The organism is Catenulispora sp. MAP12-49 (genome assembly GCF_041262705.1).
Taxonomy (GTDB): domain Bacteria; phylum Actinomycetota; class Actinomycetes; order Streptomycetales; family Catenulisporaceae; genus Catenulispora.
The window spans coordinates 286296-389333 of the sequence record NZ_JBGCCP010000005.1 but is presented as its reverse complement, the minus strand read 5'-3'; the positions used below and the strand labels follow the sequence as shown (position 1 = coordinate 389333).

The window sequence follows — 103038 nt, the reverse complement described above, 5'->3', positions numbered from 1 at the left end:
TCACCCCGATCGACCCACGCATCCGCGTCTACGACCGGGTGATCAAATACTCAGTCGCCAGGTATCGCACCAAAAAACCCGACCAACACGGCCATGCAATCCTTTATGAATACACCATCGAACCGGCTGGCATCCCCGTCACCTCCACGACCGCCACAGAACAACACCACCCCGCCAAGATCAATTGTTAAACACCCGGCATTGACCCACACATAGGTCAGGGGCGCCGGTTAAGCCCGCCGCTGCCGTCCCTCCTCGAAGTCCTGCGCCGGCAAGCGCCCCTCCCGGACCGCGATCGCGTTCACCAGCCGCTCGTACGTGTGCGGCGCCAGCAGGTCGCGGGCGGCCTCCACGTCGAAGAACCCGAACTCGTCGATCTCGTTCTCCTGCAGGCGGATGCGCGCGATGTCCTCCGGGCCGAGTTCGCCGCCGTCGTAGAAGTAGTGGATCAGGGGCGGGCGTTCGGCGGCGCGGGGGCGCCAGTCCACCATGAGCAGTGCGCCGGGTGGCACGTCCAGGCCGATCTCCTCCAGGGATTCGCGGCGGGCGCCCTCGGCCGGGAACTCGCCTTCCTCGACGCCGCCGCCGGGGAAGCTCCACTTCTTGTCCTGGCGGTAGGACTGGTGGACCAGGAGGACCTTGCCCGTTCCGTCGTGGAACAGCATCGAGGCGCCGACGATCACCTTCGGGAGTGATGCCACCCAGGCCGCGCGGTCCAGGCCGGTGCCGTGGTCCGACAGGCGGGGTGCGCCGGCGTCGATCGAGCGCAGGTAGAGGCGGCCGATGTGCTCGCTCAGGACGCGCTCGGGGTCGGGGACCACGGTTGCCAGGGCGACGGATGCCGCGGTGATCACGTCGCAGAGTTCGGCGGCCAGGTCGGCTTCGGTGTGGCTGCGGCCCTTGCGCGGGTTCTGGCCGGTGGTGCCGATCAGGGCGGCCGCGGCTTCGCCCGCCTCCTCGGCCACCTTCAGGACCCGTAGGGGGACCGCCAGTGCGGGATCAGTGTCCGGGTGCGAGTCCAGCCAGGCCTTCTGCTGCCGGACCACCTGCCAGATCAACGCCTCGTCCATGCGTCACCATGCCCTTCGCGCCCTCGGCCGACGAGTGCAGTGCCGAGGTGCGCAGCACCGTCGCGCCGATCAACACAGCCAGTATCGCGACCAGACCGGCGGTCTGGATGAAGGCCTGGCGGGTGCGCGGGGCGTAAACGTAGACGAGTCCTATCACCAGGCCGGTGACCAGGCCGCCGAGGTGTCCCTGCCACGAGGTGAAGCGCGAGGCCAGCACCAGCCACAGAACCGCGATCACCAGCTGGCGCCGGGCGCCCAGCGGATCGAAGTGGAGCTTGCGGCTCAGGACGAAGTAGAGCCCGATCAGCCCGAAGACCGCCCCCGACGCGCCGATGGACTGCGTGTACGGCGCGGTCAGGTAGTAGCAGAACACCGAGCTGCCGATCGCCGACAGCAGATACGCCGCCAGGTATCGCACCCGCCCTATCTGCTGCTCCACCACCACGCCGAACATCCACAGCGACAGCATGTTGAACAGGATGTGCGCCGGCCCCAGCGGCGGCTGGTTCGGCAGGATGTGGACGAACGCCGACGTGATCATCCGGTACCACTGGCCGTGCGCGACGCCGATGGGGTGGTAGCCCGCCGGCGGCGATGCCATCGCCTCGTAGAGCGCGTTGTTGGGCCCGCGCATGGCATCGGAGAGCATGCCGAACTGGTCCACGACCGAGTTCTTCAGCAACTCCGCCGCGTACACCGCGAAGTTCAGCAGGATGAGCGCGATGGTGACCACGGGTCGTGCGCCGCCGGACGCCAGCGACCCGAACACCGTCCGCGCCTGCCGCACGTCCTTGTTCCCCGAACGGACACACTCAGGGCACTGAAACCCCACCGAGGCGCTGTGCATGCAGTCCGGGCAGATGTATCGGTCGCAGCGTGTGCAGCGGACGTGGCTTTCGCGCCCGCCGTGCCGGTAACAGGTGGTGACCGGCAGGGTGGCGTCGGGGACGGACATCGCGGGAGTCCTCCGGTCGGGTGGCGACAAGATGGCGACGAGATGCAGCGGACGGCGCAACGGAACGGCACACCCTACCGTGCAGGGACTCCTCGGCGGCGGGCTCGGCCGCGGCCCCTCAAACGCGACGAGGCGCGTGCCGTCCCGGCCGGCCGTATGCTGACGGCGATCCCCTGCTGTGATCATGTCGAGAAGAGACCCCAGTGCCCCGTCGTCCCCGCTGGATCGACCGTCTCACCGCCGCCGCGATACGCGGCGTCTGGGACTGGGCCCGAGTCCGCGGCCGCGTCACGTCGACCGCCCCCGGCCGGTACCGCTTCGCCCATCTCGGTCCCGGTGCCGCGCTGTCGTTCCCGCTCGGCGCGCTTTACAACGAGCAGTACATGGCCATCGGCGAGGGCACGCTCGTCGGCGAGGGCGTGAGCCTGGCAGTGGGGTGGCCCGGGGAGGACTTCGGCGAGGACATCGTCCTGCGCATCGGCCGGGGCTGCTCGATCGGCCGCGGCAGCCACATAGTGGCCCACCTGCACATAGACATCGGCGACGACGTCTTCTTCGGGCCGTACGTCTACGTCACCGACCAGAACCACGGCTACGCCGCGCTGGACACCCCGATCGGCCGCCAGGACGCCGAGGACAAGCCGGTGACCATCGGCGACGGCTGCTGGCTGGGCGTCGGATCGGTGATCCTGCCGGGGACGACGCTGGGGCGCAACGTCGCCGTGGCGGCCGGCGCGGTGGTGCGCGGGTCCTTCCCGGACCACTGCCTGATCGGCGGGGTGCCGGCCCGGGTCCTGAGGCAGCATCACGCCGAGGAGGGCTGGCGGGCCGGCATCTGACCGGCGACCGGCATCTGACCGGCGACCGGCACCCGTCGGCAACCAGCCGCCGGATCCCCGGATCCCCTTACGCCGAGCGGGCGACCCCCGACGACTCCCGCACGATCAACCGCGGTGAGACGTCCACGTGCCGCGCCGGAGCCCCGGGATCGCGCACCAGGTCCAGCAAAGTCCGCACCGCCAGTTCCCCGACCGATTCCTTCGGCGGCGACACCGCGGTCAGCGCGGGCCGGGTCAGCGCCGAGAACTCGTCGTCGTACGCGACGATCGACATCTCGCGCGGCACCGCGAACCGGGTCGCGAACCCGTTCTGCAGCAACGCCAAAGCGTCCTCGTCCGAGTGGACCAGCAACGCCGTCGCGCCCGAGGCGCGCAGCCGCTCGGCCAGCGCGTCTATCTGCTCCGCGCCCCACTTCGGCCATCCGGCGAGGTCGGTGCCGATGATGCGCGGCATCTCCGGCAGCGCCAGCGCCGCGGCGGCCTGCTCGAAGCCGCTCAGCACACTGCGCGAGGTCGGCGTCTCGCCGCGGGCGAACATCGCGATGCGGCGGTGCCCGAGCTCGTGCAGATGCCGGACGGCCAGGCCGGCGCCGGTCTCGTGGTCGGTCCGGACCCAGGACGTCGTCGCGGCCGCCGGTCCGTAGGACCGCCGCTCCACCAGGACCGTCGGGACGCCCAGCGCCCCGGCCCACTCCACCTCGTCCGTGGGCGCCAGCAGCACCGCCTGGGCGCCGGAGTCCACCAGGCCCATCGCCAGCGAGAGGTCCTGGCCGGACTGGTAGTCCGAGACCGCGACCAGCAGCCGTCCCTCGGGTTCGCGCAGAACCCGGCGCATCCCGTCGACGACCCGGTTGAAGTAGTAGGAGGACTTGGGGATCAGCGCGCCGATGACCGGGAGGCCGGTCTCCTCGCTGCCCGGGCCTTCCTGATGCCGCGCGGGCGCCGCGGGTTCGGCGGACGCGGGCAGCACCGCGCCGCCGTGCACCTTCTCCAGTTGCCCGGCCTTGGCCAGCTGGTCCAGGTCGCGGCGGACGGTCACGTCCGATACGCCGAGGATGCCGACCAGCTCGGCCACCTGCACCGACCCGCGTTCGCGGGCCAGGCGAAGGATCAGGGCGTGCCGTCTCGCGGCGAGCACGGACCACCTCCTCGCGGGGTCTGTCGGGAGCGTGAGCAGAAGCTATCAGTCAGAACCGTTCACAGCATGGGGGTCCTCCCGCCTCGGGGCAACCCGCAGTTACGTTTTTGTTTGTTTCTCATCGATTCTCATCGAACGTATTGACTTTCGGTTACCTTCTTCTGACACTGGTCCCCGTTGTTCGTTCCCCGGCACTTTCGAAAGGCGCCACCGCTTCATGGATCGTCCGTATGCCGTCCTGGCCATGCGCCCCGCGCTGCGTCCGCTGCTGTTCGACGCGGCGGCCGAGGCGCGGCTGGCCGGGCTGGCCCGGACGGATCCGGAGCTGGTGGTCACGGACTTCGCCGATCCTGCGGCGGCCGGCGCGCTGGCCCGGGCCGAGGTGCTGATCAGCGGCTGGGACTGTCCGGAGCTGGACGCGCCGGCCCTGGAGCGGATGCCCGCGCTGCGCGCCGTCCTGCACTCCGGCGGCAGCGTGAAGCACCACGTCACCGAGGCCGCGTGGGGGCGCGGTCTGCTGGTCTCCTCGGCGGTCGTGGACAACGCGGTGCCGGTGGCCGAGTACACGCTCGCGATGATCATCAGCGCGGGCAAGCGGCTGCCGGAGATGGAGCGCGCGTTCCGTGCGGGGCGGGACGGCCGGGACTGGCAGCACTGGTCGCAGGACTTCGGCCCGGTCGGCAACCACCGGCGCGTGATCGGCGTCGTCGGGCTCTCCCGCGTCGGCCGCCGGGTCGTGGAGGTGCTGCGGGTCCTGGACGCGACGGTCCTGGTGCACGACCCCTATGTGCCGGACGACGCGGTCCGTGAGCTCGGCGCCGTACCCGCCGGGCTCGACGAGCTGGTCGCGGCCAGCGACGTGGTCAGCCTGCACGCGCCGAGCAACGCCGAGACCCGGCACCAGATGGACCGCCGGCGGCTGGCCCTGATGAAGGACGGCGCGACGCTGATCAACACCGCGCGCGGCGCCCTGGTGGACACCGCGGCACTGGCCGACGAGCTGCGGGCGGGGCGGCTGTACGCGGTCGCCGACGTCACCGACCCGGACCCGCTGCCGGCCGACTCCGAGCTGTTCGGCCTGCCGAACCTCACCCTGACCCCGCACATCGCCGGCTCCATCGGCGGCGAGCTGCGGCGCCTGGGCGACTTCGTCCTGGCCGAGCTGTCGCGCCTGAACGCCGGGCAGGAACCGCTCGGCCTGGTGCGGCCGGAGACCCTGTCATCCATAGCCTGACAGCATCCTGATAGACCTTGTGCGCCACCCCTCACCGAAGAGTCTCACCAGAGAGCGAGTCCCGATATGCGAACCAGTAAGAACGTCTACCGCGCGGGCGTCATAGCCGCCGCGGTGGCCGTCTCGGCCGCGAGCCTGTCGGCCTGCGGCAGCTCCAGCAAGCCCGGCGCCGCCTCCTCCGGCGCCAAGGCATCGGGCAGCACCTCGTTCACCTACTGGTCGATGTGGCAGCAGAACGAGCCGCAGGCCAAGGTGATCAAGAAGGCCGCCGACGACTTCACCGCCGCCACCGGCATCAAGGTGAACATCCAGTGGCAGGGCCGCGACGTCATCACCAAGCTGACCCCGACCCTGCGCACCGGCTCCTCGGCGGACCTGGTCGACCAGTCGGTGAACGCCCTGGGCGCGCTGGTGGCCAAGGACGAGACCGCCGACCTGAGCAGCCTGTACGGCACCACGATCCCCGGCGAGTCCCAGACCGTCGGCCAGGTCGTCCCGGACAGCTACAAGCCGTTCCTCAACGACAAGAGCGGCAAGCCCTTCATCGCCCCCTACGAGGTCTCCTCCGAGGGCCTGTGGTTCGACGCCTCCAAGTTCCCGGACCTGGCCGCCAACCCGCCGAAGACCTGGGACGACCTGCTGGCCCTGTTCGCCAAGGCCAAGGGCATGGGCATGACCCCGCTGGCGGTCCCCGGCGACGACAAGTACTGGGTGCTGCTGACCCTCCAGCGCGAGCTGGGCACCGACGGTCTGAAGAAGCTGGCCAGCGACAAGACCGGCGCCGCCTGGGACGACCCGAAGGTGCTCAAGGCCGCGCAGCTGGTCCAGGACCTGCGGGACAAGGGCGACATCCTCAAGGGCTACGAGTCCAGCAAGAGCATCGACGAAGAGGGCGACTGGGCCAAGGGCCAGGCCGCGTTCTACCTGTCCGGCACCTGGGTGCCCTCCGAGGCCGCGCCGAACGCCACCGCCGGCTTCAAGTTCGACAGCATCCAGCTGCCGGCCCTGGATTCGGGCAACACCGACACCGGCATCAACTTCTTCGGCTTCGCGGTCCCCAAGACCGCCAAGCACTCCGACGCCGCCGAGAAGTTCGTCGCCTTCTTCATGAAGAAGGAGGAGCTCTCCGGCATCTCCACCCAGGCGGTGAACCTGACGCCGCGCGCCGACATCGACCCGCCGGCCCAGCTGGCCTCGATGAGCAAGGCGCTGACCGGCACCGTCTACGCCGACCAGGCGCACCTGTCCGTGGACTACGCGGACTGGACCAACAAGATGCTGAACCCCGAGATGATCCGCCTGATCACCGGCCAGGACAACGCCGCGAAGTTCGTCGCCAACGGCAAGCAGGGCACGATCGACTACTGGAAGTCCGCGTCGTGACCAGCGCCACCGCAGGGCCCAATGTCACAGTCGGCGTCCGGCGGGGCCGGGTCCAGGGTTCGCCCCTGGCCCGGCGCCGCCGGCGCGTCTTCGGGCCGTTCCTGGCGCCCGCGCTGATCCTGTACACGGTCCTGTTCATGGTGCCGACCGGGTACTCGTTCTACGCGAGCTTCACCAGCTGGGACGGGTTCTCGAACCCGCGGTGGAAGGGCACGCTGAACTACGACCACCTGACGCACGACCCGGCGTTCAAGGACGCCTTCTTCAACACCCTGAAGCTGCTGTTCGGGTGCGGCATCTTCCTGTTCGTCCTGAGCTTCGCCTTCATGCTGATGCTGCGCGAGATGAAGGGCCGCCGGTTCATCCAGGGCTTCATCTTCCTGCCGCACATCGTCTCCGGCGTGGCGCTGGCCGCGTTCTGGGACTTCCTGCTGAACCACGACGGGATGCTGAACAAGGGCCTGCACTCCTTCGGCCTTGGCCCGGTGGACTGGCTCAAGCCGCAGTGGCAGTTCAACGCGATCCTGCTCGCGATCGTCTGGATCAACACCGGGTACTACGTGACGATCCTGATGGCCGGCGTGGACCGCATCCCGCCGTACTACTACGAAGAGGCCAAGCTCGCCGGGACCAACTCCTGGCAGCGCTTCCGGCACATCACGCTGCCGATGTCCTGGGACGTGGTCGGGACCGCGGCGGTGCTGTGGACCATCGGCACGGTCAAGATCTTCGAGTTCATCCTCGCCTTCTCCGGCTCGCAGGGGAACCTGCCCACCACCAACCAGTGGACGTCGGCGATGTACGTCTACGGCGAGACCATCGGCGGCACGTCCCCGATCTACGACTTCGGCCGGGCCTGCGCCGGCGCGGTCGTCACGCTGGTGGCGGTCGTGGTGGTCGTCGTCGTCCTGCGCCGGGTCACCAGCCGCGACCGGCTCGAGCTCTGAGTGTCCGTGAAAACCAGAAGGGCGATCTCATGAGCACCGCAACGACCGGGTCCCGCGCTGAGAGCGCGGCGCAGGACCCCACCAGCCCGGCGGCGGCCCCCGCCGGCCGCCGTCGGGTTCCCTGGGCCCGGTTGCCGGGCGCCGCGCTGATCTGGCTGTTCGTCGCGTTCTGCGCGTTCACGTTCCTGTTCATCCTGCTGAGCTCGCTGAAGTCGAGCTACAACGTGCTGAACCATCCCTTCCGGCTGCCGACCGAGCTGAAGTTCTCCAACTGGAGCAAGGCCTGGCACGACGGCGGTTTCGGGCCGGCGTTCGTGAACTCGGTGCTGGTGGTCGTGGTGGCCGCGGCCGGGACCGTGCTGCTGGCCTCGCCGGCGGCGTACGTCCTGGGCCGCAACCAGAACCGGCTCTCCGGGGCGTTGAGCATGTACTTCGTGCTGGGCCTGGGCATCCCGATGCAGATCATCGTGCTGCCGCTGTACTCGATCATGGCCAAGATGCACCTGATCGACAATCTGGCCGGGCTGATCGTGCTCTACATCGTGGTGAACCTGCCGTTCACGGTGTACCTGCTGATGTCGTTCTTCGCCTCGCTGCCCGGCGAGCTGGAGGAGGCCGCGGCGCTGGACGGCGTGGGCCCGGGGATGACGTTCTGGCGGATCATGCTGCCGCTGGCCAAGGGCGGCCTGATGACGGCGCTGACGCTGGTGGCGATCGCGTGCTGGAACGAGACCTTCCTGGCGCTGATGTTCCTGCAGACCAATGACAACTTCACGCTGCCGCTGGCCCTGGTCAACTTCCTGACCCAGCAGCAGTTCACCGGCGAGGACTTCGGCGTGATGTTCGCCGGGGTGTCCATCGCGGTGCTGCCCATGCTCGCGCTGTACGCGTGGCTCGGGCGCCGGATCACCGAGGGCTTGACCCTCGGAGCGGGGAAATAGCACCACCCCACGGGGAACCTCCCCATTCACGCACCACCAACTCTGGAGGTACGTACCTGTGAAAGCGCATCTGCGCGCTTCCATCTCGGCGCTGGGGGCGATGACCCTCGGCGCCGTCGGCCTGCTGGCCGTCACGGTCCCGATCGCGCACGCGGCCGGGACTGCTTACTACGTGGACTGCTCGGCCGCCTCGGACGGCAGCGGGTCCTCGGGTTCGCCGTGGAACGCCCTCACGGATCCCGACGGCCACGTCTTCACCGCCGGCGACACGCTGTCCTTCAAAGCCGGGACCACCTGCCACGGCACGCTGACGCCGCAGGGCTCCGGCGCCCCAGGATCGCCGATCACCGTCAACGCCTACGGTTCCGGCGCCGCGCCGGTCATCGAGGGCGGCGGCGCGACCGAGGCCACTGTCCACCTGGTCGACCAGAGCTACTGGACCATCAGCGACCTGTTGGTCCAGAACAGCTCCTCCACCCGGGCGCAGCACGAGGGCATCCTGGTCGAGGTCGCCGGATCGGCGAACCAGGCCGGGATCTCCGTCACCGGCAACGAGGTCGCGAACGTGGCCGGCTGGGGCGACAAGACCGGGACGAACGCGGGGTGGTTCTCGAACTCGGCCGGCATAGCCGTGCGCGTGGCCACCGGATCGGGCGTCTTCGACGGCGTGTCCGTGACGGACAACAACGTGCACGACACCGGGGGCGGCGGCATCAAGGTCGAGGGCGAGGCCTCGGCGATGAGCACCGGCGTCTACATCGGGCACAACACCATCACCGCGGCCGGCGGCGACGGGATCGTGGTGCACGACAGCGACTCCCCGCTGGTGGAGTACAACACGGCGACCGAGCTCGGGCTCGGGGCGTACCCGTTCGTGGCCGGGAACTTCGCCGGGATGTGGCCGTACCACAGCAACAATCCGACGTTCCAGTACAACACCGTGGGCTCGCAGGTCGGAGTCGTGAACGACGCGACCGCGTGGGACTGCGACGTCAACAACACCGGCACCTGCCTGTACCAGTACAACTACTCGTACAACAACGCCGGCGGCTTCTACCTCGACTGCCTGTCCGGCTGCGGCGGGGCGGCGACGACCACGAACGTGGTGCTGCGCTACAACATCTCGCGCGACGACTGCCGGTTCACCAATTCCAGCACCGGAACGGGCACGCACTACATCTACAACAACACGTTCTTCTGCCCGGGCAAGCCGATCTCGGACACGCTCGGCGGGAACGTGGTGTGGCAGAACAACATCTTCGTGGCCCCGACGGCCTCCTGGGCCGCGGACTCCTCGGCGACGTTCAACGCCAACACCTACTTCGGCGGCGTCACAGCCCCCTCATCGGGCGACGCCGGCGCCCACACCGCCGACCCGCAGCTGATCAACGACGCGGCCGGCACCCTGGCCATCAAGCTGCGCACCGCCTCGCCGGAGCGCGGCACCGGCGTGGTCGTGGCGAACAACGGCGGCAAGGACTACTTCGGCAACGCGGTCTCCGCCACCGCCGCCCCGAACCGCGGCGCCTACAACGGATCGGGCGATGACAGCGTCCTGCCGTTCGCGGCATCGCTGAACGACACCGCGGTCACCTCCGACGCCAACCGCTGGGCCGCCAGCCTGAACTCCGCGACGCAGAGCGGCAAGAGCTTCTCCGCGACCGCGCTGGCCACCGCCGGACTGACGCAGGGCACTGACGTCACAGCGGCGGGCGTGGACTTCGGCCCCTGGCACCCGCAGGCCCTGGACGCCACCGACAATGTGATCGCCACCGGCCAGACCATCGCGGTCACCGGCACCGGCACGAAGGTCGGATTCCTGGGCTTCAGCACCACCCACGGCGTGACCGAGAGCGGCACGCTGCACTTCACCGACGGCACGTCCCAGGCCTTCACACTGACGCTGTCGGACTGGACGGACACCACCCCGGCGTCCGGCGACACGCTGGTCGCGAAGGCGGCGTACGCGAACCAGCACACCTCGGCCTACAACGGGAGCACGACGACCTCGAGCGGGTCGTACTCGGTGTGGGCCTACTCGGTCGCGCTGCCGACGGGCAAGACGCTGGCGTCGGTGACGCTGCCGAACCTCGCGGCTTCCGGCGCGACGTCGCAGCACCTGTTCGCGATCGCGGTCGGCTGATTCTCAGCCGGTGACCGACAGGGCCGCCGAAGCGAAACGCTTCGGCGGCCTGTGCTTTGTGGTGCGGTTCATGGTGCGGGAGTGGACGAAGCGACGGGGGACGTCGTCAGGGACGGGTCTTTCAGGCTCACGCCGCCGAAGCCGGCGCCCCCGGCTCGGCGGCGGCCGCCGCGGCCACCGATGCCGCGGCCCCGCGCGTCCGCTGGAGGATCTCCTCGCGCGTCAGGTACACGTCCGTGTACTCGAAGTCGCGCAGCGACGCCGCGCGCTCGGCCTGGAAGCCGGTGCGTACGAAGTCGTCGCCGACCAGGGAGTTCAGCAGCCAGCCGGCGCCGGTGCGGAAGCGGGCGGCGAAGGTGCGCAGCGCCATGATGTGGTAGCCGCGGGCGACGACCTGCGCGGGCAGGCCGGACAGCGGGATGCCCAGGGGCTTGCTGACCGCCTTGAGGCCGCCGAGGTCCACGACCAGGCCCAGGTCCTTGTGGTGGTAGTCCTTCAGCGGGAAGCCGCGGACCGCCGACATCACGTTCTCGGCCGCGGCCCAGCCTTGGCGCATCGCGTGCTGGGCGGTCGGCGGGCAGATCGCGTCGCCGCCCTTGGCCAGGTCCGGGACGGCGGCGGCGTCGCCGAGGGCGAAGACGCCGGGCAGGTCCGGGACCGACAGGTCGGCGTTGACCACCAGGCGGCCCCGGTTGGTGGGCGCGCCCATGGTGGCGATCAGCGGGCTCGGGGCCACGCCGGCGGTCCAGATCAGCGTGCGGCAGGGCAGGACCCGGCCGTCGGTCAGGGTGACGGTGTCCTCGGTGCACTCGGCGACCGAGACGCCCAGGGAGACGTGCAGGCCGCGCTTCTTCAGGATCTTCAGGGCCTTCTCGCCGAGCTTCTCGCCGAGTTCGGGCATCAGGCGCGGCGCGATGTCGACCAGGTGCCACTTGATCAGGCTGCCGTCCAGGTTCGGGTAGCGCTTCACCGCCTCGGTGGTCAGCCGCTGCAGGTACGCCGCCGTCTCGGTGCCCGCGTAGCCGCCGCCGACCACCACGAACTGCAGCCGGGACTCGCGCTCGGCGTCGGTGTCGGCGACCGCGGCCAGGTCCAGCTGGGCGATCACGTGGTCGCGGATCCACGCCGCCTCGGCCAGCGTCTTCACGCCGACCGCGTACTTGTCCACGCCGGGGATGTTGAACTGGCGGGTCACGCTGCCCGGCGTGAGCACCAGGTAGTCATAGTGCTCGACGACCTCCTCGCCGTCGATCTTGCGCACCACCACGGACTTGGTCGCGGTGTCGATGCCGATCGCGCCGCCGGGGATGACCAGCGTGCGCTTGAGCATCCGGCGCAGCGAGACGGCCACAGCCTGCGGCGTGAGCACGCCGGAGGCGACGTGCGGCAGCAGCGGCAGGTAGAGCTGGTGGTTGACCGGCGTCACCAAGCGGATCTCGGCGTCGTCGATGGAGAGCTTCTTCTCCAGCTTGTGCGCGCACTCGGTGCCCGCGAAGCCGCTGCCGACGACGAGTATCTTGGGGCGGCTCATGGCGGTTGTCTCACTCTCCCGTGACGGTGGGCGATGTCATACCAACCGGACTTGCGTCCAGCGTGGAACGTGCGGCGGACCGGCGCATCTCGACCAGGGCGATTTGTGCCGGATGGGTGAGAAGATCACTTTACTCCGGGCGATCTTTCCTCCTGCCGGCGGGTGGGGGTCTGCCGCCGCTCAGCTCCGCGGGCGTACTGTACGCAGCCCCGTTCGTGACAGGTGCGCAGGTCCGCCATCCGGTCGGTGAACAATGATCGCCATGTACCCGACGCCGCCGCCCGCATGCGTGTCCGATGACGAGATCCGCCGCCTCCTCGCCCGGTATCTGGAGCTGCACCCCGACCAGGCCGAGCGCCTGCGGCCGTTCACGGACGCGCTGGCCGACCCCGAGCACGTGGCCGGCCTGACCGACCGCCGCACCCTCCCCGGCCACGTCACGACCGGTGCCTTCGTCGTGGCCGCCGACGGCCGGCTGCTGCAGATCGCGCACAAGTCCCTGCACCGCTGGCTCAACCCCGGCGGCCACACCGAGCCCGAGGACGCGTCCCTGGCCGACGCCGCCCGCCGCGAGCTGCGCGAGGAGACCGGCCTGGACGACCGGCACGTCACCCTCATCGGCGACCCGGTCCTGCCGCTGGCCGTCGACGCGCACCGGATCCCGGCCAACCCGGCCAAGGGCGAACCAGAGCACTGGCACTTCGACTTCCGTTACGCCTTCCTGCTCGACGGCACCCCGGACACCATCGGCGTCGAGCTCCAACAGGAGGAGGTCGACGACCACCGCTGGATTCCCTTCGACCAGGCCGATCTCGGCGAGGACACCGCGCGCCTGGCGGCAGTCCTGGCCAGTGCTGTCACAAACCGCGCGGCCGAAGGGTCATAGCAGCGACAACGTCATAGCTGCGACGAGGTCATGGCTGCGATAGCACAGCGATGAGGGACAGGGGACCGCGGTGGACAGTACGGAATGGCTCGCCGAACGCTTCGAGGAGAACCGGCGCCATCTGCGAGCGGTCGCTTTCCGGATGCTGGGTTCCCTGTCCGAGGCCGACGACGCCGTCCAGGAATCCTGGCTGCGCCTGAGCCGCCAACGTGAGGAGCGCCTGGACGCCATCGACAACCTGACCGGCTGGCTCACCACGGTCGTCGCCCGGGTGGCCCTGACCATGCTGAAGATGCGCGGCCGCGAGGAATCGCTGGAAGCGGTCCACATCCCCGAGCCGATCATCTCGCCGGAGGACGGCCTGGACCCCGAGCACGAGGCGCTGCTCGCCGACTCGGTCGGCCTGGCCCTCCTGGTGGTCCTGGAGACGCTGCAACCGGCCGAGCGCCTGGCGTTCGTCCTGCACGACATGTTCGCCGTCCCCTTCGAGGACATCGCGGTCATCGTCGACAAGAGCCCGGCGGCGGCCCGGCAGCTGGCCAGCCGAGCCCGGCGGCGGGTACAGGGCGCCGAAGCCATCCCGGACGCGGACCTGGGCCGGCAGCGGGAGGTGGTGAAGGCCTTCACCACGGCCTCGCGAGGTGGTGATTTCGCCGCACTGGTGGCGGTCCTGGACCCGGACGTGGTGCTGCGCGCCGACTACGGCAGCCTGCCCGCCGGGCTGAAGCTGCTGCGCGGCGCCGAGGCTGTGGCGCGGCAGGCGCTGATGTTCGCCCGCTTCGCGGCGCACGCACGCCCGGCGCTCATCAACGGAGCGCCGGGGCGGGTCACGATCGTGGACGGCAAGCCGGCGGCGGTCATGGGGTTCACGGTCGTGGAGGGGCGGATCAAGGAGATCAACATCCTGGCCGATCCGGATCGGCTGGCCGAGCTCGATCTCACGATATTCGAGGTCTGATCCGCCCTCGCGAAGGCCGGGCTCAGGGCCACACCAGGTTGTAGGTGAAGGCCACGATCAGGAACGACACGGCGCCGGTGGCGGTGACCGAGTACGCGAGCCGCCCGACCGGCCGCCACCACCCCAGCCGCCACGCGGCGGCGCTCCCGGCGATCAGGCCGACGGTGCAGACCGCCAGCAGTGTGTTCACGGCGACCAGCAGCGTCAGCGAGGGCGAGCCGAGCATCACCTTCTCGGTGAAGGCATTGCTGTCGCCGGTCATCGTGAGCAGTTCGATGACGAAGCCGGTGGCCAGTAGTCCGGACACCCAGGCCAGCACGCGCGCGTTCCGGGCCCACCGCGAGTGTGCGGGCCGTCCGCGCAGCCGCCGTACCAGTGCCAGGATCGGGAACGCCAGCAGGCCCGTCGCGAGGATTCCGGCGCCGCCGTAGAGCATCGGCAGGTGGAGCTTGGGGGAGTTGTACCAGGCCAGCCTGTAGTAGGCGATGGTCGGATCGATGGTGGTCGCCAGGTGGCCGTGGCCGTCGAAGACCAGGCGGTCCCGGCCGCCCTGCTCGGCGAATTCGCCGCTGCCCAAGGGGATCCAGCGCTGGTCGCCGATCTTCGGGTTCTGCGACAGTCCGTTCGTGGTCAGTGTGCCGTCCGAGTTCTCGATCACGGTCACGAAGGAGACCAGGCCGGCGACCCGGGTGACCGCGCCGCGGCTGATCCGGTCGCTGCGGTAGCTGCCGGTGTAGCTGTCCAGCTTCGGGTCCTTGACCGGGGCCGGCGCGGTGGCGGTGGTGGTGGCTGCGGCTGCGGCGGACGCGCCGGCCCCGGCGGTCGGGAAGAGCTTGTCGACGACCTGGTTGATCAGGGCTTTGCCGTCCCAGCCGGCGATCCCGTCGGTGCCGTCGCCGTTGTAGACCACGTACACACCGATGTCGCGGTCCGGCAGCAGCGCCATGTCGCCGTGGAAGCCGGGCACGTCGCCGTCCTTGAACAGGATCCGCTGCCCGTCGCGCGGCCGCTCCTCGAAGAAGTAGGCCATGCCCGGCAGTCGCGGATCCATCGTGAAGTGCTGCCGCTGCACCAGATCGGCGACGCCGGTGCCGAGCCGCGGGTCCTTCGCCAGCTGCGCCATCATGAACTTCCCGACGTCGGTCGCGGTGGCCACGGTGCCCGCGCCGGTCGGCGACCAGCCGCCGTACTGGCCGTTCTCCGCGGTCCAGCCGCTGCCTTCGGGGCGGTAGCCCTTCGCCAGGTTCGCCTGGATCGCGGGCGGATGCGGCTGCAGGAACGTCGAGGCGTCCATCTGGAGCGGTCCGAACAGGTGGTCCTGCATGTACTGCGCGAACGGCTCCCCGGAGACGCACTCGACGAGGTAGCCGGCCAGTGCGGCGCCGTAGTTGTCGTACGCGGCCAGCGTCCCCGGGGGCCGCACGCGCGACGGCTCGTTGTCGGCGAGGTACCGGCCCAGCGGCGGCACGTCCTTCGGATCGGACACGGCGGCGCCGACCGGGTCGTCGTCGAAGCCGCCGGTGTGGGTGAGCAGGTTCTCGACGGTGACCGGGTGGCCCGGGAAGGTGTCGGTGACCCGGAAGCCCTTCAGGTAGGTGTTCACGTCCGCGTGCGGGTCGATCTTCCCCTGCTGGATCAGCTGCGCGACCGCTGTCGCCGTGAAGACCTTGGCGATCGAGCCGGTGAAGAACTCGGTGCGCACCGGGTCCACGGGGGTGTCGGTCGCGGTGTCGGCCACGCCGTAACCCTGCGCGTACACGGTCTTGCCGCCGGCGACGACCACCACCGCCGCGCCGGGGATTTTGTCCTTGGCGAGCTGTGCCGTGACAGTCTGGTCTATGAGCGAACCGATGCCCGTGAGGTTCGGGGCGGCGGTGGTGTCGGTCGCGGGGTGCGAGACGGAGCCGGTCATCAAGGAAGCGGCGAGAGTGATGCCGGAAACGATGGTCGTCCACATGTCTCCAGCCTCGTGTCGCGGCCGGTGACCGGTCATTGGCTGTAGTACCCCTCCTGAAGGTGTACGTAGGTACACCCCACACTGGGTGTGTAAGCCCCTCGCCCGGCCAGGGCCTGATGCCGAGACTTGAGGACATGACGAACACCACCACCGCCAAGCGAACGAGCGCCGTCCTGGAGGGCGGGTTCTGGTTCTTCGTGATGCTGGTCCCGATGCTGCTGGGCTACCTCGCACTCACGTTGGTGCTCGGCCTGGCCGGCATCGGGCTGGGCCTGCTGCTGCTGCCCCCGGCGGCGGTCTACCTGCGCTGGCTCGCCGACCTGCGCCGCACCAAGGTGCACGCCTGGCGGGGGATCGAGATCCCGCGGCCGTACCGGGCCGAGCCGGAGTTCGGCCCCGGGTTCAAGGGCTACTGGGCGAAGACCCTGTTCCACGGCACCGACCCGGCGTTCTGGCGGGACGCGGCGTGGCTGGTGACCGATCCGGTGGTCGGGGCGTTGCTGGCGGTGCTGCCGATCGCCCTGGTGGCCGAGGGCTTGTACGGCTTCGTGATCAGCGCCCTGTGGGGCACCCTCGTCGGGCACGGCTTCAACGACTGGTTCGGCTTCGTCCACGTCCACCACGGCAACGAGGGCATGCGCTGGGCCCCGGCGGCGCTCGGCGTCCTGGAGATCGCGCTGGGCTTCGCCATCGCGCCGAAGATGCTGGAGTGGCACGCCCGCTGGTCCCGCGTCCTGCTGGCCCCGACGCCGGCGCAGGTCGAGGCCCGGATGAAGCACCTGACCCAGACCCGGGCCGACGCGGTCGACACCCAGGCCGCCGAGCTGCGCCGGATCGAGCGCGACCTGCACGACGGCGCGCAGGCCCGGCTGGTCGCCATGGGCATGCACCTCAACGCGGCCTCGCAGCTGCTGGAGCGCGACCCCGCGGCGGCGCAGAAGCTGCTCACGGAAGCCCGCGACTCCTCGGCCAAGGCCCTGTCCGAGCTGCGCGACCTGGTCCGCGGCATCCACCCGCCGGTGCTGGCCGACCGCGGCCTGGTCGACGCGGTGCGGGCCACGGCGCTGGACTCGCCGCTGGACGTCCAGGTCCACGCCGAGGTGCCCGGACGGCTCGACGCGCCGCTGGAGTCGGCGGCCTACTTCGCGGTCAGCGAGGCCCTGACCAACGTCGCCAAGCACGCGCACGCCGCGCACGTCTGGATCGACATGAGCGTCGCCGGCGGCCTGCTGAGGATCACGGTCACCGACGACGGCATCGGCGGCGCGGACCTGGAGGGCGGCAGCGGACTGCGCGGGATCGAGCGCCGGCTTGCTACCTTCGACGGGATCCTCGCCCTGAGCAGCCCGCAGGGCGGACCGACCGTCGTGACCATGGAGCTGCCGTGCGTGTCGTCCTCGCCGAAGACCTCTTCCTCCTCCGGGACGGCATGATCCGACTGCTGGAGGCGTACGGATTCGAGATCGCGGCGGCCGTCGGCGACGGCCCCGCGCTCGTCGAGGCGCTGGTGACCGAGCGCCCCGACGTGGCCGTGGTGGACGTGCGCATGCCGCCGACGTTCACCGACGAAGGACTCAGGGCGGTGCTGGAGGCCCGGCGGGTGGTGCCGGGCCTCCCGGTTCTGGTCCTGTCGCAGTACGTCGAGCAGCTCTACGCCGCCGAACTCCTCGCCGACGGCGCCGGCGCGATCGGCTACCTGCTCAAGGACCGGGTCTTCGACTCGGACAGCTTCGTGGACGCGGTGAAGCGCGTCGCGGCCGGCGGGACCGCGATGGACCCCGAGGTGATCTCCAAGCTGCTGGCACGCGGCGCCCGCAAGGAGCCCCTGGGGGCGCTGACCGACCGGGAGCGCGAGGTCCTCTCGCTGATGGCCGAGGGCCGGTCGAACGCGGCGATCGCCGAGCGCCTGGTGATCACCGAGCGCGCGATCGCCAAGCACACCTCCAACATCTTCATGAAGCTGGGGCTGCCGGAGTCGGGGGACGACAACCGGCGGGTGTTGGCGGTGCTGGCTTATCTGAAGGCGTGACCTATATATAAGGACTCGCTGTTACTTTCGCTTCACTTCGTGCTCGGGTCGGCGTAGCCGTGGGTGAAGGCGTACTGGACGGCCTGGGCCCGGTCGCGGCAGCCGGTCTTGGTGAAGATGCGGTTGATGTGCGATTTCACCGTCGCCTCGCCGACGAACAGCTTCTTGGCGATCTCCCGGTTCGAGTGGCCCGCCGCGATCAGCCGCAGGACGTCGGCCTCGCGGGGGCTCAGGTCGTCGACGGGCTCGGGCTCGGCGCTGGGGGCCTTCGGGGCCTTCGCGGCGCTGTTCGCCGCGGGGCCGGTGGCGCCGCCGGTCGCCGCCGCCAGCAGCTGCCGCTGCACTGCCGGGTCCAGGATGGCCTGGCCGGCGGCGGCCGCCTTCACCGCGCGCTCGATGTCGGCGCGCTTCGCGGCCTTGGTCAGGTAGCCGAGGGCGCCGGCGCGCAGGGCGCCGACGATCGAGACGTCGTCCTCGTAGGTGGTCAGCACGACGACGCGGATGTCCGGGTTCGCGGCCAGGATGGTCGAGGTCGCCTCGATCCCGTCGGCGCGCGGCATGTTGAGATCCATCAGCACGACGTCGGGCGTCAGCTCGGCCGCCAGTTCCGCCGCCTCCAGGCCGTCGCCGGCCTGGCCGACCACGTTCACGTCGGACATGGTCTCCAGCAGCAGCGCCAGGCCTTCCCGCACCGCGGCCTGGTCGTCGGCGATGAGTACTCGGATCTCGGTCACCCCGGGATTCTCCCGCAGATGCCGCGGCGGCGCTCGATCTTCCTCATCGCCGGCCTGATGCGGGCCCTGGTTCAGCTCGGCCCGCAGCCGAACCCTCAGCCCGGCACGACCGCCCGCACCGCCCAGTCGTCGCCCTCGCGCCCGGCCTCCAGCGTCCCGCCGGCCAGTTCCATCCGCTCCCGCAGCCCGCTGAGTCCGAAGCCGCCGCCCGAGTTCGTCAGCGGCCGTGCCGCGTCGGTCTCGGCGAGGTGGTTGGTGACCGTCAGCCGTACTGCGTCGGCCTCGTAGTACAGCCGGACGTCCGTCGCCTTGCCCGGCGCGTGCTTGCGGGCGTTCGTCACCGCCTCCTGTGCCGTGCGGTAGAGCGCCAGCGCCGCGTCGGCCGGGAGTTTGCGGGGTTCGCCGACGGTGGCCATCGTGCCGCCGTCGGCCGCGACCAGCGCGCCGATCATCTCCGACAGCGGGCCGATGTCCTCGCGCAGCGCTTGGACCGCGCGGCGGCTCTCCACGAGTCCCTCGCGGGTCAGCTGGCCCGCGCGCTCGACGCAGCGGACGGCCTTGGCGATGTCCGGGTTCTCCTGCGTCAGCAGCGCCTGGGCCGCCTCGACCTGCATGGCCAGGGCGCCGAGGGAGTGCGCCAGGATGTCGTGGATCTCGCGGGCGATGCGGGTGCGCTCGCCGAGCACCGCGGCCTCGGTCTCGGCCGCCGAGGCGCGCAGGCTCTGCTCCAGCAGCTGTTCGGCCGTGTTCGCGCGCTCGGCGATGGCGTAGCGGATCATGCCCATGGCAAGGGCCGTCGCCAGGATCACCACGAAGCCCAGCACCGCCGTCGTCGACGCGCCGACCACCAGTGCGGTCGCGGTGAGGGACAGGGCTCCGGTCACCGCCACCGCCGTCGAGATCTGCGGCTCCAGGTTCGAGCCCGCGGAGAAGGCCGCGATCGCCGGGACGAAGATCGCCGGCCCCTGCTGCAGTATCGACAGCACGCCGCCGCTGAGTGCCAGCAGGAACAGCGGGTACTGGATCCGCCACTTGCGGATGTCGAACACGATCATCCCGATCCAGGCTGCCGCCACCACGGCCAGGGTGATCGTGATGGCCAGCCCGCGGCCGTGCAGGCCCGGCTTGGGGCTCACCCCGAACAGGGTGATGCCCAGGGCCACCAGACCTCCGCTGCGCAGGGCCTGGATGCCCCAGAAGTAGCCCTTGCGGTCCATCATGTTCGCTGTCAGCACTGCCATGTCCCCGATCTTCTCGCTCCCGGCCCCTCCGGTGCTTCCAACCGGGGGTGGAATCCGGGTGGAAAGGTGGGCGGCGGCCTAGGGTGGGAAACCGGGTGTGTTCTCCCACACCCGGCATTACCAAGCGGTAGCTTGGCGAACTACGCTGACACCGACACCATCGCGGCGCCGACCGCGCGGCCCTGAAGCCGGCAGGCGACCCCGGCCCCCCTCGCAAGGAGTGACCTTTATGCCCGAGGCAGTGATCGTCTCCACCGCGCGTTCCCCGATCGGCCGCGCCTTCAAGGGTTCGATGACCTCCATCCGGCCCGACGACCTCACCGCGCAGATGGTGCGGGCCGCGCTGGACAAGGTGCCCGGCCTGGACCCGCGCGAGATCGACGACATGTACCTGGGCTGCGGCCTGCCGGGCGGGGAGTCCGGCTACAACATGGGCCGCGTCGTCGCCACGCTGCTGGGCTACGACCACCTCCCGGCCGCGACCATCACCCGCTACTGCGCCTCCTCGCTGCAGACCACGCGGATGGCCTTCCACGCGATCAAGGCCGGCGAGGGCGACGTCTTCATCTCCGCCGGCGTCGAGACCGTGTCGCGCTACGCCAAGGGCTCCTCCGACGGCCTGCCGGACACCCAGAACCCGCTGTTCGCCGACGCGGTGAACCGCACCAACGAGTTCGCCGCCGGCGGCAAGACCTGGCACGACCCGCGCGAGGACGACACGCTCCCGGACGTCTACATCGCGATGGGCCAGACCGCCGAGAACCTGGCGCAGATCAAGGGGATCTCGCGCAAGGAGCAGGACGAGTTCGGCGTCCGCTCGCAGAACCTGGCCGAGAAGGCGATCGCCGACGGCTTCTGGGAGAAGGACATCACCCCGATCACGCTGCCGGACGGCACCGTGGTCAGCAAGGACGACGGCCCGCGGCCCGGCGTCAGCTACGAGAAGACCGCCACGCTCGCGCCGGTCTTCCGCCCCGACGGCACCGTCACCGCCGGCAACTGCTGCCCGCTGAACGACGGCGCGGCGGCCGTGGTCATCATGTCCGACACCAAGGCCCGCGAGCTGGGCCTGACCCCGCTGGCCCGGATCGTGGCCACCGGCGTCACCGCGATGTCCCCGGAGATCATGGGCATCGGCCCGGTCGGCGCCACCCAGAACGCGCTGAGGAACGCCGGCATGACCATCGGCGACATCGACCTGGTCGAGATCAACGAGGCGTTCGCCGCGCAGGTCATCCCGTCCTACCAGGACCTGGGGATCGACCTGGACAAGCTGAACGTGAACGGCGGCGCGATCGCCGTGGGCCACCCCTTCGGCATGACCGGCGCGCGGATCACCAGCACGCTGATCAACTCGCTGCAGTGGCACGACAAGCAGTTCGGCCTGGAGACCATGTGCGTCGGCGGCGGCCAGGGCATGGCGCTGATCCTGGAGCGCCTGAGCTAGTCGGCAGTCCCTGGCGTGGCCCCGCGCAGTCCGCGGGCCGCGCCACAGCGCCCAACAGCGCCCTACAGCGCCCGACGCAAGGCGGTCGTGCTTTCCAGCACGGCCGCCATCGCCTTCTCCGCCGGGACGCGTCCCTCTCCGGGGGTCCAGATGAGCGTCTCGCGCGGGTCCTTCAGGGCCCGGTAAGCCGCCAACAGATCGTTCCCGACCACCGCGATCTGGTCGCCGAGCGCGAACACCCCGAGCGTCGGCAGCTCCCGCCAGGCCGGCGGCCGCGGGCTGTCCCAGCGCTCTATCCCCTGCGCTACCGTCGTGACCTGCGCGGCGAGCCAGTGACCGGCCCGCGCGCGGTCGCCGTAGGGCTCCAGCCGCTGACCGAACTTCGAGTGCGGGAGCCGCCGGTAGCCCTCGGCGAGCTGGGTCAGTTCGCGCTCCAGCAGGTCTGCCGACGAAGCTTCTTCGTCCGCACTGTGTTCCCCCGGTTTGGTGCTGGAAGTCATCCGGGAAGGATACGGGTGGCGAATGCCGCGGGAACGTCGCGGCACGTCACCGACCGCCCGGATTTGCCTGGCGCCGGAATCGCCAGGTCCCGTTCCTCTTGCCAGTCGCCCGACCCTCAGGCACGCTGGCGCACACGGACCGTATGCCCAGTCCATTCGCGGAGGCGCCCGTATGACGATCCACCACTCCGAACAGACCCATCGCAACCTCCTCGCCCGCATCCCCGCAGCCACCGGCCGCAGTCTGGACACCTGGTTCCAGCTGGTCGACCAGGGCCCGTCGCTCCCGCGCTTCGAAGAGCGCGTCAGCTGGCTCCGGGCCGAGCACGACCTTCCGCGTGGCTACGCCAACGCGATCGTCCACGAGATGGACCTGAAGCGCGCAGCTCGCGCATTCGGATAAGCCCCCCTCACCCCCCCCGGAAACTCAAAAGCCCCCAAAGCCCCCAGAGCCCCCGGCGCGAGCCGCGGGCTCTCAACCTGCGCGCACGCACCCGTTCACAGGGCTCCGGCAGACGCCTCCGCGCACCGCATGTCGCCTGAATGCCCGCAGGCCCGGCGCGGCTCCCCTCGATGGACGTCCGCCTGACGCGAACGCCGCGGGAACACCAACCGGAAGTCCGGTGAAAGTCCTCTCCCTGTGCAGCGGGGCGCCCCTTGCGACCTGCGCCCGAACAGGACCTTCTGCGGACCAGCGCTGGAACTCGATCACGCTTTCGCGGAGTTCTCGCTACGCTGAAGCCCGAAGGATCATCGGCGGTGATCACTTCGGGCCCAGATGGTGGAACAGGCAGACACAGCGAGCTTAAACCTCGCGGCCTTTATGGCGTTGCGGGTTCGACTCCCGCTCTGGGCACTCACGGCGGCCGGCCGGTCTGGGGAGACCGGCCGGTCTTCTGCGTCAAGGTCCTTATACGGACGGTAAGGTGTGCCGCCATGGGTGGGGAAATGCATGATCACGAGGACGACGAAGAGCTCGAGCCGCCGTGGCCGGGCTGGCGGACGCTGGTCTCCGGGCGGGCCGGGGTGGTCGCCGTGGTGCTGGTGATCGTGGTGGGGTTCTGGGCGTACCGGATGGTGGCGGCGCAGCAGCGGTACAACGCGCCGTCGAACACCCAGACCGTGTGCATCCCCATCAGCTACACGCCCACCGCGCCGGGAAGCGTGCCCGTCTCCCTGCCCGCGGTGTGCGTCACGGCCCACGGGTGACGCCGGGGCGCACTCAAACCTCGGCCGGTCAGGCCGAGGCCGACTCCGTCGCGCTCGCGCCGGTCCCGGAAGAGCCCGCGCCCTTCGCCGCGGTCACTTCGGTCACTTCGGCCACCTCGGCCACCTCGGCCTCTACTTCGGCCGCCGCCTCGCCGCTGACGACCACCGGCTCGGCGATCTGCTGCCGCCGCCGGTGCCGCAGGATGCCCCAGCCGGCGCGGGCGGCGCTGCCGACCTCGCGGCCGACCTCGGTGCCGCCGTGCCGGGCGGCCAGCACCGCGGCGCGGGCCAGCGGCATGCGGGCCTCGCCGCGGGCCGGCTCCAGGACGTCCGGCTCGCCGGTCTCGGCGTCGGGCCAGCGGCCGATCGCGGCCGCGACCGAGGGGAGCAGGGCCATCGCCGCGGTGGCGTAGCCCTCGGCGCTGGGGTGGAAGCGGTCGGGGCCGAACATGTCCTCCGGGCGGGCGTCGAACTCCGGGCCCAGCAGGGAGCCCAGGGAGACCGTGCGGCCGCCGGCGGAGACCACCTCGATCGTCTGCGCGGCGGCGAGCTGGCGGGACCACCTGCGCGCCAGGCGCCGCAGCGGCTGCGCCACCGGCCGGATGGTGCCCAGGTCCGGGCAGGTGCCGACGACGACCTCGGTGCCGGTCGCGCGCAGCCGGCGCACGGCGTCGCCCAGGAAGCGGACCGACTCGGCGACCTTGACGCGGTGGGTCACGTCGTTGGCGCCGATCATGATCACGGCCACGTGCGGGGCCTTGCCGTCCGGGCCGCAGGCCAGCACCCGCTCCAGCTGCCAGCCCAGGTCCGAGGACTGGCCGCCGACCTTGGCCACGTTGTGCAGCCGCACCGGCGAGCCGGCGGCCTCGGCCAGGCCGGAGGCCAGCAGCGCACCGACGGTGCGGGCGGACTCCGTCACCCCGTAGCCGGCCGCGGAACTGTCGCCCAGGACCGCGATGCGGATCACCTCGACCCCGGGCGCCGCGTACCACGCCCCGTAAACCCCGTCCGCGCGCGGGGGATCGCCCTTCGCGGGGCCGATGGCCCGCCGGGCGAGTTTCGCCTCGGCGACGATCAGCCCGATCGCACCGCCCGTGAGGACCCCGATCCCCCCGCCGCTCAGCGCGGCGGCAGCAGCGACGCGCTTGGCGACACCCAGCCTTGTGAGCCCGGTCATCGTCGACACACCTCCTACTACAAGCCTCAACTGAAGTATGTCCGCCGTTCCAGCGACCTTACCTTGGGCACTGTTGGCTACGGCGGAGCGGTGGTGCACCGTAGGCTGGTAACCACCGTAGAGAGCCACCGTAGACAGCCGTCCCCCGAGGAAGCGGAGACACCGCCGATGAAGTACGCCGAGTCCATGGTCGATCTGGTGGGGAACACCCCGCTGGTGAAGCTGAACAACGTCACCAAGGGACTCCAGGCCACCGTCCTCGCCAAGGTCGAGTACTTCAACCCGGGCGGCTCGGTGAAGGACCGGATCGCGCTGCGGATGATCGAGGCCGCGGAGCGCTCCGGCGCGCTCAAGCCCGGCGGCACCATCGTGGAGCCCACCTCCGGCAACACCGGTGTGGGATTGGCCATAGTGGCGCAGCAGAAGGGCTACAAGTGCGTCTTCGTGTGCCCGGACAAGGTCTCCACCGACAAGATCAACGTGCTGCGGGCCTACGGCGCCGAAGTCGTCGTGTGCCCCTACGCGGTGGCCCCGGAGCACCCGGACTCGTACTACAACGTCTCCGACCGCCTGGTCCGCGAGATCCCCGGCGCCTGGAAGCCCGACCAGTACTCCAACCCTGAGAACCCGGCCTCGCACTACCACTCCACCGGCCCGGAGCTCTGGGACCAGACCGAGGGCAAGATCACGGCGTTCGTCGCCGGCGTCGGCACCGGCGGCACCATCTCCGGGACCGGCCGCTACCTCAAGGACGTCTCCGGCGGCGCGGTCAAGGTCATCGGCGCCGACCCCGAGGGCTCGGTCTACTCCGGCGGCAGCGGCCGCCCCTACCTGGTGGAGGGCGTCGGCGAGGACTTCTGGCCGACCGCCTACGACCGCGACGTGGCCGACGAGATCATCGCGGTGTCCGACAAGGACTCCTTCCTGATGACCCGCCGCCTGGCCCGCGAGGAGGGCCTGCTGGTCGGCGGCTCCTGCGGCATGGCCGTGGTGGCCGCGCTGGAGTACGCCGAGCGCCTGGGCCCGGACGACGTCGTCGTGGTGATCCTGCCGGACTCCGGCCGCGGCTACCTGTCGAAGATCTTCAACGACGACTGGATGGCCGACTACGGCTTCCTGAACCCCGGCACCGAGGAGCCCACCGTGGCCGAGGTGTTCGCGCGAAAGGGCCAGGGCCTGCCGGACCTGGTCCACATGCACCCGCACGAGACCGTCGGCGAGGCCATCGAGACGCTGCGCGAGTACGGCGTGTCCCAGATGCCCGTGGTCAAGGAGGAGCCGCCGGTCATGGCCGCCGAGGTGATCGGCTCCATCGTCGAGCGGGACCTGCTGCGCGCGCTGTTCTACGAGAAGGCCGCGCTGGAGGACCGCCTGGACGAGCACATGTCCGCGCCGCTGCCCCAGGTCGGTTCCGGCGAGCCGGTGTCCGCGCTGGTCACCGCGCTCGAGGCGGCGGACGCCGCGGTGGTGCTGGTCGAGGGCAAGCCCAAGGGCGTGGTGAGCCGTCAGGACCTGCTGGGCTTCCTCGGGCACGAGGCCTCGGTCCAGCTGGGCAGCTGAGCCTCACGTCTCGCCCGGCCTGCCAGCCGGGCAGCTGAGCCTCACCCGCCCACCAGCGGGGCCAGCGACACCCCCAGGTGCAGCCGCAACCGGTCTCGACCGTCAGCCAGGTCGAGACCGGTGAGCCGTTCGATCTTCTCCAGCCGGTGGTACAGCGTCTGCCGGTGGATGCTCAGCGCGGCGGCCGTCTGCTGCGCGCTTCCCGCGTGGTCGAGGTACGTCCGCGTGGTGACGAGCAGGTCCGGCTCCTCCAGGAGCCGCCGCACTGCGGGATCCACCACCGCGTCCCGCAGTTCCCGCTGCGGACCGCACGCCAGGAGCCGGTAGATCCCCAGATCCGTCCACACCGCCGTGGGCCGGAACGCCGGGACCGCACGTCCCACCCGCACCGCGAGCCGCGCCTCGCGCCAGCTGGACCGGGCCTCGGCCAGGTCCTCGCGCGGCGCGCCGATCCCGACCAGTACGTTGCCCCGCGCATCGGTGTCCAGGCGTTCTCTATAGAGCTCCAACGCACGCTCGGCCACATCGGCGACGGAGTGTGGTTCCGGAACCAGCAGGCTGATGTGATCCGTCTCCGGGGCCGCCAGGACGGACCGCGGAAGCCGCCACAGGTTGAGCGGTACGGACTGCCAGTCCTGGTCCCGCGTCTCCAGGACCACCACAGTGATCCGCCGGTCCCGGTCCACCAGTCCCAGCTCGGAGATCTCCTCGGCGGCCTGCTCCGCCACTGCGCGGTCGGGGGAGAGCAAGTTCTGGAGGCGCTCCTCCGTCCGCTCCCGGACCCGCGCCTGTTGCGCCAGTAGTGCGCCGGCCCGGGACGCCTCGTGCATAGCGCTGGCGAGCAGTGCGTCGTCCAGGTGACCGTCCTCGTCGAGCAGCCAGACGTACCCGTACGTCACCCCGTTCCACCGCGCAGGCAGACACACCCGCGGCAGGATCCCGTGTTCCGGGTCCGCCGGCGTCCGCACCGGCCGGTCGCTGCGCGCGATGCCGAACCCCTCGAACCAGGCCCGCACCTCCGGGGTGGAGCGCCGCTGGAGGATCGAGCGCTGGCGGATCACGTCCAGACCGCCGGACTGCGAGGCGAAGGCCACCAGGTCGAAGTCGCGGTCCTCCAACGTCGCCGAGGACGAGGCCAGCTGGGAGACCAGGTCCACGAGGTCCTGCAGCTGATCGGTGGTCGGGGTCGCCATCAGACAAGTGTATGGCGAAATCGGGCGATGATCGTGGCAGTCGTCCATATCCCCGCTGGACACACCGATCTAGCGTGGCCCCCACAGGCTCCACGACCGCTGCGCCACCAGGTGCGCCACCAGGAAAGACAGGCCCGCCATGCTCAGCCAGACGCTGCTAGCCGCGTCCCGTAGCGCCAAGATGCGCGGGACGATCACCGGCTTCCCCCTGACCCGCCGCGTGGTCGACCGCTTCGTCGCGGGCGACAACCTGGACCAGGCCAGCCTGATCATCAGCGATCTGGTCGGCGAGGGCCTGGCGGTCACCGTGGACCGGCTCGGCGAGGACACCCTGGACGCCTCCGACGCCGCCGCCACCCGCGACGCCTACCTGGAGATGCTAAAGCGCTTCGCCGACCTGGGCATCGCGCACCGCACCGAGGTCTCGCTCAAGCTCTCCGCGCTCGGTCAGAAGCTCCCGAAGGACGCCGAGAAGATCGCCCTGGAGAACGCCATCGCGATCGCCGAGGCGGCCCGCGACGCCGGCACCACCATGACCCTGGACATGGAGGACCACACCACCGTCGACGCCACCCTGGGCGCCCTGCGCGAGCTGCGCGGCGACTTCCCGTGGGTGGGCGTGGCGATCCAGGCCGCGCTGTTCCGCACCGAGGGCGACATCACCGACCTGGCCACCGCCGGCTCCCGGGTCCGGCTGGTGAAGGGCGCCTACATGGAGCCCGCCTCGGTCGCGCACCAGGAGAAGCACGACGTCGACAAGGCATACGTGCGCGCCATGCGGACCCTGATGCGCTCCTCGGCGTACCCGATGATCGCCAGCCACGACCAGCGCATGATCGACATCGCGCACGCACTGATCTCCGAGACCTGCCGCGCGCAGGACGCCCAGGAGTTCCAGATGCTGCACGGCATCCGGACCACCGAGCAGCACCGCCTGGTTGCCGACGGCGACACAATGCGCGTGTACGTGCCCTTCGGCGACGACTGGTACGGCTACTTCATGCGCCGCCTGGCCGAGCGCCCGGCCAACGTCATGTTCTTCCTGAACTCGCTCGTCAAGCGCTAGAAGAGGGGATCCCCCGCACCACTATGGATGCCATCACCCACACCCCCGCCCCGGTCAACGAGCCGATCCGCGGCTACGCCCCGGGCTCGGCCGAGCGCGAGTCGCTGCAGCGCCGGGTCGCCGAGATCGCCTCCGAGCGCCACGAACTGCCGATGACGATCGCCGGGAAGCGCCGGATGGGCGCCGGCGAGCGCGTCGAGGTCGTCCAGCCGCACAACCACAAGCACGTGCTCGGCGACACCGCCAACGCCTCCGCGGCCGACGTCGCGGACGCCGTGGCGGCGGCCAAGGCGGCGGCGCCGGCGTGGCGCGCGCTGCCCTTCGACGAGCGCGCGGCGGTCATCCTGCGCGCGGCGGACCTGCTGTCCGGCCCCTGGCGCGACACCGTCAACGCCGCGACCCTGCTGGGCCAGTCGAAGTCGGCGCAGCAGGCGGAGATCGACAGCGCCTGCGAGCTGATCGACTTCTGGCGGTTCAACGTGCACTTCGCCCGGCAGATCCTGGCCGAGCAGCCGCCGGCCAACTCCGCCGGGGTCTGGAACCGCACCGACTACCGCCCGCTGGACGGCTTCGTCACCGCGATCACCCCGTTCAACTTCACCGCCATCGCCGGCAACCTGCCGACCGCGCCGGCGCTGATGGGCAACACCGTGGTGTGGAAGCCCTCACCGACGCAGCAGCTGGCCGCGCAGTACACGATGGAGCTGCTGGAGGCCGCCGGGCTCCCGGCCGGCGTCATCAACCTGGTCACCGGCGACGGCCTGGCGGTCAGCGAGGTCGCGCTGAACGACCCCGAGTTCGGCGGTCTGCACTTCACCGGCTCCACCAAGACGTTCAAGACCCTGTGGCGCCAGACCGCGGAGAACCTGGACGTCTACCGTTCCTACCCGCGGATCGTGGGCGAGACCGGCGGCAAGGACTTCGTGGTCGCGCACCCCAGCGCCGACGCGGCCGCCCTGGTCACCGCGCTGGTCCGGGGCGCGTTCGAGTACCAGGGGCAGAAGTGCTCCGCGGCCTCGCGCGCCTACATCCCGCGCTCCCTGTGGGAGTCCGGCGTGCGGGAGCAGCTGGCCGACGTCACCGGGACCATCACCTACGGCGACGTCACCGACTTCTCCTTCTTCGGCGGCGCGGTGATCGACCGGCGGGCCTTCACCAAGCACAGCGACCTGTTCGCGCGGGTCCGTGCCGAGGGCAAGGTCGAGATCCTCGCGGGCGCCACGGCGGACGACTCGCAGGGCTTCTTCGTGCAGCCGACGGTCCTGGTCGGCGAGGACCCGCACCACGAGATCTTCACCGACGAGTTCTTCGGTCCGATCCTCGCGGTGCACGTCTATGACGACGCGAGCTATAGCGAAGTCCTGGAGTTGGTCGACAGCTCGACCCCCTATGCGCTGACCGGCTCCGTGTTCGCCACGGACCGCGCAGCCGTCGAGGAAGCGCACAGCAAGCTGCGCTTCGCCGCCGGCAACTTCTACGTCAACGACAAGCCGACCGGAGCGGTCGTCGGGCAACAGCCCTTCGGCGGCGGTCGGGCCTCCGGAACCAACGACAAGGCCGGCTCCGCGCAGAACCTGATGCGCTGGCTGAGCCCTCGCACGGTGAAGGAGACGTTCGTGCCGCCGGTCGACCACCGGTACCCGCACATGGGCTGACGGCCACCCTCAACCGCCAGCCCGTTGGCTGCCGCTCCTGGGGCGCTCCTAGGGCGATCTTAAGAGCAGCAGCCGCCGCCGCAGCATCCGCCAGCGTTGCCGGATGCTGCGGCGGACTTGTTTCCGCCTCCGACGTTCACGGCTACTGCGGAGATGAGCTTGACGGTGTCGTCGTGGCCCGCGGGGCACACGGCGGGAGCCGAGGCCTCGGACATCGGACGCGAGAGCTCGAAGGTGTCGCCACAGGCGCGACAGCGGTACTCGTAACGGGCCATACGCCGAATCATAAACGGTAAGTGTTTTCCGCCTAGTGTCGGAAAAGGGTCTATTAAGATCTTCACAGAGGTTTGCGTTATCTGATACGACCCGCGATCCTATAGCGCATGTCGCACCGCTTGGGGTCGCTCATGGGTGTCTGTGGCATGGCCGCCTTGGCGTTCATGCCCCCTACGGTGCGCGCGGATGATGCCGTGCCCAAGCCGGCGGCGCAGTGGCCCCTGACGTATCTGAAGGCCGACCAGGTGTGGCAGCACACCAAAGGGGCCGGTGTGACGGTCGGACTGGTCGACTCCGGCGTCGCGCCGCTCGGGGACACCCGCGACAACCTGCTCCCCGGCGCGGACTTCTCGCTCGGCCCGGACAGCACGGGCATCGCGCACGTCGACACCGACACCGACAGCCACGGCACCACGATGGCCGTCCTGATCGCCGGGACCGGCGACGGCGACGGCCTGCACGGCGTGGCTCCCGAGGCGAAGATCCTGCCGGTGCGCATGCAGCAGGCCACCGGCTCGGATCCCGTGCACATCGCGGACGCCATCAAGTACGCGGTCGCCCAGCACGTCAAGGTGATCAACATGTCGCTGGGCACCGCGGACACGCCGGGGATGGCGGCCGCGGTGAAGCAGGCCGAGGCCGCGGACATCGTGGTCGTCGCCGCGGCCGGGAACTACGGGACAGAGCATGTCATCATCCCGGCGGCCTATCCCGGGGTGGTGGCGGTCGGCGCGATCGACGACAGCGGTAACCGGTGGTCGGGTTCGAGTTATGGACCGCAGGTCGCCCTTACGGCTCCCGGAGTGGGGATCCCTGTAGAGGACACCAACGGTGTGCCGAAGACGGTGAAGGGCACCAGTGAGGCGTCCGCTTATGTGACCGGCTCTGTCGTGGTGGTCCGTGCGATGCATCCTGACTGGACGGCGGGGCAGACCATCCGTGCTCTCTTGGCGTCCGCCACTAAGGCCGGCGGCGCTGCCGGACTACAGCGCAACAACACATATGGATACGGCATCGTCAATCCGCTGGCGGCGCTTAGCGTTGGCGCCCCGGTCGCGAAGGACAACCCGCTGCTTCCCGGCGCCGCTCCGTTGGCGCCGCCGCTTCCCGCTGCCGCGGCGACGTCCGCTGCGCCGGCCCCCACGACCAGCGGCGCGGCCCACTCGTCAGCTCCTGCGGCGTCCACTCCGGGACCCATGACCACCGAGGCCCTGAAGGACTCCAGCAAGGCGGCAGCCGCGACGAAGGGCGGTCTGCTGTCTTCACGCCGGAACAAGGTCCTCGCCGCTTGTGCTGGGGCGGCGGTGCTGGGACTCGTGCTGTTGCTGCTGAACGGTTCGCTCAAGCGGAGAGCCCAGCGGAAAAACCGCGTGTGGCACTAAAGCGTGTTCCTAGGCAGGGCGCACAGTCAGTGGGAGAGTGAAGAAGTGGACCACATTGCGCACTTCGAGAGGGAAACAACCGCTTTCCATCGCGCCGCCCTGATGGCCGCCCTGCCAGACGTCCCACCGCCGGTACCGTCGTGTCCGGACTGGAGCACCGTGGATCTGGTGCGGCACCTGGGCCGCGTGCACCGGATGGTGAACCACATCATCGTGGAGCGGCTGGAGACCCCGCCGCCGGACCGGCAGAAGCTGTTCACGGCGCCGGCCGAGGCCACGGCGGACGACCTGGCCGACTGGTTCGCCGAGGGCGCGACCGACCTCGCGCAGACCTTCCGCTCGACCGATCCCGCGACGGCCGTCTGGACCTGGGGCGAGTCGCAGACCGTCGGCTTCTGGCTGCGTGCGCAGACCGTCGAGGCGGCCGTGCACCGGTGGGATCTGGAGGGCGCGATCGGTTCTCCACAGCCTGTGGATGAAGAACTGGCGGCCGACGGTGTCAGGCAGTTCCTCGAGGTCCTGGTACCCCATCGCCGTGCCGCGAAGTCGGCCCCGCCTATGGAGGGCGAGAGCTACCGCTTCCTCCAGACCGACGGCTCAGGCGTCTGGTCCCTCGCGCTGGACCCGGACGGTCCCCGTCCGCTGGGCGAGGACGAGCAGGCCGGCACCGACCTCGAGGGGACGGCTTCGGATCTCTTCCTGTTCCTCTGGCACCGCATTCCCGGAGAACCGCTTCTCGTGCGCGGAGAGGCGAAAACGCTACAGCGTTTCTTCGAGTTGGTTCCGACGGTATAGGCGCCTAGCGAGGACCGACGGCCATGGCCAACAGGTACTTGTTGGTATAGCGGTTCTGGATTATTCGCGTAATGGGGCCGCCTAAGCGCGAATACCAGAGAGCCGGCTGGGAGAACGCCATGACGGTGAATTCGACGAGCCCTTCTCCGCGCGTCACGTAGAAGGCTTCGCGTCCGCGTTCCGGATGCCCGGGCAGTGTCTCGTAGGCGTACCCGGCGTGGTCCGCGCCGGCGAAGTCCGCGGCGATCACCCGGAAGGGAGCGCGCAGCCGGACCAGCCCCGCGACCCGCGAGAGCAGTCGTCCTTCGAGCCCGACCGCAGGGACCGGCAGGGGAGTGAAGCCGTGTGCGGTATCGAACTCGAGCCGCATTCCGGCGCCGACCTGCGGTCCCCAGGCCTGGAGCATCGCCCTGGCCCGCTCGAAGGCACGGTCCAAAGCCGCGTCGCCGGGGTCGAAGGAGTGCGCGAGCGGGATCGAGCGGCGGAAATAGCGGTAGCCGTCGGGGGTCGGGCCGAGGGCGGCGTCGCCGGGATGGACCGGATCGCCGGGCTGGATCGGCTGGATCATGGTGATGCGGCCGCCCGGCTCGCCGATCAGCTTCCGCTCGGCGGCGAGGTCACCTCGTCGCCGCGGCCGAGCGCGATCAGGGTCAGGTTGGCCAGCGCGGTGTCCCCGGTGCGCAGGTAGTCGCTGTGGCCGCCGTTGCCGGCGTCGAACCGCCGGGCGCCGAAGGCCGGGTCGACCGGGTCGTCGCCGAAGCCCACGGAGACGCCGAGCAGGTTCACCTGGACGTGCGGGACGTCGGCGATCCCGTCGTTGGCACCCCGGCCGGCCCACACCCGCGCCGTGGTGTCCAGGTCGGACACCGAGCCCACGCCCATGCCCGGGGAGCCGAAGACCGCGATGTCCGTGACCTTCACGTGCGGCGCGGCCTGGCCGCACAGCACCGAGCCGTAGCTGTGGCACAGCAGTGAGACCGGCGCGGGGTTGACGGAGTGGATCTGCGCCAGGAACGACTTCAGCGCCCGCGCGCCGGAGTCGGCGTGTCCAAGCGTGGCGATGTGCATGCTGTCCATGCTCGGCGGGTCGTAGCCGAGCCACCCGATGACCGCCAGCGAGTCCGGGCTCGCCCCGTCCTGCATCGCCTGGTGGTACAGCGCCTCGGCGCCGACCCCGGGGCCCTTGGCGCTGTCGAAGTTGGACAGCGTGTTGCCGGCGCCCGGGACGACGACCGCGATCCGCTTGGCGTGCACCAGGTCGCCGACCACCTCGATGCCCCGGCCGTCGCCGGTGGGGTCGAAGGACAGGAAGTCGCGGGTCGGGACCGCCAGGTTGCGCAGCGCGTGCGCCAGCGCCGGGTCGCCGCCGAACTCGGCCTCGTTCGCGGCCTTCGCCATCGCGGCGCGGTTGATGTCATAACGCTCGGTCAGGGCGGAAGCACTCAGCGTGGGGAGTTTGGGCAGCGGGCTGTAGGCGATGGCCGCGTGCGCGGGACTGCTGGTCACCAGGGCGGCACTCAACGCGATCGACACCGCGAGGGTCTTGCGGGGGATACCGTGCGGCATGATCTTGCCGGGGCGCAGGTGGTCGATCTGGTGCCGCAGAAGGCCGTGCGGGAACAATGCGGACAGGCCGATGCGGGCAGAATCGAGCAGGCGCATCGCATCGGTTCCTTACAGCTTAGGTGGGATTCAGGCGATCCTACGCGATCCGCGGAGTGCCACGGGACCGGCTCGCTTGATCGCTTCTCGCAGATCAGCCCCATAGCCGCCCGGTATCCGCCTGGAGAAGATCCGGACTCGCCCAACGATCATCTGGTGTTGATCCGGGTTTGTCGAGGGTCACCGGGCGTATATCCCAGTGCGCCAACTGAGGGACCGCTGGATCAGTCGAACAGCGATCGCGGCCATGACGCGCGCGCCCGGACCACATCGGTGGCCACGGCGATGAGTGTCAGCCGGGCCTGCAGATAGATCCAGGCCAGCAGACCGAGGACCAGTCCGAAGACCCCGTACAGGGTCGAGGCGTGGCGCAACTGGTGCGCGGCGATGAAGCCGCCGAGGTATTGCAGGCCCTGCCAGAACAGCGTCGTGAGGATCGCGGCCAGACGGAGATCCCTGGCCGCCACTTCCGGCGCCGTGGCCGTGCGCATGCCCAGCCAGAACAGCAGCGCGGTGAGCACGAACGAGGCGGCCAGCAGGACGATCCGCAGGCCCCCGCTGAAGAACTGTCCGCTGGCCCACTCGCCGAGCGCGGTCAGCGCGGTCGTGGACAGCACCCCGAGCCCCATCGTCCCGATGATCCCCAGGCTGCGCAGCCAGGACTGGGGGAATCCCGGCCGCCGGTCCTCCGGCACGCCCCAGAGCAGGTTCATCACGTACTGCGCGGCGTTGGCCAGCCCCAGCGAGCCGATGACGGTGACGACGATGGAGATCACCAGCGCGACCCCGTTGCGTCCGAAGTCGTGGATGTTGTTCTTCAACTGCTCGCCGATGACCGGGAAGTCGACGAGGGCGGAGTTCAGCACGTCCTGCTGCAGCTTCGGGTTCGAGCGCAGGATGACGCCGAGCACCGTGGTGAGGATGAGCAGCAGCGGGAACAGCGAGACGAACGCGAAGAAGGTGAGCATGGCCCCCAGGAAGCCCGCCTTCGCCGTCTGCAGCTCCCGGAACACCGCGACCGGGAAGGCCAGCGTGCTGTGCCGCTGCTGGAATCGGTCGACGCGGCCGGTCAGGGCGCGCAGCCGGGACAAGAACGCCATGGCCCTCATATAAGCACTGGTGAACCTCTGCGCGGACCACACCACGCTGACTCCCCACGGAACGCCAGACGCATCTTTCGCGCCGGCCCCATCCAGGGCGTTCGCTAGGCTCGCAGCCATGAAACTGCACGTCGGCTGTGCGATGTGGACCTTGGGGCCGTGGCAGGGTCGGCTGGTGCCCCATCCGCTGCCGCCGCGCGAACGCCTGGCCGCGTACGCGACGCTGTGCAACGCGGTAGAGGGCAACACCACCTTCTACGCCACGCCGTCCCGCGCCACCGTCGAGATGTGGGCCGCGCAGGCCCCGGAGGACTTCCGCTTCCTGCTCAAGCTGCCGAAGCCGGTCACCCACGAACGCCGCCTCGGCCCCGACGTCTTCGCCCCGGACGGCGCCCTGCACGGCTTCTTCACCGCGATCGAACCCCTCGGCCGCCACGCCGCGCTGTGGATCCAACTGCCGGCCGGCTTCGGACCCGCGGACCTGCCGACGCTCGCGACGTTCCTCAGCCGCGTCCCGAAGGGCTATCGCTACGCGGTCGAAGTGCGCCACCCCGCCTTCTTCGGGGACTCGCGCGCCGAACGGGACTTGGAGAAGCTGCTGACCGAGGCGGACGCCGAGTGGGTGCCGTTCGACACGCAGGTCCTGTACGCGACCCCACCGACCAGCGACGCCGAGCGCGAAGCCTGGACCAAGAAACCGCGGCTCCCGCGCCGTACTCGAGCTCTGACTCGCTTCCCCGTGGTGCGCTACATCGGCCGCGACGACGCCGACCTCACCGCCGAGGGCTGGCAGCCGTGGGCCGGCATCACCGCGGAGTGGCTGCGGGAGGGGCGCTCGCCGACGGTCTTCATCCACACCCCCGACAACGCCGACGCCCCGCTGCTGGCCCGGCGGTTCCACGAGGACGTGCGACTGCGGGTGCCGGAGGTGGAGGCCTTGGCGGAGCCGATGCCGGTGGGGCCGCCGACGTTGTTCTAGTACGCGTCTGGTTTTCGTCTGGTATCTCGGTGCTGATTCGGTCGAGAGCCTGCGCTTGGCAACAGGTTCCTGATTTCCTTGGCGGCCTCGCGGGCGGTGTCCGCGGTGCCTACTTGGTGCAGGTGATCGAGGCGATCTTCATCGTGCTCGTGTCGAGGGTGAGCGTGAACTTGCTGAGCTCCTGACCGGGCTGGTCCGGGTGCCACATCGGCCAGGTGACCATCTTCAAGGTCGTCGTGGAGCCGGAGGTGGTGGGCGTCGAACCGTCGGCCACCTCGACCGCTCCGGGCACCTTGTTCGCGCACAGCAGCGGAACCGGGCCGGTCGCCGACCACGCGGCGGTGAGAGCGGCGTCCGAGACGAAGTACGGCTGGATGGCGGCCTTGGCGTCGACACCGAGCGAGGTCTGGTCTGCGGCCAGGCGGTAGTACTCCATCAGAGCGTCCGCGTACTGCGACGGGTGCGCGCTGTCAGTCGCAGACGGCTTCGCGGCGCATGACACCCGCGAGATCTTGGACGAGCCGAGGTCGACTGCCATCGAGCCGGTGAAGCCGACCGGCAGGCCCGGCTCTGCCGGATCGGCGATGGTCCTGACCGGGGCGGGCGAGTAGTCCCAGGCACTGGCGGCGGAGGTCGCGCCGGTCAGGGCGACGATCCAGAAGTCCGGCACGTCCTGCGTGCAAGTCTCCCTGTTGTAGTCCGTGTCGGCGGGCTTCCACGTGGCGAACGCGGGGGTGAAGTAAGGCATTGATTTGTCGTTGAGCACCGCGGTGTCCATGTTGGCCGTCGCGCCGTAGTACGCCGCGATCGGCGAGATGCCCGGGAAGTCCGCGGCCTTCGGCGTCCCGCACGACACGCCCTTGATGACACCCGTACCCGGATCCACGGTCACGGTGATCTCGCGGCCCCCGGCCTTCGCACCCTGATAGAGCGTGACGGGGACGGTCGTCGTCTCGCCGGAGCTCTGCACCGCTCCGATGGCGACGCCGTCGTACTTGGCCGTGCCGCAGTCCATCAGCCGGTCGGCCCCGGTGCCACCCGAGCCCCACAGGGCCTTCATCGTCGTCGCGCTGTCGAAGTCGGCGGCGAGTTCCTTCGGATCGGGCGTCATCTGGAAGAGCTGCGGCGCCGGAGCGGTGACGCCCTCCCCGTACACGGCGGCCACCTTGGCGCGCATGGTCTCCAGCTGGTCGGCGCTGAACGCGGCCGGCGTGCCCGAAGCGCCCGAGGCGCCCGAGGCATCCGACGCGGTGCTTGCCGGGGTGGTCGCCGTGGCACTCGGCACCGTCGCGCTCGCCGAGGTCCCCGCCGCCGTCGGAGCGCCCCCCGGCGCCCCCTTCGACGTGCTGCTGCACGCCCCGAGGCCTGCGACCAGCGTCGCGGCGACCGCGGCTGTGGCGATGCGTGAGCGCATCATCGTTTGTTCCCCTCCCGGATGGACCATGCTGTCGCCTGTATGACGTGCGATCGCTTCGGAGGTTGCGTGGCGCTGTGCGGGCAGTTCGCCGGCGTGCGATGTCCCAAAAGCTAGGTATCGTCCTTTTCGGGTGATACGACTGGGGCTCGGGAGGCGCCGATGGGTTCGCTGATCGCGGGAATGCTCGACGGGCTCGGCATACCGAGCGGGCTGGCCGGTGACACCACGCCCTACGTACCCAGTGCTCCGGTGCAGATCGGCACGTCGACGCCGCGGCACGGGGCGGCCGAGGCCGGGGCGTGGCAGGTGCTGCTCGTGCTGTTCGCGCTGGTGCTGGTCCTGGGTGCCGCGGTGCTGATGTACGTCGTGCGGCAGCGGACTCGGGTGCTGGATCGGCGGCGGGTACGTCGGATGGGTGAAGCCGCCGCTCTGATGGCCGAGATGGAGGCCATGGAGGGTGAGGCCGCGGTCGCTGCCACCCTCACCCCGACCACGCCACCGCGCACCACGCCCGCCACACCGGGCCGGCCCGCGCCGAACGCGTAACCTAAGGCCCATGTCCGCATCTGACGCCCACGCCAACGCCGCCTTCGAGACCCTGGCCATCCACGCCGGCCAGGACCCGGACCCGCTGACCGGCGCCGTCGTCCCCCCGATCTACCAGGTCTCCACCTACAAACAGGATGGAGTCGGCGGCCTGCGGGGCGGCTACGAATACTCGCGCAGCGCCAATCCGACCCGCAAGGCGCTGGAGGACTGCCTCGCCGCCGTGGAGGGCGGCCGTGTCGGTCTGGCCTTCGCCTCGGGTCTGGCCGCCGAGGACTGCCTGCTGCGGACCGTGTGCGTGCCCGGCGACCACGTCGTCATCCCGGCTGACGCCTACGGCGGCACCTTCCGCCTGTTCTCCAAGGTCCTGTCGCGGTGGGGCCTGGGGTGGACCGCCGCCAACATGTCCGACCCGGCCGCCGTGCGGGCCGCGGTGGTGCCCGGCAAGACCAAGGCGATCTGGGTCGAGACGCCCTCGAACCCGCTGCTGGGCGTCGCCGACATCGCGGCGCTGGCCGGGGTCGCGCACGAGACCGGGTCGCTGCTCGTCGTCGACAACACGTTCGCCACCCCCTACCTGCAGCAGCCGCTGGCCCTGGGCGCCGACGTGGTCGTGCACTCGACCACCAAATACATGGGCGGCCACTCCGACGTTGTCGGCGGCGCGCTGGTGGTGTCGGACGAGGAACTGGGCGCGGAGCTGACCTACCACCAGAACGCGATGGGCGCCATCGCCGGCCCCTTCGACGCCTGGCTGGTGCTGCGCGGCGTCAAGACCCTGGCGGTGCGCATGGACCGGCACTGCTCCAACGCCCAGCGCATCGCCGAGGCGCTGGCCGCGCACCCGAAGGTGACGGCCGTGCACTACCCGGGCCTGCCCGACGACCCCGGCCACGAGGTCGCGGCCAAGCAGATGTCCGGCTTCGGCGGCATGATCTCCTTCCGGGTGGCCGGCGGCGAGCAGGAGGCCGTCGACCTGTGCGGCCGCACCGAACTGTTCACCCTCGGGGAGTCGCTCGGCGGCGTCGAGTCGCTGATCGAGCACCCCGGCCGGATGACCCACGCCAGCGCCGCCGGCTCTCCGCTGGAGGTGCCGAACGACCTCGTCCGGCTCTCCGTCGGCATCGAGTCGGTCGACGACCTGCTGGCCGACCTCCTGCGCGCTCTGGGCTGATCGCGGGGACGTCGTCGCGCCGGATCACCACTCCGGACAAGGGCCACTCGCTGTCGAGTGGCCCTTGTCGTTGATCCCGAAGATCCCGCAGGCTGGCCGCGTACGGTCAGGGGCGTGGAGGGATCAGGGCTATGACAGTCGTCCCCGAGCAGGGAGCTGCTCACTCGAACGGAGCAACGCCGCGAACGCGGCGAGTGCAGCCGACGCAGCAGATGACGACGGCCGCCTGGGCCGCCCTCGCAGCGGTGTACTTCATCTGGGGTTCCACCTACCTCGCGATCCGCTACGCCATCGAATCCATCCCGCCGCTGTCGTCCGCGGCGCTGCGCTTCACTCTTGCGGGCCTGATCCTCGGCACCTTCCTCGCGATCCGCCGCGGCCCCTCGGCGCTGCGCGTCACGCGCGGGCAGCTGGCCTCGGCCGCGCTGATCGGCACCCTGCTGCTGCTCGGCGGGAACGGCTTCGTGGTGCTCTCGGAGCAGTACATCCCCTCCGGGACCTCCGCGCTCCTGGTGGCGTCCGTGCCGCTGTGGATCGTGGTGTGGCGTGCCGTGGCCAAGGACCGGCCGACCCTGCCGATGCTGGTCGGCGTCCTCATCGGCTTCGCCGGGCTCGTGGTCTTGATGCGTCCCGGCGGGGGCGGGGCCCACAACTACGTGCTCGGTGTCGTACTCGTGCTCATCGCCTCGATCAGCTGGGCCTTCGGCTCGGTGGCGTCCAAGGCGTGGCTGACGCCGCCGAAGGACCCGTTCGTGGCGTCGGCGTACCAGATGGTGTTCGGCGGCATCGGCTGCGGCATCGCGGCGGTGCTGCACGGCGAGCACTTCCACCCCGGCGCGATCACCGCCACGTCCGTCTGGGCGACGGTTTATCTGGTCGGCGCGGGATCGCTTGTGGCGTTCTCGTCCTATGTGTGGCTATTGAAGAACGCGCCGATTTCCACAGTAGCAACATATGCATATGTGAACCCTGTTGTCGCCGTCGCACTTGGGGCGCTCTTCCTGAGCGAGACCATCACCGTCGCGGTGGTGGTCGGAGGGCTGATCGTGGTGCTCGGAGTGGCCGTGGTGATAGCCGCGGAACGCAGGTGAGAGGCCGTCCGGTGAACGTCCGGGGCGACTAGACGAAAATACGCTTCGCAGGACTGTCCCCCCGCTGTCCAAGGGGTCGAACACTGTGCACAATTAGCCGCCGTGGCAGGTATATCGGGAGTCTCCGCGGGCATCGTCCTGGCTGGTCGCTACACCTTGTCCCGGCGGCTGTGGCACCGCGGGATCGGAGAGCTGTGGCTCGCCTCCGACTCGGTGCGCCGGCGCCGGGTCTGGATCCAGATCTCGGCCTCGGGCGGCCTGGAGAACGCGGTCTCGGCGCTGACGCACGTCGAGCATCCGGCGATCGCCGTGGTCCGCGAGGCCGGGCAGAAGCGCATCGCGCACGAGGACCGCGTGGTCACCGACCACGATCAGCACTCCCACAAACTGATCCACAAGAGCGACAGCTACATCGAGTTCGCGGTGTACGACCAGGACAAGGGGTCCTCGCTCACCGCGCGGCTGATGAAGAGCGTGCTGACCTCGGCCGAGATCGGCGTCCTGGCACTGAACGTCGCCGAGGTCTTCGAACGCGTCCACGCCGCCGGCCTGGTCCACGGCTGGATGCACACCGACTCGATCTGGCTCGGCAAGGACACCGTCTTCGTGGACCTGGCCCTGGGCCTGGCCTTCGAGGGCGACGCGGCCGCGGTCGCCGCCGAGGCCTCGAGCGGCTTCCTGACGGCGGCACGCCTCGGCGGCGCGGCGGCCACCGCCGCGGACGACGTGTACGGGCTGGCATGGCTGCTGTACACGGGGGTCTTCGGCTGGCAGATCGTCCGCGAGGACATGGAACGCGCCCGCGCCGAGGCCGCGGGCTCGGCCGCGGCGGCCGGCTCGGGGCTCGGGCAGGGGCGCGGCCACGGCCACGGCCATGACCATGGCCACGCGCAAGGCCTGGAACTGGCCGGGGGAGCGGCGATCGCCGGCGCGGCCGCGTCCTACGACGCCGCCATGCTTCTGGCCTACCGGCGCGAGATGGCGGTCGGACGCCTGACGGAGTACTTCGGCGACAGCTCGGTCCTGGCAGAAGCCTTCGCACTGAGCCTGTCGGAGGAAGCCGGCGCACGTCCGTCGATGGCCGAGGTCGTCGAGGCACTGCGCGCGCACCCGGTCGCGGACCTGGCGCAACCGACGATCGTGGTGGAGCGCGCGGCCGCAGCCGCGGCGGCCCTGGCCCTGGCGGCGGAAGCAGCCGAGGCGGAGGCGCACTCGGAATCGCTCGGCGCGAGCGTCGAGGACGCGGACTCGGGCGCCTGGACGCCCGCGGTGAGCCCGACGGCCGGCGCCGCACGCAAGGACACGATCCCGCTCGCCGAGGCGGAGGCCGCCACAGCAGCGGCGGTCGCCCTGGCGGTGGCAGAAGCGGAAGCGCGGGCGGACGCGGCGCGCGAGGAAGCCATCGCCCTGGCGACGTCGGCCGCAGTGGCGGCAGCCCTGGCCGAAGCCGAGGCATCCCACGCACGGGTGGACGAAGAGGCGGTCTCGCTGGCATCGGCGGCGGCGATCGCTGCCGCCCTGTCCGAGGCCGAGGAACGACACGCGGCCGAACGCGAGGCGGCGGTCGCCACAGCCCTGGCCGACCAGCAGTCCGCGACAGCGGAGCTGACCGAGGCGGCCATCGCCGCAGCCGTCGCCCAGGCCCTCGCCGAAGTCGAGGCCGCCCACGCCGCGTCGAACGAGCAAGCGGTCACCGCCGCATCGGAGGCCGCCGTAGCGCTGGCACTCGCCGAGGCGGAGGCCACGCACCACGCGGAGCTGGAGGCGGCCGAGGCGCGGCATTCGGCGACGCTGGAGTCGACGCGGGCTGAGCACGCTTCGGCCGGCGAGGAAGCGCTGGCTGTCGCGACCACTGCCGCGGTGGCGGCCGCTGTCGCTGAGGCTGAGGAACGGCATCGTGCCGAGCTGGAGTCGACGCGGGCTGAGAGCCACGCCGAGTCCGGGGAAGTCGTGGTGGCTGCGGCTGTTGCGGCGGCGGTGGCTGAGGTCGAGGCGCGGCACCGTGGCGAGATGGAGGCTGTTGAGGCGCGGCAGGCTGCTGCGATCGAGGCCGCTGTGGCCGCCGCGGTCGCCGAGGCGGCTGTTGCTCGCGCCGCCGAGGTCGAGGCGGCTCGCGCCGAGGCCGCCGAAGCTGCGCGGGCGGGGCAGTCCGCCGTGGTCGAGACCGCGGTGATCGCGGCGCTCGCCGAAGCGACCGTCGCTCATGCCGCGGAAGTCGAGGCGGCTCGGGCCGAGGCCACGGCCGCCGCCGAGACGAAGCAGGCCTCTGCGATCGAAGCGGCCAGTGCGGTGGCGGTGGCGGCGGCGCTGGCCGAAGTGGCGGCATCGAGCGCCGAAACCCAGCAGCTGCCCGCGCAACGCTCCACCGGGGCGGCGACTGCGACCGGCGCGCTGGCCGGCGGTGTTGCCGGGTTGGTGATCGGCGCGGAGCTGGCCGGTTCCGAAGCCGCGGCGGCAGGTGCGACCGGTGCGGCAACCGGTGGTGCGGCAACAGGTTCGGCGAGCGGAGCGACCGGCGCGGCATCCGGTGCCTCGGCCGGCGGTGCGACAACCGCAGCCGCCTCGGGCGGCTTCATAGCCGGCTCGTCCACGTCGGCCGGCGGATCCTCGGGCGGCCTCGTCGCCGGAGCGTCCCCGAAGCCGCGTCCCTGGGCGCTCGCCTCCGGCGGCGTTCTGGTCGGCGTTCTGGTCGGCATCGGCATCGGCTACGCCGTCCACGGCAACAACAGCCACTCCTCCGCGTCGGGTCCGTCGACGAACTCGTCCACCTCCGCAGCCGCAGGCGGCTCCTCGCTCCCGAGCGGTGCGAGTACCGCCAGCACCGCGAACACCGGCGCGTCGGCCGGGGTTCCCAGCATCTCGCCGAGCGGGTCCGGCAGCGACACGGCCGGCGGTTCGAGCGCTTCGAGCAGCCCGAACGCCGGCGCCTCCGGCAGCACCGGCGCCTCCACCGCCGGCTCGACCGCCCCCGGCGGCGTTCCCACTGCGCCGAACACTGCGCCGAGCACAGCGCCGAACACCGCCCCGAGCTCAGCACCCGGCGCGCCGGGTACCGCCCCGAGCGCCCCCGGCGCCCCGAGCACCGCACCCAGTGCCCCCAGCACCGGCCCCGCGGCGCCCGGCCTCCCGACCAGCCCGCAGCAGTCGGAAACCCAGATCACCACCATCATCACCACCCAGGTCACCGTCACCAGCGCCCGGAGCAGCCTGACCAACATCGTCAACCAGCTGCGCAGCACGCAGGTCGGCTCCAACGCCTACAACCAGGCGCTGGCCTCGCTCGCCCGGACCATCACCTCGCTGGAGAACCAGGGGTCGATCACCTCCTCCACCGCGCAGGCGCTGCGTCAGCAGGAGACGTATCTGCAGGGCTTCTCTGGAAGCTGATACAAAACCGCCTAAGGTGTGCAGCATGACGGCGACTGACACCTCCGGGGGCGCCCCGGTACTGGCGATCGACATCGGCGGGACGAAGATGGCGGTCGGGGCCGTCGACGCGCTGGGGGAGGTGCTGGCCTCCTTCCGGGCGCCGACGCCGGCCGGGGCGGGGGCGGACGGCGAGGCGCTGTACGCCGCGCTGCTCGACGCCGTCGATCACCTGCCGTACCAGCGCGACGCCTACCGTGCGGTGGGCGTCGGCTGCGGCGGTCCCATGCGGTGGCCGGCCGGGGAGGTGTCGCCGCTGAACATCCCCGGGTGGCGCGGTTTCCCGTTGCGGTGGCGGCTGGAGGCCGACTTCCGGCGCGACGTCCGGCTCCACAACGACGCCATCTGCCTGGCCGCCGCCGAGCACTGGCAGGGTGCCGGGCGCGGGGCCGCGAACATGCTCGGCATGGTCGTCTCCACCGGCGTCGGCGGCGGCCTGATCCTCGGCGACCGCCTCATCGACGGGGCCAAGGGCAACGCCGGGCACATCGGCCATGTCGTCGTGGACCAGGAGACGCCCTGCGCCTGCGGCGGTACCGGCTGCCTGGAGGCCGTCGCGAGCGGTCCGCGGATGGCCGCGTGGGCGGCGGCGCAGGGCTGGCGCGCCGGCCAGGAAAGCCGCACCGGCAAGGACCTCACCGACGACGCCCGGGCCGGCGACGGCATCGCCGAGGCCGCGTTCACCCGCGCCGGGACCGCCCTGGGCGTCGCGATCGCCGGGGCGGCGGCCATGTGCGACCTGGAGTTGGTGACCATCGGCGGCGGGATCGTGCAGGCCGGCGAGCTCCTCTTCGAGCCGCTGCGCGCCGCGCTGTACCGGCACGCGCGCCTGGACTTCACCAAGAACCTGAAGGTGGTCCCGGCCGATCTGGGCCAGGACGCCGGTCTGGTCGGCGCCGCGGCGCTGATCCTGCGCGGGGACGCGTACTGGTCGGCCGACCGCGTGGACTAGCGGCGGGAAAGACGGAGTAGAGCTAAAGCAGAACACTGCGGCGCCCGGGGAAACTCGGGCACCGCAGTGTTCTTAGTTGTGCGCACTAAGTATCCGGCAAAGCGGAATCGTCAGTGGGCCAACGCCGGGGCCTCCACGTCGGCGGCGCTCTGCTTCGAACCGCCGGCCGGAGCCATCGAGCGCAGCTTGTGCTCCTTCAGGAACCAGCTGGCGAACCAGGCGAGCAGGCTGAGCACGGACCCGAACAGGAACACGGTCGACAGCGCCTGCGTGAAGGAGTGGACCAGCACGTGCTGCACGGACTGCGGCAGCTTGGCCATCAGGCCCTCGCTCTGCAGGATCGCCATGCCGTGGTCGCGCACCGGGGCCATCGCCGGGCTCGGGCCGGCGTTGGTCTTCAGGTGGCTGGTCAGCTGGTTGGTCAGGATCGCGCCCATGACGGCCGCGCCGAAGGTCTGGCCCAGCGAGCGGAAGAAGGTCGAGGACGTGGTCGCAACGCCCATGTCCTTCATCTCCACCGCGTTCTGCACCGCCAGGATCAGCACCTGCATCGTGGCGCCCAGGCCCAGGCCGACGATGAACATGAACAGCGCGCCGGTGAAGAACGTGGTGTTCTCGTCCATGGTGGTCATCAGGCCCAGCCCGATGGTGGTCACCGCGATGCCGGCGATCGGGAAGAACCGGTAGCGGCCGGTCCGGCTGATGATGCGCCCGGAGCTGATCGAGGTGGTCAGCAGGCCGACCATCATCGGCAGCATCCGCAGGCCCGCCTTGGTCGGGCTGTCGCCGTTCACGACCTGGAAGTAGAACGGGATGTACATCATCGCGCCCATCATCACCATGCCGATGAGGAAGCCCATGACGCTGGACACCCGGAACACGTCGCCGCGGAACAGGCGCATCGGCAGGATCGGCTCCGGCGTGCGGATCTCCCACATCACGAAGGCCGCCAGGACCACGACGCCGGCGATCGCCAGGCCGATGATGACCGGGGAGCCCCACGCGTACTGCTGGCCGCCCATCTGCGCCGCCAGGAGCAGGCACACCACGCCCGCCACGACCAATGTCGCGCCTATGTAGTCGATGGTCGCCTTCACCCGCCGCTTGGGCAGGTGCAGCACGGCGCTGATGACGAACAGCGCGATGATGCCGATCGGCAGGTTCACGTAGAACACCCAGCGCCAGCCGGTGATGCCGATGATCGAGCTGTGCTCGGTGAAGATGCCGCCGAGCAGCGGGCCGGCCACCATCGCCAGCATGAACACGCCGCCGAACAGGCCCTGGTACTTGCCGCGCTCGCGGGGCGGGACCACGTCGCCGACGATGGCGAAGGTCAGGCCCAGGATGCCGCCGGCGCCCAGGCCCTGCAGCGCGCGGAAGGCGATGAGCTGGTCCAGGTTCTGCGACAGGCCGGACAGCGCCGAGCCGGTCAGGAACAGCGCGATCGCCGTCATGTACAGCGGCTTGCGGCCGAACAGGTCGGAGAGCTTGCCGTAGATCGGGGTCGCGGCGGTCGAGGCCAGCACGTACGCCGTGGTCACCCAGGGCATGCGGGCCAGGCCGTTCTGGCCGCCGATGTCGCCGATGATGGTGCGGATCGCGGTGCTGACGATGGTGTTGTCCAGCGAGGCCAGCAACAGGCCCAGCATCAGCGAGCCGAAGACCACCAGGATCTGCTTGTGGCTCATGGTGGAGCCCTCGGCGACCGGGGGCGCCGGAGGGCTCGCTAGCTTCTCGGATATTTCGGTGGTCTCACTCATTCGCGGTTCTTTCTGCCGTTGAGGGGCCGTTCTGGAGTTGTGTGGGAGGAATGTCAGAGCTCTGTGATTCGGGGTTCTTGGCCTGCTCCTGCGCCTTGGCGACGATGGCGGCGAAGTCCTCGACGTAGCGGTTCATCAGCAGGCCCAGGGTCCGCAGGTCCGCGGGGTCCCAGTGCTCGAAGCCCTCGCGCATGGCGTCGATGCGCTTGTGCCAGAAGTCGTGGATGTGCTTTTGGCCCAGGTCGGTCAGGTGCAGCTGGGTGGCGCGGCCGTCCTTGGGGTCGGCGACCTTCTCGACCAGGCCGTCGGACTCCAGGTGGGCCACGTGGCGGGAGACCGTCGACTGGTCCAGGAACAGTTCCTTGGCCAGGTCGCTGGAGCGGATCGGGCCGCACTTGGCGAGCATGCTCAGCGCGGCGATCTGGCCGCCCTCGGGCTCCCGGCGGGAGCGCATGATGCGCTGGAAGAGCATGCCCATCGTCTTGCCGAGTTCGCTGTACTCCTCGTCGGTCAGAGGCTCGCTGCTCAACGGCTCGCCGCTCATGGTCCTTCTCGTCTCCCGCCGAGTCCTGCCGCGCCCGAATGCTTGGTTGCTGCAAGCATATACCTGGATGCATGCGCCATGCAAGTAGTTTCGGAAGGCCGCTCGTGGGGCTGGCGATCACCTGCGAGACTGGGATCATGTCAACGGCGACTGTGACCCTGGAAGACATCGAGCGGGCCCGTGACCTGCTCGAAGGCGTGGCGCGGCGGACGCCCCTGGAGGGCTCCCGGAGTATCTCGGAGCGGGTCGGCGGACAGGTCCGCTTCAAGTGCGAGAACCTGCAGCGGACCGGATCCTTCAAGATCCGCGGCGCCTATGTGCGGATCGCCAACCTGTCGTCGGCCGAGCGCGCCAACGGCGTGGTGGCGGCCAGCGCGGGCAACCACGCGCAGGGCGTGGCGCTGGCGGCATCGCTGCTGGACAGCAAGTCGACCGTCTTCATGCCCGAGGGCGCGCCGCTGCCGAAGGTGGCCGCGACCGAGGCGTACGGCGCGCACGTGCGCTTCGCCGGGCACACCGTGGACGAGGCGCTGATCGCCGCGCGGGCCTTCGCCGCCGAGACCGGCGCCACCTTCATCCACCCCTTCGACCACCCCGACGTGATCGCCGGGCAGGGCACGGTCGGCCTGGAGATCCTGGAGCAGTGCCCCGAGGTGCGCACCATCGTGGTCTCGGTCGGCGGCGGCGGGCTGCTGGCCGGGGTCGCCGCGGCGGTGAAGGCCACGCGGCCGGACGTCCAGGTGATCGGCGTGCAGGCGGCCGGCGCCGCCGCCTACCCGCCCTCGATGGCCGCCGGCAAGCCGGTGCAGCTGGCCGAATTGGCGACCATGGCAGACGGGATCAAGGTCGGCCGGCCCGGCGACCTTCCCTTCGAACTGATCACCCGGCTCGTCGACGAGATACGCGTGGTCTCCGAGGAGTCGCTGTCCAAGGCCATGCTGGCGCTGCTGGAACGGGCCAAGCTCGTGGTGGAGCCGGCCGGCGCCGCGGCGGTCGCGGCGGTGATGGACGACGCCCGCGCCTTCGACGCCCCGGTGGTCGCCCTGCTCTCCGGCGGCAACATCGACCCGCTGCTGATGATGCGCATGATCCGCCACGGCCTGGTCTCCGCCGGCCGCTTCCTGGCCCTGCGGCTGCGCATCCCGGACCGCCCCGGCGCGCTGGCGAAGCTGCTCAGCGAACTCGGCGAGGCGGACGCGAACGTGATGGACATCGAGCACCTGTGGACCCGGCCGTCGCTGGCCTTCGGCGAGGTCGAGGTGGCGCTGCAACTGGAGACGCGGGGGATCGCGCACGCCGAGACGCTGATCTCGCGGCTGCGGGCTGCCGGGTATCAGCCGGAGCCGACTTCTTTCTGAGGCGCGGTTTCGCCCGGGCAGAACAGATGTGAACGAGCGCCGGAAGGGATCCGGCGGGGCCTCACCGCTTCATCCATTCGGCCTACCGCCGGTGATCGTCCGCGCACCTGCTGTCGGACCCCTCATCTACGGTCGGTCTATGGCAGCCATCGAGGCCGAGGGTCTGGTCAAGATCTACGGCGGCGACAAGAAGACCAAGGAGGTCCGCGCCCTGGACGGCGTGGACCTCGCGGTGCCGGAGGGCACCATCCTGGGCCTGCTCGGGCCGAACGGCGCGGGCAAGACCACGGCGGTGCGCGTTCTGACCACCCTGCTCAAACCGGATGCCGGGACGGCGCGGGTGCTCGGGATCGATGTGCTGCACAAACCGAACGAGGTGCGGCGGGCGATCGGGCTGTCCGGGCAGTACGCGGCGGTCGACGAGAACCTGACCGGCCGGGAGAACCTGGTCATGGTCGGGCGGCTTTACCACATGGACAAGGCCGCGGCCCGGAAGCGGGCCGGGGAGCTGCTGGAGGAGTTCGCGCTCACCGATGCCGCCGACCGGCCGTCCAAGACCTACTCCGGCGGTATGCGGCGGCGGTTGGACCTGGCCGCTGCGCTGGTGGTGAAGCCGCCGGTGATCTTCCTGGACGAGCCGACCACCGGGCTGGACCCGCGGACCCGGATCGCCATGTGGGACGTGATCGCCGGGCTGGTCAAGGGCGGCACGACGCTGCTGCTCACCACGCAGTACCTGGAGGAGGCCGACCGGCTGGCCGACTCGATCGCGGTGGTGGACCACGGCAAGGTGATCGCGCGGGGGACCGCGGACGAGCTCAAGGCGCAGATCGGCGGGGAGCGGCTGCAGATCGTGGTCTCCGACCGGGAGCGGCTCGGCGAGGCCGCGGAGCTGCTGACCCGGATGGGGACGGCCGAGCCGCGGGTGCACGAGTCCACCCGCGAGATCCTGCTGCCGGTCTCCGGCGGGGCGCAGCTGCTGGTCGAGGCGATCCGGCAGTTGGACGCCCTGGGCATCGCGATCGACGACGTGGCGCTGCGCCGGCCGACTCTGGACGACGTGTTCCTGCAGCTGACCGGCCGGGCCGCCGAGGCGGACGAGGAACGGCCGGCCGAGGAGTTCGACGAAGGCCACGAACCGCAGGAGGCGCTGCGATGAGCTCGGACACGCTGGCCCCGGCGCCCCCGCTGGGCGGCCGCGGCCCGGCCACGGCGCTGCACGACGCCTGGGTCGTCACCCTGCGCAACCTGCGCCGCATGACCAGGATCCCGGAGATCGTGGTCTTCTCCTCGATCCAGCCGATCATGTTCGTGCTGCTGTTCGCGTTCGTCTTCGGCGGCGCGATCCCGGTGCCCGGCGCCGGCGGCGAGACCGCCTACCGGGAGTTCCTGCTGCCCGGCATCTTCGTGCAGACGCTCGCCTTCACCGCCGCGACCACCTCCGTGGGTCTGGCCGACGACCTGCACAAGGGCCTGATCGACCGGTTCCGCTCACTGCCGATCTCGCGCTCGGCGGTGCTGGCCGGCCGGACCACCGCCGACTGGCTGCAGAACCTGTTCGTGCTGCTGGTGATGGCGATCTGCGGGCTGGCCGTGGGCTGGCGGATCCACGACGGGTTCCTCAAGGCCGTGGCCGGGTTCGCGCTGCTGATGCTGTTCGCCTACGCGATGAGCTGGATCGGTGCCACGATCGGGCTCTCGGTGCGCACCGTGGAGGCGGCCAACACCATCGGCTTCATCTGGATCTTCCCGCTGACCTTCCTGTCCAACGCCTTCGTGCCCTCGCGCAAGATCTCGCCGCAGTGGCTGCAGGACGTCGCCAACTGGAACCCGGTCTCAGCGACCGTGCAGGCGCTGCGGACGCTATGGGGAAACCCTGACGGGTATCCCCCTGGGGCGAAGCTGCCCTGGCCGATCGCGCACGCGCCGTGGGTGTCGCTGTTCTGGTCGGCGCTGATCCTGCTGGTGTTCGTCCCGCTGTCAGTGCGCAAATACCGCTCGGTATCCACGTGATATCGAGCACGATCCTGGCATGATCGATCACATCGGCAACCGACCCCGATGTTCAAGCGTCTTATTCTTGGGGAAAGGGGGCGCAACAAACAGCAGCAGGGGGGACCGATGACAGGACCTAGACCGGGCGAGGTGTTGAACGACCGGTACGAGCTGATCGACCGCATCGGCGGCGGCTCGATGGGCGAGGTGTGGCGCAGCCGCGACCTGGTGCTCGGCCGGACCGTCGCGGTGAAGATCGTGCTGCCCGCCCTGCTGGACGCGCCGACCTTCCGGGCCCGCTTCGTGGCCGAGGCCCGGGTCATGGCGATGATGGACCACCCCGGCATCGTCCGGGTGTACGACTACGGCTACACCGACGCCACCGATCCGGACACGCCGGGCGCTGCGTTCCTGGTGATGGAGTTCATCGAGGGCGAGTCGCTGGACCGGGTGCTGGCGCGCACCGGGGCGCTGGAGCCGCGCTTCGCGATGAAGGTGCTGGCCTCGCTGCTGGACGCGCTGGGCGCCGTGCACCGGACCGGTGTGGTGCACCGGGACGTGAAGCCGGCGAACGTGATGCTCACCTCCGGCGGCGTGGTGCTGGCCGACTTCGGCATCGCGCGCTCCCCGGAGTCGCTGGGGCTGACCGCCGCCGACGCGCTGATGGGCACCGTCCCCTACCTGGCGCCCGAACTCTTCCACGCCGAGCCCCCGACCTCGGCGGCCGACGTCTACGCGGTCGGCATCCTGGGCTACGAGCTGCTGTCCGGCCGCCAGCCCTTCCAGGCCGCCAGCACCGCCGCGGTGATGTACATGCACATGCACGAGCCGCCGCCCCCGTTGCCGGACTACGTCGCCACCCCGGTCGCCGAGGTGCTGTGGCACGCGCTGGAGAAGGACCCCTCGCACCGCTGGGCCGACGGCGCCGAGATGGCCGAGGCGGTGCGGCACGTGCTCGCCGGCCCCGTGGAGGCCGGCGAGGACCTCGGGGCCGAGCCCGGTCTGGACGGCCGCTACGGCGGCTACGCCGGGATCCCGAGCGGGTACGAGGACACGCTGACCGACTCCGGCGGACGCCGCCGCCGGCGGCCCGTGGCCGAGGGCGGATACGCGGCAGCCGGGGGTGCTGCCGGGGCCGCTGGAGTCGCCGGAGCCGCCGGGGTTGCCGGAGCCGCCGGTTACGCCGACGGGTTATACGGCGACGCCGTCGGCCCGGACGGCCGCTACGGTCGCGACGCGGCGTTCGGGGAGAGCGCCGCGTCCGGTTTTGGTGCCCGGCACGGCCGCGGGGACTATGAGGGCGAATATCCCGGCTCTTACGGTCACGCCGGCGCCCTCGGAGAGACCGCGCACATGAACGCGATGCCCGGCGGGGCGCCCCTGGACGGCACCCGGGTCTACGACGAGCGAATAGCCCCGATGGCGGACTCCGGGGGCCGTGGCGGCCACGCCGCGGACTTCTCGGACGGGACCCGCCTCTACGACGGAATGGCTCCGATGGCGGACTCCGGGGGCCGTGGCGGCCATGCCGCGGACTTCTCGGACGGGACCCGCGTCTACGACCTCCCGGCCGCGATGGCCGACTCCGGCGGCGGCCGGCACGCGGGCCCGGTCACCCACCACGGTGCCAACGAGCCCCCGATGCCCCCGATGCACTCAACGCCTCCGACGCCCCCGATGCGGCGGCGCGGGGCCGAACCGCACCAGGGCGCCTCAGGCGCCTCCGCCGGCTACGGCGGCCGTGGCGGGGGTCTGCGGCCCGACATGCGGCGCAAGGCGCTCATCACCGCGGCGGTGGCCCTGCCGGCCCTGCTGGGGCTGTCCGTGGCGCTCGCGGTGAGCTCCTCGGGGAAGTCGCCCGACGGCGGCGCCCCCGGTCCCGGCCCGGCGCAGCAGACCGATGTGCCGACCGCCGGCACGGGCACCGACGACACGGTGCCGCCGACCGAGCCGGTGCCCACCTCGACCAGCGTCTACGGGCACACGTACCCGCACCACACGTACACCACGTACCCGACCGCCGGTCACTCCACGGGCTACGGGGCGTCCTCGACCGCGACCGATCCGACCAGCACCGGCAGCCGCTCGGGCCAGCCCACCGACACCGGCTCCACCGCCAGCTCCAGCCAGCCCGGGCTGCCGAGCTCGACCAGCTCGTCGCAGGGCACGACCACGCCGCCGTCCTCGGCGTCGTCGCATCCCTCGACCAGCTCCAGCTGAGCCGCCGACCGGCCGGCCAGACAAACAGACAGACAGACAGACGCAGCGAGCGGCCCCCGCGTGAACCTCACGCGGGGGCCGCTCAAGCTTGGTCGGCGGCTCGGCGGCTCGATGGCTCGGCGGCTCGGCCGGCGGGTGCCGGACGCCTCTCAGCCGGTGTAGGGCTTGGCGTCCAGCAGCTTGACCTTCATCGGCTTGCCGTTCGGCAGCTCGTACTCGGCCTGCTCGCCGATCTTCTTGCCGTTGATCGCCCCGCCCAGCGGCGACTTCGGCGAGTAGACCTCCATGTTCTCGGCGGCGTCCTCGCGCGAGCCGAGCAGGAAGGTCAGGGTGTCGTCCTCGTCGCCGTCGAAGGCGATGGTCACGACCGCGCCCGGCACCGCGACGCCGGACTCCACCGAGTCGCCGACCTGGGCGTGCTCCAGGAGCTGGGTGAGCTGGCGGATGCGCAGCTCGATCTTGCCCTGCTCCTCCTTGGCCGCGTGGTAGCCGCCGTTCTCGCGGAGGTCGCCCTCTTCGCGAGCGGCCTCGATCTTCTGCGCGATCTCGACGCGGCCCGGTCCCGACAATTGCTCCAACTCGGCGGTGAGCCGGTCGTAGGCGTCCTGGGTCAGCCAGGTGACGCTGTCGTTGGTCTGGGTCACGGGTACTCCTAGGGTTCTACACATTGAGGGATCGTGCTTCGCGGTCACTCATGCTTCGCAGTCGCGCATGGTTTCCGGTCACGCATGGTTTTCGGTCGGACACTGCTTTTCAGTCAGACACAGAATGGCGATCGTAACAAGGAGCACGGACGGATAACGGCGGGTTAATCACCCATGGACCGCCGGGGCTAGGTGAGCTGGCAGTCCAGGACTTCGCCGCTGATGGCGCGGCTGCTGGTCCGGATCGTCGCGCTGAGCACCTGCGTCTGTCTGCCCGCGGGAACCGGGACGTCCAGCCGGCCCACTTCGTTCCCGCCGTAGTCGCGGGCCCGGACGGTGCAGGTCGCGGGCTTGCCGTGGTCGTGGTTGTCCACCTGGAAGTGGACGTCGACGCTGTGGTCGGAGGCGACCTGGTAGCCCAGGACGGTCGCGGTCAGCGGGGGCGCGGCCTGCTTCAGGCCGATGTACGACACCACGCCGGTGAGCGCGAGGACGCCGGCCACCCCCAGGGCGATGCGCGAGCGCCTGGTCAGGCCGGAGGAGCGCGCGTAGCGCGCGACCACCTCGTCCTGCACCTCGGACGTCAACGCGGTTCACCTGGCTTTCACGGGCGGGGGCGATTCGGATGTGCGTAGTGTCGGATCCGTGCGTCAGTATATTCGGGCGGCTACTGATGGAGGAACACCGTGACGCACGAACTGCGCCTGATGACCGTCCACGCGCACCCGGACGACGAGTCCAGCAAGGGTGCGGCCACGAGCGCGCGGTACGTCCGCGAGGGCGTGGACGTGCTGGTCGTCACCTGCACCGACGGCTCCCGGGGCGACATCTTGAACCCGCAGCTGAAGAAGGACCCGGCCGTGCAGGCCGCGATCGAGGCCGACCTGCTCGAGGTGCGCCGCAAGGAGATGGACGCGGCCCGCGAGATCCTCGGCGTGCGCCAGGAGTGGCTGGGCTTCGTCGACTCCGGCCTGCCCCAGGGCGACCCGCTGCCGCCGCTGCCGGAGGGCTGTTTCGCCCTCCAGGACGTCCAGACGGCGGCCGAGCCGCTGGTCAGGCTGATGCGCCGGCAGCGTCCGCAGGTGGTGGTCACGTACAACGAGAACGGCGGCTACCCGCACCCGGACCACATCATGACCCACAAGATCACGATCGCCGCCTTCGAGGCGGCCGGGGACCCGGAGAAGTACCCGGACGCCGGCGAGCCGTGGCAGCCGCTGAAGCTGTACTACGACGTGGCCTGGTCCGTGCAGCGCATCGACGCCGAGCACCAGGAGATGCTGGACCGCGGCCTGGAATCCCCCTACTGGGAACTCCTGAAGGAGCGCGAGAACTGGCCCCAGCGGGAGATCACCACCCGCGTCCCGGTCGGGGACTACTTCGAGACCCGCGACGCGGCCCTGAAGGCCCACGCCACCCAGATCGACCCCGACGGACCGTTCTTCCGCACCCCGAACGACATCCGCCGCGCGGTCTGGCCGACCGAGGACTTCGAACTGGCCCGCTCGGTGATCGACACCACGCTGCCCGAGGACGACCTGTTCGCGGGCGTCCGCGAGCACGAGAAGGCCCAGGGAGCGGTCCCGGGGCAGGGTGTGCACGAGCCCGCCGGAGTCTGCTCGTAGACTGCGGGACATGAACGCTGTGTCCGGATTGCTCACCAACGCCCAACCGGTGCTCGCCGACAGCGGCAGCCTCGACAAGACGAAGCCGGGGCTGGTCGCGTTCCTGATCGTGCTCGCCCTCGGCGTGGCCCTGTGGGCCCTGCTGAAGAACATGGGCAAGCAGCTCGGCCGCGCCCAGGAGCACTTCGAGGCCGAGGACGCGGCGCTGGCCGCGCAGGCCGCCGCGGTCCCGGCGACGGTCGGCACCGCCGAGGCGGTGGCCGAGGTGCCGAAGCAGGACGGGCCCAAGGGCGCCGGTGCTGCGGCCAAGGCGAAGGCGAAGGCGGCCGACGCCAAGGGCGCCACGGATGCCAAGGACGCCGCGGCCGAGTAGCCGAGTAGCCAGGGCCGGGGCTGGGCCGCGCGGCCGAGTCGCGCTGCTGTGGTGCGGGTTCGGCCATCGGCCGGCCCGCTGTGAGTGGTACCCGGCAGTCGGTTTGTCGGGTTGAAGGTCAGGAAGCCTCAGTAGTCATCGACGCGCCGCCGCAACTGCTTCGTCTGCCCGCGCCGCGTCTTGGTGTCCAACCGCCGCCGCGTGACACCGGCGGGCGTCTTCTTCTCCCGGCGCGGCGGGGGCGGCGGGGCGAGCGCCTCGGCGAGGACGTGCGCCAGCCGTTCGCGGGCCGCCTCGCGGTTCTGTAGCTGGGAGCGCTGCTCGCTCGCCGTCACCGTCAGGACGCCGTTCACCAGACGGCCGGCCAGGCGCTCGAAGGCGCGGGCCTTCAGCCAGTGCGGCAGGGCTGTGCTGGCGGTGAGGTCGAAGGAGAGTTCCGCGCGGCTGTCGGTGGTGTTCACGCCCTGGCCGCCGGGGCCGGCGGAGCGGGAGAAACGCCAGGTCAGCTCCGCTGCCGGGATGACGGCCTCGGCGCGGTTGCGGCCGGCGTGGCTGGACGCGGGCATGGCGTTGTAGCGGACCGTCAGGGGTCCGTTCACGCCGGTCGCGGTCTGGTCAGCCATGTCTTGATGGTCTCAGACCCCGGCGGTGCTTGACACCGGTTATCCGGTGCGCGTTACGTGATCGGCATGGGCTACCTGGCCGGGCGGGGCATCGCGGACATCACCGGGGAGATCGCCGAGTGCGGGCTGCTCGGCTACGGGCTGCCGGCGCAGCAGGCGGCCGGGCTGCACACGCGGTTGCGGGCGCGGGCCTTCGCGCTGGCCGACGGGGACCGCCGCGTGCTGCTCGTCGTCTGCGATCTGCCGCTGGTCTTCAGCAGCGTGACGCAGGCCGTGCTGCGGCGCCTGCCGGCCGTCTACACCGAGGCCAACGTCGTCATCACCGCCACGCACACGCACTGCGGTCCCGGCGGCTACTCGCACCACGCCGTCTACAACAGCACCACCGGCGGCTTCCGCCCGCAGACGTTCCAGGCGATCGTCGACGGCATCGTGGAGGCCGCGCGCCGGGCCATCGCCGATCTGCGGCCGGCGAAGCTGCGCCTGAACCACGGCGAGCTGCGCGACGCCAGCGTCAACCGCTCCCGCCGCGCCTTCGAGCGGAATCCGAGCGCCGACAAGGCGTTCTTCCCCGACGCCGTGGACCCGGCGACCACCCTGCTGACCCTGGAGCGCGACGGCGTCCCGGTCGGGCTGATCAGCTGGTTCGCGGTCCACGGCACGAGCATGACCAACCGGAACCGCCTGGTCAGCGCGGACAACAAGGGCTACGCCGCCTACCACTGGGAGCGCGCGATAACAGGGGTCGACTATCTCGCCGAGGACGCGCGGCCGGCCCTGGTCACCGCGTTCGCGCAGACCAACGCCGGCGACATGTCGCCGAACCTGGGCCTGCGCCCGGGCGGCGAGCCGGCCGGCGACGAGTTCGAGAACACCCGCGTCATCGGCACCCGGCAGTACGAGGCCGCGGCGAAACTGTTGGCGGACAAGGAGAACTCCGAACTCCTCGAGGGCGGCCTGGACCACCGGCTGATCCACGTCGACATGGCGCGGGTCGGAGTCGGCCCGCGCTTCACCGGCGACGGCGGCTGGCACCGGACCTCGCACGCCGTCCCCGGAGCCACGGCCTTCGCCGGGGCCCTCCCCGACGGTCCCACCGGCTGGTGGTTCGCCGACCCCGAGCGCAATCCGCTCCTGGACGCCGTCTCCCGCCTCGGGATCTACCGCATCGCGCGCCGGCTGCGCGACGCGCAGGCCCCGAAGACGCTGGCCGCCCCGATCAGCCTCCTGAACCGCTTCGTCCCCTTCGGGCAGGAGGTCCTGCCGATCCAGTTGCTGCGCATCGGATCGCTCTACCTGCTGTGCCTGCCCTTCGAGGTGACGATCGTCGCGGGCCTGCGCCTGCGGCGCACCGTCGCCGAGTCCGTCGGCGCGGATCTGGACCACGTCCTGGTGGCCGGTTACGCCAACGCCTACGGCCACTACGTGACCACCCCCGAGGAGTACGACGCCCAGATGTACGAGGGCGCCAGCACGCTGTTCGGACGCTGGCAGCTGGCGGCGCTGATCCGCTATGCCTCGCTGCTGGCCAAGGCGATGCACGACGGCCGGCCGGTCGCGCCCGGCCGGCCCGCCCCGGACCTGTCCCGCCGGCGACGCCGCCGGGCCGCTCCGCCGGCGCCCGACCGCCCGCTCCCGAACGCCGACATCGGCGAGGCGATGTCGTTCTCCTGGGACGGCCAGACCGTGGTCGCCGAGTTCGCCGGCGTCCACCCCGCGCACGACCCCCGGCGCGGCGGCACGTACTTCGAGGTGCAGCGCCGCGAAGGCCTGTACTGGCACCGCGTCGCCGACGACGGCGACTGGTCGACCCGGATGTACTGGACCCGCCGGCCCGCCCCGCGCCACAGCACGCTGTCCACGGTCCGCATCCAGTGGCAGGTGCCGCCGGAGACGCCACGAGGCCGGTACCGCCTCGTCTACCGAGGCGACACCGGCCGGGTGGCGTTCGAAGCACGCAGTCAGGAGTTCGACATCGGGGTCGTCGAAGAGCTCTGATCCCCTCCGGCCAGAGCTCCGGTCGCGGACCCGGACCCGGACACCGTCCCTACACCCGCGACCGCAGCATCAGCACGGCCCAGCCGGTACCGAACAGCACCACCAGTGCCAGCGGGTACAACGCGAAGTCGGCCAGCATCGGCTGCGTGGCGAAGAAGTGCCCGACGTGCCCCATCCCGTGCACCAGGAACAGCGCCGCCACCACCGCGGCGCTCAGGAAGGCCAGCGCCACGAAGCACACCCACAGCCCGAACTGCCCGAAGACCCGGAACACCGCGCCCAGGAAGGCGGTGATCGAGGTCAGCGCCATCATCGGGACGCCGTAGACCAGCGCCTGGGTGAAGTAGTCGTCCTGGTGGACGTGCGGCAGGTCCAGCAGCCGCATGTGGACGAACCAGCCGTCCGTGCCGATCTCGATCTTGTTCAGCAGCGCCAGCCCGAGCCCGGCGATCACCGTCTCGGCCAGGACCAGCAGGATGGTGGCCCGGATGAAGGCCCGGCGGGTGATGGACAGCGCGGCCGAGAACGGGAACAGCTGGGTCACCAACCACGGCTGGACTCCGACACCGGACAGGTAGAAGGCGCTCAGCGCGCCGGTGCTGCGGCTGTGGTAGGGCACCTGGTCGCCGATCACCGCGAACAGCGCCGTGCACAGGACGATCGCGATGGCGATGCTGAACCACGGGATCCCGAAGGTCGTGCCGGGCTTCAGCGTCTGGATGCGCAGCGCCTTGACGGTCTCGGTCGCCTTGATGCCCCGGGTCGGCTTGACGGTGTGGGCCGCCTCGATGGTCTCGGTCATGCCTGGTCCCCCTGGTTCGTCGTGAGGACGATCAGTTCCTGCAGCGACAGCGAGTCCACGCTCACGCCCTCGGCCGGCCGTTCCGGGCGCTCCAGCAGCGTCACCCGCAGCCGGCCCCCGAGCTCCTGGCGGTGCAGCACCGGGGTGCCGTCGGCGTAGGCGGCCACGGCCTCGGCCGGGCCGGTCACCGACACCGCACGGCCGCGCAGCCCGTCGGCGTCGGCGTCCATCAGCACCTTGCCGTGGTCGATCAGCACCACGTGCTCGATCAGGTCGGCGACCTCGTCGATGAGGTGCGTGGAGAGCACTATGGTGCGCGGGTGCTCGGAGAAGTCCTCCAACAGCCGGTCGTAGAAGACGTGCCGGGCCACCGCGTCCAGGCCCAGGTACGGCTCGTCGAACAGGGTCAGCGGGGCCCGCGAGGCCAGGCCGATGATGATGCCGACCGCGGAGAGCTGCCCGCGCGAGAGCTTCTTGATCTGCCGCTTGAGCGGCAGGTCGAAGTCCGCCACCAGCCGGTCGGCCAGGGCCTGGTCCCAGCCGGGGCAGGCGATCGCGGCGGCGGCGAAGGCCTCGCGCACCTTGAAGTTCTGCGGGTACTTCTGCGCCTCGCGGATGAAGCACACCCGCCCCAGCACCTCGGAGTTCTCCCGCGGCGGCTGCCCGAACACCTCGACCCGGCCGGAGGTCTGGAACTCCTGCCCGGTGAGGATGCGCATCAACGTGGTCTTGCCGGCGCCGTTGCGGCCCAGCAGCCCGTGGATGGTGTCCGGCGCCAGGTCCAGCCCGACCCCGTCCAGCGCGGTGTGCCCGCGGTAGCGCATCGTCAGGTTCTCCACGACCACGGCGCTCATCGTCGGTCCCCCCGCTTCTCGATCAGGCTCCGCACATCGGCCGAGCTGAGCCCGAGCCGCCGGGCCTCGGCCAGCAGCGGCTCCACGAAGTCCCGGGCGAAGGATTCCCGCCGCCGTTCCAACACGCGCTGGCGCGCGTCCCCCGCCACGAACATGCCGATCCCTCGCTTCTTGTAGAGGATCCCGTCGGATACCAGCTGATTGATGCCCTTGGCCGCGGTGGCCGGGTTGATCCGGTGGAACGCGGCGAGCTCGTTCGTCGACGGCGCCTGCGCGTCCGCGGCCAGCGAACCGTCCAGGATCGAGGCCTCGATCTGCTCGGCGATCTGCTGGAAGAGCGGGCGGCCCTCCTCCATCACCGGTCCCTTGGTTCATTACTCATGTAACTAACCATGCAAGCGGGTGGACTCCGGTGTCAAGCCGCGAGGCGAGGCGGCTCGGCGCACCCTTTCCGGCGAGGATGCAACCTTCCCGGCCCGCACGAGGTTCAGGTGCAGAGCGCGCTGGAGCGTGCCTATCGGCACTGGGACCGGGTCGCGGGGATGGAGGCGCCGGAGGCCTACGTGCGGCGGATCCTGGCCACCGACCACCATCGGCGCCGGGGCCGCGGGCCGGTCACGGTGTCGTTGGCGGACTACGACGTACCTGTCCGCGACGCCTCCCACGCGGTGGACGACCACGACGCCGTCATCAGGATGCTGAACGGCCTGCCGCCGCGGATGCGCGCGGTCCTGGTGCTCCGCTACTACGACGACATGACCGAGGCGCAGATCGCCGAGGCGTTGGGGATCTCGCTCGGCACGGTGAAATCCCAGGCGGCGCGCGGGCTGGCCAAGCTGCGCGAGTCGATGGCGGCACAGCAGATGACGGCACAGCAGACGGCGGCACAGCAGACGGCGGCACAGCAGACGGCGGCACAGCAGACGGCGGCACAGCAGACGGCGGCACAGAAGGAGGCGGCACAGCAGACGGCGGCACAGAAGGAGGAGCCGACAGCATGACAGAGATCGAAGACACCCTGTCGCGCGCTCTGGCCGCGGAGGCCGACCGCCACGAGCCGCCGGTCTTCAACGCCTACCGCATCGCCGAGGCGGCCACGGCCGGGCGGCGGTTCTGGCGGCATCCGCTGTTCTCCTTGGTGGCGGGGCGATTTCAGCTCCCGCTACGCGCGCAAGGCGACCGCGGTCCTGGTCGATGGCGCCGTCGCCGCCGTGCCGGCGTTCCCGGGCGCCCAGACCACCGGGCAGATCGGTTTCGCCGCCGGGAACGGGCGGCGGGCGGCCGACGTGCTCGGGGCGATCCTGTGTACCCAGGGCCCCGCCGACCTGGAAGGAGCCACCGTCACCGTCACCACAGGGTGAGGCGTGTCAGCACTCGATGACGTTCACCGCGAGCCCGCCGCGCGCCGTCTCCTTGTACTTCACCGACATGTCGCGGCCGGTGTCCTTCATGGTCTTGATGACCTTGTCCAGGGACACGTGGTGCCGGCCGTCGCCGCGCAGCGCCATCCGCGCGGCCGTGACGGCCTTCACCGCGGCCATGCCGTTGCGCTCGATGCACGGGATCTGCACCAGACCGCCGATCGGGTCGCAGGTCAGGCCCAGGTTGTGCTCCATGCCGATCTCGGCGGCGTTCTCCACCTGCTCCGGGGTGCCGCCCAGGACCTCGGCCAGGCCGGCGGCGGCCATCGAGCAGGCCGAGCCGACCTCGCCCTGGCAGCCGACCTCGGCGCCGGAGATGGAGGCGTTCTCCTTGAACAGCATGCCGACGGCGCCGGCGGCCAGCAGGAAGCGGACCACGCCGTCCTCGTCGGCGTCCGGCACGAAGTTGACGTAGTAGTGCAGCACTGCCGGGATGATGCCGGCGGCGCCGTTGGTGGGGGCGGTGACGACCCGGCCGCCGGCCGCGTTCTCCTCGTTCACCGCCATCGCCCACAGCGTGGCCCACTCGTTGGCGTGCATCTCGCGGTTGCCCTCGGTGCGCAGCGTCCGGGCCAGGCCCGGAGCGCGGCGGCGCACCTTGAGCCCGCCGGGCAGGATGCCCTCCGTGGCGATGCCGTTGCTGACGCACTCGCGCATCACGCGCCAGATCTCCAGCAGACCGGCGCGGACCTCGTTCTCGGTGCGCCAGGCCAGCTCGTTCTCCAGCATCAGGCCGCTGACGCTGATACCGGTCTGGCCGGCCAGGTCCAGGAGCTCGGCGCCGGTGCGGAAGGGGTACTTCAGGACGGTGTCGTCCAGGACCACGCGGTCGGCGCCGACGGCGTCCTCGTCGACCACGAATCCGCCGCCGACCGAGTAGTAGGTCTTGGTCATCAGCGGTTCGCCGTGCTCGTCGTAGGCGGACAGCTGCATTCCGTTGGCGTGGAAGGGCAGCGACTTGCGCCGGTGCAGGACAAGGTCGCGGTCCTGGCTGAAGGCGATCTCGGCGGCGGTGCCGTGCTCGGTGCCCAGCAGCCGCAGCCGGCCGGTGTCGCGGATCCGGGCCAGGTCCGTCTCCACGCCGCGCACGTCCACGGTCGCCGGGATCTGGCCCTCCAGACCGAGCAGCACCGCCTTCGGCGTGCCGTGGCCGTGGCCGGTGGCGCCGAGGGAGCCGAAGAGTTCGGCGCGAATTCGCGTCGCCTTCGCCAGCAGGTCCTCGTTGTCCAGCCGCTTGACGAACATCCGGGCCGCCCGCATCGGGCCGACGGTGTGGGAACTCGACGGGCCGATGCCGATCGAGAACAGGTCGAAAACGCTGACCGCCATGCTGGTCTGCCTCTCACGCCATTGTGTTGAGGGAGGGCTGTACTCACCGAACAGCCACGGCGGAATGCCGACCTTTCGAGGGTATCAACCCCGCCAGGTCGGCATTCCTTCGTGATTGCGTGGAAACGGTTTAGGTGACCGTCGTCACAGCGCGCTACTCGGTCCGCAGCGCCGTGGCCGTCCGCGATCGCGCCGCCCAACCGGCCGGCAGTATCGCGCCGAGCAGCGCGATGACGATCCCGCCGGCCAGCAGCGGGAGCAGCAGCCCCGCCGAGTAGGTGTTGGTCACGCTCGGCGGCAGGTGCATCCCGACCGCGTTCCCCATCGGGGTGATGGTCGCCCGTTCCAGCGCGGTGCCGATCGGGACCCCGATCAGCCCGGCGACCAGGCCGGTGAACGCCACCGAGGTGAGCACCATGGCCACGGTCTGCCGCGGCGTCATCCCGAGCGCCTTGAAGACGCCCAGCTCGTGGATCCGCTCGCGGGTGTCCTGGACCACCGTGTTCAGCACCCCGAGCGCCGCCACGGCCAGCAGCATCAACGACAGCATCGCCACCAGAGCGCTCATCGTCACCACGACGTCGGACTTCCCGCCGTTCTGCTGGTGGTCGACCGAGGCGTTGAGCGGCGTCAGCGCGGCCGTGGCCGAGGCGGCCCACTGCGGTCCGTCGACGTTCGGGGCCAGCTCCACGTTGAACTGGTCGATGTGCGGGGTCAGGCCGGCGGCGCTGAACGCGGCGCTGTCGACCAGGACGGCCCGGCCGCCCTGGTAGGCGTCGAAGGCGATGCCGACCACCTTCAGGGGCAGCGGCTTGCCCTCCTGCACGACGGTGACGGTGTCCCCGACGTGCAGCCCCATCGCGGTGGCCAGCCGGTCGCTGAGGACCGCCTCGCCGGGCCCGGAGTACCAGCGGCCGCCGATCAGCTCCAGCCCGGTCCAGGACATGTTCCCGGACACCGTGTCGACCTCGCTCGGGTCGCCGCTCGGCGCGCCGATGATGGTCGCGCCGCTGTCGCCCCAGCCGAAGGCGGCCTCGGTCCCCGGGACGCCGGCCAGCGCGGCGGACACCTTCGCGGCGTCCAGGTGCGGGGTGCGCGGATCGTTGGGGCCGTACTGTCCGCCGGTGATGTCGGGGTGATCGGCGTCGGACACGCCGGGCACCACGATCACCGACGCGTCGGCGAACCCGGCGCTGCGCTGGTCCTGGAACTTGCTGAACCCCGCCTCCAGCCCGAGCGCGAACGTCACGCTCACCGCGCCGAACAGCACCGCGGCGCCGACCAGCGCGGCCCGGGCCGGCCGGGCGAACGGCTGGGCCAGGCCCAGCGACATCGATCGGGGCAGCGGGAGACGGGAGGCCAGACGCTGGGCCGCGCGGCCGCGCTCGGCCTTCGGGGCGCGGCCCACGACCAGCGTCTGCACGGCCGGCAGCCGGCCGGCCCGCAACGCCGGGATGAGCGCGGTGACGCCGACGATCGCCAGCGTCCCCAACGGGACCAGGATGCTCACCCACAACGGCAGGCTGGCCCCGGCCGCGCCCAGATCCCGGCTGGTCCCGCTGAGTACCGGGACGGACAGCAGGTTGCCGAAGATCGTCCCGGCCACCACGCCGAACGCCGCCGGGATCATCGCCTGCGCGGCATAGGCCCGGGCTACCTGCGAGGGGGTGAAGCCGAGCGACTTCAGGATCCCGATGCGCCGGGTCGCCGACACCACCGCGCCGCTCACCACGATCGCGATGATCAGGACGGACAGGAACAGGCCGAGGACGCCGAAGACGACAAGGAACGGCACGAATGCCTTGGCGTTGCCGGTGGCCTGTTGTTCGGCGGTCAGGTACGACTGCGAGCCCTCGTACGAGCCGGCCGGCGCGGCGGCGGTGACCGCCTGCCGGTCGGCGGTCACCTGGGCGGTGGTTCCGGCCGAGGCGAAGCGGTAGAGCATCTGCGAGTCGGCGCGGGCCCCGGCGGCCGTGAGCCGCGCGAAGCCGTCGGTGGTGGTCCAGCCGGAGGCGGTGCCGGTCAGCGAGTTCGCGAAGCCGACGACGGTGAACGACGGCTTGCCGGGCAGCGAGCTGAACACGACGGACTTGCCGAGGCAGTCGTCGGGCCAGTTGTAGAGCACGATCTGGTTCGCGGTGGTGGGCCAGCTGCCCTGGTTCAGGACGATCTGGTCCAGCCCGGAGCCGCTGCTCAGGTTCGGCCGGGTCGAGATCGTCGCCGGGGGCGCCGAGGTGCCGGCGAAGGGCATGTCGGGCCCCATGGTCGCGGTGCAGTCGGTGCCGATCGTCGCGTCCAGCGAGGCGGTGATCGGGTAGGGGCCGCCGGCCTGGGTGACGCCGGCGGCGTGCGCGGTCGCGGCGATCTGCGCGGCGGTGGCCTTGGTGGTGTCGAACTGGACGGCCAGGTGCGCGCCGTCGCGGCTGGCGAAGGCGTGGTCGAAGGGCGCGGACACCGCACTGAGCAGGCCCAGCGAGAGCACGGAGGAGGTCACGGCGGCCAGCGTGGTCAGGGCCATGACGAAGGACTGGACCCGGCGCCGGCCGACGCCGGAGCGGACCACCTTGCCCAGGGCGCTCATCGGCTCGCCGCCAGCAGCAGGCGGGCCATGGCGTGGAACGCGGCCTCGAAGAGGCGGCGGGGGATCGGCGGTTTGCGCAGCGTCATCGGACCGCTCCCGACGGGCCGTTGGCCGCGTTCGCCGTGGTCGGAGAGCCGAAGGAGTCCCTTTGAGCAGCCTGCGATGCGTACCCCCGCGCCGCACCGTCGGCCACGCCCGGGTTCACCACGTCCCGCGCGACCGCGCCGTCCACCAGCTCGATCGTCCGGTGCGCGGTGGTCGCCGCCAGCTCCACGTCGTGGGTGACCAGCAGGATGGTCTGGCCCTCGCTGTTCAGGTCCAGCAGCAGCCGGCGCACGTCGGCGGCCGCGTGCGAGTCCAGGGCGCCGGTCGGTTCGTCGGCCAGCAGCAGCGCCGGCCGGTTCATCAGGGCCCTGGCCACCGCGACGCGCTGCCGCTGGCCGCCGGACAGCCGCTGCGGGTAGGCCTTGGCGTGCTTGTCGATGCCCAGGGAGCCGAGCAGCTCGCCGGCCCGGCGCCGGGCCTCGCCCTTGCCCATCCCGGCCAGCTGCGCCGGGATGAGGATGTTGTCCAGGACGGTCAGGTCGTCCAGCAGGTTGAAGAACTGGAAGATCATCCCGATCGAGCTCCGCCGGTACTTGGCGGAGCCGGCCTCGCCGAGCTGGTCCACGCGGGTGCCGTTGACCGTCACGCTCCCGCCGGTGGGCCGGTCCAGCCCGGCGATCAGGTTCAGCAGCGTGGACTTGCCGCTGCCGGAATGGCCCAGGACGGCCAGGCACTCGCCGGCCGCCACGGACAGGGTCACCCCGGCCAGGGCGGGCGGGCCGTCGTCGTACTTCTTCGTCGCGTCGCGCAGGTCGATCATGGGCGCATTCGTCATGGCCACGAACCTACGAACGGACCGTGATCGGCCGCGTCGGCCTGGGTCATGAAACCTGATACACCGCTGAGCCTATGCCGGGGCGCCGTCATCCTCGGGATGTATCCCGCAGGCTTAGGCCGGTAGACGGAGCGGATGATGTGCGGCGGCCTCGGTTCTTGCGACACTGGGCCGGTGAACAGGGACGACGAGGGTTGGGCTGGGCGGGCTCGGGGCGCGTGGAGCGCGTTGCGCCGCCGGACCGGGGCGACGCCTTCGCCCAGCCGCTGGGCCTGGGCGGCGGACTCCGCCCTGGCGCTGGCGATGATCGTCAGCACCCTGAACAGCGGCTACCACCACGCGGTCGTCAACCCGGACCAGCACGGCCCGTTCTACGCCATGAACCACCTGATCGACGTGGGACCGCGCGACACCTTCCTGGTGGTGATGACCGCGCTGCCGCTGGCCGTGCGCCGCCGCTTCCCGCTGGCCGCGTTCTGGGCCTGCGAGATCGCGGTGATGGCGCTGCACGCCAATGTCGCCGACGCCAACGAAACCGCGATCTTCACGTTCATGTCGATCCTGATCGCCGCCTACAGCGCCGCGATCTACAGCCCCTATCGCTCGGCGATGGTCTACAGCCTGGGTTTCGGCGCGATCACGCTCGCCGCCATGCGCGGCGGCCAGATCCCGAACGTCACCCGGGGCTTCGTGCCGTTCTTGTTCCTGATCCCGATCGTGTTGGGCGCCAACGCGATCGGGAACTGGCGGCAGCGCGTGCACGAGCTGGAGGAGGAACGCGAGTCCTCGATGCTGCGGGCCGTGGAGCAGGAACGCGCGCGGATCGCCGCCGAGCTGCACGACGTGGTCTCGCACAACGTGAGCGTGATGGTGGTGCAGGCCGGCGCGGCGCGCAAGGTCCTGGCCACCTCGCCGGACCTGGCACGCGAGGCGCTGCTGGCGGTGGAGGACAGCGGCCGCGCGGCGATGGCCGAACTGCGGCACGTGATGGGGCTGCTGACGATGACCTCGCAGGGCGGCGACCCGGCCGGCACCGCGGACCTCGCCCCGCAGCCCGGTCTGGAGCAGATCCCGGCGCTGGTGGAGCGGATCCGCAACGGCGGGGTGCGCGTGGACCTGGCGATAGAGGGCGAGGTGATAGCGCTTCCGTCGGGGCTGGACCTGGCGGCGTACCGGGTGGTGCAGGAAGGGCTGACCAACTCGGTGAAGCACGCGGTCGGCGCGCTGATCCGGGTGACACTGGACTACAGTCCGCAGCGGTTGAAGGTGGACGTCGTCGACAGCGGCGGCACCGCCTCCTCCTCGGCCACCACCGGCAACGGCCGCGGCCTGGCCGGGCTGCGCCAGCGGCTGGCGGTCTACGGTGGGACGCTGAGCGCCGGGCCGAGACTGACCGGGGGGTACATGGTGAGCGCAGTGATCCCGCTGAGGGAAGGGGTGGCGGCGTGAACGCGCTGCGCGTGGTGATCGCCGACGACCAGGTGCTGGTGCGCACCGGCTTCCGCATGATCCTGATGTCCGAGGGCATCGACGTGGTCGGCGAGGCGGCCAACGGGGACGAGGCGCTGCGGGTGGTGCGCCGGACGCGGCCCGACGTGGTGCTGATGGACATCCGGATGCCGGGGATGGACGGGCTTGAGGCGACGCGGCAGATCCTGGCCGAGGACATCGTCGTCGATCGGGGCGATCGGGGCGATCGGGCTGACCGGGCTGACCGGGCTGACCGAGGCGATCGGTTCGACCGGGGCGACTGGGCCGACGGCGACGTGGCTTCCCCCGACCGCCCGCGGATCATCATCCTGACGACCTTCGACCTGGACCAGTACGTCTACGCCGCGATCACCGCCGGCGCCAGCGGCTTCCTGCTGAAGGACGTCAGCCCCGAACACCTGGTCGCCGCTGTGAACATGGTGCGTGAAGGCGACGCGATGCTGGCCCCGGCGATCACCCGGCGCCTGGTCGAGCGCTTCGCGGTCCCGATGGTGAACCCCCGCATCGAGGCCCTGCACAAGGACCTCGCGACCCTCACCCCGCGCGAGCGCGAAGTCCTCGGCCTGCTCGGGCGCGGTCTGTCGAACGCGGAACTGGCGGCCCGCTTCCACCTGTCGGAGGCGACGGTGAAGACGCACGTCGCGCGCATCCTGGCGAAGCTGAACCTGCGCGACCGGGCCCAGGCCGTCGTGGTGGCCTACGAGACGGGGCTGATCAAACCCGGTGTGGCCTGATCAGTACTTCTACCCGATCGCTGCTTCACACAGGTCAGGTTGGCCGACTGGAACACGCACCCGCCGCCGGCATCCGCGGGAACGAAGCGCAGGTGCAGCACCGGCAGCGTCTCGCCGGTCTCCACGACGTGCGAGGACGCCACCGCGACCTCCTCGCCGGCGGCCGTGGCGGCGTTCGACTGAGCCTCGGACTCCTTGAGGGTGACGCCGTTGAGCCGCAGCTCTCCGATCCCGAACCCGCCCTCGCCGGCCGCGACACCGATGATCTTGTAGTCCACCAGGTAGCTGCTGCCCGGTTCGAGGATCAGCTCCTTGGCCAGATACAGGTCGCCGTGGTCCACCTGGGCGAGAAACTCCACAACCTCTGCTCCTGGCACGGGCGCTCCTTCCATCGCGGTTCGGCTCCCTGCTGCCCTGCCGATCCTGCGACAAACGGTGTCCGCGCGGGCTCAGCCCGAATGCCCCCGAACGAGCGACGTCGTAACGCGCGATGCCGTAACGAGTGACGCCGCCGCGGACCCCATCCGCGGCGGCGCCCGAACCGGCCTCGTCGCCTCAGCCGGCCGCCCCGGCCCCGACCGGCTCGCTGCCGTGCTTCACACTGCACACCAGCTTGTCGTCGGCCTCGTCCGCGACGATCGTGTCCCCGGGGGTGGTGTCCCCGGACAGCAGCAGCGAGGCGACCTTGTTGTCCAGCTCCGCCTGGATGGTCCGGCGCAGCGGCCGCGCCCCGAACTCCGGCTTGTAGCCGCGCTCGACGAGCCAGTCCTTGGCCTTCTCCGTGACCTCCAGGCCGAGCTCCTGGGCCTTGAGCCGGCGGCGGGAGCCGTCCAGCATCAGGTCCACGATGTCGCCCATCTCGTCCTTGCCGAGGCTGTGGAAGATCACCACCTCGTCCAGCCGGTTGATGAACTCCGGCGGGAAGAAGCCGCGGACCTGGTCCATCAGCTGGTCGCGGATCTCGTCGGTCTGGCCGGAGTGCGCCAGGATCAGCTGGCTGCCGATGTTGGAGGTCATGATGACCACCGTGTGGCGGAAGTCGACGGTGCGGCCCTGCGCGTCCGTGAGCCGGCCGTCGTCCAGGACCTGGAGCAGGGTGTTGAAGATGTCCGGGTGCGCCTTCTCCACCTCGTCGAACAGGATCACCGAGTAGGGCTTGCGGCGTACCTTCTCGGTGAGCTGCCCGGCCTCCTCGTAGCCGACATATCCGGGCGGGGAGCCCAGCAGCCGGGAGACCGTGTGCTTCTCCTGGAACTCGCTCATGTCGAAGCGGATCAGCCGGTCCTCGTCGCCGAACAGCAGCTCGGCCAGGGCCTTGGCCAGTTCGGTCTTGCCCACGCCGGTGGGCCCGAGGAACAGGAACGAGCCGGTCGGCCGGTCCGGGTCGCCCATGCCGGCCCGGGAGCGGCGGACGGCCTCGGCGATCGCGGTGACCGCCTCCTGCTGGCCGACCACGCGGTCGTGCAGGGACTCCTCCAGCTTCAGCAGGCGCGTCTTCTCGTCCTCGTTCAGCTGCGCGACCGGGATGCCGGTGCGCCGGGAGACGACCTCGGCGATGTCGTTCTCGGTCACCTTCAGGGCGCCCTCGCGGCGCTCCTCGATGGTGGCCACCTCGTCGCTGATCTCCTCGATCTGGCCCTTCAACTGCTTGGCGCGGTCGTAGTTCTCCGAGGACACGGCCTCGTCGCGCTCGCGGGTGAGCTTGGCCAGCTTGTCCTCGCGCTCGATGGCCTCGGTGGACTTGCCCAGGTTGCGCAGCCGGATGCGGGCGCCGGCCTGGTCGATCAGGTCGATGGCCTTGTCCGGCAGGAAGCGGTCGGAGATGTAGCGGTCGGACATCGCCGCCGCGGCCAGGAGTGCCTCATCGGTGAACTTCACGCCGTGGTGCGCCTCGTAGCGGTCGCGCAGGCCCTCCAGGATCTGGACCGTCTCCTCGACCGTGGGCTCGGCGATCAGCACCGGCTGGAAGCGCCGTTCCAGCGCGGCGTCCTTCTCGATGTTCTTGCGGTACTCGTCGATGGTCGTGGCGCCGATGACGTTGAGCTCGCCGCGCGAGAGCGCCGGCTTCATGATGTTGCCGGCGTCCATCGAGCCCTCGCCGCCGGAGCCCGCGCCGACGACCGTGTGCAGCTCGTCGATGAACAGGATCGTGGAGTCGGCGGCCTTGCCGACCTCGTCGATCACGTTCTTCAGCCGCTCCTCGAACTCCCCGCGGTACTTCGACCCGGCGACCAGCGCCGCCAGGTCCAGCGCCACGACGCGCTTGTTCTCCAGCGTCTTGGGGACGTCGCCGGACAGGATGCGCTGCGCCAGGCCCTCCACGATCGCGGTCTTGCCCACGCCGGGGTCGCCGATCAGCACCGGGTTGTTCTTGGTGCGCCGGGACAGCACCTCGACGGTCTGCTCGATCTCGTCGGCGCGGCCCACCACCGGGTCGAGCTTGCCGGCCTTGGCGTCCTCGGTCATGTCCCGGCCGTACTCGTCCAGGGTCGGGGTGTCCGAGGGCTGCTCGGGACCGGCCGGCATGCCCTCGGCGCGCGAGGCGTTGGTGATGCGCTTGCCGAGGTCCTTGGGGTCCACCTGGGTGTTGTTCAGGACGTGGCCGGCGCCGGAGTCCGGATCCTCGGTGAGCGCGGCCAGGATGTGCTGGGGCCCGATGTAGGTCGAGCCGGAGGACTGCGACAGCTCGTGCGCGCGCATCAGGACGCGCTTGGCCGAGGGGGTCAGGCCCGGCTCGGAGGACGGCGTGCTGCCGGAGGCCGGCAGCGACTTCTCGATGGTCTGGGCCAGCCGGTCCGGGTCCACGTTGGCCGCGGCCAGGATGCCGCGGGTGGGCTCCACCTGGGTGGCGGCCCACAGCAGGTGCTCGGTGTCCAGGTCCGAGCTGCCGTCCTGGGCCGCGCGGTGCGAGGCCGTGGAGATCAGCTCGCGGGCCGACTCGGTCAGCAGCTGACCGAGTCGGCACCCGCTGGACCCGCGGCGGCGAGAACTCCGGGGACATCCCGAAGAACCGATTGAGCAGGTCGTTGAAGGGATCGTCGGAGCGGTCGAAGAAGCCGCCGAAGGAGCTCATGGACATGAATCCAGACAACACCCGCTCTGCGAGGTCCGCACCGCGAGACTGCGCCGAGCGGGTAGGCGGCCCTTACAGCGCGGACGCTGGGGAATCGGCCACAGCGCCCTCGGCCAAGACACCCTCGGCCACAGCACCTTCGGCCAGCGCCAGCGCGAGCGCCCGGCCGGGACACACCCGGGGGCCGCTGCCGAACGCCAGCCCGACCGGGCCGACTTCCAGCAGCACCGGCTCGCCTTCGGGGATCTCGACCGTGCCGACCCGCGTGGCCGCGATCGCGATCCGGCGCATGACCTGGACCGGAGGCGCGCTGCGCACGGTGGCGTGGACGTCGCCCGAACCGTCCCGCGCGGCCGCGATCAGGGCCGAGGTGGCGTCACACGCCTGGACGAGGATGCCCACCCGGTTCGCGGCCTGTTCCGGATCGCCGGCTCCCATCAGCGGCAGCAGCAACCGCACGGCGTCGTCGTCGGCCGGGTCGTCCCCGCCGAAGTAGTTGTCGGCCACCGTGCACAGCGCGGCGACCGCGGCGTCGTCCAGATCCGGCAGCCGCATCGCCTGCGCGAGGGAACGCAGGACGCGTGTCCGATCGTCGCCGGACCGGCTGAACTGTCCGGCGGCCAGGCGGCGCAGCGCGTCCACGTCGATGCGTGCCAGCTCTGCTTCCACATAGGCACGGCGGCGCGCGTGGACCTCCCCGTGCGCGAACCGCGCGACCGTGGCCCGCAGCCACGCCATCGAGCCCACGGCCTCGGCCCCCGATCCGGGCCCGGTCGCGGCGGGCAGCGGGACCAGCGAGGGATCGGCCAGCGCGGCCTCGATGTCGGTGCGCGAAGTGAGAGTGACCATGCCGCGACCCTATGGCCGGGTCGCTTCGGCACTCCCCGAAGTGTCCGGCTAGGCTTGGCGATCATGGCAGGCCACATTGTCGCGACCGGTGCCGGACGGGCTCTCATGGAGCGCCGGAACGACCCCTACCACGAGTTCGTCCTGGGCCTCACCGGCAAGGAGCGCCCCCGGGTCCTGTTCCTGCCGACCGCCACCGGCGACGACCCGGCGTACATCGTCTCCTTCTACGAGACGTACACCGCCGACCGCTGCGAGCCGTTCCACCTGCGCCTGTTCACCCGCACGGTCGGCGACCTGCGCGCGTTCGTGCTGTCGATGGACCTGATCACCGTCGGCGGCGGCAACACCGCGAACATGCTCGACGTCTGGCGCCGCCAGGGCCTGGACGTGATCCTGCGCGAGGCGTGGGAGAACGGCGCCGTGCTCACCGGCGGCAGCGCGGGCGCGCTGTGCTGGTTCCACGGCGGGACCACCGACTCCTTCGGCCTGCCCTACCAGGTGCTCGCGGACGGCTTGGGCTTTTTGGACGGCAGCGTCTGCCCGCACTACGACGGCGAGGGGTCCCGCCGTCCGGTGTACCGCGACGCGCTGCTGTCCGGCGTGCTCCCGGCCGGGTACGGCGTCGACGACCTCGTGGGGCTGCACTTCCACGGCCCGGACTTCGTCGAGGCGGTCAGCTCCTCGGCGGCCGGCGGCGCGCTGCGTATCTCGGTCGTGGACGGGATGATCGCCGAGACCCGGATCCCGGTCCGGCAGCTGCCCCCGGCGTTCTCGGTCTCGGACCCGGTTCTGGACTCGGCCTTGTACGGGGGCCGCGTTCCGAGCAGCTGACGCGCGCTCACGCCCCGGGCCGGGTAGCGTCTGGAGCATGTCCATCCCAGGAGTCGATCCCAGCGTTCCGCCGAGCGGCACCGGTTGCGTCGAGTGCGACGAGAGCGGCGGCTGGTGGGTGCACCTTCGCCGCTGTACGCAGTGCGGCCACATCGGCTGCTGCGACAACTCGCCGGAGCAGCACGGCCGCAAGCACGCCGCCTCGAGCGGGCACAGCATGATCACCAGTTTCGAGCCCGGCGAGGACTGGTTCTACGACTTCAGCAACGACAACTTCTACGAGTCCGGCCCCGCGCTGGCTCCGCCGGACAGCCACCCGGCCGACCAGCCGGTGCCCGGGCCGAAGGGCCGCGTGCCGGTCGACTGGCAGAGCAAGCTGAACCCGTAACAGGAGGCGGGCTGGAGCCCGTTCCCCCGACCCCGCTAGATTCGCCGCCATGGACGGCATCGAGCGGGGTCAGTTGTCAGTCATGCCCATCCACGCCGTGACGGAGGTCTACGGCGAAGCGGGGCTGCGCATGCTCTTCGAGATCGAGAGCGAGGCGTTCCCCGACCAGGAGCGCGCCACGATGCTGCGCGCCGAGCGGGTCGCCTCGCGGCTGCACGCCGGCGACAAGCGCGTCCGCGAGCCGTATGTCAACCATCTGCTACGGGTCGCCCTCCGGATCATCCGCCACTACCAGGTGCGCGACGCCGAGGTGATCGTCGCCGCGCTGCTGCACGACGCCGTCGAGGACCACCCGCGCGATCTGGCCGACCTGGCCGGCGACGCCGAACGCGCCGCGGGCGAGCGGAACGCGGCGCTGACGATGCTCGCCCGGGCCTTCACGCCGCGGGTGGCGAACCTGATCGCCTCGGTCACCAACCCCGACTACGACCCCGGGCGCGACCGCGGGGAGCAGTACCGGGAGCACGTCGTGGAGAGCCTGGAAGTGGATCCGTGGGCGCGGGTCATCAAGCTGTCGGACTTCACCGACAACGGCGTCGGCATCATCCACACCACCGGGCCGAAGGTCCGTAAGGCTTCTGCGAAGTACGCACCGCTTGTTCCGCAGTTGCGTGATTTCGCCCTGCGCGACGACACGCCGCTGAGCGCCGAAGTGAAGGCGCACATAGTCGGGCAGCTCGATCTCGCGGCCGAACGATTCCGAGCCATCCTCGGGTAGCTCGGGTAGGCTGCCCGGCGGGGTGGGTCCAAGACCTTCGTATCAAGGACCCCAATGCTGGATGGGCAAGATATAGCGGACGCCCTCGCAGGCGCCGTTCGCGGTGACGAGGCTTCCTTCGCCGTGCTCTGGCGCGCCCTGAACCCGCCGCTGCTGCGCTATCTCCGAGTCCTGATCCCCGGGGCCTGCGAGGACGTCGCCTCCGAGACCTGGCTGCAGGCCTCGCGCGACCTGGGCGGCTTCACCGGGGACGCCAAACAGTTCCAGGTGTGGCTGTTCCGCATCGCCCGCAACCGCGCGATCGACGAGGGCCGCCGCAATCAGCGCGTGTTGGACCTGCCGGTCCCCACGCTGCCCGAACAGCGTTCGAGCGACGACACCGCCGAGGAGGCGCTGGCGGCGATGGCCACCCGCCGCGCGCTGGCGGCCATCGCCGCGCTGCCCCGCGACCAGGCCGAGGCGGTCCTGCTGCGGGCCGTGGCCGGACTGTCCGCCGACCAGGCCGGCTCGGTGGTCGGCAAGCGCGCCGGCGCCGTGCGGGTCGCGGCGATGCGGGGCCTGCGCACGTTGAAGAAGCGGCTCGACAAGGCCGCGGAACCGGAGAAGGCACAGGCCAAAGGGATGGCGCGGACGGGTTCGAGGGCGGGTGTAACACGATGAGGCGCAGGATCGCTCCTTCGGGCACGATGCGTACGACAGGGAACTCCCCACGGGCCCTCGGCCGCCGGCGACCGGGTCGCCGCGCCGCCGAGGAGCTGCTCGACCACACCGGCGGCGCGGGAGCCGCCGGAGTGGTCCCGGGCGCGGCCGCGGGGTCCTCGCCGGCCGGACCAGGCCTCGAGCCCGGGCTCGAACCCGGGCCTGATCTCCAGGCCCTGTCCCGGCTGCTCGACGCGGCCGCCGGACCGGCCCTGGCCGCCGAGCTCTCGGGCGAGGACGCGGCCCGTGCCGCGTTCTGTGCACATAACTCGGCCGCCGCACAGCACTCTGTCGCCGCGCATCACTCCGTCTCCGCGACACCCACCAAGGAGCGACGCGTGTTCAGCAAAGCCCTTCTCGCCAAGACCCTGACGGTCAAGATAGCCGTCGCGGTATGCGGCGTGTCCGTGGTCGGCGTCTCCGCCGCCGCCGCGACGAACTCACTGCCATCCGGCATCCAGTCCAAGGCCCACTCCCTGGGCTTCCCGGCCCCCAAGCCCGCCACGATCCACAACGACATCCTGTCCGGAGCCCACCACGACTCCGACCTTCCGCACCCGGGCACGCCGACCCCCACCGGCACGTCCGCGAAACCCGCCGCCGCGCACGACGACCAGGCCGCGCTCGACGCGGCCGGCGCGAAGCTCCTCGGCGACGACGGCTTCCGCCTGTGCAAGGCCGCCGAGGACGGCGACCGCGACGACCAGGGCCACGACCTGACCGCGACGGAGCTGCAGAAGCTGGCCAAGGCCGCGAACGTCCCGGCCGCCGACATCGCCCGCCTCCAGTCCCGCCTCGACGCCGAGCGCAGCCAGGCCCAGAAGCGCATGCAGGACTTCTGCGACCGCCTGGCCCAGGCCGAGAAGGACGCCCGCGAGGGCCACGTCCCGACCTTCCCGATCCCCACCCCGCACCCCGGCGACGGCTGGCCCACCACCTGGCCGACCACCTGGCCGACGCAGCTGCCGACGATCCCCGGCCTGCCCACGCACCTGCCCACCGGCCTGCCCACCCACCTGCCGACCGCCCCGCCCTCGCACCTGCCGACCAGCCTGCCCACCGGCTGGCCGATCGACGGCGGACCGCAGAACCCGGTCGACCCGATCCACCCGGGGGTGCCCTCGGCTTCGGGGAGCGGTGGCGGGCAGCACTGATAACAGAACTCTGATAACGCCGTTGCTGCGCTGGCTCTTCGGCGGATCCCGCGGCACCCGGTGCTTCTCACCCACCCACCCCATCTGCGCCGGGTGCCCGCGGAACCGCTCGGCCGCCTCGCGTTGAGGCGGGACGGAAGTGTCGCGACAACGCGGTGAACCGTGCCCTATCCTGCGTCGGGTCTGTGCTGTCGGAGGGGATCGGGGACGCGTTCATGAGCTGTCCGGCGGCGCGCACATCGGACCCTATGGCGGGCCGCTGCTGCTCGCCGACGGTGCGAACATCCCGCCGGCCGAGGTGACCTGGTTGCAGGGACACTCCGCGTTCTTCAACACCATCGACGTGTTCGGCGGGACCAAGGTGGTGCCGCAGGCTGCTGTGACGCAGGCCGCGAACACCGCGTGGGGTGCCGGGAACTGGAGCTGAGCGCCGTGGCGTGCCCGCCCGGCCGCCTGGTCGGTCGGGCAGGCCGCGGTTGTTCCCTCAAAGCCTGGCCAGCCCCGCCCGATAAGCCAGGATCACCAGATGCACCCGGTCGCGGGCATCGAGCTTCGCGAGCATCCGGGTCACGTGCGTCTTCACCGTCGTGGAGCTGATGTAGAGCCGCTCGCCGATCTCCGCGTTCGACAGGCCTTCGGCGACCAGCGTCAGGACCTCGCGTTCGCGTTCGCTGAGCCGGGCCAGGATCGGCGTGCCGGGCGTGCCGGGCGTGTCCGATGTGCTTTGCGTGCCCGGCGTGGCGGCGGCCTGCGCCGGCTCGGGCCGCCGGGCGAAGTCCTCGATCAGCCTGCGGGTCACGCTCGGGGCGATCAGTGCCTCGCCGGCCGCGACCACGCGGACGGCCGCCAGGATGTCCGGCAGCGCCATGTCCTTCACCAGGAAGCCCGATGCGCCGGCGCGCAGTGCGGCGTACACGTGCTCGTCCTCGTCGAAGGTCGTCAGGATCAGGACCCGGGCGCCGAGGGCTGCGGCGGTGATCCGGCGGGTGGCCTCGATGCCGTCCATGCCGGGCATGCGGATGTCCATCATCACGACGTCCGGCGCGGTCTCCCGGGCCAGACGCACCGCTTCGGCGCCGGTGCCCGCCTCGCCGGCGAGTTCCAGGTCCGGCGCGGAGTCGATGACCATCCGCAGCGCCGCGCGCGCCAGCGGCTGGTCGTCCACGAGCAGCACCCGTACCGCCATCTCAGTCCCCTTATATTCAGACGCCGGCCGGCAGGGGCAGCGTCGCCGCGACCCGGAATCCGCCGCCGGGCCGAGGTCCGGCCTCGAACTCCCCGCCGAGCAACGTGACCCGTTCCTGGATGCCCACCAGGCCGTAGCCGCCGGTCGGCGGCGCGGCTGTCTTCCCGCCGACTCCGTCGTCCGTCACCTCGATCGCCACGGACGCCGCCGAGAACGTCACGGCGACCCGGCATTCGCCGGCAACGGCGTGCCGGACCACGTTCGTCACCGACTCCTGCACGATCCGGAACCCGGCCAACCCGATGTCCGGTGGCAGGGCCCTGCGTTCCCCGCGCCACTCGACGCCGACCCGCACCCCCGCGGCGGTCGTCGCCTCTGCGAGGCGTTCGATGTCGTCCAGGGCCGGCATCGGTGCCGAGCCCTGCGAGTCCGTGTCCTGATTCCGCAGCGACACCAGCATCCGCCGCAGCCCGGACAGCGTCTCCCGGCTCGTCGACTCGATCGCGCGCACCGCCTCGCGCGCCTTGCCGGGCTCCGCGTCGATCAGCATCGACGCCGCCCCGGCCTGCAACGCGATCACGCCGACGGTGTGCGCGATCATGTCGTGCAGTTCGCGCGCGATCCGCAGCCGCTCGGTCATCGCCGCCTGCGCCATCGCGTGCGCGCCGACGTCCCGCGCGTGCTCCCGCGCCTGGCGCGTGGCGTCGCCGACGAACCACATCACGACCGCCGCCAGCGCGACCGCGGTCTGCGTCGAGAACACCACCGGCCAACTGCCGAGCTTGCGGGCCACGCCGTACGCGGTCAGCACGGCCAGGGTCAGGCCCAGCACCGTCAGCGAGGCCCGCCGCGGCTGCGAGCCGGCGATGAAGACCAGCGCCACGGCGACATCTGTGAACTGGGTGAAGGCGACGGCTGTCGAGTTCAGACACAGCGCGCCGCCGATCGCTCCGGCGACGATCAGCGTGTGCGCGGCGATCGGACGCCGCTGCAGCAACATCCCGCCGGCGACGGTCGCGATCCCGCTCAGGACCAACAGATCCCAGAGGTCCACGGGCCATGTGGACCAGACCTCGACACGCGGGCCCACCACCGACAAGATCGCGTACACCGTGGACGCGCTCCAGGCCAGCACCACCCACACTCCAGGCTGCACCCGCTTCAGGCGCGGGGCGGCGGGCACGGTGGTCATGGGCATGATCGTAATTGCGAAGGCGGCTCAAGGAATCGGCCAGTGGGTGTACGCCCCCGGCGTACACGTGCGCTGTGATTAGTCTGCTGAGCCGACGCGGGGTTACACGCGGCCCCGGCACCGTTGACCCCATGATCGAGATGACGGAGTTGACGAAGCGCTACGGCGGCCGGACCGCCGTCGACGCCCTCACCTGCACCGTGCGCCCCGGCCACGTGACGGGGTTCCTCGGCCCCAACGGCGCCGGCAAGTCCACCACCCTGCGGATGATCCTCGGGCTGAACAAGCCCACCTCGGGCACGGTCACCGTGAGCGGCAAGGAGTTCCGCAGCCTGCCGCGCGGCCTGCGGCACGCCGGCGGCCTGCTCGACGCCGGCGACGTCCACCCCGGCCACAGCGGCTGGAACCACCTGCTGGCGCTGGCCAGGACCAACGCCATCCCGAAGCAGCGGGTCCAGGAGGTGCTGGAGCAGGTCGGCCTCGCCTCGGCCGCGAAGCGCCGGATCGGCGGCTACTCGCTCGGGATGCGGCAGCGGCTGGGCATCGCCTCCGCGCTGCTCGGCGACCCGCCGGTGCTGCTGTTCGACGAGCCGCTCAACGGGCTCGATCCCGAGGGCGTGCTGTGGGTTCGCACGCTGTTCCGGGACCTGGCGGCCGAGGGACGCACGGTGCTGGTCAGCAGCCATCTGATGACCGAGATGGAGCACACGGCCGACCGGTTGATCGTGATCGGGAAGGGGCGGCTCATCGCGGACGAGCCGGTGGCGGACTTCGCGGCCCGCAGTTCCGCGACGTCCGTCGTCGTCCGCACTCCGACGCCGGCCGAGGTCCGCGACCTGCTCGCGGCCGCCGGGGGAAGCGTCGCCGTCGAGGACGCCGAGACGTTGCGCGTCACCGGCCTGGCCGCGGCGCGGATCAGCGAGCTGGCATTCCAGGCGCGCTTGCTGCTGCACGAGGTGACCACACATACCGCCTCGCTGGAGGAGGCCTTCATGGAACTGACCGCCGACAGCGTCGAATACCTGGCAGGAGCCAAGCGATGAGCGACTTCACGAACCTGATGGCCGCCGAGTGGATCAAGATGCGCTCGCTGCGCTCCATGCGCTGGGGGATGGCGCTGTCGGCGGCGGGCATCCTGTGGATGAACGTCAACGCGGCGCTCGCCGACGCGAGCAACTACAAGAAGGGCGACCGCAGCAGCCCCGTCGACGGCCAGCACGAGATCTTCACCAACAACAGCCACCTGGTCGTGCTGATGGTCTTCGGCGCGCTCGGCGCGATCCTGATGGTCGGCGAGTACAGCACCGGTCTGATCCGCGGCACCTTCGCCGCCGTCCCGGACCGCAACGCGGTCGTCGCCGCGAAGATCGTGGTCGCGACCCTGGCGGCGACGGTGGCCGGGCTGGTGGTCGTCGCCGCGTCCTACGCCTGCACCCAGGCGATCATCGCCGGCGACTACGGCGCGCTGAGCCCCACGACCCACGGCCTCCCGATGTTCCTTGCGGCCTCGGTCCTGCTGTTCCCCTTGTCGGCGCTGGTCGGCCTGGGTATCGGAACCCTGATCCGCAACAGCGCGAGCACGATCGTCGCGGTGGTGACCATCCTGATGCTGGTCCCGAACTTCCTCGTCTCCCGCATCCACGCCTGGATCAACGACCTTCACAACGCCACGCCCTTCGCCGCCTGGCAGCGCCTCGACGGCGGGCACGGACATCCGGCCGCCCCCGGAGTGTTCGCCGATCCGACGGTCGGCGGGGCGTGGACGGTCTACGCGGTCTGGGCAGTGGTGCCGGTGCTGATCGCCTTCGCGTTGGTGCGGAAGCGGGATGTGTGAGCGTCCTAGTCCCGCAACGCCCGCCACCCAGCCAGGGCGGCGATCCCCAGCGCGATCCCCGATATCGAGAACCCCTCCCGCGGCCCGACGTACTGCACCACCGCGGCGACCCCGAACCCGCTGATCGGCGAGACACCGGTCATCGCCACGCCCCACAGGCTCATCACGCGGCCGCGCATCTCCGGCGCGCAGCGCAGCTGGGCCAACGTGTTCGCCGAGGCGATGAACCAGATCGACGTCAGCCCGAGCGCCACCATCGCCACCAGGGCCACCGGCATGGTCGGGGACAGTGCGATGCCGAGCACCGCCGCCGCGGTCGCCAACGCCAGCAGGCGGACGCGGCGGCCGGTGGGTTCGGGATGCGAGGCGGCCAGCAGCGCGCCGGGCAGGCCGCCGACGCCGAAGGCCGCCATCATCGCCCCGTATCCGCCGCCGCCCTGGTGCAGGGCGCGCTGGACCAGCGGGGGAAGGGCGACGCCCATGCCGAATATGAGGCCGGAGGCGGCAGACATCGGCAGCAGTGCGCGCATGATCGGTGAGTGGAACGCGTAGCGGATGCCCTCACGGGCTGCGCCTCGGGTCCGCCCGCGTTGTCTCAACGGGATCGTGCCGCTGCGCGATCGCATCCGGATCAGGACGAGCAGCGGGGCCAGATAAGACCCCGCATTCACTCCGAAACAGGCCGTGGCGCCCGGGCCGGCCAGCAGTGCTCCGCCCAAGCCCGGGCCCACCACCCGCGAGGCGTTCAGCGCCACCTCCCACAGACCGACCGCGCTGGCGACGCCCTCGGCCCCGACCAGGTCCACCACGTACACCTGCCGGGCCGGGGAGTCGACCGCCATCGTCGCGCCGGACACCGCCGAGGCGAGCAGGACGTTCCAGACCGCGAGGGTGCCGGTGGCGGACAGGACGGTCAGCACCGCGGCGACGCCCATCAGCACTGTTTGCGTCACGATGAGCAGCCTCCGGCGATCGGAGCGGTCCACCACCGCCCCGGCCCACGCGCCGGCGATCAGCGTCGGGCCCCAGGTGCAGACCGTCAGGACACTGAGCCACACCGCGTCGCCGGTCTGCTGGAGCATCCACCACGACAGCGCCACGGCCTGAGCCATCACCCCGGAGGCCGAGGTGATCTGGCCGGCGAACCACCAGCGGAAGTCGCGTTCTCGCAGGGCGCCGCCGATGCGGCCGAACACAGTGTCCCGGCGGATGCCTTCGGTGCCGGCATCCGCCTCGACTGTCGCGGACAAAGTCCCTCCCAGAGCAGGTCTAGACCTTACTGCGAAAGGGCACCGGTCCCAGGGGTGTTTCGTCAGGTGGTCAGTTCGCTGTCTGCTGCCGGGGGTGCGATGAGACCCTTACCGCGCAACCAGTCGCAAAGCAGGCGCGAAAGCTCGGCGGAGTTGTCGTCCATCATCAGCAAGTGGGAGTTCCCGGTGATGCCGCGCGCGGGCAGGTCGATCCATTCCGAGTCCGCGCCGATCTCGCACAGCGCGTCGTGGAAGCGGCGGGCCGAGGCGTATTCGTCGCGCCACATCTGGTCGTCGTCGAGATGATCGCCCCAGAGGAACACGTGCGGGATGGCGCGCAGGGGCGCCAGATCGGTGGTGTCCGGATCCGGGGCGCCGGACGGTTCGACGGCGATGTGTGCCCGGACGCTGTCTGGCAGCGTCAGTGCGGACCGGAAGCCGTACGGCCCGGCAGCGCTGTGGGTCAGCAGGAGGCAGGGACCGACGTGATCCAGGACAGCGTCGTAGCCGGCCTGGCGCAGTGCCGGCAGGTCGCGGTTGACCGGCACCACCTGCTTCAGGAACGCGTCGAACGCCGCGGTCGGGAACCTGCTGTCGGGATAGCCGACCCGGAACAGGTCCCACAGCGTCTGACGATCGCGGAGCAGCGCCTCGGTCGGACGGGGCCGGTAGGAGGCGCGTCCGTAGCCGACGCCGTCCGCGACCAGCACGTCGAGCCCGGCGGCCAGGAAGTCCCACTGCCAGCCCGGGCGGCCGTCCGGCGTGTCGCCGAAGCAGGCGCCGGTGAGCCCGCCGCCGTGCAGCATCAGCAGCGGGAAGGCACCGCGCGGCCGGGCCAGCCGGACGTACTGCACGTGCGCCTGGCCCTCGAAGCGGCCGTCGCTCTCGTGTCCGCCCACCGGGAATCCGCCGACCGCGGTGACGGTGATCGCCTCACGCATGGCCGCCAGTTCTACCATGAAGCGGTGGGGATCACGGGGAGCGACAGCCCGCCGCGGTTGGCGCGCGGACTGGTGTTCGCCGTGGCCGCGGCGCTGGTGTCGGTGCATGTCTTCAAGGCCGCGAGCCGGATCCCCGGTGATCCGGCGGCGGGGCTGACGATCGTCGCGGCGTGTCTGGCGATCCTGGCGCTGGAGTTCCGGCCGGCGACGTGGCCGCGCATGGCGGCGCAGCTGGTGTGCGGCTTCGCGGCGGTCGTGCCGGCCGGCGCGTCGGTCGGGCTGCTGGCGGTCCCGGTCGGAGCGGTGTTCCTGCAAGGGTTGTGGCCTCTGGTCCTCCCGGTCCTCGGGGCGACCGCGTGGGTGCAGGTGGTGCGCACGGACAGCGTGCGCGACACCGTCGACATGTGCGTCACGGTCCTGCTCGGCGGGATGGTGCTGTATGCCGTGACCACGCTTGCTGCTTTTGCCGCGCGGGTGCACGAGACCCGCCTGACCCTCGCCGCCGCCGCGGTGACCACCGAACGTCTGCGCATCGCCGAAGGGCTGGACACCGACCTGTCCTCGGGCCTGGGCCGCATCCGGGAGCTGGCGGCGAAACAGGACCCGGACGTCCTGGACGGCCTGCTCACCGACGCCCGCGCCACTCTGGCCGCGACCCGGGCCACCGCCGCCGATCTGCGCAGCCTGTCGCTCACGCCGGAGTCGGCCAGCGCCCGGGCGCTGCTCCGGTCCGCGGGCATCGAGGCGGAGGTGGTCAGCGGGCACACCGAGCCGCTGGGCCCGGCCGGGACCGTCCTGGCCACGGTGCTGCGCGAAGCCGTGACGGCGGTGGTACGCGTCGGCGACGCGCGGCGCTGCCTGATCGTCACCGGCGAGGCCGCCGGACAGGTCACGCTGCGCGTCGTCAGCGACGGCGTGCGGACCGCGGCGCTCGGGACGGACGTGCTGGACGGCCTCGCCGAGCGCGTCCGCGCCAGCGGCGGGCGGCTGGCGGCGGGACTGGAGGCGGACGGCCGCTTCGCGGTCGAGGCGTCGGTCCCGGCCACGCCGTCGGCGGCCGAGCCGGTGGACGCCCCGGAGCTGCGGCGCGCGGGGGTGCTCTACTACCTGCTGCTGGCCGCCTTCTGCGTACGGACCCTGCTTTACGTCCCGGCCGCGCTGATCGCCCCGGCCCTGGTGGTGCTGGCGGTGTTGTGCACGCTCCAGGTCGTGTACTCGGTCCGGGACGAGAAGCGGCACAGCGAGGCGGCGCTCGTCCTGTTCGCGGCGCTGACCTTCGCCCCGATGCACGCCTTCGGCCAGAACTGGATCGCCTCCCTGGGCCTGCTGACCGGCTCGCTGCTGGTCGCGCTGCCCCTGCCCCTGCCGCTGGCGGTGCCGGTGGTCGCGGCCGCGCTGGGCGTCGGCGGACTGCTCGCCGCCGCCGACGGCACGAGCGCGCTGTCGGCGGTGCTTAACGCGCTGGTGACGTGCCTGATCGTGTACGGCATGCTGCGGCTGGCCCGCCTGGTGCGCGAACTGCAGCAGGCCAACGAGGGCCTGGCGCGCGCTGCGGTGGTGGGGGAGCGGCTGCGGGCGGCGCGGGACCTGCACGACCTGTTGGGCCACGGACTGGCCGCGATCCTGCTGAAGGCGGAGCTGGCCCGGCGGCTGCGCGCCTCCGACCCCGAGCGCTGCCTGGCCGAGATCCGCGACGTGGAGCGGCTGGCGGCGCAGGGCGAGCGCGAACTACGGGCCCTGACAGGCGGACCGCGCGAGCTGTCGTTCGGCGACGAACTGGCGTCCGCGGCGGCGGTCCTGGCCGCGGCCGACGTGGCGGTGGAGGTCGAGGGCGAGGAGCTCTCGGTGCCGCCGGACGCGGGCGCGGTGCTCGGCGTGGTGCTGCGCGAGGCGGTGACCAACGTGCTGCGGCACAGCACGGCGCGGCACGCGAGGATCGCGGTCACGGCGACCGAGGCGGCCGTACGGCTGGAGGTCGAGAACGACGGGGTCGGCGCCGACGTCGGGTCGCCGGGCTCGGGCGTCGGCGGCCTGACGCTGCGCCTGGCCGAGCACGGCGGCACGCTGACCGCCGGACCGGACGACGGCTGGTATCTGCTGTGCGCGGAGCTGCCGCAATCCAGCCGCGATCAGCGTCAGTAGGCTCGTACGCATGATCGCTCAGGCTTCGTCGAAGATCCGTGTCGGCATCCAGCTGGCACCGCAGCACGTCGACTACCCGGCCATCCGCCGCGCCGCCGCGCAGGCCGAGGAACTGGGCGTGGACGTCCTGTTCAACTGGGACCACTTCTTCCCCCTCGGCAAGGTGAGCCAGGGCAAGCACTTCGAGTGCTGGACCATGCTCGGCGCCTGGGCCGAGGCCACCTCGCGGGTCGAGATCGGCCCCCTGGTCACCTGCAACAGCTACCGCAACCCGGACCTGCTCGCCGACATGGCCCGAACCGTCGACCACATCAGCGGCGGCCGCCTCATCCTCGGCATCGGCGCCGGCTTCAAGGAACGGGAGTACGTCGAGTACGGCTACGAGTTCGGCACGCCGGGCAGCCGCATCGACGACCTGGCGCGCTCCCTGCCGCGCATCGAGCACCGCTTCAGCCGCCTCGACCCGCCGCCCACCCGCAAGATCCCGGTGCTGATCGGTGGCGGCGGCGAGAAGAAGATGCTGCGGGTCGTGGCGCGTCACGCCGACATCTGGCACAGCTTCGCCGGCGGCGACGTACTGGAGCACAAGATGAAGGTGCTGGAAGAGCACTGCGCCGCGATCGGCCGGGACCCGGCGCAGATCCAGCGATCCGTTCTGGTCGGCGGGGATCCGGCCGAGTGTGAGCGCGAGGTGGAGCTCGGCGTGACTCTGTTCGTGGTGCGGGATCCGGGGCCGAGCTTCGACTTCGGGGAGCTGCGGGACTGGCTGGCGTGGCGTGACGAGCACAATCGCGACGAGCACAACCGCGACGGCGACAAGGCTTGAGCTAGACCCACCCCGCCTCGCGCGCGATCCGCACCGCGTCCGTCCGGTTCCGGGCGTTCAGCTTCCCGACGATCGCCGTCAGCACGTTGCGCACCGTCCCGGTCGACAGGTGCAGCGCGGCGGCGATCTCGGGCGGCTCGGCACCGCCGGCCAGCTCGCGCAGGACGTCCTGCTCGCGCGGTGTCAGCGGGTTCTCCGCGAGGTCCCACGCCGTGACCGCCAGCGCCGGGTCCAGGACACGGCCGCCGGCGGCGACCGTGCGGATCGCGGCGGTCAGCTCCTCCGGCGGTGCGGTCTTCAGCAGGAAGCCGTCCACCTTCGCCTCGAGCGCCCGGCGCAGCATGCCGGGGCGGCCGTTGGAGGTGAGCATCAGGGTGCGGCAGGCCGGCACCTTCTGCTTCAGCAGCGCCGCCGCTTCGAGGCCGTCGATGCCGCCGGGCATGTCGATGTCCAGCAGGGCCACGTCCGGGGCGAACACCAGCGCCTGCGGCACCACCTCGTCGCCGGTCGCGGTCTGGGCCACGACCTCCAGGTCCGGCTCCAGATCGAGCAGGGCGGCCAGGGCGCCGCGCACCACGAGCTGGTCCTCGGCCAACAGCAGTCGGATCACGTCACGACGATACCCGTGACGAGGTCACGGGTGATCGATGACGGCGTCTCTGGGGAAGGAAGCCGCAGCTCGGCACGCTTATAAGCATGAACAAGGCGATCACCGGGACGGCGACGGAAGCGATCACGCTTCAGGCCGTCAGCAAGGTATACGGCAAGGGCCGCAGTGCGGTCGCGGCGCTGCGCGAGGTGTCGGTCGGCCTGCCCAAGGGCGGGTTCACCGCGATCATGGGCCCGTCCGGGTCCGGCAAGAGCACGTTCCTGCACTGCGCCGCCGGCCTGGACCGGCCCAGCGCGGGCACCGTCATACTCGGCGGGACGGACCTGTCAGGGCTCAGCGACACCAAGCTGACCGAGCTGCGCCGGGAGCGCGCCGGCTTCGTCTTCCAGGCGTTCAACCTGGTGTCCTCGCTGACCGTGAGCCAGAACATCACCCTGCCGCTGCGGCTGGCCGGCCGGCGGACCGACGGCGCGCGGCTGGCCGAGGTGCTCCGGCGCGTGGGCCTCACCGAGCGCACCGGCCACCGGCCCGGCCAGCTCTCCGGCGGCCAGCAGCAGCGCGTCGCCATCGCCCGGGCCCTGATCGCCGACCCCGAGGTCGTCTTCGCCGACGAGCCCACCGGCGCCCTGGACACCATGACCGCCCGCGAGGTGCTGGTCCTGCTGCGCGAGACCGTGGACACCATGGGCCAGACCATCGTCATGGTCACCCACGACCCGGTCGCCGCCTCCTACGCCGACACCGTCCTGTTCCTGGCCGACGGCCGCATCGCCGACTCGCTGGCCGCCCCGACCGCCGCCGGCGTCGCCGACCGCATGATCCGCCTGGGAGCGTGGGCCCGATGATGCTCTGGCTCGCCGTCGCCACGCTGCGCCACCGCAAGGGCGGCTTCATCGGCGCCCTGGTCGCCCTGTTCTGCGCCGCCGCGCTGGTCGCCGGCTGCGGGACGCTGCTGGCCACCGGAATCCTCGGGACCGTCAAGCCCGAACGCTTCGCCGCCGCGCCGCTGGTCGTCACCGGCGACCAGAACGTGCACGGGATCGAGAACAAGGGCAAGGGCAAGATCAAGGAGAAGGCCAAGCCGGTCAGCGACCACGTGTGGGTGTCGGCGGCGCTCGCCGACCAGATCAGGGCCCTGCCTTCGGTGAAGTCGGTGGCCACCGAGGTGGAGTTCGCGGCTTACCTCCCGGGCGGCCCGACCAGCGATTCCTTCGGCCACGGCTGGGAATCCGCGTCCCTGTCCGGCCTGACGCTGGCCTCCGGCCGCGCGCCGGCTGCACCGGACGAGGTCGTGCTGGACGCCTCCACGGCGGCCGCGACGAAGCTGCACGTCGGGTCCACGGCGCCGATGCGCACCGCGATCGGGACGATGCCGGTCCGCGTCGTGGGGATCACGGCGCAGGGCTTCCCGAGCCAGGCCGCGATCTACTTCGCTCCGGCCGAGGCCCGCCAGCTGGCCGGACACCCCGGGCAGGTCGACGCGATCGGCGTGTTCCCGGCCGGGGATCCGGCTTCTACCGAGAAGGATGTCAAGGCCCTCATTGCCTCCGCCGCCGCCGGAACGGTCCCCGCGCCGGTCGTCCACACCGGCGACTCCCGCGGCCCGGCCGAGTTCCCCGACTCCGCCAACGCCTCGGTGCGCCTGATCAGCATGGGCGCGGTGCTCGGCGGCACGTCGCTGATCGTCGCGATCCTGGTCGTCGTCGGCACCTTCGCCTTGTCGATCCAGCAGCGGCAGCGGGAGATCGCGGTGCTGCGCGCCGTGGCCGCGACCGGCAAGCAGGTGCGCAAGATGATCGGCGGCGAGGCGCTGGCCGTGGGCCTGACCGCGGCGGTGGCCGGGGCGGTCGCGGGGCTGCCGCTCGGCGCGTGGCTGCACGGCGAGTTCGTGGCGCTGGACATCATCCCGGCGAACGTCCCGGTGGTGCTGTCGGTGTTCCCGGTCTTGGCCGCGGTGCCGGCCACAGTGTTCGCCGGCTGGGCGGCCGCGCGGATCTCGGGGCGGCGGGCCACCCGGATCCGTCCGGTCGAGGCGCTCGGCGAGGCGGAGCTGAAGCCGCCGCGGGTGTCGTTCGTCAGGGCCCTGTTCGGCGTGCTGGCGATCGCCGGCGCCACGGTGCTGACGGCGGTGCTGACCGGCCTGCATACCGACGCCGCGTCGACACCGGTCTGCTTCATCGCCGTGCTGCTGTGGTGCATCGCGCTGGCCCTGCTCGGGCCGTGGGTGGCGCGTCTGGCGGCGGCCGTGCTGGGGGTGCCGCTGCGGCTGTCGCGGGTCGGCGGCTACCTGGCGGCGAACAACCTGCGCGCCGCCGCACCCCGGCTGGCGTCGGTGATCACGCCGCTGACGCTGATGACGGCCATGGCCTGCACGATCCTGTTCTCGCAGACCAGCGTCGCGGACGCGGCCACGGCGCAGCGCGCGGCGGGGAACATCGCCGACTACGTGGTGGGGAGCAAGGTGCCGGCGAACGCGGCGGCGGAGGTGAAGGCGGTCCCGGGGGTGCGGACGGTGACGCAGGTGCTGCACGCGACGGTGCGGACCGGGCTGAACAACCGCAACGTGCTCGGCGTGACCCCGGCCGGACTGGCCGACACGCTGGACCTGGGCGTCACGGACGGGAGCGTCGCACAGCTGACCGGGCCCGACACCGCGGCGGCGGCGTACGGACAGGGCTACCACGTGGGATCGCAGGTCTCGATGACGCTGCCGGACGGGACGCCCGCGCACGTGACGATCGTCGCGCTCTACTCCCGGCAGCTCGGCTTCGGCGACCTGGTGGTGGCGCACGACCTGCTGGCACCGCACGTGGACGTGCCCCTGGACGACGAGCTGCTGGTGAAGGCGCCGGGCGTCCCGCGCACCGCGCTGGCCGGGGCCCTGAAGGCGGACCCTGGTCTGGGGATCCAGGACCGGGTGCAGGCCCAGGCCTCGAACAACGACGCCGGCGCGAAGATCGGCTACGTGACCCTCGGCCTGATCGTGGCCTTCACGGCGATCGCGGTGGTCAACACGCTGGCGATGAGCATCAGCGACCGGGGACGCGAGTTCGCGGCGCTGCGCCTGACCGGCGCCACGCGGCGTCAGGTGCGGCGGATGCTGGGCTGGGAGACGGCGGCCGCGGTGGCGGTGGCCACGGCGCTGGGGCTGGCGGTGGCGGCCGCGGTGCTGACGACGTACGCAAGCGGGATGACGCGCGGCACGTCGGGCGCGGCGATGCCGCTGGGGACGCTGGCGGTCGTGGTCGGCGGCGGGGCGGTGCTGGCCGGGATCGCGACCTGGCTGCCGGCGCGGGCGGCCTTGGCGGCGGGGCTGCGCGAGGGGTGAGGTTGTGGACAAACCGAAGGCTGCCCCGGCCGACATGGCCGGTGGCAGCCCTCTTGTCTGCCCTCTTGTCTGTTTCCCAGCTGCTCAGCGGATGGCGTCACGGAGCTTGCGCAACGTGGCGACACCGTCGGAGTGCCCCGCGACCTCGGCATCGGCGATGGCCTTGTCGAGCCGGGCCTTCGCGGCGTCCTCCCGATCCAGCGCCCGATACTCGATCACGGCAGCCTGCCGAATCGCATCGAACCGCGGCGCGATCCCCGCGAACCCGGGCCGGTCGTAAAGCAGCGCGGCCCGCTCCAACTGCTCGATGGCCTCCTCCGGCCGCCCCGCGGCATTGAGCACCCACCCGCGCGTGTAGCAGGTCTGCGCCTCATCGACCTCGACACTGAGGAACTGATGCCGCGAAGCCTCCGCGAACCCCACCCGCATCCGATCAGCCTCATCCAGATACCCGAGCGCCTCATCAGCACCCTCGGCCCCGAAGGCGTTGATGGTCTCCCCAGCCATGTCCCGCAGAGCCTCGGTCATATCCGGAACCCGCGGCGCCACGGCATTCGAGGCGACAGCCCGAGCCCAAGCAGCCCGAGCCCCCTCCCAATTCCGCGCCAGAGCAAGCGCCCCCGCAGCCTCGGCAGCGGCAGCCGTCAACCGACTCGCGTCAGGCCACCCGTCCACAGCATCGGCGACATGCAGGAACTCGACGGCAGCTGCCCGCGGCTCCTCCAGCGCGAGCAGCCCCCGCGCCAGGTCGGCGCGCACTTGGACCATGAGCATGTCGGCGCGGGTCGGATGCTTGGTCGGTTTGGCGGGCGGGGGAGTGGGGGCTGTTTCGCTCGGGTCAGCAGCTGCGTGGCCAGCGGCAGCCAGGTCCGGTTCGGCCTCGCTCGCCGCACCGTCGCCGAATCCTGTCTCGCCTGCGCCAGCAGCTTCCCGATCCGCACCAACCGGCTCGCCGGGCATCTCCGCGCCTGCGCCGGCAGATCCGTGCCCATCAGGAACCAGCTCGCCGCCGCCTTCGTATCCGCCATCGCCCCGCAGCGGCACTTCGACCAGCGTCTCCAGCACCGCCACCGCGTCCGCGGTCTGCCCCTGTGCCGCCAGCGCGCTGCTCATCCGCCACCGCGTCTCCACGGCGCCGAAGGCGTCGCCCTCGCGGTCGAGGCGGACCGCTGCTTCGGCGAAGGCGCGGACTGCGGTGGCGTGCTCGCCGCCCTGCAACGCTGTCTCGGCGAGCAGGCGGTACAGGGGTGTCAGCTCCTCCGGCTCGACTGCCGGGTGTGCTTCGGCGATGCCCGTCTGCAAGATCCGCATCGCATCCGCGTGGCGGTCTTGGCCGGCCAGGCTGAGGCCGAGGATCATGCGGGAGCGGTGCAGGCGCCAGGGCCACTTCAGGTCCGTGAAGATCTGCAGGGCGTGGCGGGCCAGCGGTTCGGCCGCCTTGGGGTCGTCGTGGGTGGCGTCGTACTCGGCGACCGCCTCCAGTACCAGGGCCAGGCGCTGGGGTGCGTCGAAGCCGGTGCCCTCGCGGACCATGCGGTCCGTCTCGGCGCGGAAGACGCCCAGCCATCGCTCGCGGTCCTGCGCGTCAGCCGCTCGGATGGCCGCGTTGCGGGCCGCGAACACCCGGCTCTGGTGCACCACCAGCTTCTGGACCTGCGCGTCGGCCAGATGCGGTCCGAGGCCGCCGCCGGCCAGCAGGGTGTCGATCTTCTGCAGCAGTGCGTTCAGCTCCGGCCACGCTTCCTCGGTGACCGCGCCCGCGTCAGCCTCCTGATCCCCGCGTGTGGCCTTGCTCCACTCCACCCGGGCCTGCGACGCGATCGCCCGGTCCGGACGCCCCGCGCGCTCATAGGACGCGGCCGCCTCCAGGAAGTGCGTCTTCACCGCGTCCCAGTCCCGCGCCTGGTGCGCACGGCTCGCGCGCTCCGTCGCGATCTCCCCGCGCAGCATGTCGTCCACCTTGTCGGCGTCCGCACCCTCCGCGCGCTCCAGCAGCGCGTCCCACAGACGCCGCGAATCCGGATGGAACTGCTTGTCCAGCACCAACGCCTCGGTCACCAAAGCCTCGAAGTCGTCCGGCACGATAGTGACAGGACCTTGAGAAGCGGCGACCGCAAGGCCGACCGAAGGCGCAGCGAGCGCAGAATCAGCACTCTCCGAATCCGACAGTTCGGACAGTGCCGACAGAGCGGTCAAGGCAGCTGCCCGCACCCCGAGATTCAACTCCCCGACCAAAGGCACCGCCGCCAGCCGCTCAGCCCGCCGCCCCGAAACCGTCGCGTTCCCGTTCCGCGCGTCGAACCGCGCCGCCAGCGCGTCCGCGTCCGCCGCGACCGACTCCCGCAGCTCGGCGACCGTCCACTCCCGCCCCAGCGGCCCGCCGCAGGGCGTGTCCGCGTGCCCGACCGCCGCCAGACGGCGCAGCAGCAGCTCGACCCGGGTCAGGAACTCCAGCCGGCCCAGCGGCGCCGCCGTGAAGCCGAACAGCGCCCGGTTCTGCGCCAGCAGCTCCAGCCCGCGCGCCTCGTTCCCGGTCAGTGCGCAGAACTCCAGGTGCCGTCCGACCGAGGCCAGGTACGCCTCGCGCCCCCGCACCGTCCGGTACGAGGCCAGGTGCGCCCCGCGCGCCTCGTCCGTCCGGCCCAGCCGGACCAGCGGCAGCAGCGCCACCGACTGGCTCACGTGCGGCTCCTCGTCGCACTTACTGCGGCCGTCCAGCGTCGGCTCGAGCTCGGCCATCCCGAGCTCGTCCTCGCCGCGCCCGAAGTGGTACTCGGCCCGCGCGCGGGCTTCGCAGGCCTCGCAGTCGCTCATCCGCGTCCGGCCGCGCGTGGCCCACAGCTCGTAGGCCAGTTCCTCGCCCTCGCCGATGTGCTGCGCGAGCGAGTGCAGCTGGCCGTACACCGGCTGCAGGCCGTGGTCGGCGGCCTCGTAGCGCTTGCGCATCTCGGCGATCCAGCCGCGGATCGCCGGCAGCGGCACGTCCGGCGTGGTGAGCAGGCCCGAGCCGACCCACTTGAAGTACCAGAAGACGCGGTGCGCCTCCCAGTCGTCGAACGCCTTCGGGTTGCGGTCCCACAGCCGCAGCAGCCGCGCGAACACCACCGGGTACTTCACCCGCTCGCCGCTGCCGTGGTAGGCGCTCATCAGCTCCACCAGCGCGGTGGCGGTGACCTCGTCGTCGCCGAAGACCTCGGCCTCGTCGGCGATCTCCTCGGCGATCGCCGCCTTGGCCCGGCCGTCGCCGCGCTCGCGGTTCTCGCGCAGCGCGCCGAAGAACTCCTCCTTGGTGGAGAACCCGCTCACACGTCACCCCGTGCGTCGGAAGCGGTGTCCGCCGCGGTGCCGCCCACGTTCCCCCCGCCCGCGGCCGCCGCGAACTCCAGCAGCCCGATGAACGACCGGTTCAGCAGCGCGTGGTCGGCCGGCCGCAGCGGACGCCGCGACAACAGCAACGCCTGGCCGTACAGGGCCTCGATCGCGGTCTCCGACAGCGCCGGGTCCGCGATGTCCGCGATCTTCCGGATCAGGGGATTGAGATGGTTGACGATCAGCTGCGCGCGCGGCGCCGAGGACCCCAGCGATCCCAGGATCCCGGCCCACAACTCGTCGGCGTCCGCCGAGAGCTCCGCGCGCCGCCGCTCGTGCCGGGCCTCGCGGTTGTCGACCAGCATCGCCGGCACGCCGACCGGCTGGAACGAGCGAAGCGCCACGTCGGTGTCGAACTTGTCGCAGACCGCCCGGGCCCGCGCCAGGAACGCCGCCGCCGCGAGTTCGGCCGCCGGGTCCACGGTGTCCAGGTGCGCGCTGACCGTCTCGGGGTCCAGGTCCGCGACCGTGACCCCGGGCCGGACCTCCGGAAGCCGGTGGACCAGCTCCCTGTCGTACACGTACCCGCCGTTGACGACGCCGAGCCCGGCCGAGGCCGCGATCGGCGCGACCTGCCGGAACTCCTCGACGCTCTGCGTCACCAGCACCACCGGGTGCGCGCGGGCGAACTCGTCCAGGCTGACGTTGCCGTCGGTGGTCTCGAACGGCAGCCAGGGCAGCAGCAGCGCCAGCAGCCGGTCGTCGTAGCGGGCCAGCGCTTTGACCGCCAGGTGGTGCACGTCGATGAAGCGCCGCAGCAGCGTCAGGTCCGAGGCCGCCAGCCCCACCAGCCACTCGCGGATCCGCTCGCCGATCGCGTCGCGCACCGCGGCCAGCGTCTCGTCCTCGTACAGCGCCTCGCGCGAGGCCGTGGGCCGCAGCCCGGTGGTGTCCACGACGCAGGACACGAAGAAGGCCCAGTCCGGCACCAGCTCCTGCGCCGAGTCCGACAGCAGCATGCCCTTGAGGTGGACGCGGTGCCCGGAGCGCTTCGTCGGGTGCACCGGCGTGGGCAGCACGAACGCCACGCCCTTGAGCCCGACCAGCGGCAGGTCCAGGTCGATGGTGTCCAGCGGGGTGAAGTCGAACGTCGACTTCGCGTACCCGGCCAGCGCCTCGCGCCGGGCCAGCGGCGAGCCGTACTGCCGGTCCCACACCGGCGGGGTGTCGTTGACCTTGCTGACGTCGCCGAACCGGTCGACGATCTCCACGTCGTAGCGCAGCAGCGAGCCGAAGTGCCGGGCCAGCCGCAGCACGCGGTTGGGCTCCAGCCACTCGCTGCCGTCGCCGCGCGGCACCAGGGTGACCGTGGTGCCGGGCTCGGCGACCGTCCCGGCCGGCAGGGTCCTGATCCGGTACGTGCCGTCGCTGCGGCCGCGCCACTCCACGGCCGGCGCGTTCGCCTCGCGGGCGCTGCGCGAGACCACGGTGATCTCGTCGGCCACCACGAAGCAGGCCAGCAGGCCGATGCCGAACTGGCCGATGAAGTCCTGGCGGGCCGCGGTCAGGTCCAGGCCGCCGTCCTCGGCGCGCTTGGAGGACCGGCCGATGGTGGCCAGGAAGGTGTGGACGTCGGCCTCGGTCAGCCCGACGCCGGAGTCCTCGACCTGGATCCCGCCGTCCACGCCGGTCCGGATCCGGATCCGCGCCGGGGCCGAGGCGTCCAGCAGGCGGCGCGCCGTGATGGCGTCCACGGCGTTCTGCATCAGTTCCCGCAGATACACCTTCGGGGAGGAGTAGAGGTGGTGCGAGAGCAGGTCGACCAGTCCCCGCAGGTCGACCTGGAATGTGTGGCCGGGTTCGGTGCTCACGTGTGGCTCCCCTACTTCTTTCGCTTCTTGACGCAGTCCTGCCGTGCCACCGCGAACACCCGCTCGGGGTCGCCGCGGTAGCGCCATGGGGCTTTGGTGGCGTGGTCCCCGATCCGCTCGAACAGCCGGCCCGCGGCCTCCTTGTCGTCGGCCAGCCAGAAGGCCATCGCGAAGGCGTTCAGCGCGGTGTACGGGGAGGACGTGGGGGCGAAGGCCGGGTGGAACACCGAGGCCTTGGCGGCCCGCCGCAGCTCCCCGAGCACCTCCGCGTGCCGGATGTAGAGGTCGTCGGGGCCCTGTTCCAGGTCCAGCCAGTGCTCCAGGTGGGCCTGCGCGACGATCTCGCCGAGGCCGCTGCCGGGCGGCGCGTCGGCGAAGGCCTTGGCGGCGAAGGCGTGCATCTCCTCGTGCGACCCGCCCCACTTCGCGCACAGCTGTTGGAGCATCTGCCGGTGCAGGCCGACGTGGCCGGGCGCGCGCCGGATCCCGGCCTCGAACCGCCGCCGGGTGATGTCGGCGCCGTGCTCCAGCCCGCGGCTGGTGACGCAGAGCGTGTGCCAGGGCGCGGCACTGGCCGGATCGAGCTCGGCGGCGGTGTACAGGTACTCCTCGGCGACCCGCAGCCGCTCGTGGAACACCCGGAACTGCTCCTCGGACACCTGCGACGCGCGATAGCCGGTGCGCGCCTCCCACGCCCACGCCGAGTGCCGGGCACCGGCCACGCTCAGCGCCAGCGGGTCGCCGGGCAGCTGCTCGGGCAGCTTGAGCAGGAAGTCGCCGCCGAGATCCTCGACATTGCCGATCAGGAAGGTCAGCCGCTCGAAGTCGCCGCGCTCGCGCACCGGCCGCAGGATCGCCTCCATCCCGGGCCAGTCGGCCACCCGCGCGGCCTGCCGCAGCGCGGCCAGCTCCGGATCGCCGTGCGACCGGTCGATCGGCACCGGCTTCACGGCATCGGGCTGCGCGGCCCGCCCCGCCTTCCCGCCGGCCCGCCCGCCCCGCGTGCCGTATCCCTTGGCCAGCCCGCGCACGATGGACGCGGCGGCCACGGCGGCGACCGCCATGCTCGGGATGCTCGACGTCAAAGTGTGATCCCCTCCGTTGGCCCGGTCCGGCGCGGTTCACGGCCCGGCACGGCTACCGTAGCCGAACGGGCTGTCTGTGCGGTAACCGGTTCGGCCGCTGCGCCGCAGGTCAGGTCTCCGGCTCGGACACGATGCCGGGAGGGGCGGCGGAGATGCGAAAGGACTTGAGGAAGGGTGGTTGCGGGGTGGCCGGTGAGCCTGGCGGGGCGGCTGCGGGGACGGAGATTCTCAGGTACCTGTCGGAGATCTGGCAGGAGCGGATGGGGGAGCGGACGCCGCTCGCCCACGAGTTCGTCACCGAGCATCGTGAGCGGTGGGTGCGGTTCCATAGCCTGCCGGAGTCGAAGCGGTACGCGAGTGACCAAGCGGAACGGCGGACGATCCTGGAGCGGCACTACACGGTGCTCGGGGAGCTGTTCGGTCGCGCCACCCCTCAGGCATGTGAAGCCGCCGTCTCGCAGACCTTTCGGAACTTCATCAAATCTGTAGCCTGACACCCGTGGCCGATAACAGCATGCGCCGTCGCACCTTCCTAGCCGCCTCCGCAACGACCGCCGCCACCGCGGCCGCGTTCACCACCCTCGGGGTGTCGGACGCCAACGCCGACTACACGACCACGGTCAACCCGGGTACCTCGTGGGGCACTTGGGAGGGCTGGGGGACGTCGCTGGCCTGGTGGGCCAAGGCCTTCGGGAACCGCGACGACATCGCCGACATCTTCTTCACCCTCAACTCCGCTCCCTATAACGGCGGCACGCTGCCGGGCCTCGGCCTGAACATCGTGCGCTACAACGCCGGCGCTTGCGGTTCGAACTCCATCGGCGGCGCGACGATGGTCAAGGGTGCGGCCGTGCTGGCGACCCGGCAGATGGAGGGGTACTGGCTCGACTGGTACTCCCAGGATCCGTCCTCGTCGAGCTGGAACTGGTACGTCGACGCGCCGCAGCGGAACATGCTTTGGAAGGCTCGCGATCGGGGCGTCAACCACTTCGAGCTGTTCTCCAACTCGCCGATGTGGTGGATGTGCTACAACCACAACCCCTCGGGTTCGGCGGACGGGACCTCGGACAACCTGCAGTCGTGGAACTACCAGCAGCACGCCGTCTACCTCGCGACGATCGCCAAGTACGCGCATGACAACTGGGGCTTCCAGTTCACCTCCGTCGAGGCCTTCAACGAGCCGATCTCCGGCTGGTGGAAGGCCGACAGCAGTTCGCAGGAGGGCTGCCACTTCGACGTCTCGACCCAGGCCGCCGTCATCAACTACCTGCGCGCCGAGCTGAACAGCCGCGGGCTGAACGGCGCCCTGGTCGCCTCCTCCGACGAGAACACCTACGACGAGGCCACCTCGACCTGGCAGGGGCTCGGCGGCACCGCGCAGGGCAACGTCGGCAAGATCAACACCCACGGCTACCAGTACGGCGGCGGCCGCCGCGACCTGCTCTACGACGCCGCGAAGTCGGCCGGCAAGGTGCTCTGGAACTCCGAGTACGGCGAGGGCGACGCCTCGGGCATGTCGCTGGCGAGCAACCTGAACCTGGACCTCACCTGGCTGCACCCGACCGCCTGGGTCTACTGGCAGGTCCTCGACGGCGGCGGCTGGGGCGCCATCCAGTGCGACGAAGCCGCCGGCACCACCGGCGCGGTCAACCCCAAGTACTACGTCCTGGCCCAATTCACCCGGCACATCCGCCCCGGCATGCGGATCATCGACAGCGGCGACCACAACTCGGTGGCCGCCTACGACCCGGTGAACCACAAGCTGGTGATCGTCTGCACCAACTACGGGACCGCACAGTGGATCAACTTCGACCTCTCGAAGTTCTCCACCGTCACCGGCTCCGGCGGGAACGGCCTGGTCGGCCGCTGGGCGACACAGACCGCCGGCGGGGACGCGTACACGTACCACGCCGACACGTTCCTGCACGGCAAGGTGTTCTGGTCGTGGTTCACGACGGACACCGTGCAGTCGTTCGAGATCGACGGGGTGTATCTGTAGGGCGTGCGGGTGCGGTTTGTTCGTGGGTTGACAGTCAACTGCGTTTTTTGACGGCGGGGAAGGATCCCCGCACCCCACGCAGGCGCCGCCGGAGGCGCCCTTGACTTGTCGCTCTTGACTGTCGCACTAGACCCGACCACCTGCCCAGACCACCGCCGCCCGGCGCCACGACCGCAACCGCCGACCCGCGCCACCAACGAAGCCCGTAAACCATGCGCGAAGCCGTCAAAAAACGCCTGTGACTGTGGGTCCACCAACAAACCGCACCCGCACGCAGGAACCCACCCACACACGGGTCAGCGGTGCCCAGCACCCAGCGCTCACTCGGCGTAGTACTCGTCGGGGTAGTCCTCCTCCGGCGGCTCCTCGAAGTCGAGCTCGGCAGGAGGCTCTTCAGGAGCGAAGAGTTCGACGGGTTGTTCGGCGGCGCGTTCGGCGGGGCGTTCGGAGCTTTCCGAACGTCCCGGCCGGTCCAGCGCCTCGGCGAGCGCGTCCAAAATCGGCTGCCCGTACTTGGCGAGCTTGTTCTCCCCGACGCCGCTGATCGTGCCGAGCTGCGCCAGCGAGGTCGGGGCCTGCGCGGCGATCTGCTTCAGCGTCGCGTCGTGGAACACGACGTAAGCCGGGACGCCCTGCTCCTTGGCCGTCGCGCCGCGCCACGCGCGCAGCTTCTCGAAGATCGGCTTGGCGTCCTCGGACAGGTCCTCGACCGCCGCCGCCGAAGCCGACCGGCTCTGCTTCGCCGCGCGCGCCGGCCGCTCCGGCTCCCGGCGCATCAGGACCTTGCGATCGCCGCGCAGTACCTCGCCGCTGTCCTGGGTCAGCGCCAGCGTGCTGTAGTCGCCCTCGACCATCAGCAGCCCCTGTGCCAGCAGCTGCCGCACCACGCCGCGCCACTCGGGCTCGGACAGGTCGGTGCCGATGCCGAAGACGCTCAGCTGGTCGTGGCCGAACTGCGTGACCTTCGGCGTCTGCCTGCCCAGCAGGATGTCGATGGACTGGCCGGCGCCGAAGCGCTGCCGCCGCTCGCTCTTGAGGCGGTAGACCGTGGAAAGCAGCTTCTGCGCGGGGACGGTGCCGTCCCAGGACTGCGGCGGGCTCAGGCAGGTGTCGCAGTTGCCGCAGGGCTCGCCGGACTGCCCGAAGTAGTTCAGCAGCTGGACCCGGCGGCACTCGATGGTCTCGCACAGCGCGAGCATGGCGTCCAGGTGCGCGGTGAGCTGGCGGCGGTAGGCGTCGTCGCCGTCCGAGGAGGCGATCATCTTGCGCTGCTGGACGACGTCCTGCAGCCCGTACGCCAGCCACGCCGTCGAGGGCAGGCCGTCGCGGCCCGCGCGGCCGGTCTCCTGGTAGTAGCCCTCGACCGACTTCGGCAGGTCCAGGTGCGCCACGAAGCGGACGTCCGGCTTGTCGATGCCCATGCCGAAGGCGATGGTCGCGACGATGACCAGGCCGTCCTCGCGCAGGAAGCGGGACTGCGCGCTCGCGCGCGTCTGGGCGTCCAGGCCGGCGTGGTACGGCAGCGCCGCGATGCCGTTGTTCGCCAGGAACTGCGCGGTCTTCTCGGTCGAGGCGCGCGACAGGCAGTAGACGATGCCCGCGTCCCCGACGTGCTCGGTCCGCAGCAGCTCCAGCAGCTGCTTGTTCGGCTCGGCCTTCGGCACGATGCGGTACTGGATGTTCGGCCGGTCGAACCCGGCGACGAAGTGCTTGGCGCCGCCCAGGTTCAGGCGCTCGGCGATCTCCCGGTGCGTGGCCTGGGTCGCGGTCGCGGTGAGCGCGATGCGCGGCACGTCCGGCCACCGCTCGTGCAGCATCGACAGGCCCAGATAGTCGGGCCGGAAGTCGTGGCCCCACTGCGACACGCAGTGCGCCTCGTCGATCGCGAACAGCGAGATCTTGCCCCGGTCCAGCAGTTGCAGGGTCGACTCCGAGCGCAACCGCTCGGGCGCCAGGTAGAGCAGGTCCAGCTCGCCGGCGAGGAACATCTGCTCCACGAACCGCCGCTGGTCGGGATCCTGCGTGGAGTTCAGGAACCCGGCCCGGACGCCCACCGCGGTGAGCGCGTCGACCTGGTCCTGCATCAGGGCGATCAGCGGTGAGACGACCACCCCGACCCCCGGCCTGACCAGCGCCGGGATCTGGTAGCACAGCGACTTGCCGCCGCCGGTGGCCATCAGCACCAGCGCGTCGCCGCCGCCGATGACGTGCTCCACGATCTCCTGTTGCGCCCCGCGGAACGAGTCGTAGCCGAAGACCCGCCGCAGGACGTCGTCCGCCTCGGTCACCGTTTGCGTCGTTTCGTGGGGAGCCATGGGACGAGTCTACGGAGGTGGATGGCGGCCGGGGCGGGAGGTTGCGAGTTTTGCGGCGCCCCTGAGCTATGTGTGGGTGAGTTCTTCGTGTGGGTGCGGCTGGGGTGGGTGGCTTGCAGGCGTTTCTTGACGGCTTCGCGCATGGTTTACGGGATCCGCTGGTGGCGCGGGCCGACGGTGCCGCTGGTCTCGCGGGGCGGCGGTGGTGTGGGCAGGTGGTCGGGTCTACTGCGAAAAGCAAGGTCAAGGTCAAGGGCTTACAGGCGCCTCCGGCGGCGCCTGCGCGGCGAGCGGCCTCGCTCCGGGGAGTGGGGGGTCGCGCTGGCTGCCGGCGGTCGCTGCTTGTGGTCGCCTCTGTCCCGGATTCCCCGCCGCTTCGTCGCCTTACGGAAGCAGACCGGTCCGGTGGTATCAAGTCGGATCGCAGAGCTGGTGGTCCAGTGTCAGTGACTTGACACCACCGGCCCGGCCTGCTTGGCTTCGCCCGCCGAAGCGACGGGGAATCCGGGACAACCCCGGTCTGTGGTGTGGACGGGGTCCACTCCGTGAGGCACAGCGGCGGCCAGGCGGTGTGTGCGTGTGGTGCGGGAACCGTTCCCACAGGTGGGTTTGTCCCGGATTCCCCGTCGCTTCGGCGGTGCTTGCACAACCATCCCGGACTGGGCGGTGTCAAGCCGCTGATACTGGGCCACAGCAACAGTGATCCGGCTTGATACCGCCCAGGCCGGGATGGTTCCCTCCGGGCGCTGAAGCGGCGGGGAATCCGGGACAGAGGCGACCACAAGCAGCGTCCGCCGGCAGCCAGCGCGGCCCCCACTCCCCGGAGCGAGGCCGCTCGCCGCGCAGGCGCCGCCGGAGGCGCTCTTGACTGTCGCCTTTGACTGTCGCTCTTGACCTTGACTGTCGCAGTTAGAGCCGACCACCTGCCCAGACCATCAGCAGCCAACGCAGCGCCGACCACCGTCCCAGCGACCGCGCCACCAACGGATCCCGTAAACCATGCGCGAAGCCGTCAAGAAACGCCTGTGCCTGTCAGCCCACGAACAAACCGCAACCAGCCACCCACACCCACACCCACATACAAGCCAGGGGCGCCAGTCTTGCCAGGTCCGAGGCCTTCGCGCGGCGGGGGCACGGGTCTGCCAAGGGTCGTATCAAGGGTATGCGAACCCCTTTCCCGCGATTACCCTCACGGTGACCGCACATCCCTGCCAAAGCACTGAGTTGGGAGCAATTCAGCATGCGCGTGAACAGGAACGGGCGAATCGCCGCAGCCGCCGTCCTCATGGCCGCGGGCCTCGTCGGCGCCACCGCGGGAGCCGGCCAGGCCTCCGCCGGCCCGCAGCACGTGGCCGGCTACACCGCGAACGTCAAGGCCGCAGCCGGCGAGAACATGCAGTACGGCGGCGGGCCGGTCCAGCTGCACCCGGTCGTGTACCTGGTGTTCTGGGGGTCACAGTGGAACAGTGACACCAACGGCATACCGGCCTACCTGACCAGCATGTTCAAGGGTCTCGGGGCGACCGGGGACAACTGGTCCACCATCACCTCGCAGTACACCAACTCCAGCGGTCAGGGACCGACCTTCAACGGCGCGGTGTTCGGCGGCATCTGGATGGACAACGCCAAGGCCGAGCCGACCAACCCCAGCGCCAACGCGGTGGCCAACGAGGGCAACCGGGGCGCGTCGCACTTCGGCGTCACCAACAACGGCAACGCGCAGATCGTCGTGCTCAGCGCGCACGGCACCCACCCCGACGGCTGGCCGAGCTCCGGCTTCTGCGCCTACCACGACTACTCCGGCTCGGTCTCCTACACCAACATGCCCTACCAGCTCGACGCCCCGGCCGGCAGCCGCTGCCCGAACAGCGCGCTCGGCGGCCACCTGGACGCCTTCAGCATCGTCGAGGGGCACGAGTACGCCGAGTCGATCAGCGACCCGCAGGCCGGCAACGGCTGGGTGGCGCCGAACGGCGAGGAGATCGGCGACCAGTGCGAGAGCGGCTTCCAGAAGGTGACGCTGTCCACCGGGACGTTCGCGATGCAGCCGCTGTGGAGCAACAAGTCCAGCGCCTGCGTGATCCACAACTGAGGAGGCGCGCTTTCGTCGCTCCACCGATCCCCCCGCCTCATCGAGTACCGTGAAACCCGGGGCGGCGGCGCCCCGATCACGTGCGTTCGGCGTCCCCGCAGCGGGGGCGCCGTTCCTTCGTGGCGTTCCGCTGGCGGTAGGAGGCGACTTTCTTGAACGTGTCCCCCGATTCCCGGGTCAAACGCGCTGAGTCCCGGGTCAAGCGCGCGACGATCGAGGACGTGGCGAAGCTGGCCGGGGTGTCGCGGCAGACCGTGTCGCGGGCCGTCAACGACAAGGCGGAGATCGACGCCGAGACCAAGCGGCGGGTGCTGGACGCCGCGCGCAGCCTGAACTACCGGCCGAGCCGGTTCGCCCGCGGCCTGATCCGGCAGGACACCACCACGCTCGGGCTGATCATCTCCGACATCGGGAACCCGTTCTTCCCCGAGCTGGCCTCCGGCGTGCTGCGGGCCGCGCAGGCGCGGGACTGGCAGGTCGTGCTCTACGACACCGGCGAGGACCCCGAGCGGGAGGTGCTGGCGCTGTCGACGCTGGCCGACCAGGCCGACGTCGGCGCCGGGTTCCTCACCACGCCCGCGGTCTTCGCCCACGCGGTGAAGCTCGGCGTGCCCTTCGCCGTCCTGGATCCGGGATGGGACGCCGGGCACGCCCCGGGCGTCGGCATCGACATCGCGGCCGGCGTGCGCCTGGCCGTGGAGCACCTCGCCGGCGCCGGCCACCGCCGCGTCGGGATGATCGACGGCGCCGCCGACCCCCGCGACAAGCGCCGCACCAGCTTCCTGGCGATCGCGCGCGAACTCGGCCTGGACGTCTCCGAGGCCGACATCGAGACCGCGCCCCGCACCGTCGAAGGCGGTGCCGACGCGGTTCGCGCACTGCGGGCCCGCCGCCCCGATCTCACCGCCGCCTTCGCCTACAACGACGTCCTCGCCGTCGGCGCCGTGCGCGGCCTGAAGGCCGAGGGCCTGCGCGTCCCGGAGGACTTCGCCGTCGTAGGCTTCGACGGCCTCCCGCTCGGCGAACTGGTCGAGCCGCCGATCACCTCGGTGTACGTGGACATCCGGCGCATGGGCGAACTCGCCGTCGCCGCCGCGGCCGAACTGCTGGCCGGACGCACGCCGGAGCCGGTCGTGGTGCGTCCCGAGCTGCGGGTGCGCGGCTCGGCCTGAGGCGGAGCCTGAGTCGGAGCCTGAGTTGGAGCCGGCCGAAACAAACCAGTAACAGGTCTTGACGAGACCGTGTGACCTGTCCCACTCTTACCTCCGTGAGCGCTCCCGTGAGCGCTCACGGGAGCACATCCCCCAAGCCCCGGGAGGCAGTGGATGTTCATACGTCGACACCTGGTACCGACTTCGGCCAAGGCTCTGGTCGCGCTCATAGCCGGCGCCGCTCTGGCCCTTTCCGCCTGTTCCGCCGCCGGCGGCGACTCGGCCACCAGCTCCGGCGGTGGCGGCGGCG

The 103038-nt window shown here is 71.1% G+C and carries 89 protein-coding genes, 1 tRNA gene and 1 pseudogene (1 of these 91 cut by a window edge); 53 read left to right on the top strand and 38 right to left on the bottom strand.

Annotated features, from left to right (window positions below; genetic code table 11):
* On the top strand, positions 1–191 hold a 191-nt coding region (locus tag ABIA35_RS14120), incomplete at its 5' end, for a hypothetical protein (protein WP_370358158.1).
* 39 nt (positions 192–230) lie between these two features.
* Here the strand turns inward: ABIA35_RS14120 and ABIA35_RS14115 are convergent.
* Together ABIA35_RS14115 and ABIA35_RS14110 are read right to left on the bottom strand one after the other, a co-directional pair.
* Positions 231–1070 carry an NUDIX domain-containing protein gene (locus ABIA35_RS14115; RefSeq protein WP_370336661.1) on the bottom strand — a complete coding sequence of 280 codons (840 nt, stop codon included), beginning with the start codon at positions 1068–1070 and terminating at the stop codon, positions 231–233.
* A complete protein-coding gene (locus tag ABIA35_RS14110; RefSeq protein WP_370336663.1) occupies positions 1000–2025 on the bottom strand; it encodes a rhomboid family intramembrane serine protease in 1026 nt (341 codons plus the stop codon). The genes ABIA35_RS14115 and ABIA35_RS14110 overlap by 71 nt, the downstream gene beginning before the upstream one ends.
* Before the next feature lie 203 nt (positions 2026–2228).
* On the opposite strand from ABIA35_RS14110, the gene ABIA35_RS14105 reads away from it, so the two are divergent.
* Complete coding sequence (locus ABIA35_RS14105) at positions 2229–2864, top strand: acyltransferase (RefSeq protein WP_370336665.1); 636 nt, start codon at positions 2229–2231, stop codon at positions 2862–2864.
* Positions 2865–2931: 67 nt separating this feature from the next.
* Here ABIA35_RS14105 and ABIA35_RS14100 read toward each other — a convergent pair whose 3' ends face one another.
* Entirely contained in the window at positions 2932–4002 is a 1071-nt protein-coding gene (locus ABIA35_RS14100; RefSeq protein ID WP_370336667.1) for a substrate-binding domain-containing protein, read from the bottom strand.
* A gap of 217 nt (positions 4003–4219) precedes the next feature.
* Here ABIA35_RS14100 and ABIA35_RS14095 point away from each other — a divergent pair, with 217 nt between their 5' ends.
* The 5 genes from ABIA35_RS14095 to ABIA35_RS14075 all read left to right on the top strand — a co-directional run bounded on the left by ABIA35_RS14095 (position 4220) and on the right by ABIA35_RS14075 (position 10650).
* Positions 4220–5236, top strand: a complete 1017-nt coding sequence (locus ABIA35_RS14095; protein WP_370336669.1) for a hydroxyacid dehydrogenase — start codon at positions 4220–4222, stop codon at positions 5234–5236.
* Between the two features lie 66 nt (positions 5237–5302).
* Positions 5303–6619 carry an ABC transporter substrate-binding protein gene (locus ABIA35_RS14090; RefSeq protein WP_370336671.1) on the top strand — a complete coding sequence of 439 codons (1317 nt, stop codon included), beginning with the start codon at positions 5303–5305 and terminating at the stop codon, positions 6617–6619.
* Positions 6616–7566 (top strand): carbohydrate ABC transporter permease, encoded by a 951-nt coding sequence (locus ABIA35_RS14085; protein WP_370358157.1) that lies wholly within the window; start codon positions 6616–6618, stop codon positions 7564–7566. The genes ABIA35_RS14090 and ABIA35_RS14085 overlap by 4 nt, the downstream gene beginning before the upstream one ends.
* Before the next feature lie 29 nt (positions 7567–7595).
* A complete protein-coding gene (locus tag ABIA35_RS14080; RefSeq protein WP_370336675.1) occupies positions 7596–8507 on the top strand; it encodes a carbohydrate ABC transporter permease in 912 nt (303 codons plus the stop codon).
* A 58-nt stretch (positions 8508–8565) separates the two neighbouring features.
* A complete protein-coding gene (locus ABIA35_RS14075) occupies positions 8566–10650 on the top strand; it encodes a right-handed parallel beta-helix repeat-containing protein (RefSeq protein WP_370358156.1) in 2085 nt (694 codons plus the stop codon).
* 127 nt (positions 10651–10777) lie between these two features.
* Here ABIA35_RS14075 and ABIA35_RS14070 read toward each other — a convergent pair whose 3' ends face one another.
* Entirely contained in the window at positions 10778–12181 is a 1404-nt protein-coding gene (locus ABIA35_RS14070; protein WP_370336679.1) for an NAD(P)/FAD-dependent oxidoreductase, read from the bottom strand.
* Positions 12182–12443: 262 nt separating this feature from the next.
* On the opposite strand from ABIA35_RS14070, the gene ABIA35_RS14065 reads away from it, so the two are divergent.
* Entirely contained in the window at positions 12444–13067 is a 624-nt protein-coding gene (locus ABIA35_RS14065) for an NUDIX hydrolase (RefSeq protein ID WP_370358155.1), read from the top strand.
* 70 nt (positions 13068–13137) lie between these two features.
* Positions 13138–14025, top strand: coding sequence for a sigma-70 family RNA polymerase sigma factor (locus tag ABIA35_RS14060; protein ID WP_370336683.1), 888 nt, complete (start codon positions 13138–13140; stop codon positions 14023–14025).
* Positions 14026–14047: 22 nt separating this feature from the next.
* Here the strand turns inward: ABIA35_RS14060 and ABIA35_RS14055 are convergent, their stop codons facing one another.
* Positions 14048–15982, bottom strand: coding sequence for a serine hydrolase (locus ABIA35_RS14055; protein ID WP_370358154.1), 1935 nt, complete (start codon positions 15980–15982; stop codon positions 14048–14050).
* A gap of 134 nt (positions 15983–16116) precedes the next feature.
* Here ABIA35_RS14055 and ABIA35_RS14050 point away from each other — a divergent pair, with 134 nt between their 5' ends.
* On the top strand, positions 16117–17415 hold the full coding sequence (locus tag ABIA35_RS14050; protein WP_370336687.1) for a histidine kinase: 1299 nt from the start codon (positions 16117–16119) through the stop codon (positions 17413–17415).
* On the top strand, positions 17367–18011 hold the full coding sequence (locus ABIA35_RS14045; protein WP_370336689.1) for a LuxR C-terminal-related transcriptional regulator: 645 nt from the start codon (positions 17367–17369) through the stop codon (positions 18009–18011). Before ABIA35_RS14050 ends, ABIA35_RS14045 begins: the two co-directional genes overlap by 49 nt.
* 32 nt (positions 18012–18043) lie before the next feature.
* Here ABIA35_RS14045 and ABIA35_RS14040 read toward each other — a convergent pair whose 3' ends face one another.
* The gene (locus ABIA35_RS14040; protein WP_370358153.1) at positions 18044–18745 is read right to left on the bottom strand and encodes a response regulator; all 702 of its coding nucleotides are present in this window, start codon (positions 18743–18745) and stop codon (positions 18044–18046) included.
* Positions 18746–18840: 95 nt separating this feature from the next.
* Positions 18841–19986 carry a sensor histidine kinase gene (locus tag ABIA35_RS14035; protein WP_370358152.1) on the bottom strand — a complete coding sequence of 382 codons (1146 nt, stop codon included), beginning with the start codon at positions 19984–19986 and terminating at the stop codon, positions 18841–18843.
* Positions 19987–20215: 229 nt separating this feature from the next.
* On the opposite strand from ABIA35_RS14035, the gene ABIA35_RS14030 reads away from it, so the two are divergent.
* Positions 20216–21433 carry an acetyl-CoA C-acetyltransferase gene (locus ABIA35_RS14030; protein ID WP_370358151.1) on the top strand — a complete coding sequence of 406 codons (1218 nt, stop codon included), beginning with the start codon at positions 20216–20218 and terminating at the stop codon, positions 21431–21433.
* 62 nt (positions 21434–21495) lie between these two features.
* Here the strand turns inward: ABIA35_RS14030 and ABIA35_RS14025 are convergent, their stop codons facing one another.
* On the bottom strand, positions 21496–21933 hold the full coding sequence (locus ABIA35_RS14025; RefSeq protein WP_370336697.1) for a hypothetical protein: 438 nt from the start codon (positions 21931–21933) through the stop codon (positions 21496–21498).
* 172 nt (positions 21934–22105) lie between these two features.
* On the opposite strand from ABIA35_RS14025, the gene ABIA35_RS14020 reads away from it, so the two are divergent.
* The 3 genes from ABIA35_RS14020 to ABIA35_RS14010 all read left to right on the top strand — a co-directional run bounded on the left by ABIA35_RS14020 (position 22106) and on the right by ABIA35_RS14010 (position 23142).
* Complete coding sequence (locus tag ABIA35_RS14020) at positions 22106–22336, top strand: DUF4287 domain-containing protein (RefSeq protein WP_370336699.1); 231 nt, start codon at positions 22106–22108, stop codon at positions 22334–22336.
* A gap of 369 nt (positions 22337–22705) precedes the next feature.
* Positions 22706–22789 (top strand) — tRNA-Leu (locus ABIA35_RS14015).
* A 92-nt stretch (positions 22790–22881) separates the two neighbouring features.
* Positions 22882–23142 (top strand): hypothetical protein, encoded by a 261-nt coding sequence (locus ABIA35_RS14010; RefSeq protein ID WP_370358150.1) that lies wholly within the window; start codon positions 22882–22884, stop codon positions 23140–23142.
* A gap of 28 nt (positions 23143–23170) precedes the next feature.
* On the opposite strand, the gene ABIA35_RS14005 is transcribed toward ABIA35_RS14010, so the two are convergent.
* Positions 23171–24319, bottom strand: coding sequence for an SGNH/GDSL hydrolase family protein (locus ABIA35_RS14005; protein ID WP_370358149.1), 1149 nt, complete (start codon positions 24317–24319; stop codon positions 23171–23173).
* A 168-nt stretch (positions 24320–24487) separates the two neighbouring features.
* On the opposite strand from ABIA35_RS14005, the gene ABIA35_RS14000 reads away from it, so the two are divergent.
* On the top strand, positions 24488–25879 hold the full coding sequence (locus ABIA35_RS14000) for a cystathionine beta-synthase (protein WP_370336705.1): 1392 nt from the start codon (positions 24488–24490) through the stop codon (positions 25877–25879).
* A gap of 41 nt (positions 25880–25920) precedes the next feature.
* On the opposite strand, the gene ABIA35_RS13995 is transcribed toward ABIA35_RS14000, so the two are convergent.
* The gene (locus ABIA35_RS13995; protein ID WP_370358148.1) at positions 25921–27072 is read right to left on the bottom strand and encodes a PucR family transcriptional regulator; all 1152 of its coding nucleotides are present in this window, start codon (positions 27070–27072) and stop codon (positions 25921–25923) included.
* A 139-nt stretch (positions 27073–27211) separates the two neighbouring features.
* Between ABIA35_RS13995 and ABIA35_RS13990 the strand changes: the two genes are divergently transcribed.
* Complete coding sequence (locus ABIA35_RS13990; RefSeq protein WP_370358147.1) at positions 27212–28138, top strand: proline dehydrogenase family protein; 927 nt, start codon at positions 27212–27214, stop codon at positions 28136–28138.
* A gap of 23 nt (positions 28139–28161) precedes the next feature.
* The gene (gene pruA / locus ABIA35_RS13985) at positions 28162–29793 is read left to right on the top strand and encodes an L-glutamate gamma-semialdehyde dehydrogenase (RefSeq protein ID WP_370358146.1); all 1632 of its coding nucleotides are present in this window, start codon (positions 28162–28164) and stop codon (positions 29791–29793) included.
* Positions 29794–29852: 59 nt separating this feature from the next.
* Here the strand turns inward: pruA and ABIA35_RS13980 are convergent, their stop codons facing one another.
* Positions 29853–30068, bottom strand: coding sequence for a zinc ribbon domain-containing protein (locus tag ABIA35_RS13980; protein WP_194916207.1), 216 nt, complete (start codon positions 30066–30068; stop codon positions 29853–29855).
* A gap of 108 nt (positions 30069–30176) precedes the next feature.
* Between ABIA35_RS13980 and ABIA35_RS13975 the strand changes: the two genes are divergently transcribed.
* Both ABIA35_RS13975 and ABIA35_RS13970 read left to right on the top strand, forming a co-directional pair.
* On the top strand, positions 30177–31451 hold the full coding sequence (locus ABIA35_RS13975) for a S8 family serine peptidase (protein WP_370358145.1): 1275 nt from the start codon (positions 30177–30179) through the stop codon (positions 31449–31451).
* 102 nt (positions 31452–31553) lie between these two features.
* On the top strand, positions 31554–32246 hold the full coding sequence (locus tag ABIA35_RS13970; protein ID WP_370358144.1) for a maleylpyruvate isomerase family mycothiol-dependent enzyme: 693 nt from the start codon (positions 31554–31556) through the stop codon (positions 32244–32246).
* 4 nt (positions 32247–32250) lie between these two features.
* On the opposite strand, the gene ABIA35_RS13965 is transcribed toward ABIA35_RS13970, so the two are convergent.
* The 3 genes from ABIA35_RS13965 to ABIA35_RS13955 form a co-directional block, all read right to left on the bottom strand.
* Positions 32251–32814 carry a DUF1990 family protein gene (locus tag ABIA35_RS13965; RefSeq protein ID WP_370358143.1) on the bottom strand — a complete coding sequence of 188 codons (564 nt, stop codon included), beginning with the start codon at positions 32812–32814 and terminating at the stop codon, positions 32251–32253.
* A 26-nt stretch (positions 32815–32840) separates the two neighbouring features.
* The gene (locus ABIA35_RS13960; protein ID WP_370336719.1) at positions 32841–33908 is read right to left on the bottom strand and encodes an alpha/beta hydrolase; all 1068 of its coding nucleotides are present in this window, start codon (positions 33906–33908) and stop codon (positions 32841–32843) included.
* A gap of 224 nt (positions 33909–34132) precedes the next feature.
* A complete protein-coding gene (locus tag ABIA35_RS13955) occupies positions 34133–35008 on the bottom strand; it encodes a YihY/virulence factor BrkB family protein (RefSeq protein WP_370336721.1) in 876 nt (291 codons plus the stop codon).
* A gap of 118 nt (positions 35009–35126) precedes the next feature.
* Here ABIA35_RS13955 and ABIA35_RS13950 point away from each other — a divergent pair, with 118 nt between their 5' ends.
* Positions 35127–35987: a DUF72 domain-containing protein gene (locus ABIA35_RS13950; protein ID WP_370358142.1), complete on the top strand. Its 861-nt coding sequence runs from the start codon at positions 35127–35129 to the stop codon at positions 35985–35987.
* Between the two features lie 109 nt (positions 35988–36096).
* Here ABIA35_RS13950 and ABIA35_RS13945 read toward each other — a convergent pair whose 3' ends face one another.
* A complete protein-coding gene (locus tag ABIA35_RS13945) occupies positions 36097–37404 on the bottom strand; it encodes a hypothetical protein (RefSeq protein WP_370358141.1) in 1308 nt (435 codons plus the stop codon).
* Between the two features lie 159 nt (positions 37405–37563).
* Between ABIA35_RS13945 and ABIA35_RS13940 the strand changes: the two genes are divergently transcribed.
* From ABIA35_RS13940 to ABIA35_RS13920, 5 genes are all read left to right on the top strand, one after another.
* Positions 37564–37950, top strand: coding sequence for a hypothetical protein (locus ABIA35_RS13940; RefSeq protein ID WP_370358140.1), 387 nt, complete (start codon positions 37564–37566; stop codon positions 37948–37950).
* A 10-nt stretch (positions 37951–37960) separates the two neighbouring features.
* Positions 37961–39124 carry a cystathionine gamma-synthase gene (locus ABIA35_RS13935; protein WP_370336729.1) on the top strand — a complete coding sequence of 388 codons (1164 nt, stop codon included), beginning with the start codon at positions 37961–37963 and terminating at the stop codon, positions 39122–39124.
* A 131-nt stretch (positions 39125–39255) separates the two neighbouring features.
* Positions 39256–40215, top strand: coding sequence for an EamA family transporter (locus tag ABIA35_RS13930; RefSeq protein ID WP_370358139.1), 960 nt, complete (start codon positions 39256–39258; stop codon positions 40213–40215).
* A gap of 102 nt (positions 40216–40317) precedes the next feature.
* Positions 40318–43602, top strand: a complete 3285-nt coding sequence (locus tag ABIA35_RS13925; protein WP_370358138.1) for a hypothetical protein — start codon at positions 40318–40320, stop codon at positions 43600–43602.
* A gap of 25 nt (positions 43603–43627) precedes the next feature.
* The gene (locus ABIA35_RS13920) at positions 43628–44593 is read left to right on the top strand and encodes an ROK family protein (RefSeq protein WP_370358137.1); all 966 of its coding nucleotides are present in this window, start codon (positions 43628–43630) and stop codon (positions 44591–44593) included.
* 110 nt (positions 44594–44703) lie between these two features.
* On the opposite strand, the gene ABIA35_RS13915 is transcribed toward ABIA35_RS13920, so the two are convergent.
* Together ABIA35_RS13915 and ABIA35_RS13910 are read right to left on the bottom strand one after the other, a co-directional pair.
* The gene (locus tag ABIA35_RS13915) at positions 44704–46353 is read right to left on the bottom strand and encodes an MDR family MFS transporter (RefSeq protein ID WP_370358136.1); all 1650 of its coding nucleotides are present in this window, start codon (positions 46351–46353) and stop codon (positions 44704–44706) included.
* Positions 46346–46897, bottom strand: a complete 552-nt coding sequence (locus tag ABIA35_RS13910) for a MarR family winged helix-turn-helix transcriptional regulator (RefSeq protein WP_370358135.1) — start codon at positions 46895–46897, stop codon at positions 46346–46348. The genes ABIA35_RS13915 and ABIA35_RS13910 overlap by 8 nt, the downstream gene beginning before the upstream one ends.
* 137 nt (positions 46898–47034) lie before the next feature.
* Between ABIA35_RS13910 and ilvA the strand changes: the two genes are divergently transcribed.
* The 4 genes from ilvA (at position 47035) to ABIA35_RS13890 (ending at position 52470) form a co-directional block, all read left to right on the top strand.
* Positions 47035–48255: a threonine ammonia-lyase gene (gene ilvA / locus ABIA35_RS13905; RefSeq protein ID WP_370336740.1), complete on the top strand. Its 1221-nt coding sequence runs from the start codon at positions 47035–47037 to the stop codon at positions 48253–48255.
* A gap of 139 nt (positions 48256–48394) precedes the next feature.
* The gene (locus tag ABIA35_RS13900) at positions 48395–49414 is read left to right on the top strand and encodes an ATP-binding cassette domain-containing protein (RefSeq protein WP_370336742.1); all 1020 of its coding nucleotides are present in this window, start codon (positions 48395–48397) and stop codon (positions 49412–49414) included.
* Entirely contained in the window at positions 49411–50268 is an 858-nt protein-coding gene (locus ABIA35_RS13895; RefSeq protein ID WP_370336744.1) for an ABC transporter permease, read from the top strand. The genes ABIA35_RS13900 and ABIA35_RS13895 overlap by 4 nt, the downstream gene beginning before the upstream one ends.
* Positions 50269–50376: 108 nt before the next feature.
* Complete coding sequence (locus ABIA35_RS13890; protein ID WP_370358134.1) at positions 50377–52470, top strand: protein kinase; 2094 nt, start codon at positions 50377–50379, stop codon at positions 52468–52470.
* A 149-nt stretch (positions 52471–52619) separates the two neighbouring features.
* On the opposite strand, the gene greA is transcribed toward ABIA35_RS13890, so the two are convergent.
* Complete coding sequence (gene greA / locus ABIA35_RS13885) at positions 52620–53114, bottom strand: transcription elongation factor GreA (protein WP_370336748.1); 495 nt, start codon at positions 53112–53114, stop codon at positions 52620–52622.
* A gap of 188 nt (positions 53115–53302) precedes the next feature.
* Positions 53303–53701 carry a DUF4307 domain-containing protein gene (locus ABIA35_RS13880; RefSeq protein WP_370358133.1) on the bottom strand — a complete coding sequence of 133 codons (399 nt, stop codon included), beginning with the start codon at positions 53699–53701 and terminating at the stop codon, positions 53303–53305.
* 99 nt (positions 53702–53800) lie between these two features.
* Between ABIA35_RS13880 and mca the strand changes: the two genes are divergently transcribed.
* Positions 53801–54739: a mycothiol conjugate amidase Mca gene (gene mca, locus ABIA35_RS13875; protein WP_370336751.1), complete on the top strand. Its 939-nt coding sequence runs from the start codon at positions 53801–53803 to the stop codon at positions 54737–54739.
* Positions 54740–54749: 10 nt separating this feature from the next.
* The gene (locus tag ABIA35_RS13870) at positions 54750–55112 is read left to right on the top strand and encodes a hypothetical protein (RefSeq protein WP_370358132.1); all 363 of its coding nucleotides are present in this window, start codon (positions 54750–54752) and stop codon (positions 55110–55112) included.
* Between the two features lie 128 nt (positions 55113–55240).
* Here the strand turns inward: ABIA35_RS13870 and arfB are convergent, their stop codons facing one another.
* Positions 55241–55678 carry an alternative ribosome rescue aminoacyl-tRNA hydrolase ArfB gene (gene arfB / locus ABIA35_RS13865; RefSeq protein WP_370337578.1) on the bottom strand — a complete coding sequence of 146 codons (438 nt, stop codon included), beginning with the start codon at positions 55676–55678 and terminating at the stop codon, positions 55241–55243.
* 123 nt (positions 55679–55801) lie between these two features.
* Here arfB and ABIA35_RS13860 point away from each other — a divergent pair, with 123 nt between their 5' ends.
* Complete coding sequence (locus ABIA35_RS13860) at positions 55802–57733, top strand: neutral/alkaline non-lysosomal ceramidase N-terminal domain-containing protein (RefSeq protein WP_370358171.1); 1932 nt, start codon at positions 55802–55804, stop codon at positions 57731–57733.
* Between the two features lie 49 nt (positions 57734–57782).
* Here the strand turns inward: ABIA35_RS13860 and ABIA35_RS13855 are convergent, their stop codons facing one another.
* From ABIA35_RS13855 to ABIA35_RS13845, 3 genes are read right to left on the bottom strand one after another with little or no spacing between them, the layout of a single operon-like run.
* Positions 57783–58535, bottom strand: coding sequence for a hypothetical protein (locus ABIA35_RS13855; protein ID WP_370358131.1), 753 nt, complete (start codon positions 58533–58535; stop codon positions 57783–57785).
* The gene (locus ABIA35_RS13850) at positions 58532–59389 is read right to left on the bottom strand and encodes an ABC transporter ATP-binding protein (protein ID WP_370358130.1); all 858 of its coding nucleotides are present in this window, start codon (positions 59387–59389) and stop codon (positions 58532–58534) included. Before ABIA35_RS13850 ends, ABIA35_RS13855 begins: the two co-directional genes overlap by 4 nt.
* Entirely contained in the window at positions 59386–59745 is a 360-nt protein-coding gene (locus ABIA35_RS13845) for a GntR family transcriptional regulator (RefSeq protein ID WP_370358129.1), read from the bottom strand. The genes ABIA35_RS13850 and ABIA35_RS13845 overlap by 4 nt, the downstream gene beginning before the upstream one ends.
* A 135-nt stretch (positions 59746–59880) precedes the next feature.
* On the opposite strand from ABIA35_RS13845, the gene ABIA35_RS13840 reads away from it, so the two are divergent.
* Together ABIA35_RS13840 and ABIA35_RS13835 are read left to right on the top strand one after the other, a co-directional pair.
* Complete coding sequence (locus ABIA35_RS13840) at positions 59881–60390, top strand: sigma-70 family RNA polymerase sigma factor (protein WP_370358128.1); 510 nt, start codon at positions 59881–59883, stop codon at positions 60388–60390.
* A 210-nt stretch (positions 60391–60600) separates the two neighbouring features.
* Entirely contained in the window at positions 60601–60750 is a 150-nt protein-coding gene (locus ABIA35_RS13835) for a hypothetical protein (RefSeq protein ID WP_370358127.1), read from the top strand.
* Between the two features lie 6 nt (positions 60751–60756).
* On the opposite strand, the gene ABIA35_RS13830 is transcribed toward ABIA35_RS13835, so the two are convergent.
* From ABIA35_RS13830 to ABIA35_RS13820, 3 genes are all read right to left on the bottom strand, one after another.
* On the bottom strand, positions 60757–62139 hold the full coding sequence (locus tag ABIA35_RS13830) for an L-serine ammonia-lyase (RefSeq protein ID WP_370358126.1): 1383 nt from the start codon (positions 62137–62139) through the stop codon (positions 60757–60759).
* A 154-nt stretch (positions 62140–62293) separates the two neighbouring features.
* Positions 62294–64720, bottom strand: coding sequence for an ABC transporter permease (locus tag ABIA35_RS13825; RefSeq protein ID WP_370358125.1), 2427 nt, complete (start codon positions 64718–64720; stop codon positions 62294–62296).
* 82 nt (positions 64721–64802) lie between these two features.
* Positions 64803–65600 carry an ABC transporter ATP-binding protein gene (locus ABIA35_RS13820; RefSeq protein WP_370358124.1) on the bottom strand — a complete coding sequence of 266 codons (798 nt, stop codon included), beginning with the start codon at positions 65598–65600 and terminating at the stop codon, positions 64803–64805.
* Between the two features lie 174 nt (positions 65601–65774).
* Here ABIA35_RS13820 and ABIA35_RS13815 point away from each other — a divergent pair, with 174 nt between their 5' ends.
* Together ABIA35_RS13815 and ABIA35_RS13810 are read left to right on the top strand one after the other, a co-directional pair.
* Positions 65775–67049 (top strand): sensor histidine kinase, encoded by a 1275-nt coding sequence (locus tag ABIA35_RS13815; protein ID WP_370336770.1) that lies wholly within the window; start codon positions 65775–65777, stop codon positions 67047–67049.
* Between the two features lie 56 nt (positions 67050–67105).
* The gene (locus ABIA35_RS13810; protein WP_370358170.1) at positions 67106–67825 is read left to right on the top strand and encodes a response regulator; all 720 of its coding nucleotides are present in this window, start codon (positions 67106–67108) and stop codon (positions 67823–67825) included.
* On the opposite strand, the gene ABIA35_RS13805 is transcribed toward ABIA35_RS13810, so the two are convergent.
* The 3 genes and pseudogenes from ABIA35_RS13805 to ABIA35_RS13795 all read right to left on the bottom strand — a co-directional run bounded on the left by ABIA35_RS13805 (position 67789) and on the right by ABIA35_RS13795 (position 71747).
* Positions 67789–68202 (bottom strand): hypothetical protein, encoded by a 414-nt coding sequence (locus tag ABIA35_RS13805; protein WP_370336771.1) that lies wholly within the window; start codon positions 68200–68202, stop codon positions 67789–67791. The two genes, ABIA35_RS13810 and ABIA35_RS13805, sit on opposite strands and share 37 nt — an antisense overlap.
* A gap of 178 nt (positions 68203–68380) precedes the next feature.
* A pseudogene (locus tag ABIA35_RS13800) lies at positions 68381–70904 on the bottom strand (ATP-dependent Clp protease ATP-binding subunit).
* 66 nt (positions 70905–70970) lie between these two features.
* Entirely contained in the window at positions 70971–71747 is a 777-nt protein-coding gene (locus tag ABIA35_RS13795) for a hypothetical protein (RefSeq protein ID WP_370358123.1), read from the bottom strand.
* A gap of 63 nt (positions 71748–71810) precedes the next feature.
* Between ABIA35_RS13795 and ABIA35_RS13790 the strand changes: the two genes are divergently transcribed.
* The 5 genes from ABIA35_RS13790 to ABIA35_RS13770 are packed head-to-tail and all read left to right on the top strand — an operon-like array spanning position 71811 to position 75597.
* Positions 71811–72578: a Type 1 glutamine amidotransferase-like domain-containing protein gene (locus ABIA35_RS13790; protein WP_370358122.1), complete on the top strand. Its 768-nt coding sequence runs from the start codon at positions 71811–71813 to the stop codon at positions 72576–72578.
* A 37-nt stretch (positions 72579–72615) separates the two neighbouring features.
* Complete coding sequence (locus ABIA35_RS13785) at positions 72616–72966, top strand: UBP-type zinc finger domain-containing protein (protein WP_370336779.1); 351 nt, start codon at positions 72616–72618, stop codon at positions 72964–72966.
* Between the two features lie 49 nt (positions 72967–73015).
* Positions 73016–73744 carry an HD domain-containing protein gene (locus tag ABIA35_RS13780; RefSeq protein ID WP_370358121.1) on the top strand — a complete coding sequence of 243 codons (729 nt, stop codon included), beginning with the start codon at positions 73016–73018 and terminating at the stop codon, positions 73742–73744.
* Between the two features lie 54 nt (positions 73745–73798).
* Positions 73799–74404, top strand: a complete 606-nt coding sequence (locus ABIA35_RS13775) for an RNA polymerase sigma factor (protein WP_370336783.1) — start codon at positions 73799–73801, stop codon at positions 74402–74404.
* Positions 74405–74430: 26 nt separating this feature from the next.
* Positions 74431–75597: a hypothetical protein gene (locus ABIA35_RS13770; protein WP_370358120.1), complete on the top strand. Its 1167-nt coding sequence runs from the start codon at positions 74431–74433 to the stop codon at positions 75595–75597.
* Between the two features lie 484 nt (positions 75598–76081).
* Here ABIA35_RS13770 and ABIA35_RS13765 read toward each other — a convergent pair whose 3' ends face one another.
* Positions 76082–76783, bottom strand: a complete 702-nt coding sequence (locus tag ABIA35_RS13765; RefSeq protein WP_370358119.1) for a response regulator — start codon at positions 76781–76783, stop codon at positions 76082–76084.
* A 16-nt stretch (positions 76784–76799) separates the two neighbouring features.
* On the bottom strand, positions 76800–77975 hold the full coding sequence (locus ABIA35_RS13760) for a sensor histidine kinase (RefSeq protein ID WP_370336789.1): 1176 nt from the start codon (positions 77973–77975) through the stop codon (positions 76800–76802).
* A 131-nt stretch (positions 77976–78106) separates the two neighbouring features.
* Here ABIA35_RS13760 and ABIA35_RS13755 point away from each other — a divergent pair, with 131 nt between their 5' ends.
* Together ABIA35_RS13755 and ABIA35_RS13750 are read left to right on the top strand one after the other, a co-directional pair.
* Positions 78107–79018, top strand: coding sequence for an ATP-binding cassette domain-containing protein (locus ABIA35_RS13755; RefSeq protein ID WP_370358118.1), 912 nt, complete (start codon positions 78107–78109; stop codon positions 79016–79018).
* A complete protein-coding gene (locus ABIA35_RS13750) occupies positions 79015–79809 on the top strand; it encodes an ABC transporter permease (RefSeq protein WP_370336793.1) in 795 nt (264 codons plus the stop codon). The genes ABIA35_RS13755 and ABIA35_RS13750 overlap by 4 nt, the downstream gene beginning before the upstream one ends.
* Positions 79810–79814: 5 nt before the next feature.
* On the opposite strand, the gene ABIA35_RS13745 is transcribed toward ABIA35_RS13750, so the two are convergent.
* Complete coding sequence (locus ABIA35_RS13745) at positions 79815–81059, bottom strand: MFS transporter (protein ID WP_370358117.1); 1245 nt, start codon at positions 81057–81059, stop codon at positions 79815–79817.
* 62 nt (positions 81060–81121) lie between these two features.
* Positions 81122–82000 (bottom strand): esterase, encoded by an 879-nt coding sequence (locus ABIA35_RS13740; protein ID WP_370358116.1) that lies wholly within the window; start codon positions 81998–82000, stop codon positions 81122–81124.
* A gap of 24 nt (positions 82001–82024) precedes the next feature.
* Here ABIA35_RS13740 and ABIA35_RS13735 point away from each other — a divergent pair, with 24 nt between their 5' ends.
* On the top strand, positions 82025–84142 hold the full coding sequence (locus tag ABIA35_RS13735; protein ID WP_370358115.1) for a histidine kinase: 2118 nt from the start codon (positions 82025–82027) through the stop codon (positions 84140–84142).
* Positions 84143–84152: 10 nt separating this feature from the next.
* Positions 84153–84968 carry an LLM class F420-dependent oxidoreductase gene (locus ABIA35_RS13730; RefSeq protein WP_370358114.1) on the top strand — a complete coding sequence of 272 codons (816 nt, stop codon included), beginning with the start codon at positions 84153–84155 and terminating at the stop codon, positions 84966–84968.
* Between the two features lies 1 nt (position 84969).
* Here the strand turns inward: ABIA35_RS13730 and ABIA35_RS13725 are convergent, their stop codons facing one another.
* Positions 84970–85578, bottom strand: coding sequence for a DNA-binding response regulator (locus tag ABIA35_RS13725; RefSeq protein ID WP_370336802.1), 609 nt, complete (start codon positions 85576–85578; stop codon positions 84970–84972).
* Positions 85579–85664: 86 nt separating this feature from the next.
* Here ABIA35_RS13725 and ABIA35_RS13720 point away from each other — a divergent pair, with 86 nt between their 5' ends.
* On the top strand, positions 85665–86423 hold the full coding sequence (locus ABIA35_RS13720; protein ID WP_370358113.1) for an ABC transporter ATP-binding protein: 759 nt from the start codon (positions 85665–85667) through the stop codon (positions 86421–86423).
* Complete coding sequence (locus tag ABIA35_RS13715) at positions 86420–88906, top strand: FtsX-like permease family protein (RefSeq protein WP_370358112.1); 2487 nt, start codon at positions 86420–86422, stop codon at positions 88904–88906. The genes ABIA35_RS13720 and ABIA35_RS13715 overlap by 4 nt, the downstream gene beginning before the upstream one ends.
* 84 nt (positions 88907–88990) lie before the next feature.
* Here the strand turns inward: ABIA35_RS13715 and ABIA35_RS13710 are convergent, their stop codons facing one another.
* Genes ABIA35_RS13710 through ABIA35_RS13700 form a run of 3 tightly spaced genes read right to left on the bottom strand, consistent with a single transcriptional unit; the run spans position 88991 to position 95150 of the window.
* Positions 88991–92212 carry a hypothetical protein gene (locus tag ABIA35_RS13710; protein WP_370358111.1) on the bottom strand — a complete coding sequence of 1074 codons (3222 nt, stop codon included), beginning with the start codon at positions 92210–92212 and terminating at the stop codon, positions 88991–88993.
* On the bottom strand, positions 92209–94086 hold the full coding sequence (locus tag ABIA35_RS13705) for an HSP90 family protein (protein ID WP_370358110.1): 1878 nt from the start codon (positions 94084–94086) through the stop codon (positions 92209–92211). Before ABIA35_RS13705 ends, ABIA35_RS13710 begins: the two co-directional genes overlap by 4 nt.
* An 11-nt stretch (positions 94087–94097) precedes the next feature.
* On the bottom strand, positions 94098–95150 hold the full coding sequence (locus ABIA35_RS13700) for a hypothetical protein (protein ID WP_370358109.1): 1053 nt from the start codon (positions 95148–95150) through the stop codon (positions 94098–94100).
* 173 nt (positions 95151–95323) lie between these two features.
* Here ABIA35_RS13700 and ABIA35_RS13695 point away from each other — a divergent pair, with 173 nt between their 5' ends.
* Both ABIA35_RS13695 and ABIA35_RS13690 read left to right on the top strand, forming a co-directional pair.
* Positions 95324–95665 carry a hypothetical protein gene (locus ABIA35_RS13695; protein ID WP_370358108.1) on the top strand — a complete coding sequence of 114 codons (342 nt, stop codon included), beginning with the start codon at positions 95324–95326 and terminating at the stop codon, positions 95663–95665.
* A 5-nt stretch (positions 95666–95670) separates the two neighbouring features.
* The gene (locus tag ABIA35_RS13690; protein ID WP_370358107.1) at positions 95671–97170 is read left to right on the top strand and encodes a glycoside hydrolase; all 1500 of its coding nucleotides are present in this window, start codon (positions 95671–95673) and stop codon (positions 97168–97170) included.
* A gap of 320 nt (positions 97171–97490) precedes the next feature.
* Here ABIA35_RS13690 and recQ read toward each other — a convergent pair whose 3' ends face one another.
* Positions 97491–99485, bottom strand: a complete 1995-nt coding sequence (gene recQ, locus ABIA35_RS13685) for a DNA helicase RecQ (RefSeq protein WP_370358106.1) — start codon at positions 99483–99485, stop codon at positions 97491–97493.
* A gap of 1240 nt (positions 99486–100725) precedes the next feature.
* Here recQ and ABIA35_RS13680 point away from each other — a divergent pair.
* From ABIA35_RS13680 to ABIA35_RS13670, 3 genes are all read left to right on the top strand, one after another.
* Positions 100726–101577 (top strand): hypothetical protein, encoded by an 852-nt coding sequence (locus ABIA35_RS13680; RefSeq protein ID WP_370358105.1) that lies wholly within the window; start codon positions 100726–100728, stop codon positions 101575–101577.
* Positions 101578–101735: 158 nt separating this feature from the next.
* The gene (locus ABIA35_RS13675) at positions 101736–102749 is read left to right on the top strand and encodes a LacI family DNA-binding transcriptional regulator (RefSeq protein WP_370337584.1); all 1014 of its coding nucleotides are present in this window, start codon (positions 101736–101738) and stop codon (positions 102747–102749) included.
* Positions 102750–102902: 153 nt separating this feature from the next.
* A protein-coding gene (locus ABIA35_RS13670; protein WP_370358104.1) for an ABC transporter substrate-binding protein crosses the window boundary here: on the top strand, positions 102903–103038 show its start. Its footprint extends 1190 nt past the window's final position; only the first 136 of its 1326 coding nucleotides appear in the window; its start codon is at positions 102903–102905; the stop codon falls past the right edge of the window.

What these genes read in the sequence shown, in the direction of transcription:
- ABIA35_RS13930 (WP_370358139.1), top strand. Translation starts at nt 39,256, where the DNA reads ATGACAGTCGTCCCCGAGCAGGGAGCTGCTCACTCGAACGGAGCAACG.
- ABIA35_RS13715 (WP_370358112.1), top strand. Translation starts at nt 86,420, where the DNA reads ATGATGCTCTGGCTCGCCGTCGCCACGCTGCGCCACCGCAAGGGCGGC.
- ABIA35_RS13990 (WP_370358147.1), top strand. Translation starts at nt 27,212, where the DNA reads ATGCTCAGCCAGACGCTGCTAGCCGCGTCCCGTAGCGCCAAGATGCGC.
- ABIA35_RS13700 (WP_370358109.1), bottom strand. Translation starts at nt 95,150, where the DNA reads ATGGCGGTCGCCGCCGTGGCCGCCGCGTCCATCGTGCGCGGGCTGGCC.
- ABIA35_RS13950 (WP_370358142.1), top strand. Translation starts at nt 35,127, where the DNA reads ATGAAACTGCACGTCGGCTGTGCGATGTGGACCTTGGGGCCGTGGCAG.
- ABIA35_RS13860 (WP_370358171.1), top strand. Translation starts at nt 55,802, where the DNA reads ATGGGCTACCTGGCCGGGCGGGGCATCGCGGACATCACCGGGGAGATC.
- ABIA35_RS13940 (WP_370358140.1), top strand. Translation starts at nt 37,564, where the DNA reads ATGGGTTCGCTGATCGCGGGAATGCTCGACGGGCTCGGCATACCGAGC.
- ABIA35_RS13970 (WP_370358144.1), top strand. Translation starts at nt 31,554, where the DNA reads ATGGCCGCCCTGCCAGACGTCCCACCGCCGGTACCGTCGTGTCCGGAC.
- ABIA35_RS13830 (WP_370358126.1), bottom strand. Translation starts at nt 62,139, where the DNA reads ATGGCGGTCAGCGTTTTCGACCTGTTCTCGATCGGCATCGGCCCGTCG.
- ABIA35_RS13975 (WP_370358145.1), top strand. Translation starts at nt 30,177, where the DNA reads ATGTCGCACCGCTTGGGGTCGCTCATGGGTGTCTGTGGCATGGCCGCC.
- ABIA35_RS13755 (WP_370358118.1), top strand. Translation starts at nt 78,107, where the DNA reads ATGATCGAGATGACGGAGTTGACGAAGCGCTACGGCGGCCGGACCGCC.
- ABIA35_RS14110 (WP_370336663.1), bottom strand. Translation starts at nt 2,025, where the DNA reads ATGTCCGTCCCCGACGCCACCCTGCCGGTCACCACCTGTTACCGGCAC.
- ABIA35_RS13920 (WP_370358137.1), top strand. Translation starts at nt 43,628, where the DNA reads ATGACGGCGACTGACACCTCCGGGGGCGCCCCGGTACTGGCGATCGAC.
- ABIA35_RS13980 (WP_194916207.1), bottom strand. Translation starts at nt 30,068, where the DNA reads ATGGCCCGTTACGAGTACCGCTGTCGCGCCTGTGGCGACACCTTCGAG.
- ABIA35_RS13740 (WP_370358116.1), bottom strand. Translation starts at nt 82,000, where the DNA reads ATGCGTGAGGCGATCACCGTCACCGCGGTCGGCGGATTCCCGGTGGGC.
- ABIA35_RS13955 (WP_370336721.1), bottom strand. Translation starts at nt 35,008, where the DNA reads ATGGCGTTCTTGTCCCGGCTGCGCGCCCTGACCGGCCGCGTCGACCGA.
- pruA (WP_370358146.1), top strand. Translation starts at nt 28,162, where the DNA reads ATGGATGCCATCACCCACACCCCCGCCCCGGTCAACGAGCCGATCCGC.
- ABIA35_RS14090 (WP_370336671.1), top strand. Translation starts at nt 5,303, where the DNA reads ATGCGAACCAGTAAGAACGTCTACCGCGCGGGCGTCATAGCCGCCGCG.
- ABIA35_RS13845 (WP_370358129.1), bottom strand. Translation starts at nt 59,745, where the DNA reads ATGGAGGAGGGCCGCCCGCTCTTCCAGCAGATCGCCGAGCAGATCGAG.
- ABIA35_RS13730 (WP_370358114.1), top strand. Translation starts at nt 84,153, where the DNA reads ATGATCGCTCAGGCTTCGTCGAAGATCCGTGTCGGCATCCAGCTGGCA.
- ABIA35_RS14070 (WP_370336679.1), bottom strand. Translation starts at nt 12,181, where the DNA reads ATGAGCCGCCCCAAGATACTCGTCGTCGGCAGCGGCTTCGCGGGCACC.
- ABIA35_RS13915 (WP_370358136.1), bottom strand. Translation starts at nt 46,353, where the DNA reads ATGAGTGAGACCACCGAAATATCCGAGAAGCTAGCGAGCCCTCCGGCG.
- ABIA35_RS13870 (WP_370358132.1), top strand. Translation starts at nt 54,750, where the DNA reads ATGAACGCTGTGTCCGGATTGCTCACCAACGCCCAACCGGTGCTCGCC.
- ABIA35_RS14010 (WP_370358150.1), top strand. Translation starts at nt 22,882, where the DNA reads ATGCATGATCACGAGGACGACGAAGAGCTCGAGCCGCCGTGGCCGGGC.
- ilvA (WP_370336740.1), top strand. Translation starts at nt 47,035, where the DNA reads ATGTCAACGGCGACTGTGACCCTGGAAGACATCGAGCGGGCCCGTGAC.
- ABIA35_RS13765 (WP_370358119.1), bottom strand. Translation starts at nt 76,783, where the DNA reads ATGGCGGTACGGGTGCTGCTCGTGGACGACCAGCCGCTGGCGCGCGCG.
- ABIA35_RS14005 (WP_370358149.1), bottom strand. Translation starts at nt 24,319, where the DNA reads ATGACCGGGCTCACAAGGCTGGGTGTCGCCAAGCGCGTCGCTGCTGCC.
- ABIA35_RS13965 (WP_370358143.1), bottom strand. Translation starts at nt 32,814, where the DNA reads ATGATCCAGCCGATCCAGCCCGGCGATCCGGTCCATCCCGGCGACGCC.
- ABIA35_RS13995 (WP_370358148.1), bottom strand. Translation starts at nt 27,072, where the DNA reads ATGGCGACCCCGACCACCGATCAGCTGCAGGACCTCGTGGACCTGGTC.
- ABIA35_RS14080 (WP_370336675.1), top strand. Translation starts at nt 7,596, where the DNA reads ATGAGCACCGCAACGACCGGGTCCCGCGCTGAGAGCGCGGCGCAGGAC.
- ABIA35_RS13695 (WP_370358108.1), top strand. Translation starts at nt 95,324, where the DNA reads ATGCGAAAGGACTTGAGGAAGGGTGGTTGCGGGGTGGCCGGTGAGCCT.
- ABIA35_RS13890 (WP_370358134.1), top strand. Translation starts at nt 50,377, where the DNA reads ATGACAGGACCTAGACCGGGCGAGGTGTTGAACGACCGGTACGAGCTG.
- ABIA35_RS13935 (WP_370336729.1), top strand. Translation starts at nt 37,961, where the DNA reads ATGTCCGCATCTGACGCCCACGCCAACGCCGCCTTCGAGACCCTGGCC.
- ABIA35_RS13720 (WP_370358113.1), top strand. Translation starts at nt 85,665, where the DNA reads ATGAACAAGGCGATCACCGGGACGGCGACGGAAGCGATCACGCTTCAG.
- ABIA35_RS13910 (WP_370358135.1), bottom strand. Translation starts at nt 46,897, where the DNA reads ATGAGCGGCGAGCCGTTGAGCAGCGAGCCTCTGACCGACGAGGAGTAC.
- ABIA35_RS14035 (WP_370358152.1), bottom strand. Translation starts at nt 19,986, where the DNA reads ATGGCAGTGCTGACAGCGAACATGATGGACCGCAAGGGCTACTTCTGG.
- ABIA35_RS13960 (WP_370336719.1), bottom strand. Translation starts at nt 33,908, where the DNA reads ATGCGCCTGCTCGATTCTGCCCGCATCGGCCTGTCCGCATTGTTCCCG.
- ABIA35_RS14025 (WP_370336697.1), bottom strand. Translation starts at nt 21,933, where the DNA reads ATGACTTCCAGCACCAAACCGGGGGAACACAGTGCGGACGAAGAAGCT.
- arfB (WP_370337578.1), bottom strand. Translation starts at nt 55,678, where the DNA reads ATGCCCGCGTCCAGCCACGCCGGCCGCAACCGCGCCGAGGCCGTCATC.
- ABIA35_RS13895 (WP_370336744.1), top strand. Translation starts at nt 49,411, where the DNA reads ATGAGCTCGGACACGCTGGCCCCGGCGCCCCCGCTGGGCGGCCGCGGC.
- ABIA35_RS13785 (WP_370336779.1), top strand. Translation starts at nt 72,616, where the DNA reads ATGTCCATCCCAGGAGTCGATCCCAGCGTTCCGCCGAGCGGCACCGGT.
- ABIA35_RS13775 (WP_370336783.1), top strand. Translation starts at nt 73,799, where the DNA reads ATGCTGGATGGGCAAGATATAGCGGACGCCCTCGCAGGCGCCGTTCGC.
- ABIA35_RS13825 (WP_370358125.1), bottom strand. Translation starts at nt 64,720, where the DNA reads ATGAGCGCCCTGGGCAAGGTGGTCCGCTCCGGCGTCGGCCGGCGCCGG.
- ABIA35_RS14000 (WP_370336705.1), top strand. Translation starts at nt 24,488, where the DNA reads ATGAAGTACGCCGAGTCCATGGTCGATCTGGTGGGGAACACCCCGCTG.
- ABIA35_RS13680 (WP_370358105.1), top strand. Translation starts at nt 100,726, where the DNA reads ATGCGCGTGAACAGGAACGGGCGAATCGCCGCAGCCGCCGTCCTCATG.
- ABIA35_RS14065 (WP_370358155.1), top strand. Translation starts at nt 12,444, where the DNA reads ATGTACCCGACGCCGCCGCCCGCATGCGTGTCCGATGACGAGATCCGC.
- ABIA35_RS13770 (WP_370358120.1), top strand. Translation starts at nt 74,431, where the DNA reads ATGCGTACGACAGGGAACTCCCCACGGGCCCTCGGCCGCCGGCGACCG.
- ABIA35_RS13850 (WP_370358130.1), bottom strand. Translation starts at nt 59,389, where the DNA reads ATGAGCGCCGTGGTCGTGGAGAACCTGACGATGCGCTACCGCGGGCAC.
- ABIA35_RS13780 (WP_370358121.1), top strand. Translation starts at nt 73,016, where the DNA reads ATGGACGGCATCGAGCGGGGTCAGTTGTCAGTCATGCCCATCCACGCC.
- ABIA35_RS14020 (WP_370336699.1), top strand. Translation starts at nt 22,106, where the DNA reads ATGACGATCCACCACTCCGAACAGACCCATCGCAACCTCCTCGCCCGC.
- ABIA35_RS13790 (WP_370358122.1), top strand. Translation starts at nt 71,811, where the DNA reads ATGGCAGGCCACATTGTCGCGACCGGTGCCGGACGGGCTCTCATGGAG.
- ABIA35_RS13820 (WP_370358124.1), bottom strand. Translation starts at nt 65,600, where the DNA reads ATGACGAATGCGCCCATGATCGACCTGCGCGACGCGACGAAGAAGTAC.
- ABIA35_RS13900 (WP_370336742.1), top strand. Translation starts at nt 48,395, where the DNA reads ATGGCAGCCATCGAGGCCGAGGGTCTGGTCAAGATCTACGGCGGCGAC.
- ABIA35_RS14115 (WP_370336661.1), bottom strand. Translation starts at nt 1,070, where the DNA reads ATGGACGAGGCGTTGATCTGGCAGGTGGTCCGGCAGCAGAAGGCCTGG.
- ABIA35_RS13810 (WP_370358170.1), top strand. Translation starts at nt 67,106, where the DNA reads ATGATCCTGATGTCCGAGGGCATCGACGTGGTCGGCGAGGCGGCCAAC.
- ABIA35_RS14095 (WP_370336669.1), top strand. Translation starts at nt 4,220, where the DNA reads ATGGATCGTCCGTATGCCGTCCTGGCCATGCGCCCCGCGCTGCGTCCG.
- ABIA35_RS13750 (WP_370336793.1), top strand. Translation starts at nt 79,015, where the DNA reads ATGAGCGACTTCACGAACCTGATGGCCGCCGAGTGGATCAAGATGCGC.
- ABIA35_RS13945 (WP_370358141.1), bottom strand. Translation starts at nt 37,404, where the DNA reads ATGATGCGCTCACGCATCGCCACAGCCGCGGTCGCCGCGACGCTGGTC.
- ABIA35_RS14030 (WP_370358151.1), top strand. Translation starts at nt 20,216, where the DNA reads ATGCCCGAGGCAGTGATCGTCTCCACCGCGCGTTCCCCGATCGGCCGC.
- ABIA35_RS13760 (WP_370336789.1), bottom strand. Translation starts at nt 77,975, where the DNA reads ATGACCACCGTGCCCGCCGCCCCGCGCCTGAAGCGGGTGCAGCCTGGA.
- recQ (WP_370358106.1), bottom strand. Translation starts at nt 99,485, where the DNA reads ATGGCTCCCCACGAAACGACGCAAACGGTGACCGAGGCGGACGACGTC.
- ABIA35_RS13795 (WP_370358123.1), bottom strand. Translation starts at nt 71,747, where the DNA reads ATGGTCACTCTCACTTCGCGCACCGACATCGAGGCCGCGCTGGCCGAT.
- ABIA35_RS14055 (WP_370358154.1), bottom strand. Translation starts at nt 15,982, where the DNA reads ATGTGGACGACCATCGTTTCCGGCATCACTCTCGCCGCTTCCTTGATG.
- ABIA35_RS14050 (WP_370336687.1), top strand. Translation starts at nt 16,117, where the DNA reads ATGACGAACACCACCACCGCCAAGCGAACGAGCGCCGTCCTGGAGGGC.
- ABIA35_RS13855 (WP_370358131.1), bottom strand. Translation starts at nt 58,535, where the DNA reads ATGACCGAGACCATCGAGGCGGCCCACACCGTCAAGCCGACCCGGGGC.